Annotated in this window: 82 protein-coding genes and 3 pseudogenes (1 of these 85 running past the window's edge); 16 read left to right on the forward strand and 69 right to left on the reverse strand. The window is 49.5% G+C overall.

All coding sequences use genetic code 11. The features are described 5' to 3' along the window. From ACL02P_RS11155 to ACL02P_RS11190, 8 genes are all read right to left on the reverse strand, one after another. Positions 1-126: the 5' portion of a carbohydrate ABC transporter permease gene (locus ACL02P_RS11155; protein ID WP_009226052.1), read on the reverse strand. The gene continues 699 nt to the left of window position 1, outside the view; the window shows 126 of its 825 coding nt (coding positions 1-126); its start codon is at positions 124-126; its stop codon lies off the left edge, out of view. 17 nt (positions 127-143) lie between these two features. Next, positions 144-1034 carry a carbohydrate ABC transporter permease gene (locus ACL02P_RS11160; protein WP_016313056.1) on the reverse strand — a complete coding sequence of 297 codons (891 nt, stop codon included), beginning with the start codon at positions 1032-1034 and terminating at the stop codon, positions 144-146. 127 nt (positions 1035-1161) lie between these two features. Further along, positions 1162-2514 (reverse strand): extracellular solute-binding protein, encoded by a 1353-nt coding sequence (locus ACL02P_RS11165; RefSeq protein WP_260069843.1) that lies wholly within the window; start codon positions 2512-2514, stop codon positions 1162-1164. A gap of 230 nt (positions 2515-2744) precedes the next feature. Further along, a complete protein-coding gene (locus ACL02P_RS11170; protein ID WP_157273485.1) occupies positions 2745-3650 on the reverse strand; it encodes an MsnO8 family LLM class oxidoreductase in 906 nt (301 codons plus the stop codon). Further along, the gene (locus ACL02P_RS11175) at positions 3647-4333 is read right to left on the reverse strand and encodes a histidine phosphatase family protein (RefSeq protein WP_009226048.1); all 687 of its coding nucleotides are present in this window, start codon (positions 4331-4333) and stop codon (positions 3647-3649) included. Before ACL02P_RS11175 ends, ACL02P_RS11170 begins: the two co-directional genes overlap by 4 nt. A gap of 36 nt (positions 4334-4369) precedes the next feature. Beyond that, a complete protein-coding gene (gene cbiB, locus ACL02P_RS11180) occupies positions 4370-5338 on the reverse strand; it encodes an adenosylcobinamide-phosphate synthase CbiB (RefSeq protein ID WP_323079038.1) in 969 nt (322 codons plus the stop codon). Then, the gene (locus ACL02P_RS11185) at positions 5338-6081 is read right to left on the reverse strand and encodes an adenosylcobinamide amidohydrolase (protein WP_339301750.1); all 744 of its coding nucleotides are present in this window, start codon (positions 6079-6081) and stop codon (positions 5338-5340) included. The genes cbiB and ACL02P_RS11185 overlap by 1 nt, the downstream gene beginning before the upstream one ends. 90 nt (positions 6082-6171) lie before the next feature. After that, the gene (locus ACL02P_RS11190; protein WP_412837252.1) at positions 6172-7260 is read right to left on the reverse strand and encodes a pyridoxal phosphate-dependent aminotransferase; all 1089 of its coding nucleotides are present in this window, start codon (positions 7258-7260) and stop codon (positions 6172-6174) included. A 225-nt stretch (positions 7261-7485) separates the two neighbouring features. Between ACL02P_RS11190 and ACL02P_RS11195 the strand changes: the two genes are divergently transcribed. From ACL02P_RS11195 to ACL02P_RS11205, 3 genes are read left to right on the forward strand one after another with little or no spacing between them, the layout of a single operon-like run. Next, a complete protein-coding gene (locus ACL02P_RS11195) occupies positions 7486-8490 on the forward strand; it encodes a lipoate--protein ligase (protein ID WP_412837253.1) in 1005 nt (334 codons plus the stop codon). Further along, complete coding sequence (locus tag ACL02P_RS11200) at positions 8480-9451, forward strand: DMT family transporter (RefSeq protein ID WP_412837254.1); 972 nt, start codon at positions 8480-8482, stop codon at positions 9449-9451. The genes ACL02P_RS11195 and ACL02P_RS11200 overlap by 11 nt, the downstream gene beginning before the upstream one ends. A gap of 27 nt (positions 9452-9478) precedes the next feature. After that, complete coding sequence (locus ACL02P_RS11205) at positions 9479-10282, forward strand: Cof-type HAD-IIB family hydrolase (RefSeq protein ID WP_412837255.1); 804 nt, start codon at positions 9479-9481, stop codon at positions 10280-10282. Positions 10283-10732: 450 nt separating this feature from the next. Here the strand turns inward: ACL02P_RS11205 and ACL02P_RS11210 are convergent, their stop codons facing one another. From ACL02P_RS11210 to ACL02P_RS11220, 3 genes are all read right to left on the reverse strand, one after another. After that, the gene (locus tag ACL02P_RS11210; RefSeq protein ID WP_260069847.1) at positions 10733-11515 is read right to left on the reverse strand and encodes an MBL fold metallo-hydrolase; all 783 of its coding nucleotides are present in this window, start codon (positions 11513-11515) and stop codon (positions 10733-10735) included. Positions 11516-11645: 130 nt separating this feature from the next. Further along, positions 11646-12641 carry an anti-sigma factor gene (locus tag ACL02P_RS11215; protein ID WP_412837256.1) on the reverse strand — a complete coding sequence of 332 codons (996 nt, stop codon included), beginning with the start codon at positions 12639-12641 and terminating at the stop codon, positions 11646-11648. Further along, entirely contained in the window at positions 12619-13227 is a 609-nt protein-coding gene (locus ACL02P_RS11220) for an RNA polymerase sigma factor (protein WP_036645957.1), read from the reverse strand. The genes ACL02P_RS11215 and ACL02P_RS11220 overlap by 23 nt, the downstream gene beginning before the upstream one ends. 162 nt (positions 13228-13389) lie before the next feature. On the opposite strand from ACL02P_RS11220, the gene ACL02P_RS11225 reads away from it, so the two are divergent. Genes ACL02P_RS11225 through ACL02P_RS11235 form a run of 3 tightly spaced genes read left to right on the forward strand, consistent with a single transcriptional unit; the run spans position 13390 to position 16658 of the window. Then, complete coding sequence (locus ACL02P_RS11225) at positions 13390-14547, forward strand: NEW3 domain-containing protein (protein WP_412837257.1); 1158 nt, start codon at positions 13390-13392, stop codon at positions 14545-14547. A gap of 3 nt (positions 14548-14550) precedes the next feature. Further along, entirely contained in the window at positions 14551-15564 is a 1014-nt protein-coding gene (locus ACL02P_RS11230; protein ID WP_009226037.1) for an ABC transporter ATP-binding protein, read from the forward strand. Then, on the forward strand, positions 15561-16658 hold the full coding sequence (locus tag ACL02P_RS11235) for an ABC transporter permease (RefSeq protein WP_009226036.1): 1098 nt from the start codon (positions 15561-15563) through the stop codon (positions 16656-16658). Before ACL02P_RS11230 ends, ACL02P_RS11235 begins: the two co-directional genes overlap by 4 nt. Positions 16659-16935: 277 nt before the next feature. Here the strand turns inward: ACL02P_RS11235 and ACL02P_RS11240 are convergent, their stop codons facing one another. The 3 genes from ACL02P_RS11240 to bglX form a co-directional block, all read right to left on the reverse strand. Beyond that, positions 16936-17901 carry a LacI family DNA-binding transcriptional regulator gene (locus ACL02P_RS11240; protein ID WP_009226035.1) on the reverse strand — a complete coding sequence of 322 codons (966 nt, stop codon included), beginning with the start codon at positions 17899-17901 and terminating at the stop codon, positions 16936-16938. A 504-nt stretch (positions 17902-18405) separates the two neighbouring features. Further along, entirely contained in the window at positions 18406-21759 is a 3354-nt protein-coding gene (locus tag ACL02P_RS11245) for a GH36-type glycosyl hydrolase domain-containing protein (protein WP_412837258.1), read from the reverse strand. A gap of 29 nt (positions 21760-21788) precedes the next feature. Further along, a complete protein-coding gene (bglX, locus tag ACL02P_RS11250) occupies positions 21789-23954 on the reverse strand; it encodes a beta-glucosidase BglX (protein ID WP_412837259.1) in 2166 nt (721 codons plus the stop codon). Between the two features lie 474 nt (positions 23955-24428). Between bglX and ACL02P_RS11255 the strand changes: the two genes are divergently transcribed. The 3 genes from ACL02P_RS11255 (at position 24429) to ACL02P_RS11265 (ending at position 27556) form a co-directional block, all read left to right on the forward strand. Continuing rightward, positions 24429-25706 (forward strand): sugar ABC transporter substrate-binding protein, encoded by a 1278-nt coding sequence (locus ACL02P_RS11255; protein WP_412837260.1) that lies wholly within the window; start codon positions 24429-24431, stop codon positions 25704-25706. A 107-nt stretch (positions 25707-25813) separates the two neighbouring features. After that, positions 25814-26701 (forward strand): carbohydrate ABC transporter permease, encoded by an 888-nt coding sequence (locus tag ACL02P_RS11260; protein ID WP_412837261.1) that lies wholly within the window; start codon positions 25814-25816, stop codon positions 26699-26701. A gap of 24 nt (positions 26702-26725) precedes the next feature. Then, entirely contained in the window at positions 26726-27556 is an 831-nt protein-coding gene (locus tag ACL02P_RS11265; RefSeq protein ID WP_009226030.1) for a carbohydrate ABC transporter permease, read from the forward strand. A gap of 60 nt (positions 27557-27616) precedes the next feature. Here the strand turns inward: ACL02P_RS11265 and ACL02P_RS11270 are convergent, their stop codons facing one another. The 4 genes from ACL02P_RS11270 to ACL02P_RS11285 all read right to left on the reverse strand — a co-directional run bounded on the left by ACL02P_RS11270 (position 27617) and on the right by ACL02P_RS11285 (position 31707). Further along, complete coding sequence (locus tag ACL02P_RS11270) at positions 27617-28681, reverse strand: sulfate/molybdate ABC transporter ATP-binding protein (RefSeq protein WP_009226029.1); 1065 nt, start codon at positions 28679-28681, stop codon at positions 27617-27619. Positions 28682-29017: 336 nt separating this feature from the next. Further along, the gene (locus ACL02P_RS11275; RefSeq protein ID WP_009226028.1) at positions 29018-29614 is read right to left on the reverse strand and encodes a TetR/AcrR family transcriptional regulator; all 597 of its coding nucleotides are present in this window, start codon (positions 29612-29614) and stop codon (positions 29018-29020) included. 5 nt (positions 29615-29619) lie between these two features. After that, positions 29620-30252: a YigZ family protein gene (locus ACL02P_RS11280; protein WP_009226027.1), complete on the reverse strand. Its 633-nt coding sequence runs from the start codon at positions 30250-30252 to the stop codon at positions 29620-29622. 99 nt (positions 30253-30351) lie between these two features. Then, positions 30352-31707 (reverse strand): glucose-6-phosphate isomerase, encoded by a 1356-nt coding sequence (locus ACL02P_RS11285; RefSeq protein WP_412837262.1) that lies wholly within the window; start codon positions 31705-31707, stop codon positions 30352-30354. Between the two features lie 238 nt (positions 31708-31945). Here ACL02P_RS11285 and ACL02P_RS11290 point away from each other — a divergent pair, with 238 nt between their 5' ends. Then, positions 31946-32833 (forward strand): NAD(P)-dependent oxidoreductase, encoded by an 888-nt coding sequence (locus ACL02P_RS11290; RefSeq protein ID WP_260069854.1) that lies wholly within the window; start codon positions 31946-31948, stop codon positions 32831-32833. A 99-nt stretch (positions 32834-32932) separates the two neighbouring features. Here the strand turns inward: ACL02P_RS11290 and ACL02P_RS11295 are convergent, their stop codons facing one another. The 4 genes from ACL02P_RS11295 to ACL02P_RS11310 form a co-directional block, all read right to left on the reverse strand. After that, positions 32933-33250, reverse strand: coding sequence for a pyrimidine/purine nucleoside phosphorylase (locus ACL02P_RS11295; protein ID WP_412837337.1), 318 nt, complete (start codon positions 33248-33250; stop codon positions 32933-32935). Positions 33251-33343: 93 nt separating this feature from the next. Next, positions 33344-35368, reverse strand: coding sequence for a transketolase (gene tkt / locus ACL02P_RS11300; RefSeq protein WP_009226023.1), 2025 nt, complete (start codon positions 35366-35368; stop codon positions 33344-33346). Between the two features lie 310 nt (positions 35369-35678). Beyond that, the gene (gene purU, locus ACL02P_RS11305) at positions 35679-36578 is read right to left on the reverse strand and encodes a formyltetrahydrofolate deformylase (protein ID WP_009226022.1); all 900 of its coding nucleotides are present in this window, start codon (positions 36576-36578) and stop codon (positions 35679-35681) included. Positions 36579-36617: 39 nt separating this feature from the next. Then, positions 36618-37730, reverse strand: a complete 1113-nt coding sequence (locus tag ACL02P_RS11310) for a deoxyribonuclease IV (RefSeq protein WP_009226021.1) — start codon at positions 37728-37730, stop codon at positions 36618-36620. Positions 37731-37906: 176 nt separating this feature from the next. Here ACL02P_RS11310 and ACL02P_RS11315 point away from each other — a divergent pair, with 176 nt between their 5' ends. Together ACL02P_RS11315 and ACL02P_RS11320 are read left to right on the forward strand one after the other, a co-directional pair. Next, positions 37907-38380: a DUF2621 domain-containing protein gene (locus ACL02P_RS11315; RefSeq protein WP_260069908.1), complete on the forward strand. Its 474-nt coding sequence runs from the start codon at positions 37907-37909 to the stop codon at positions 38378-38380. 83 nt (positions 38381-38463) lie between these two features. Then, a complete protein-coding gene (locus tag ACL02P_RS11320; protein WP_260069856.1) occupies positions 38464-39387 on the forward strand; it encodes a TIGR01777 family oxidoreductase in 924 nt (307 codons plus the stop codon). Between the two features lie 75 nt (positions 39388-39462). On the opposite strand, the gene ACL02P_RS11325 is transcribed toward ACL02P_RS11320, so the two are convergent. The 11 genes and pseudogenes from ACL02P_RS11325 to ACL02P_RS11375 all read right to left on the reverse strand — a co-directional run. Then, positions 39463-40497: a FecCD family ABC transporter permease gene (locus ACL02P_RS11325; protein WP_009226018.1), complete on the reverse strand. Its 1035-nt coding sequence runs from the start codon at positions 40495-40497 to the stop codon at positions 39463-39465. Next, positions 40494-41531, reverse strand: a complete 1038-nt coding sequence (locus tag ACL02P_RS11330; RefSeq protein ID WP_260069857.1) for a FecCD family ABC transporter permease — start codon at positions 41529-41531, stop codon at positions 40494-40496. Before ACL02P_RS11330 ends, ACL02P_RS11325 begins: the two co-directional genes overlap by 4 nt. Before the next feature lie 122 nt (positions 41532-41653). Then, positions 41654-43300, reverse strand: coding sequence for a DUF6382 domain-containing protein (locus tag ACL02P_RS11335; protein ID WP_412837263.1), 1647 nt, complete (start codon positions 43298-43300; stop codon positions 41654-41656). 20 nt (positions 43301-43320) lie between these two features. Continuing rightward, a complete protein-coding gene (locus tag ACL02P_RS11340; protein ID WP_009226015.1) occupies positions 43321-43824 on the reverse strand; it encodes a prepilin peptidase in 504 nt (167 codons plus the stop codon). Between the two features lie 19 nt (positions 43825-43843). Continuing rightward, a complete protein-coding gene (locus ACL02P_RS11345; RefSeq protein WP_339301730.1) occupies positions 43844-44920 on the reverse strand; it encodes a pilus assembly protein in 1077 nt (358 codons plus the stop codon). After that, on the reverse strand, positions 44889-47102 hold the full coding sequence (locus tag ACL02P_RS11350; RefSeq protein WP_412837264.1) for a hypothetical protein: 2214 nt from the start codon (positions 47100-47102) through the stop codon (positions 44889-44891). The genes ACL02P_RS11345 and ACL02P_RS11350 overlap by 32 nt, the downstream gene beginning before the upstream one ends. 22 nt (positions 47103-47124) lie before the next feature. Then, positions 47125-47787, reverse strand: coding sequence for a TadE/TadG family type IV pilus assembly protein (locus tag ACL02P_RS11355; protein WP_009226012.1), 663 nt, complete (start codon positions 47785-47787; stop codon positions 47125-47127). A gap of 2 nt (positions 47788-47789) precedes the next feature. Further along, positions 47790-47984, reverse strand: coding sequence for a Flp1 family type IVb pilin (locus ACL02P_RS11360; protein ID WP_009226011.1), 195 nt, complete (start codon positions 47982-47984; stop codon positions 47790-47792). A 22-nt stretch (positions 47985-48006) separates the two neighbouring features. Beyond that, a complete protein-coding gene (locus ACL02P_RS11365) occupies positions 48007-48882 on the reverse strand; it encodes a type II secretion system F family protein (RefSeq protein WP_009225756.1) in 876 nt (291 codons plus the stop codon). A gap of 15 nt (positions 48883-48897) precedes the next feature. Next, entirely contained in the window at positions 48898-49710 is an 813-nt protein-coding gene (locus ACL02P_RS11370; RefSeq protein WP_009225755.1) for a type II secretion system F family protein, read from the reverse strand. Positions 49711-49734: 24 nt separating this feature from the next. Continuing rightward, positions 49735-50085: pseudogene (locus ACL02P_RS11375) on the reverse strand (CpaF family protein); the annotation flags it as partial. 448 nt (positions 50086-50533) lie between these two features. On the opposite strand from ACL02P_RS11375, the gene ACL02P_RS11380 reads away from it, so the two are divergent. After that, the gene (locus tag ACL02P_RS11380) at positions 50534-50749 is read left to right on the forward strand and encodes a hypothetical protein (RefSeq protein ID WP_412837265.1); all 216 of its coding nucleotides are present in this window, start codon (positions 50534-50536) and stop codon (positions 50747-50749) included. Between the two features lie 58 nt (positions 50750-50807). Then, positions 50808-51509, forward strand: a pseudogene (locus ACL02P_RS11385) (IS256 family transposase); the annotation flags it as partial. 509 nt (positions 51510-52018) lie between these two features. On the opposite strand, the gene ACL02P_RS11390 reads toward ACL02P_RS11385, so the two are convergent. From ACL02P_RS11390 to ACL02P_RS11430, 9 genes are all read right to left on the reverse strand, one after another. Then, positions 52019-52432, reverse strand: a complete 414-nt coding sequence (locus ACL02P_RS11390) for a hypothetical protein (protein WP_412837266.1) — start codon at positions 52430-52432, stop codon at positions 52019-52021. A 109-nt stretch (positions 52433-52541) separates the two neighbouring features. Then, positions 52542-53219 carry a C39 family peptidase gene (locus tag ACL02P_RS11395; protein ID WP_412837267.1) on the reverse strand — a complete coding sequence of 226 codons (678 nt, stop codon included), beginning with the start codon at positions 53217-53219 and terminating at the stop codon, positions 52542-52544. 121 nt (positions 53220-53340) lie between these two features. After that, positions 53341-53817: a hypothetical protein gene (locus ACL02P_RS11400; RefSeq protein WP_089550008.1), complete on the reverse strand. Its 477-nt coding sequence runs from the start codon at positions 53815-53817 to the stop codon at positions 53341-53343. A gap of 121 nt (positions 53818-53938) precedes the next feature. Beyond that, the gene (locus ACL02P_RS11405; RefSeq protein ID WP_089550007.1) at positions 53939-54790 is read right to left on the reverse strand and encodes a hypothetical protein; all 852 of its coding nucleotides are present in this window, start codon (positions 54788-54790) and stop codon (positions 53939-53941) included. 197 nt (positions 54791-54987) lie between these two features. Continuing rightward, the gene (locus tag ACL02P_RS11410; protein WP_412837268.1) at positions 54988-55593 is read right to left on the reverse strand and encodes a hypothetical protein; all 606 of its coding nucleotides are present in this window, start codon (positions 55591-55593) and stop codon (positions 54988-54990) included. A 281-nt stretch (positions 55594-55874) separates the two neighbouring features. Next, positions 55875-57101 (reverse strand): restriction endonuclease subunit S, encoded by a 1227-nt coding sequence (locus tag ACL02P_RS11415; protein ID WP_412837269.1) that lies wholly within the window; start codon positions 57099-57101, stop codon positions 55875-55877. Next, positions 57102-58658 carry a type I restriction-modification system subunit M gene (locus ACL02P_RS11420; protein WP_412837270.1) on the reverse strand — a complete coding sequence of 519 codons (1557 nt, stop codon included), beginning with the start codon at positions 58656-58658 and terminating at the stop codon, positions 57102-57104. It abuts the gene before it with no gap. Next, positions 58655-59248 (reverse strand): restriction endonuclease subunit S, encoded by a 594-nt coding sequence (locus ACL02P_RS11425; RefSeq protein WP_412837271.1) that lies wholly within the window; start codon positions 59246-59248, stop codon positions 58655-58657. Before ACL02P_RS11425 ends, ACL02P_RS11420 begins: the two co-directional genes overlap by 4 nt. Positions 59249-59358: 110 nt before the next feature. Then, on the reverse strand, positions 59359-62112 hold the full coding sequence (locus ACL02P_RS11430; protein ID WP_412837272.1) for a type I restriction endonuclease subunit R: 2754 nt from the start codon (positions 62110-62112) through the stop codon (positions 59359-59361). A 273-nt stretch (positions 62113-62385) separates the two neighbouring features. Here ACL02P_RS11430 and ACL02P_RS11435 point away from each other — a divergent pair, with 273 nt between their 5' ends. Continuing rightward, positions 62386-64554, forward strand: a complete 2169-nt coding sequence (locus ACL02P_RS11435; protein ID WP_412837273.1) for a hypothetical protein — start codon at positions 62386-62388, stop codon at positions 64552-64554. Positions 64555-64878: 324 nt separating this feature from the next. On the opposite strand, the gene ACL02P_RS11440 is transcribed toward ACL02P_RS11435, so the two are convergent. The 26 genes and pseudogenes from ACL02P_RS11440 to ACL02P_RS11565 form a co-directional block, all read right to left on the reverse strand. Beyond that, complete coding sequence (locus tag ACL02P_RS11440; RefSeq protein ID WP_412837274.1) at positions 64879-66246, reverse strand: VWA domain-containing protein; 1368 nt, start codon at positions 66244-66246, stop codon at positions 64879-64881. A gap of 3 nt (positions 66247-66249) precedes the next feature. Further along, positions 66250-67344, reverse strand: a complete 1095-nt coding sequence (locus ACL02P_RS11445; protein ID WP_412837275.1) for an AAA family ATPase — start codon at positions 67342-67344, stop codon at positions 66250-66252. Between the two features lie 203 nt (positions 67345-67547). Next, a complete protein-coding gene (locus ACL02P_RS11450; protein ID WP_412837276.1) occupies positions 67548-67907 on the reverse strand; it encodes a hypothetical protein in 360 nt (119 codons plus the stop codon). 145 nt (positions 67908-68052) lie between these two features. Further along, positions 68053-68394 (reverse strand): DUF4258 domain-containing protein, encoded by a 342-nt coding sequence (locus tag ACL02P_RS11455; protein WP_009225706.1) that lies wholly within the window; start codon positions 68392-68394, stop codon positions 68053-68055. Between the two features lie 25 nt (positions 68395-68419). Further along, entirely contained in the window at positions 68420-69316 is an 897-nt protein-coding gene (locus ACL02P_RS11460) for a DUF6744 family protein (protein ID WP_412837277.1), read from the reverse strand. A gap of 89 nt (positions 69317-69405) precedes the next feature. Continuing rightward, positions 69406-69846 (reverse strand): hypothetical protein, encoded by a 441-nt coding sequence (locus ACL02P_RS11465; RefSeq protein ID WP_412837278.1) that lies wholly within the window; start codon positions 69844-69846, stop codon positions 69406-69408. A 920-nt stretch (positions 69847-70766) separates the two neighbouring features. Further along, positions 70767-71768: an ATP-binding domain-containing protein gene (locus ACL02P_RS11470; RefSeq protein WP_412837279.1), complete on the reverse strand. Its 1002-nt coding sequence runs from the start codon at positions 71766-71768 to the stop codon at positions 70767-70769. A 25-nt stretch (positions 71769-71793) separates the two neighbouring features. After that, positions 71794-73410: a hypothetical protein gene (locus tag ACL02P_RS11475; protein WP_412837280.1), complete on the reverse strand. Its 1617-nt coding sequence runs from the start codon at positions 73408-73410 to the stop codon at positions 71794-71796. A gap of 423 nt (positions 73411-73833) precedes the next feature. Then, positions 73834-74046, reverse strand: coding sequence for a hypothetical protein (locus ACL02P_RS11480; protein WP_412837281.1), 213 nt, complete (start codon positions 74044-74046; stop codon positions 73834-73836). Positions 74047-74114: 68 nt separating this feature from the next. Further along, positions 74115-74375, reverse strand: a complete 261-nt coding sequence (locus tag ACL02P_RS11485) for a stage V sporulation protein S (protein WP_412837282.1) — start codon at positions 74373-74375, stop codon at positions 74115-74117. Positions 74376-74404: 29 nt separating this feature from the next. Next, a complete protein-coding gene (locus tag ACL02P_RS11490; RefSeq protein ID WP_157273513.1) occupies positions 74405-74569 on the reverse strand; it encodes a hypothetical protein in 165 nt (54 codons plus the stop codon). Then, positions 74566-75054 (reverse strand): JAB domain-containing protein, encoded by a 489-nt coding sequence (locus ACL02P_RS11495; protein WP_009226417.1) that lies wholly within the window; start codon positions 75052-75054, stop codon positions 74566-74568. The genes ACL02P_RS11490 and ACL02P_RS11495 overlap by 4 nt, the downstream gene beginning before the upstream one ends. A gap of 136 nt (positions 75055-75190) precedes the next feature. Beyond that, a complete protein-coding gene (locus tag ACL02P_RS11500) occupies positions 75191-75550 on the reverse strand; it encodes a hypothetical protein (protein ID WP_412837283.1) in 360 nt (119 codons plus the stop codon). 102 nt (positions 75551-75652) lie between these two features. Then, complete coding sequence (locus ACL02P_RS11505; RefSeq protein WP_412837284.1) at positions 75653-76042, reverse strand: type II toxin-antitoxin system PemK/MazF family toxin; 390 nt, start codon at positions 76040-76042, stop codon at positions 75653-75655. Then, positions 75984-76136, reverse strand: coding sequence for a hypothetical protein (locus ACL02P_RS11510; RefSeq protein ID WP_009225497.1), 153 nt, complete (start codon positions 76134-76136; stop codon positions 75984-75986). The genes ACL02P_RS11505 and ACL02P_RS11510 overlap by 59 nt, the downstream gene beginning before the upstream one ends. 74 nt (positions 76137-76210) lie before the next feature. Beyond that, positions 76211-77092 carry a hypothetical protein gene (locus ACL02P_RS11515; RefSeq protein WP_144870475.1) on the reverse strand — a complete coding sequence of 294 codons (882 nt, stop codon included), beginning with the start codon at positions 77090-77092 and terminating at the stop codon, positions 76211-76213. A gap of 18 nt (positions 77093-77110) precedes the next feature. Beyond that, complete coding sequence (locus ACL02P_RS11520) at positions 77111-77791, reverse strand: PD-(D/E)XK nuclease family protein (RefSeq protein WP_412837285.1); 681 nt, start codon at positions 77789-77791, stop codon at positions 77111-77113. Then, a complete protein-coding gene (gene ssb, locus ACL02P_RS11525) occupies positions 77791-78219 on the reverse strand; it encodes a single-stranded DNA-binding protein (protein ID WP_089550014.1) in 429 nt (142 codons plus the stop codon). The genes ACL02P_RS11520 and ssb overlap by 1 nt, the downstream gene beginning before the upstream one ends. Continuing rightward, positions 78216-78698: a hypothetical protein gene (locus tag ACL02P_RS11530; protein WP_229520986.1), complete on the reverse strand. Its 483-nt coding sequence runs from the start codon at positions 78696-78698 to the stop codon at positions 78216-78218. Before ACL02P_RS11530 ends, ssb begins: the two co-directional genes overlap by 4 nt. Positions 78699-79207: 509 nt before the next feature. After that, complete coding sequence (locus tag ACL02P_RS11535; protein ID WP_412837286.1) at positions 79208-79735, reverse strand: hypothetical protein; 528 nt, start codon at positions 79733-79735, stop codon at positions 79208-79210. Beyond that, the gene (locus ACL02P_RS11540; protein WP_412837287.1) at positions 79722-80120 is read right to left on the reverse strand and encodes a hypothetical protein; all 399 of its coding nucleotides are present in this window, start codon (positions 80118-80120) and stop codon (positions 79722-79724) included. The genes ACL02P_RS11535 and ACL02P_RS11540 overlap by 14 nt, the downstream gene beginning before the upstream one ends. A 112-nt stretch (positions 80121-80232) precedes the next feature. Then, a complete protein-coding gene (locus ACL02P_RS11545; RefSeq protein WP_036715201.1) occupies positions 80233-80547 on the reverse strand; it encodes a hypothetical protein in 315 nt (104 codons plus the stop codon). Positions 80548-80904: 357 nt separating this feature from the next. Further along, a pseudogene (gene recA / locus ACL02P_RS11550) lies at positions 80905-81946 on the reverse strand (recombinase RecA). A 107-nt stretch (positions 81947-82053) separates the two neighbouring features. Further along, positions 82054-82725, reverse strand: coding sequence for a hypothetical protein (locus ACL02P_RS11555; protein ID WP_412837288.1), 672 nt, complete (start codon positions 82723-82725; stop codon positions 82054-82056). Positions 82726-82776: 51 nt separating this feature from the next. Beyond that, positions 82777-83595, reverse strand: a complete 819-nt coding sequence (locus tag ACL02P_RS11560; protein ID WP_232730013.1) for a S1 RNA-binding domain-containing protein — start codon at positions 83593-83595, stop codon at positions 82777-82779. A 77-nt stretch (positions 83596-83672) separates the two neighbouring features. Continuing rightward, positions 83673-85172 (reverse strand): type IV secretory system conjugative DNA transfer family protein, encoded by a 1500-nt coding sequence (locus ACL02P_RS11565; protein ID WP_412837289.1) that lies wholly within the window; start codon positions 85170-85172, stop codon positions 83673-83675. Between the two features lie 75 nt (positions 85173-85247). Here ACL02P_RS11565 and ACL02P_RS11570 point away from each other — a divergent pair, with 75 nt between their 5' ends. Continuing rightward, positions 85248-85715, forward strand: a complete 468-nt coding sequence (locus tag ACL02P_RS11570) for a hypothetical protein (RefSeq protein WP_412837290.1) — start codon at positions 85248-85250, stop codon at positions 85713-85715. A 392-nt stretch (positions 85716-86107) separates the two neighbouring features. Here the strand turns inward: ACL02P_RS11570 and ACL02P_RS11575 are convergent. Then, positions 86108-86411 (reverse strand): transposase (locus tag ACL02P_RS11575; protein ID WP_412837291.1); only part of this gene is annotated, 304 nt, incomplete at its 5' end.

An 86411-nucleotide genomic window follows, 5' to 3' on the forward strand; every position in this document is an offset into this window, starting at 1 on the left:
GCTTCCGCCCATGATCTCCTCATTCGTCTTCAAAGAATACAGCAGCAGCCACAACAGCGGGTACAGCTGGGTAACCACCGGAATCGCAAACAGCAGGTATACGATTCCTTTTTTGATTTTTCGCATGAACCTCGCCTCCTTTGCTAGCTGTATTTGCGCTCAAGCTTGTTGAAGATGGAGTTGATGATCGCCGTGCATGTGAGGCACAACAGAACCAGGAACGTGGCAATCGCGCTGCCGTACCCGTATTTCAAGGACAGGAACGAGCTGTTGTACATATGCGTGGAGATGACGTCGGTGGCATGCGCCGGTCCGCCTGCGGTCATCACCATGACGAGGTCGAACGCTTGCAACGAGCCGATAAACGCCAGGACGATCGATATTTTAAAGATCGGGACGATCAGCGGCATTGTGATGTAGCGGTCTGCTTTGAACCCTTCTGCCCCGTCGATTTTTGCAGCTTCATAAATCTCGTCCGGAATGTTCTGCACCCCGGTATATTGAATCAACAAATGATAGCCGAAATACTGCCACAGCGACACGAAATACAGACTGTACATCGCGATTTTCGGCTCGGTCAGCCAGTTATGCGTCCAGCTGTCCAGACCCAGGGCGATAAGCACGCCGTTCAGCATGCCGCCCATCGAGGTCGGGTTATAGATCGTTTTCCAGAGTTGTCCGATGATCACAACCGATAAAATGACCGGCGTAAAATAGATCGACGCCAGCGTGTTCCCCTTTTTCAAATAACGGCTAAGCAAAATCGCAAAAAACAAGCAAAGCGGAATCTCCAGCATGGAGGCTACCGCATAAAGCAGCGTTCTCCGGACCGACGGCCAGAAGACCGGATCGTTCCAGAACATATCTCGGAAATTGGACAGTCCCGTGAACTTCGGGGTGGTGATCCCGTCCCAGTTGAGCAGGCTGGTCCCAAACGATACGAGTATCGGAACAAACACCAAGCACACATACAACAACAGACAAGGCAATACGAAGACGGCTATTGTGCGTGCGGGCACCTTCAGTACTTTCATCTCTCCGCCCCCCAATAGAAATGCGATGCGAAGAAGCGCTCTAGCACGAATGCTTACAAGGGCTACTTCGCATCGATGGAAAGGTAACTTTTTTTAGAAGATCAGGTATGGTTATTGGCTAATGGAATTACTGCTTGTTGGCTTCATAGGCGGTTTGATGCTCTTTGGCCACTTGAGCGGAATCCACTTTCTGCACGAACAGGTTCTGGATGCTGCTGAGGTGGACTTGCGCCGTTGCCGGGTTCATCGTATTGTCGAACGCCAGGTCGCCGCCCTTCACTTTGTTGAACAATTCGGCGACTTCGATGGCCAAGTCGGAGTAACCGGCCGCTTTCAGGTCGCCGTCAACTTTTTGGCCAAGGCCGACAGCGTTTTTGTTCTCAAATTGCTTCTTCGGGAAGTTCAGCGTAAAGAAGTTCAGGAAGTCCTTCGTTTCTTGCAAGTGCTCGCTATTCGCCGATACCGCAAACGCGCTGCCCGGCGCCAGCATGAACTCGTTGGGATCCCCTTTGCCGCCCACCGTCGGGAACGGGAACGCACCAACTTTGCCTGCAACGGACGAAGCGTCGATGGCCCCGGTTTCCCAGGAACCGATCACCCACATGGCGGCTTGGCCGGATTTGAAGATGTTGCCGCCTGCCGTAGCGTCAATGGAGGTTGCGCCGTCCGGGAATGCACCGGCTTGCACCAGCTCTTGGAACTTGTCAACGGCTTCGATGAAGGCCGGATCTTCGAACGTTTTCTTGCCATCCATGACGTCTTGCAGGAAGCCTGGGCCGCCGTTGGTGCGAAGCAGGATGTTCATGAACAGGAACGAACCGGTCCAAGAATCTTTCTCCCCGATCGCCAGCGGCGTGATGCCTTTTTCTTTGAAAATTTTCACGTCAGCCAGGAATTCGTCGAACGTTTCCGGTACTTTCGTGATGCCGGCTTGCTCGAACAGTTCCTTGTTATAGTAAACGACCTCGATGTTGTTCCCGTCTGGCAGCGCATAAACGTTGCCGTCGAAGCTGTAATAATCAAGCAGACCCTCTTGGTACGTGTCTTTCAGCCCGTTTTGGTCCAGCATGTCGTTCAGCGGTGCCAGCAGGCCGGCGTCCACGAACGGTTTCATTTGCGCGGCCGGGTTCACGATCGTGATGTCCGGAACCTCTTTGGATGCCGCTTGCGTTTTGAGCTTGATCTTTTGCTGGTCGGTATTCAGCGTGTCGAGCTCGATGTGGATATTGGGATGTGCTGCTTCATACTCTTCCACCAGTGCATGGATCGTTTTATAGGACGGAGTAGCCGGGTCCGGATAGATGTTCTGGAACGTGATGGTGATCTTCTCTCCACTCCCGCTCTTCCCCCCGTTTCCGGCAGGCTCATTCGCCGCCGCATTATTCTTCGCACCGCCGCCTCCACATGCCGACAGGCTCAGCGCCAATACGGCGGTTAAAGCGATTGCGGAAGTTCTCTTCCATAGCTTCTGATTGACCATTGGATCATACCCCCTGTGTTTAGGATAAACCCATTATTATGCCTTTAAGCGCTTTCAACAAGGCGTGGACTTTGGATATCCGGTAGGTTTTTTTTAGGTGTGTAGATGTTCCCCTGTTTCCTTCCCCAGGAAAAAAAAAGCCCCCTAGCCTATATCTTGGTTGCCAAGGGGAACTTGTATATCGTTATGTTGGATCGGCTTGGAGTGGGTTGAGCGACCGCTTCTCGGGATTATATACCTAACTCAGCCAGTAGCCGATAGGAATGAAGCCGCTCCTCGTAATCGGGGATGGGGGATACGATCAGGAACTCGTCGTTCCTGCACTGGTTTTGCAGGTCCTGCAAATACTCGCGGGCTTGCAAGGCTGTCCCGGCAAACCATTGAAAAGGCGCCCCGCCGCGATCGCGGAACCCTTCCGTCGTCTTCGCCGCCAGTGTCTTTGCATGCGCTTCGGTCTCCGCGCAGATGAGACCCACCGCCAGGATCGTCGACGGCTTGGCCAGGTGAACGGAGGGGCGGAAGGCTTCACGGTACGACCGCAGGATCTCTGCTCCGTTACTGTCGCTCATAAACTGGCCAAAAACGTACCCCGTTCCGAGCTCGGCTGCGTACCCTGCGCTCTTGACATTGGTGCCCAGCATCCACAACTCCAGCGGAAGCCGCGGAATCGGCCGGGCGATCACCGGATGATCGTCGTAGCGGTAATTATCCGCTAGCAAGTCAGCCAGATCCTTGGCCAGCTGCGGATAGCGGCCGACCCGTTCCAGAAAATTGCCGCTTAAAGCCATCGTCACGTGCGCCTCACCGCCGGGAGCTCTCCCGATGCCGAGGTCGACACGCCCCGGATACAGGGCCGACAGCAGCCGGAAGCTTTCCGCAACCTTCAGCGGACTGTAATGCGGTAGCAATACAGCGCCAGACCCAAGACGAATCCGGCGGGTCGCCGCTCCAATGGCGGACAGCAGTACCTCAGGGGCCGCGCTGGCCAGTCCTTCCATCCCGTGATGCTCCGACGTCCAGTAGCGGTGATAGCCCAGCGCTTCCGCCTCCCGGGCCAAACGGATCGCCTGTTCGAGCGCCTCCTCCGCCGAATAGCCCGGAAGCCTTGGAACGAAATCCAGCAGACTTAGCTTCAACTTCCTTTCCCCCCTTCTGATTCTTCTTGCCCTTGAAAATACAAACGTTGAATCCCGCCCGGCCCAACATGGGTATCCCAGAACCCCAGGCCGGGCTGCAGCAGCGAACAAAGCAACGACATAACGCCGCCGTGGGTGACGATCAGCAGGCGCAAAGGTTCTTGCGCTGATGCTGAGGGTTGCGGCGCCAGCCCTAGCGAAAGAGGCTCCGCGGGTTGGTCGCTGGCCCGGCTTAGGGGGCCCGAGACCGTCCCCTTCACAGCTCCAGAACGCTCCAGCAGATCCCGGCATACCTCCGATACGCGCGATTGAAAAGCCTGCCACGATTCGCCGCCGGGCGGCGTTATCGCCTGCGGGTCATCGATCCAGGCTCGGTACCTCTCGTCATCCTTGAGCATCTCATAGGTTTGGCCTTCCCACTGGCCAAAGTTCATTTCCCGCAGCCGGGGGTCGATGTGCACCTTGTCCAGTAGATCGGGACGGGCCCAAGCCAACGTTTCCAAACAGCGCCGCAAATCGCTGGCATACACCGCTGCAAAGTTTACCCCTTCCAGTTCCCGGCGCAGTTCGGTTAAACCCGACGCTTCTCCCGGCAGCAACGGGGGATCGCTGTGGCCTTGATATCGGCGTTCCGTGTTCCATGCTGTAAGGCCGTGGCGAACCAGCCACCATTCCACATTCATCCTCTTTCCACCTCCCCTGCGTGCCCACGATTCCGACTATATCCAACCCCAATTCCCGGTGACCGCAATCCAGATCCCCGTTCCCAGGATCACCGTGGCATTGGCGGCCCAGAACATCAAGCGGGCCGTGCTGGCTACGTCCTCGGGCACCAGCTCGCGGGTTTTCTCCCCCATATAAGCGCGGAACGATACGACGCCGTGGTAGGAATTTTCTCCGCCGAGCCGCACGCCCAGCGCCCCGGCCACCGCGGCCTCCGGGTAGCCGCTGTTCGGGCTCGGATGCTTGGGGGCATCGCGGCGTACCGCTCGCCGCGCGCCGCGGGCATCCAGCCGCAAAGCCCAGGCCGCGGCGAACAGCAATAGCGCCGTCAGCCGGGCGGGGATGAAATTGGCGATGTCGTCCAGCCGGGCGGAGGCCCAGCCGAGATCGATGTATTTGTCGTTCTTGTAGCCGACCATCGAATCGAGGGTGTTGACCGCCCGGTACGCCATCGCCAGCGGGGCACCGCCCAGCAGCGCAAAAACGAGCGGCGACACCACCGCGTCGACGATGTTCTCGGCGACGGTCTCGACGGCGCCGCGCGTGATCTCCGGCGCATCCAGGTGCGCCGTGTCGCGTCCGACGATCATGCCAAGCGCACGGCGGGCGGCGGGCAGGTCACCGCGCAGCAGGTGGCCGGCCACGTCCATGCCCGCTTCCCGCAAGCCTTTGGCGGCGATCGTCGTCCAGATGAGGGCGGCCTCCACCGCGGCCGCCAGCCACGGGCTGACCTGGGCGAGCAGGCGCAGCAGCGCCCAGGTCAGGGCAAAGCTGCCGCCGGCTACGACCAGCGGCAGCAGCACCCCCGCCGCGCGGTAGCGGCGGGGCGGGACGAGGCGGCGGATGGCCGCCTCAAGCGCGGCGATCGCCTTGCCCATCCCCACCACCGGATGGGGGAGCCAGCGCGGATCGCCGAGCAGCCGGTCGAGCGCATACGCGACCGGCACCACCCACCACGCCGCCATCATCGGCGCGCCCCCGCGCCTGCGGCCGCAGCGCGCAGCGACTCGCCTACGGCGGCGTACACCAGGCGGCCCACCGTGCCGCCCAGGTCCGTCGCGGTGCCCGCGTAAGCGTGCAGCAGCGGCCAGTCGGCCCGCTGACTCACGCCAAGCGCGACCGCGTCGGTCGTGGTGCCGGTGGCCGCAAGCCCGTTCTCGGCGTCTTGCACGCCGAGATCGCCCAGCGCGGCCGTCTTGGCCTCCGTCGCCGTCATTACGGCGTTGACCATCGCCGCCGGCGTCAGCCGCCCATCCACGGCCAGCAGCACATTAATCGTTCCCGGCGTCCATGAGGCCGGGAACGTCGTCCGCCGAACGCCCGCCCGCGCGGCGTTCGACGCCCCCGCCGTCGCGCAGCAGAAGACGGCGAAATCCTCGCCGCGTTCCTCCGCCACCGCGGCGTAGCGCATCGGGACCGCCGTCAGCAGCCCCGCTGTCCCCTCGGCCGGGTATCCCCATTGCTCCAGCAACTCCGCAATGTCCCGCGCCGGATCGTCGCAGCGGTATTGGCGGTCTACGTAGATGTTGACCATCCGGCGCAGCCGGCCAGATCCACCGCCATAGACTGCGCTGCTCAGTCCGTCCATCTCCTCCGGCGCCTCCAGCAGCAAATGCCGCTCCCCATATTCCAGCTTTAAGCCGGGCCATACCTTGGATTCATACACTTCGCCCGGACGGGCCGCCATAAAAGGCATTCCCATCGTCATCCTTCCCTTCCTCCCAACATGAAAGTCTACCAACAACAACTTTTAATACACTTAAGTTCAATAGCACAACATCGAACGCTTACCCGTCCTTTAGCCGCGCATGATTGCTTCCAACTCCCGCAGCAGCTTGCTGCAGGCCGGCTCATCCTTCACCGCCAGCCGGATATCCCGCTTCGTCAGCCCCGGATACATCGCGCAGCTGCGCACCAGCACCCCGCGCCGCCCAAGCGCCGTTTGCATCGTTTCGGCCGTCCACGGCTCCGGCAGCCGCACGAGCAGGAAGTTCGCTTCGCCCGGCCAGGTTTGACACCCGAGACGCGTCAGCTCACCCATCAGAAGGTCACGCTGTCGCTTCACCAACTCGATTGTCGCCTGCTCATACGAAGCATCCGCCCTCAAGCAATACTCCCCCGCCAGCAGTGCCAACGAGTTGACGCTCCAGGTCACCTGCTTGTCCCGCATGCGCTGGGCCGTCTCCGGATGCGCGATCGCGTAACCGAGCCTGAGGCCCGGAATCGCATAAAACTTCGTCATCGACCGGATCAAGATGAGATGCGGATAATCCCGAAGCTCCGGCAGCAACGTGCGGCGTTTCGGTTCCGGAATAAAGTCGATAAACGCTTCGTCGACAACCACATACGTGCCGTACCGCTCTCCGGCCGCCGCAAACCGCCGCAGTTCGTCCAAGCTGTATTGCACTCCATTGGGATTGTTGGGCTGACCGATAAACGCCAAATCCGTCTCTCGAATCAGGTCCTCCACCACCTCCGGCGCGGCCTTAAACGCCCGCGCTTCCGTTCCAAATACCAACTGCACCTGGGCACCAAACTGCTCCGAAAGCGTACGGTATTCGGAAAAGCAAGGCTCCACCACCCCAACCTTCTCCGGAGTAAGTCCCAGCAGCGCCAGTGCCATATTTTCCGCCGCCCCGTTGCCAATGACCAGCATTTCCTCCTCGACTTGAAGGTGCTCAGCCAACTGCTTGACCAGCCCGCGGTGCCCGGGATCCGGATACCGCACGATGCCGGGCAACGCCTCGCGCAGCGCATCCAGCAGTCCAGGAGGTGGCCCCAGCGGATTGATGTTCGCGCTAAAATCCGTCCATTCCCCTGCCGCCACGCCGTACCGGACCGAAGCCGTCACCAGATCGCCGCCGTGGCCAAAAATCTCTAACTCCATCGAGCGATTCCTCTTTTCTTTCCAAAAAGTTCAGGTGTCCCCATTATCGGTGTCCCGTCTTTTTCCGTCAACAAGGAAGAACTTTGCGTTCTTTTCCGGCAAAAAACGCTGCTCCCCCTTTGGTTTCGACACCAATTGGTTTACAATAAAATCGTATGCGTGTATGACTACATCCCGGGGCCTGAGAATCAGGCGGCCGGCCGCAAAATAGGAGGATGGAGAACCATGCTGTTTATCGATAACGAAGGCATTACCGATGCGTCCGTCAATTTGGCCATCGAAGAATATGCCTTAAGACATTTGCCGCTGGAGGACGACAGCTATTTGCTGTTTTATATCAACGCACCTTCCATCATTATCGGCAAGCATCAGAACACCATCGAGGAGATCAATCAGGAATACGTTAAGGAGAACGGCGTACAAGTCGTCCGTCGGCTTTCCGGCGGCGGTGCGGTGTACCACGACCTGGGGAACCTGAATTTCAGCTTCATCACCAAGGATGACGGCGAGTCGTTCCATAACTTCCGCAAGTTTACCGAGCCGGTGGTCGCTGCGCTCAAATCCCTTGGCGTGAATGCGGAGATGACCGGACGCAACGATCTTCAGGTTGGGGAGAAGAAGATTTCGGGCAACGCCCAATTTGCTACGCGGGGCCGCATGTTTAGCCACGGTACGCTGATGTTTAATCTGAACCTCAACAACGTACAGGCCGCGCTGAACGCCAATCCGGAAAAATTCAAATCGAAGAGCACCAAATCCGTGCGCAGCCGGGTGGCCAACATCATCGACTTCCTGGATCGCAAAATGACGATCGAGGAGTTCCGCGCTGAGCTGCTGCGGCATATTTTTGGCATGGAACCGCACGAAGTGCCTCAATATAAGCTGACGGAAGCGGATTGGGCAAAAATCCATGAAATTTCCGAGCAACGCTACAAGAACTGGGATTGGAACTATGGTTTGTCGCCGGAGAGCAATGTGAAGCACGCGAAAAAATTCCCCGTCGGCATTATCGATCTGCGCATGAACATCAAGGACGGACATATTCAGAACATTAAGATTTACGGCGATTTCTTTGGTGTCGGCGACGTAGCCGATATCGAGGACAAGCTGAGAGGCGTAAAATATGAGGATTCGGCTGTACGGGATGCGCTCGCCGGCGTTGACGTGAAGCACTATTTCGGCAACGTTGAACTGGACGAATTCATCGGGTTGATTTTCCTTGAAGATTGACGAGCATCCGGCTTCTACTTTTATGCATAAGCCTGCCGCGAACCGCACCCGCCTGGCGGATTTGGCACTGTTGTTCGTGGCGTTCATGTGGGGCTGCACCTTTCTGATCGTTCAGCATGCGGTCCGGGTGCTCCCGCCCCTGGCTTTTAACGGCATCCGTTTTATCGGGGCAGCGCTGCTGCTCGCTTTGATCATTAGCGTGTTCTACCGGCAAGAATGGAAGCAATTGTCCTGGCGCATGATGGGGCATGCTGCGCTGCTAGGGTTATTCCTGTTTTTAGGCTATACGTTTCAAACGGTTGGCTTGCTGTATACCTCAACCTCAAACGCCGGTTTTATTACCGGATTGTCTGTTGTTATCGTGCCTTTTTTGTCCTTTTGGCTGTTAAAACATCAAATTTCGCGTTTCACCTGGATTAGCGCAATTCTGGCTGCCGCCGGGCTTTACCTGCTGGCGTTCGCCGGCAGTTCCGGCCTCGTCTTGAACCTGGGGGATGCGCTCGTGTTTTTGTGCGCGGTTGGTTTCGGTCTGCACGTCGCCTATACCGGCGTATTTGCCCCCCGTTATCCGGCCTTGCCCTTAGCTTCGCTGCAGATGGCGGTCGTGGGTGTCCTCAGTGCGGCGGGTTCGCTGATGTTCGAGCGCACCGCTTCCTGGAGCGAAACAGCCGGTCAACTGATGCAGCCGGAAGTATGGCTTGCGCTGCTCGTTTCCATCGGGCCCACCAGTGCATTTGCGTTTTGGATCCAGACAGTATGCCAGAAATTCACCAGTCCTTCCCGGGTCGCGGTCATCTTCGCCATGGAACCGGTTTTTGCTGCAGCGACCGGCGTGCTTTTTGGCGGCGAGCAATTAGGCTGGGCCACTGGGCTTGGCTGTCTATGTATTCTGGGAGGCATGCTGCTCGCGGAATTGAAATCGGGTGGAGTTGAATCTGAATCCCCCGAATCGGTTGGATAGAGAGATCTTCCTTAAAGGAGAGAAACCATGTATAAACTGATTGCCATCGATATTGATGATACTTTAATTAATGATGACAAAGAGGTCACCCCTGCAACACAGCAGGCGTTGGAGCAAGCGGTGGCCAAGGGCGTCGTCGTCTCACTGGCTACCGGCCGCGCTTACGCATCTGCTCAAGCGATCGCCCGTCAAACGGGACTTAACGTACCGATTATTACGTACCAAGGCGCACTGGTCAAAAACCTGATGGACGAAAAGGTGCTCTACGAGCGTTACGTCCCCATGGAAGCAGCGCGCAAGCTGTTCGAATACTGCATCGAGCGCAACCTGCACCTGCAAACGTACATTGACGATAAGCTGTACGCCCGCGAGGAGAACCAGAAGCTGATCGACTACACCAAGCTGAACCGGACGCAATATTATGTGGAGCCGGATTTTGCCAAGCTGGTCGCCCAGCCAACGCCAAAAATGCTGATCATCGACGAACCCGATTACCTGGACCAAATCGCGCCGGAGCTGCGCGAGCTGCTCGGGGACGGCGTTCATATCACCAAGTCGAAGCCGAACTTCCTGGAAATCATGCATGAGGAAGGCACCAAGGGCCATGCTCTGCGCTTCCTGGCCGCCCATTTTGGTTGCGACTTATCAGAAACGATCGCTATCGGCGACTCCTGGAACGACCATGAGATGCTCGAAGCCGCCGGCCTAGGCGTGGCGATGGGTAATGCCATCCCAGCGCTGAAGGAAATCGCCGACTATGTCACGTTAAGCAACAATGAAGACGGCGTGAAGCATGTCATCGAGAAGTTTGTGCTGAATGCAAAAAACTAACTGGATCCTTCCAGTTAGTTTTTTTTTTTAATATAGCTGAAATTTCGAATATAATTTGCTGTTAAACGCCCAAAACTCGAAATCTATTCGGTTTTTCATATAGATTCAGGGCATTTGCGTCAAAATGGGGTGAATAAGCATGAAATTTCATATACATTTGGTCAAAATGACCCCACGTGGGTGAAATGTATTCGAATTTTCGCATACATTATCATGCCCGCTGGAAACGGAGCTCAGACATCTGCTTGGACAACGGTTGGCAACGAAGTTCAGACATCTGCTTGGACAACGGTTGGCAACGAAGTTCAGACATCCGCTAGGACATTCGCTGGGAAACGAAGCCGTACATCCGCCGGTGCATCCGTTGGAACACAGCTGTACATCTGCTCGTAAATCCCTCGGACATCTCCTTGAAAATCCTTTGGAAATCCCCTCGGAGCCCCTTAGCCTTTACTTCCCCTTCTGCAGCGACATTTGCATTCCCGTCACTGCAAACTCCACTCCCTCTGGCAGTCCATAATCGCGTCGCAGATCGATGTCATGCGACAGATGCGTGAATACCGTCCGCGTCGGCCGAATCTCGTTCAACAGCTCCAGTGCCTCCTTCACGTCATACACCGACCGGGTCGTAAATTCGGCGGTTTCGTGATAAAAGCTTGTGCCCAGCACCAGCAGATCAAGGCCAAACAACGGCTGCTTTTGATCCTCTGGCAAGGCGATGGAATCCGAGCAGTAAGCCCAGGTGAAGCCATCTTTCTCTAATCGATAGGCGTACGAAAAGCCGTTTTTGCCGTGGAAGACCTTCCACGCGGAAATCTGCCACCGGGCTAGGCGAGTGCCCTCCGCGCCAACGGCATGCAGATCTAAATGGCTGCCCAGCCAAGGGAACTGGCGAAGGATCGTGTCCAACACCTCCTGCGGCGCATACAATTGTCCCCGTCTACCCAGCCAGCGGCAGGCATCGGCCCATTCGGGCAGTCCGCCAATATGGTCGAAATGGGCGTGCGTGATCAGAATTTGCTCCGCAAAACGCTGCCCTCGCCGCTCCAACCCGGACCGCCAATCCGGTCCGCAATCGATTAGGAAGCCGCCCTCTTCACCTTCCACCGCCACCAGAGCGCGATACCTCCGGTTCACACCGGAGCTACGCGCTTCCCCGCACACCTCGCAATCACAATACACTCTAGGAACGCCCATCGCATCCCCGGTGCCGATAAACTCAAGCCGATCCATATCGAAATGTCTCCCTCCTGCCGAGCCGCTCGCCTTAGTTTTACGAGTCGTGCCCCGCTCGCCATATCCTGCAACTCTCGCGTAAAAAAGCGAAATTTAGGAAACCTCCCAAATCTCGCTTTGCTTGGCACTATCGCCCCAACAAATCCAACGAGATCGAATTAGAAAACCCGTTCATCTCCGGCGCGCCATAAGCGGGTTCAATCGTCAGCTCTAGGCTGTCTCCATAACTCAGCGTCTTGTCCTTGACGTAGAGATGCGCCCGGTTGTTGTGGTATTGCAGCAACCCTAAGCTGTCGCGCGCCCCTTCCTTCACGATCCATACGCGGACCATCTGCCCTTTATCCGGAACGAGCCCGCCGACCAGCATCAGCACCTCTCGGGTACCTGCATTGTACCACACCATGCCGTTCTCCGGCTCCATGCGGCCCATGGCGATTGGATAAGAGATCGTGTCCGGCTTCGACAGGACCGGCAGCGCTTCAGGCTCGTAGGTTTGCACATAGCGGTCCCAGCTGGCTTCGGGTTGGTTCAGGTGATCGATGACAACCCTCATGCCGACCAGTACGATCAGCGCGGCCGCCAGCGACACCGTCCACTTCCAACGAACGGTGAACAGCCGTAACGCTCGGCGTCGCCAGCTGATCCATCTTACCCGACTCCGCAGGCTGCGCCGTATCCGCTCGGAAGGGGTAGCGCCCGCCCACGGGTCCAAGCGCTGCGCGGAAGGAGAAACGGCCTGCTGATGCAGTTGAGGCTGCGACGGTCCTGGGGCAGCCGCCAGGTTTGGAGTAAGCTCCCGGTTGCCAACAGCCGGTCTCCCCGGCAGTTCCGGCAGCTCCATTTGCTCTGGCTGCACCTTCGTCCCCGGTTGCTCCGTTTTCTTCAGCTGCCCCGGCAATGAACCGTCCTCGCCGTCGATCCCCAGGACGCTCTCCCAATACGTTTTCTGCTCCAGGCAGACCGTGCAGCTATCCAGGTGAAACGCCATTTCAGAGTGCCGCGGTTCCTCCAGCGTTCCCAGCAACCAATCAATCCACTCCTGCTCGGTGTACATCCGAATGCAGACGTTCTCGTTGCCTGGCCCACCGATGTTGCGAACCTTATCGCTGTCTTGCCCGTTCATGCTCATTCCCTCCTTCCAGCGGTTCTCCCCAACCTTGCTTCTCCAGCTGCTTGCGCAAATTGTTCAGCCCGTAACGTACCCAAGACTTTACGGTGCCAATCGGAACGCTCCAGGCTTCCGCCATTTCGCGTTGAGTTTGCAAGGCGAAATAAGAGCCCATAATCGCCTTCTTCTGCGTCTCCGGCAGCGCGTAGATCGCTGTGCGGAGCGCTTCCCGTTCCAGCCGGGACAAGACTTGATTCTCGCCGGAGCTGTCTTCGTCCACCGCATCCCGGCGCAGCGCCTCATCGCCCGGATACTTCAGCCGCGCTTTGCGCCGCAATCGGTCCAGACTGCGGCTGCGGGTCATCACCGCCAGCCAGGCTTTGATTGACCCGCGCGACGGGTCATAGTCTTGCCCCCGCCGCAGCACCTCCAAAAACACCTCATGGCAAATATCCTCGGCCTCCATCCGCTCCCCAACCAGACGGCCGGCCACCTGCATGACAAAAGGAGAATAACAGGCATAAAACGCATCAAATGCGCGGACGGAACCGTTGCACATCTCACGCAACTGCCTGGTCATCTCTTCATTTTGCAGGTCCATACTTGTCCCTCCCGCAAAATTTCTCCTCTTCTTACCTCCCGTTTTATCAAAAATGAATTCGCTTGAAAACCCCAAAAAAATTTCTAGAATCGAATAAATCCAAAGCGTCGTTTCGTGCGTACCTTTGATGAACATCATTATTTTTCTTAGGGGGTACAAGAGATGCTTCAAACCTATCGAAAAGCGGCGTTCTTGCTGCTCATTCTGGTCACGACCCTAAGCGTTGCCTTATCCGGGGTCGGCAAAGCCTCGGCGGCGGGCTCGCTGGAGCTCTTCACGCCATATTTGGAATGGTCCGCTGCACCGGGCGAATCTGTGTCTTATTCGATCGATCTTGTCAACCATGGCAGCAGTACGGCTTCGGCCAATCTCTCGCTGGAGACGCAAAGCAAGGATTGGAAATACGAACTCACCGCAGACGGGCGCGAAATTTCGCGGCTGGCGGTAAAGGCCGGTGAAACGCAATCCTTCACCCTCGATCTTGAGGTCCCGCTGCAAATTAACAAAGGCCGGTACGTGTTCAATCTTAAAGCGGATGATGCAACGCTGCCGCTGGTCGTTAACGTCTCCGAGCAAGGGACCTTCAAAACCGAGCTGACCTTGGATCAAGCCAACATGGAAGGCCATTCGGACTCCACGTTTACGTATAGCGCGGTGCTGCGTAACCGAACGACGCAAAAGCAGACCTACGCCTTCAACGCACAAGCCGAGCAAGGCTGGGACGTTCGTTTCAAAGCTGACGGCAACAGCGTCACTTCGGTTGAAGTGGAACCCAACACCGAGAAGTCGATTACGATTGAAGTGAAGCCGCCGGAGCAAATCAAAGCCGGCACCTATGAAATCCCGATTTCGGCAACGAGCGGCGATACCACAGCCAACGCCAAAATCGAAGCGGTCATAACGGGAACGTACGACATGAAGTTTTCCACGGTGGATGACCGGCTGAGCACAGACGTGGGCGCAGGTTCCGAACGCAAACTGACCTTCGTGGTCCAAAATACCGGCTCCGCTGAGCTGCAAGATCTCTCCTTCTCCTCGGCCGCTCCGACGGATTGGGAGGTGTCCTTCGAGCCTTCCTCGATCACATCGATCGCGCCGGGTGAAAGCAAGCAGGTTCAAGCCACCATTAAATCCAGCAAAAAATCGCTCCCAGGGGACTACATCGTCAGTCTGACTGCCTCCTCCGCGAACAAAAGCGCGAACGCTGATCTGCGGGTTACCGTAAAATCGTCCGTATTATGGGGATGGGTGGGGGTTCTCATCATACTGGCCGTTTGCGGAGGCATCTATTACCTGTTCCGGAAATATGGGAGAAGATAATCCATGGTTACGGAAACCGGCAAGACACCTACCCCATCGGCTACTGGCGAACGTCCGGTCATTGAACTCGTGCAGCTGACGAAGAAATACGGAGAAGCCACCGCCGTTGATCATCTGAACTTAAGCATCGCCCGCGGGGAAATCTTTGGTTTGCTTGGCCCCAACGGTGCAGGAAAAACCACAACGATCCTGATGATGCTCGGGTTGGCCGAGCCAACCTCGGGACAGGCGCGGATTTGCGGCTTTGACCCGACGCGCGAGGCGCTGAAGGTGAAGCGGAAGGTGGGTTATCTGCCCGATGATGTCGGGTTCTATGAGGATCGGACGGCGCTGGATAATCTTGTGTATACAGCAAGACTGAACGGCGTATCGGAGCAAGAAGCTTTGCAACGCGCTAAAGCCCTGCTGGAGAAAACCGGACTTGCAGACAACGCCGGCAAGAAGGTCGGAGCGTTCTCCCGCGGGATGCGGCAGCGGTTAGGTCTGGCGGACGTGCTCATCAAAAATCCGGAGGTCATTATCCTCGACGAGCCAACGCTCGGGATCGACCCCGAAGGGGTGCGCGAGCTGCTTGCCCTCATCTCTTCGCTCAGTCGCGACGAGAAGCTGACGGTGCTGCTGTCCTCGCACCATCTGCATCAAGTGCAGCAAATATGCGACCGGGTTGGTCTATTCGTCCAAGGCCGGTTGATTGCCTGCGGCGACATCCGCACCCTGTCCAAACAGCTGGATGCGGACGGCAACGTCTATGTAGAGGTTGGCGCCAAAGGCTGGACGGAGGAGCTAGCCCGTAACATTTCCAGCATCCAGGGCGTCCGTGACATCCGTTACCCGCAGCAAGGGGACGACGAGATCGAGCGGGGCGTTACCGCAACGGTGGTTTGTGAACGGGACCTTACCGCACAAATCGCCGAAGCCGTGATTCAGAAGGATGCGGAGCTTGTGTACATCCGCCGCAAGGAATACGGACTTGACGATATCTACCATCGCTATTTTGAAAAAAGGGGTGAGTCATGATGCAGCCAAACAAAACCGTGGGCAGCCGTTCTTTCAAAGAGCAGCTGCGCCTGGATGAGTGGCGGGAACGGGCACGCAAGCTATGGGCAGAGCTCCGTCCCGGCGGAGAAGCGAATCCGCCGCGGGAGCGCTCGTCTTCCTCTTTTTGGGTGATGGTCCAGAAGGAGATTGGTGACCACTTGAGCAGCTGGCGCTTTGGGATCCTAATGGGCATCATCGTACTGGCCTGCATCGGCTCGATCTATTCCGCTGTCTCGGCGATTCGTTCGGGCAGCAGTTCAGCTAGCGGCGGGGCGGGCGATACGTTCCTGTTCCTGAAAATGTATACCTTAACCAGTTCTGCACTGGCGGTTCCCTCTTTTTCTACCTTCCTCTCCTGGTTAGGACCGCTGATTGGAATCACGTTAGGGTTCGACGCCGTCAATTCCGAACGGAATAAAGGAACGTTGGGCCGCCTGCTGTCGCAACCGATCTACCGCGATGACTTCATCAAGGCTAAATTCGTTTCTGCTTTGGTGATCATTGCGGTCGTGGTCTTTTCGCTGGGGCTGCTGGTGATGGGGCTGGGGTTGTTTACCATCGGATATCCGCCAACTCCAGAGGAGTTCGCCCGCATCCTCATCTTCCTGCTGATCGCGGTGGTCTACATCGGCTTCTGGCTCTGCTTGTCGATTCTGTTCTCCATCCGCTTCCGGCAGGCAGCAACGTCGGCACTGTCGTCCATCGCCATCTGGCTGTTCTTTACGATCTTCTATGGCATGATCATCAACATGATCGACAGCGCGACGGCCGTCTCGCAAATGGCGGCGCCGGAGGCGCAGCTGCGGCAGATGAACCTCGTGCTGACGCTGAACCGCCTGTCCCCGACAGAGCTGTTCTCGGAGACGATCTCGACGATGCTCTCCCCCGGCGTCCGCGCCTTGGGACCGCTAACGATGGACCAGCTCGTCGGGGCGATCGCAAGCCCATTGTCACTGGGCCAAAGCCTATTGCTCATCTGGCCGCAATTGACCGGTTTGCTGGCCGCCACCATGATCTGCTTTGGCCTGTCCTACGTCCTGTTCATGCGTCAGGAAGTACGGTCAAGAGCATAAAATATGAAGAAGCCGCTGATTGGTTGGATCAGCGGCTTCTTTGTGTTTTTGTCGCGCCAAAATAGCGGTAATTTTTGGCCTTATTTCAGCCTTAACCCCTTGTTTCTGGAAAATAAGGCCATTTTAGGGTCTTATTTTCGCCAAATGGTGCTCAGAAGGGGGATTTCAAGCTCGTTTTCGCAGAATAAGGCCATTTTTTACCGTTATTCGTCCCGGTTATTCGCTCAACGTGAAAATAAGGGTAATTTGTACCCTTATTCTTCTCTTTTTGTCCGAATTAAACTTGGCCCACGGAATTGCCCTTCACCAGCGTCACGTACACCCGCTCATGCTCGACCGGTTCCCCGGCCAGGATCTTCAGCAGCTGCTCGGATGCCAGCGCTCCCCACTTCCGCTTAGAATAGTCGATCGTCGCCAGACGCGGCACCGTATATTCGGCTAACTCGATGTTATCGAAACCGATAATATGGATGTCTTTGCCGATCACATAATCGGTCCGTTTCACCGCATTGTAGAGGCCAATCGCCATCTCGTCGTTCAGGCAGAATACGCCCACCGGTGTGGTCACGTCCCGAAGGATCTGCTCAGCCGCCCGTTCTCCGGCATCCTTATTGAAGTTTCCTTCGATTTCGGTCAGCTCCACTCCATCGAAACGGGCGACCGTCTGCTTCACCGCTTTCAGCCGCTGCTTCGAGTCATAGGAGCCCTTGGGCCCCGTGACGACATAAAGCTTGCGGTGCCCCTGCTCGATCAAGTGCTCGACCGCCAAGGTCGCTCCCGCCTTGTTGTCCAACAGAACCTGATTGATGTTCGGGTGGTTGAGCTCGCGGTCGAGCACCACGATTTTATGCCCAATGTCGGCGTACTTGAGCAGCTCCTGACTAGAGAACGTAGCGTCCAAAATAATCGCCCCGTCTACCATCCGCTCAGGCAGCAGTCGATGGGACTGCTTGCCGCTGCATACGACCATGTCGTACCCCTTCTGGTTCAGCACTTCTTTTACGCCCTGCAACAGGTCGCCGTAGAAAGCGCCGCTGAAGTCGGTCAAATACACGCCGATGATCTTCGACTCACGGGTTTTTAAGGAACGTGCGGCAGCATTGGGCACATAATTCAGTTGTTCCGCGATCGCCAAAATTCTTGCGCTCGTCTCGTCGGTAATTTTCGGACTTCCATTCAGTGCGTAGGATACCGTGGAGATGGAGACTCCGGCTTTTTTGGCAATGTCCTTAATGCTTACCACAACATTACTCCCCTTATCGGTAGTTCAAAAAGTGTTCTTTCCATCACGATGTGTTTCCTAGATGCAATTTCGACGTCGAATCTTGGACTCAGCCGGGAAAGCGTATGCTTCCGATGCATGTTTCCTTCGGAAACATTTCAGTTGCTCACGTAGGTTTTGCCTACGCTCCGCTACTCAATCCCTAAGCTTCATCCAACCTTCTCGGTGCTGGAAACCCCACTTTTTGAACCTCTATCTTATTCGGTAGTTCAAAAAATGGTCTTCCGATCACGAGGTGTTCCCCAGATGCAATTTCGACGTCGAATCTTGGACTCAGCCGGGACTTCCGTTGCTCACGTAGGTTTTGCCTACGCTCCGCTACTCAGTCCCTAAGCTTCATCCAACCTTCTCGGTGCTGGAAACCCCACTTTTTGAACCTCTATCTTATTCGGTAGTTCAAAAAATGGTCTTCCGATCACGAGGTGTTCCCCAGATGCAATTTCGACGTCGAATCTTGAATTCAACTTACATCCAGATTTCAACGACGTTATGATCATTCGACCCGAACGCCGCAAAATCCTGCCGGCTGATCCGAACGCCGCCGCTACGGTAAAATCCCGGATTCTCCCGAATCGGAATCTCTTGGCCGTTGATCCGCACTGCGCGGCCTTGGCCGTTCATGTGGTAGATGAACGTGGTCGGGAGGCCCATCCACGCAAAATCAAACCGCAGCCCATCCAAATGCGGCGGCAACACAGGGTCAATGATCAGGTCCTCCCCTCGCACTCGGATGCCTAGGCAGTTGGAGATCAGCTGGTTCATATAGATTCCAGGGCCGCTGGAATAAATACGCCAGCCGCCTTTCACCGGCACGTTCCCGCTCCGCAACTCATCAAACCGTTCCTCCGCATCGTAACGGGTGGCGAACTTGCCGTCCGAGCTGCTGAAGTAGACGTTGCTTTGCCGCAGCTCCGCATTCGGCACAACGTCCCTAAGCCCCACCGGGTTAATCTTGTGCAGCCCGCTCCAAGCTTCCTCGGCTTTGCCGAGCTTGGCCATCGCTTCGATGAAGCGGATATGGGCATGAACGTACTGCAGCCCGATCTCACGCCCGAAGTTGGACGCCTGCTCCGCCCGCTTGAAGTGTGTGCTAACGCCGCCCCGGTATTTGGCCGGCCGATCCATCAAGCGCACGCCATCCGGATGGTATAGCTTCTCTTTAATGACGCCGTAATGCGCTTCCGCCTGCTCAGCGGTGAGCAGCTCGGCGATCATGCTGCGTGTCATCGGCAGCAGCCGGTAATGGATCCCCGTTTTTGTATCCGTCGGATGCAGCATCAATTCGGCTTGCCCCGGTTGTTCCATATAGACGAAACCGGGGATAACTTCCGTGCCCAGCATATACTTGTTAAAATCACGCTTGATGCCCTCGGCCAGCTCCGCAAGTTCATTTGCCCAATGCTGCTCCTCTTCCGGCAACGCCTCCGCCAGCTGACGGAACGTCTGATACGTTAACGCCACCGTCCAGCTGCTGCTCATAAAGCGCTTGAGTTGGGCATTCGCCGGTTGCAGCGTATCGTCCCAATCCCCGTCGCCGTAGGAAGACAAATAAGTATCATGCAAGAAATGGCTGCGGATATAGCCGATTTCCTTCTTCGCATGCTCGCGGATCGTCGCCGGCGTGGCAGACAGTTCAAAGCTTCCTTTGACCGTATACGGAACCTCTTCATCCAGCAGCCCATAGTCCCCGGTCGCCGTCAAGTAATCACTTAGCACCTTCAGCGGCCAGACGATGATGTCGCCATGGCTCTCCTCCTGCTGAATCCGGAAGTAACGATCAAACATAAACCATTGCGGCCAGTTTCCGTCGTCCTCATATTGGTGAGCATACACCGTCTTCAGGATGTCTTTGACCACCCCGTATTTTTGCGTCGCCAAAAAATATTCCACCGGTCCCTGGCAAACATCGCGGGTGCCCCAAGCGGCCCCGCCATATTGCTCCAGCCCGTGGGGCACCGAGAAATGGACAAGCATATTGTGCGTATACCACCAAGCCAGCGTATTGAGCTTTTGCAGTTCCTGAGCTGCAGGCGCTGACGCTTCCTCCAGCGATAACCGGAAGCCGTTCATCACCCGGCCCAAAAACTCACGGTACCGAACGGCTTCTTCCTGTACTTCCCGAATCGCAGGCTTCGATTCCCCGTCATGCAGCAAACCTTGCACCGTGAGTGTCCAATTGCTGCAAGGCTCCGTTTCCAGCACCACCAGCGACGAGCTGCCCGGCGCTGCACCCGGAGCCAGCCGGCGTTCATCATATACGTTAAAGCCTGTTCCCGACACGTGCATCCGGTAAGCTAGGTCCGGATATACGGAAGCAGACAGCGCTTCGCGGTCGGCCCGGAACGTCAGCACCGATTCTTTTTGCTCCATGAGAAAAGAACGTTGGAACTCCAAATCATTCATAACGATTTGATTTGTCACCAAATAGCGGTACGCTCTGCCGTTCGCAGATACGATGTTCAACGCAAGTTCCGGGGAATCCGTTGCGGTATAGTTGGTGACAACGATCGTATCGTCCGCCATTTTATAGGTCCAGCGGGCGTAGTTAAAGCCCATCTCAAACATCGACGGCATCGTCAACAGCCGGTACACCCCGTCCAATTCCACGTAGATCCGTTGTCCGGACGCTTTGGAGACGTTCAGCGCATTGCGTACGTTGGAAACCCACTTGTGGAATGAGGTGTTGCCCACGACCACCTGGGAATTAAATACGCCGTACATGTACGAAGTAGTCGTAAGCACTTCGCTGCCTACCCGGTCGTTCCCGCCGGACATCAGGATGATGCCGTGCGGCCGCTCGACCTGAAGCTCTTTTTCCTTCAAAACGACATGCTCGTGCGTATCCGTGAAGAAAGATAGCAGCTGCCCGCCATCCCGCTCCTCATGCTGACGATGCGGGAATAGCGCCTCGATTTCGGCGTCGTCCATCGGTAAACCCGACAGCGGCTCGCCCAATTCCGTCGCTAAGGTTACTGGAGCTGCAGCCTCAACCGCATTTACAGGGGCGGCCTCCCATTTACGCCACGCGTCTTCAATCAACTCCTCGAATTCCAGCGTCTCGATCGCCTCCGGATAATCCTCCCGTACCAGTCCGTAGAAGACAAACCGCGCTTGCCCATTCAGCAGTTGACTGCCCGTTTGAAGCGCCGCGTAAGCAAACTCGTATTGATAAATTTCATTTGCCAGCTCCTTGCGCGCCAACGCTTCGGGGCGATCCGTTTCTTTGTAGGACAACCCAAAAAACTGAAAGCCATCGGTCGAATATCCCGCAGCTCCGGTGAGCGCCCCTTGCTGCATATAAGGGAATTTTCCGCGCTGCGGCTGGTTTTGCCGCGAGCAAATGACCGTGCCCCGCCGCTCATGCCGGAATACGGTATGGTCGATGTATTGAGACATATACGCTTCATTGCTGCGTACCGCTCCCGGTTCGGCAAGCCCGATATCCTGACCATAGACAACGTCGACCTCAACCGAGGTTTGTCCCTCCAGCCGAACGTCCCAGAACCAAATGCCCCGGGAATCCAGTCTCAACACGACCTCGTACTGAATCCCTTCGGCTTCCCCCTTCCAAACCGCAGTATCCGCCCCGAAGCTCAGCCGGCTGTTCGAGCGAATGCCAAGCAAGGGAATGGCCCGAATCCCCTCGGGGAAGTGCAGACGTAAATACAGATTGTTCAGCGAACCCTCCACCGGGCCGGATAACAGCTGATTCATCAGGATGTCCCGGTATTTCATTTCGTACAGATCGCCGCTGTTCCATAACGTAAAGGTCAAGTCCCCCGCATGAAGAACTTTCCACGCCTCCGTTGCTGTCGTCATCCTTTCCACTCCTTTGATCCTTATGATTTCTATTTTTGCAAAATAAATCGCACGCCCGCGGCATCCCGGCTGTTGGGACCCACAAAGGCCACAAACTCGCCCGCATCGCTGCTGTATGTCAAATCGCTATGGTGATATCGCAGCTGCGCCTCGGTAATTTCAAAAGTGACTTCCTGAGCTTCCCCCGGCTGCAACAGGATTTTGCGGAATCCCTTCAGCTCCTTGACCGGCCGAACCACGTCCCCCGCGATATCGCGGATATAGAGCTGCACGGTCTCCTCAGCGGCTGCCGATCCGGTATTCGTCACGTTCACCTTGATTGTCAGCGGCTGTTCTGGTGTCATAACCGTTGCCGACAGTTCCGGTTCGCTATACATAAACGTGGTGTAGCTGAGCCCGAACCCAAACGGGAAAAGCGGCTCGTTTGGCATGTCCAGATATTGCGAAACGTATCTAATCTGAGCGTCCGGCGCTCCCTTCGGGCGCCCGGTGTTGAAGTGGTTGTAGTACACCGGAATCTGCCCTGCTGCATATGGAAAAGACATCGACAGCCGTCCCGACGGCTGTACGTCCCCATACAACAGGTCGGCGATCGCATGGCCGCCTTCGCTGCCTGGGAACCAGGCTTCAAGCACGGCACCAACACGATCTGCTACGCCGTGCAGGTCCAGCGGCCGGCCGTTAAACAACACGGCCGCCATCGGCTTGCCGAGCTCAGCGAGACGTTCGATCAACGCCAGCTGCGCCCGCGGCAGCCGGATATCTCCCCGGCTGCCCGCCTCACCGCTCATTTCCGAGCTTTCGCCTAACGCCAGCACGATCACGTCGGCGCCAGCCGCTGCGGCCACAGCTTCCTGAAGCCGGCGGTCATCGGCTTCCTCGATGCCGCAGCCCTCCGCAACAACGATCCGGCTCGCGCCTGCCTTTGCGACTAGGCCGTCATAAAGCCGAACCGCCGCTTCCGTCGACCCCTGCCATGACCACGGGCCAAGAATGTCACCGCTTTGCGCAAACGGGCCAATCAACGCGATCGATTGATCCCGCCGCAGCGGCAGTACGCCTTCGTTTTTGAGCAGAACGCAGGATTTAGTTGCCAGCTCGCGGGAGGCGGCCCGGTGTTCCTCGCAGAAGACGATCTCCGCTTCCCGCTCTGGATCTGCGCCGCGATAAGGATTGTCAAAGAGTCCGAGCTTCTCTTTGAGTTGCAGGATCCGCAGCACCGCTTCGTCAATCCGTTTTTCCTCGACCACCCCGGTCTTCACCAGCTCCGCCAAATGCTTCATATAGCAGGTAGTCATCATCTCGATGTCGATGCCCGCTTCGATCGAGCGGCGGGCCGCTTCCTTCTCGTCGGCCGCAGCTCCGTGCGGAATCAGTTCCTTCACTGCGCCCCAATCTGAGATGATCACGCCGTTAAAGCCCCATTCTTCGCGAAGCAGCTGACGTAATAATCGCCGATTGCCGGTTGCCGGAATGCCATCCACCGTGTTAAACGAGGCCATAACCATTTCGCAGCCTTCTTCCAACGCGGCTTTGTAAGCCGGCAAATAGGTTTCACGCAACCGCCATTCCGACATGTCGACGGTGTTATAATCCCGTCCGCCCTCGGCAGCGCCATAAGCGGCGAAATGCTTTACACAGGCAGCCACCCGGCTTGTATCGTTCCGCAAATCGCGGCCCTGGAAGCCGCGGACAAACGCCCGAGCGAATTCGCTGTTCAGATATGGATCTTCGCCGGTCGACTCCATCACCCGCCCCCACCGGGGATCACGCACCAGATCGACCATCGGGGCAAACGTGACATGAACCCCTGACACTGCGGCTTCTCTGGCAGCAATTTCTGCGCTTCGCTCAGCCAGAGACAAATCCCAAGAGCAGCCGATGGCCAGCGGTACGGGGAAGATCGTTTTAAAGCCGTGAATGATATCGGCCATCATCAACAGCGGAATGCCTAAGCGGTTCTTCTTTAAATGAGCCTGCTGCACGTTGATCGCTTCCTGCGCTCCGGATAATCCGAGAACCGAACCTGTGTTACGCACTGTTTCCTCAGATACGCCCAGCTCCTGCATCGGACCAGTGATTTCTCCCTCGGTCCGGGCTCCTTCAAAGAACGGGACGGCGAGCTGCAGCAACTGGTCGATTTTTTCCTCCAGGGTCATCTGCTTCAGATAATTCTCTATGGGTTGTTGTGTCATGGGTTCCCCACCTTTTTCGATGTAAGATGATTGTTATAGCATGATGGTGAAACGTTTCGATTATTTGAATAGTTGGATTATATATCGAATCAAAAAATCCGTCAATTTTCATGGAATGCGATTTCAAAATTTGTAGAAACGTTTCAATAAAGTCGCTTTAACAAAATTAGCTCCGGGTTATGATCCGAAAAAAAGATATTGAATACGATTACAATCTGTTTTATAATGAATCGAAACGTTTCACTTGGTTCTGATTTTCCGGGAACTAGGTTCATATTTTTCTTAATCGAAACGTTTCACCTCTCTATTGTCGCTGTTCTGCGGCATCATCTTTGGTACAAACAAGGGGACCCATTTCTATGCTTGAGAAGGAGGTGTTGCCTGTCCTCAAGGCCGGCTCATCTGTTTTGCATAAAATCGCTAAATAATGTCTCATATTACTTACAGCTATTATTTTCAGAAAGGACGATCCTTATGTGGAAAAAAACAGCAACTACCCTGATTGCCAGCTCACTGGTGCTCGCTAGCCTTCTTGCTGGCTGCGGTTCGAAAGATAACGCGGCGGATGGCGGCAGCGGGAATGGGACCGCAAACGGCGGTGACAAACAAGTGCAAATCAGCGTATGGGCGATGGGCGATGAAGCCAAATCGCTACCGCAAATCGCCGACGACTTCATGAAGGAGAACCCAAACATCAAGGTGGATGTCCAAGCCCTGCCTTGGTCCAATGCACATGACAAGCTGCTGACCGCAGTCGCTTCGAAGAAAGGTCCGGACGTCATCCAAATGGGGACAACCTGGATTCCGGAGTTTGCGAATGCCGGCGCGCTGATGGATCTGACTTCGGTGGTGGACAAGTATCCGGAGTTTAAAGAGGATCAATTTTATTCGGGCGCCGTAAACACGACCAAATATGACGGTAAAATCGTGGGGATTCCGTGGTATACCGAAACCCGCGTCCTCTTCTACCGGACTGACCTGTTGAAGGAAGTGGGCTATGACCAACCGCCAAAAACATGGGATGAACTTCGCGATGCAGCGAAGAAGCTGGCTGACCGCGGCAAAGGGAAATACGGGATCAGCATCGATATGAACGAGCAATCGCTGGCGTTTATGTTCGCCCGCCAGAACGGCTCCAAGCTGCTCGACGAACAGAACAAGCCGCTGTTTAACCAGCCGGAGTTCGTTGAAGCTGTGGAATATCTGAACGGATTCTTTAAGGACGGATCCGCGCCGATTGACCTCGGATTGGACCCGGTACAAGGGCTTAGCGGCGAGGGCGTTGTTCCGATGTTCATCAGCGGCCCTTGGATGATTAACTCCATCAAGACGCAAGCACCGGATTTGGAAGGCAAATGGGCGGTGGCTCCGCTGCCGGCGAAGAAGAACAATATTTCCGCGCTGGGCGGCTCCGATCTGTCGGTATTCCAATTTACGAAACATCAGGACGAAGCTTTGAAGTTCATTCAATACATGAGCAAGCCGGAAACGCAAATCAAGTGGATGCAGCTGACCAAATCGCTGCCGACCAACTTGAAAGCTTGGGAAGATCCGTCCCTCAAAGACGATCCGAACTATCAGGCGCTGCAAGAGCAGCTGGAGCATTCCGAACCGATGCCGCTGCTCACCACTTGGGAGCAAATTGCTCAAACCTACTTGAAGAGCTTTGAACGTATCGTTCGCGGCGGCGCGGATGTCCAAAAAGAAATGGACGCCTTCAACGCCGAAGCTGAGAAAATCCTCAGTAAGTAAGCGAAAGCTTTACCATACCGCCTCCAGCCCGCCGGCAGCTCCGGCTCCCCGGCGGGCAGAGGTGGTGACGTTAGCTTAGACGCGCTGAATAAAGGAAGTGATCCGAGATGAAAGGCTTATCGCAAAAAAATGCACCCTACCTGTTCATTGCGCCGACCTTGATTTTGCTGGCGCTCTTTTCGCTGCTTCCGATCGCCATTGCCCTGGTGATCAGCTTCACCGACATGGATTTAGCCGGGTTGGCCGACCTCTCCAACATCAGCTTTGTAGGTTTCGATAACTATAAGGAAGTGCTGTTGGACCCATCGTTTCAAAAATCCATTTTTAACACGTTATTTTACGTTATTATCGGCGTACCGCTCGTTATCATCATTTCCCTGTTGATCGCCTTGCTGATCAACTTCGGTAAAGCCCGTATTTTCAAAGCATTTCGGGTCATTTTCTATATGCCGTCGGTTACCAACGTCGTGGCGGTAGCCGTCGTATGGAGCTACCTGTACAACCCGTCGCTGGGACTGCTCAACTATATTTTGAACTCGCTGGAGTTCGGGTCTGTCCCTTGGCTGCAAGATCCGGTCATGGCGAAAATCTCGCTGATTATCCTGGCCGTATGGCGGGCGATTGGCTTAAACATGATTATTTTCATCGCTGCGATCAAAGGCATCTCGAAAACGTATTATGAAGCGGCGCAAATCGACGGAGCCAGCAACTGGCGGCAAACCTGGTCGATTACGATTCCGCTGCTGCGCTTCGCCATCTTCTTTGTCTCCATCACCACGATGATCGGCTGGCTGCAGTTCTTCGAGGAACCTTTTGTCATGACCAAAGGCGGTCCGCTGGATGGCACGATCTCCGTAGCTTTGTTTATTTATAACAACGGCTTTCAATTCAGCAAATTCGGATATGCTGCGGCAGGCTCCTTTATTCTGTTCTTCGCCATTATCCTGATCACGTTGATCCAATTCAGATTTCAAAACAAGGAAGCGGATGTCTGATGTCATCCCGGGAGGTGTACACACATGCAAACCAGAACCTCGGGCGATAAAGCGCTGCAATGGCTGGTCGGAATTCTGCTCGGCGTGATGGGCCTGCTGATGCTGCTGCCATTCGTCTGGATGATCCTGTCGTCGTTTAAACCGGAAAGCGAAGTGGCGCAGATCCCGCCGACCCTGTGGCCCCACCAGTTCACCCTGGAGAACTTCCAAGAACTGTTTGAGAATATGCGGTTTGGCGTTTATTTGCGAAATACGTTGATCATCGTTGTCTTTTCCTTCCTGGGTCTGTTCCTGAACGCCCTGGCCGGCTTTGCTTTCGCGAAGTACAAGTTTAAGGGACGGGATGGTCTGTTCTATCTCGTTTTGGCCACCATGATGATTCCCGGGCAGGTCACGATGATTCCGGTCTATCTGATCCTGAACATGATGGGCCTAACCAACACGATGATTGGGATTGTACTTCCAGGCTTAGTAGGGGCCTTCGGCATTTTCTTGTTCCGCCAATTCATGTCGACGATTCCCGACGAGTTGTTGGAAGCCACCCGTCTGGACGGGGCCGGCGAATTCCGTATCTTCGTACAGATCGCCTTGCCGATCTCCAAGTCGATCCTCGCGGTACAAGGCATCCTGACCTTTATCGCGGGCTGGAACAGCTTCCTGTGGCCGCTGATCATTGCAAACGACGAGAGTCTATATACCCTGTCGGTTGGCCTGCAGCTGCTTAAAGGCCAGTACGGCGGAGACTACGCCTTGCAGATGGCAGGCTCGGCATTTATGGTTGTTCCGATCATCATCATCTTCATCATCTTCCAAAAACATATTATCGAAAACTATTCGATTTCCGGTATGAAATAACAACTAAAGGGCTGTATCGTGGAAAGCCGTTTACGCTTTCCTTGATACAGCCCTTTAGATTTAAATGATCACGCTGAGCGGTTCACGCTTCAGCGGATTCTCAAGAATCCAGCTTCGTTCGTCGTCAAAGAGATAAGCGCGGTGCACCAGCACGCGCACTTCCTGTCCTGCCTTCAACGTTTCCTTCTCCAGGGAGCGGAAGGTTGTCAGCGTATGTCCGCCGACCTCGACCTCCACCAGCCATTCGCTGCCGCGGAAGTGGAGATGCTTCACCACACCTGGAGCGGTTGCGGATAACAGCGTAAACTCGTGCTCAGTGCCCACTTCAATATACTCCGGACGGATCAAGGCTTTCGTCGCCAGCCCTCCGCATTCTTCCTCGAAGCCCTTCAGATCGGCGGCGCGCTCCACCAGCGTCGATTGGCCGATAAACGAGGCGACAAACGGGGTCTGCGGCTCCTTATAAATATCCCATGGCGTCCCTTTCTGCTCCAGCCGGCCTTGATTAATGATCATAATCTCATCGGCAACTTCAATTGCTTCATCCTGGTCATGGGTGACGAAGATGGAGGTGATGCCCACCTGCTCGATCAACTCGCGCAGCCACGACCGCAGCTCCTGGCGGATCTTTGCGTCGATCGCCGCAAACGGCTCATCCAGCAGCAAGAGCTGCGGCTGCGGAGCCAAGGCCCGGGCAAAAGCGACCCGCTGTCGCTGCCCGCCGGACAGCTGATGCGGGTAGCGGTGCTCGAATCCGCTCAGCCCGGTCAGCTCAACCAGCTCCATCACCCGCTTCCGTATTTCTGCCTTCGGTACTTTCTTCACTTGCAACCCAAAAGCAATATTATCGAATACGGTCATATGCTTGAAGAGGGCATAACTCTGGAATACGAAGCCGATTCCGCGATCCTGCGGCTTTAATTCATTGACCCGCTGTCCATGGAACAGAATCTCCCCTTCATCCGGCTGCTCCAAACCTGCGAGCATACGAAGAATCGACGTTTTACCGCCGCCGCTCGGCCCCAGCAAGCCGATTAATTGCCCCTTTTCGATGCCAAAACTAACATCTCGAACGGCATGGAAGCTGCCAAAATGCTTATTTAAGTTCCGCACTTCTACATGCATGCCAAACCCCACATCCTTTCCAGTTTCGAAAGCCCAAGTCAAGTTGCTGCCGTTCCTCTCAATGCTGCCCGAATCCGTTCAATCATTCGTTGAATTCTGATAAATTTACTTGGATTAATGTTAAGAATAGATTACCAAACCCTAGGCATTCCGTCAATCTGAAAAAAAGTAGCAACCAAGCGGGGAGTACGGCTTTTTTTCGCCAAAACCCAAACGAAAACCGGCACTTCCCGATGAACTTCAGCTCGGAATGGCCGGTTTTGTCAATTAGTGTTATAAAGTATTGATGCTATACTGGTGTAATTGGATAAAGTGCGAAGTGAAAACAAAAACGCCTTATGACGTTATACGGTAAACGCTGTGGCTTAACAACTTTACGTGGGCGACAGCAGCCGGCTTAATCTCTTCAAAGGTCAGCCGATCTTGGATGTAGTAAGAGATAAATCCATGCATACCCAAAAACATACTGAGCGGAAGAGACGGATGCTTCTCCAGCGGATGCTTCTCTTCCTGCAGAAAACTGCGAATGAGCGACTCGAACATATTAAAACATTTAGCTTGTTCGTTGCGACAGTATGCTAGGATCTCCTCATCCCTGAGCATAAACATGATTTCGTATTGGTGCGGATGCTCCAAGCCGAATTTGATAAACTCCAGCATCAGCTGTTCCGCTTTGGTGAGCCCGTCGGCTGGCGGTCGTTTTGTCACTTGCTCGCACAGGTGGGTAAGCGACTCGAAATCTTTTACCACGATGGCGTAAAACAATTCGGCCTTTTCCTTGAAGTGATAATATAGCGAGCCGTGGCTGTATCCCAAATGCTGACCGATGCTCCTCATGGATATTCCGCGGTACCCTTTGGTAATGAACAAATGACGGGCCGCTTCCATAATTCTTTCTCTCGACAACTCCTGATCAACTGCTCTTCTTGCCATAGGCCTTATTCCCCTTCAATAAAATAAACCTTGTCACCTTCCGTCATCACGGCCTGACCCCCCGTCAAATCGGTCATCCAATCCATGAAGGCGCTTGCCTCCGGATGAAGCGGCAGACAGCATAATGTCACCTTATCCGCAAACACCGTCTCTCCCTTACGGATGCCGCGGTTCCGCAGTTCATTCTCCACTTTGCCCAGCCAGGTGTAATCCAGTTCAACAAACACTTCTTGATGCAATACGCGGGTGATCACTTCTCCTGCTTCGAGCGCTGCGACAGCTCCGTCGGTGTACGCACGGATGAGGCCGCCCGCCCCCAGCATAATCCCGCCAAAATACCGGGTTACGACGATTGCCACGTTCTTGAGGCCCTGATTTTTGATCACCTCCAAAATCGGCTTCCCGGCCGTACCGCTTGGCTCTCCGTCGTCTGATTGCTTCTGGATTTCGTCCCGTTCCCCGATCATATAAGCGGAACAGTTGTGCGTAGCGTTCCAGTGCTTCTTCTTGATTTCCTCGATAAACTGGAGCGCCTCAGCTTCGGTTTCCACCGGCTTCACGTGCCCGATAAACCTTGATTTCTTGATGACGATTTCCTTTTCTCCGGATTGCCTGACCGTCTTGTACTTTTCTAGCATATGAGACCATCCTTATGAATGTGCCAAGAAGCAGCTCCTCCGGAACTTGCCGGTGAACTGCTTCTGGCGCTGATAAACATTTAATAGAAATTACCTATATTACTTGGAAAGACGCGCTTCGAGTTCGGCCTTTTCCTTCTCGTACCCCGGTTTGCCAAGGAGCGCAAACATGTTCTTCTTGTACGCTTCTACACCCGGTTGGTCGAACGGATTTACGCCCAGCAGATATCCGCTGATACCGCAGGCTTTTTCAAAGAAATACACCAGGTAACCAAAGGAGTACGGTGTCAAATCCGGCACATTGACAACCAAGTTAGGTACTTGACCATCCGTATGCGCCAACAGCGTACCTTGGAACGCCTTCTTGTTCACGAAGTCCAGCGTTTTGCCGGCCAGGAAGTTCAAGCCGTCCAAGTCCGCCGGATCGGATTCGATCGTGATGTGGCTAGGCACCTCAGTTACTTGAATGACTGTTTCAAAAATGTTCCGGTTGCCCTCTTGGATAAATTGGCCCATGGAGTGCAAATCGGTGGAGAAATCAACCGATGCCGGATAGATACCTTTGTAATCCTTACCTTCACTTTCACCGTACAGCTGCTTCCACCATTCCGATACGTAGTGGAGGGAAGGCTCGTAGTTCACGAGAATTTCCGTGACTTTCCCTTTCCGGTACAAAGCGTTCCGGACAGCCGCATATTGGTAGCTTGCGTTCTCTGCCAAGTTCGGGTTGCTGAATTCCTTCGCCGCGTCGGCAGCGCCTTGCATCATTTCTTCAATATTAATACCTGCAGTCGCAATCGGCAACAGGCCAACCGCAGTTAATACGGAATAACGTCCACCAACGTCGTCCGGAATCACAAATGTTTCGTAGCCTTCTTCGGTAGCCAGCTTCTTCAAGGCACCTCTCGCTTTGTCGGTCGTCGCGTAAATGCGTTTGCGCGCTTCTTCCTTGCCGTACTTCTTCTCTAATGCCGCACGGAAAATACGGAAAGCGATCGCCGGCTCCGTGGTCGTCCCCGATTTGGAGATGACGTTCACGGAGAAGTCTTTGCCTTCGATCAGTTCAAGCAAGTGATTCACGTAAGTGGAGCTGATGTTGTTCCCGGCAAAATAAATTTCCGGCGTCTTACGCTTGTCCTTCGGCAAGAGGTTATAGAACGAATGGGACAGCGATTCGATTGCGGCGCGCGCACCCAGGTAGGAGCCGCCAATCCCGATGACGATCAGGACGTCGGAATCGCTTTGGATTTTGGCCGCAGCCTTCTTAATGCGGGCGAACTCTTCTTTATCATAATCGGTCGGCAGGTTGATCCAACCCAGGAAGTCGGAACCTGCCCCGGTGCCATTATGTAATTGCTCATGAGCAACGCGAACAGGCTCGGCAAAATAATCGATTTCATGTTGTCCAACGAATTGCAGGGCGTTACTGTAGTCAAAAGTCACTTTTTTGGACATAGCTGATACTCTCCTCCGTCTAATATTTATCTTAACTGGCCCTATCCAAGAGGAAACGTTCAATATCTGCTGGTAGCTGCAATCTGGTAAATATATCCGGATGAACGCCGCCTCAAATAACTTAAACCTAGGATACTGTAATTTCCCAGCGATGACAAGGGCACAATATACAGGTTTCCACAACCCGTGCTAAAATAATTAAATGATGTTCAATTCTTATGGGAAGTTGGTGACGAACTTGAAAACAATCGGATTTATCGGCCTCGGGACGATGGGTGCACCGATGGCTTCGAACCTGCTTCGCGCAGGTTATCCTGTAACAGTATTTAACCGGACCGCCTCTAAAGCAGCGCCGTTAGCCGAATTGGGTGCCGCCGTTGCCCCTTCACCAAAGGAAGCCGCCGCCGGAGCGGACGTTGTCATCACCATGGTCAGCAACGATGATTCCATCGCTGAAGTATACGAAGGGGAAAACGGCGTCTTAGCCGGAATCCGGCCCGGAACGACCGTCATCGACTGCTCCACCATCTCACCGGCGCTCGTGCAACGTCTGGCTAAACAGGTAGCCGCACTTGGCGGCGCGTTCCTTGACGCCCCGGTCACCGGGAGCTCGCCGGCAGCGATCGACGGCACGCTCGTCTTTATGGTCGGCGGCTCGGCGGAGACGCTGGCGCAAGTAACGGATCTGTTTGACACGATGGGCAAAAAAGTGCTGCACATGGGTGACAACGGCAGCGGCGCCGTCGCCAAGCTGGCCCACAACACCATCGTTGGCATCAACAACCTGGCGCTGGCCGAAGGCTTTGCGATCGCCGCCAAGTCGGGTCTGCCGGCCGACCGCTTCCTGGAGCTCGTGCAGCTGGGCTCCGCCGGCAGTAAAGCCGCAGAGCTCAAAGGCCGCAAAATCATAGAGCATGATTTTACGAATCAATTCTCGCTGGCGTTGATGCTCAAAGACTTGAAGCTCGCGTCTGCGCTAACCGACGGCTCCGGCATCCCGGCCCCGATGCTGAACCTGGCCAAGAGCCTGTTCCAAGCGGGGCAAACCCAAGGCTTCGGCGATGAGGACCTCTCCTCCATCGTCAAAGTGTATGAAGCCTGGATTGGCAAGCAAATCGGCGAATAATCAGAAAGACGCTCCAACAGGAGAGGAACATAAAGGCAGGTTCAGCGTTGTCGTTCATTCGCTGATACCTGCCTTTTTGGTTATCCCGCCAGGAGGCTGCTACGCCTCGGCTCCTGCCCCGTAGGAGCAGCAGTAATCGGTGACGCTGCGCACCTCCAGCTTGAAGGAAGACTTGGCGGGAACGGTGAACGTTCCACGCCCGCTAATTTCGCGCCACAGCGTTTCGCCCGGAAGCAGCACCTTCAGGTCCCCGGACAAGATGTCCATCACTTCCAGCGAATCCGTGCCGAATTCGTACTCCCCGGGGAGCATGATCCCCAGCGTCAGTTTGCTTCCGTCTGGAAGCCATACGGTCCGGCTCGTGACTTTGCCGTCGAAATAGATGTTGGCTTGCTTATCTACAGTCACATTTTGCAGTTACTGGGTCACGTTCCCCTCTCCCTTCCATCCCCTAACAAGAGGTTGTTCAACAAGTCGGCCTTGACCCGACTTGTTGAACTTACACTAAAATTATTTCAATTGAGCTTTCACGTGGCTAACGACGTTCTCAACCGTAAAGCCATACTCTTCGATCACTCTGTCGCCAGGCGCGGATGCCCCGAACTTGTCGATGCCGATGACCGAGCCTTTCTCGCCGACAAAACGTTCCCAACCAAATGGATGCGCCATTTCCACGGCTACGCGGGCTTTGACATCCGGCAGGATGACGGAGTCCTTGTAAGCTTGATCTTGCTTGTCAAACAGATCCCAGCTTGGCAAGCTGATGACGCGTACATGGATGCCCTCTTCAGCCAATGCGGCTTGGGCTTTGATCGCCAGCTGAACTTCAGAGCCTGTAGCAATGATCTGAGCCACCGGCTTGCCGTCCTTCGCATCGGATACAACGTAACCGCCGCGCTTCACGCCTTCGCGTGCTTTTTCAGCCGTGTTTTCCAGGATCGGCAGGTTTTGACGCGTCAGCACCAGGGCCACCGGATTCGCTTTATTTTCTACTGCATAAGCCCATGCTGCGGATGTTTCGTTGGCGTCTGCCGGACGGATTACCGTCAAGCCTGGGATGATGCGCAGGGAAGCTAGTTGTTCAACCGGTTCATGCGTTGGGCCGTCTTCGCCAACCGCGATACTGTCATGTGTCAGCACGTAAGTCACCGGCAGCTTCATCAGAGCGGACAAGCGTACAGCTGGACGCAGGTAGTCGGTGAACACGAAGAACGTACCGCCGAATACTTTCAAGCCGCCGTGCAGCATAATGCCGTTCATCGCCGCAGCCATGCCGAACTCGCGCACGCCGAAGTACAGGTTGCGGCCATCGCGGGTTTCCGGCGTATACATGGCCAGGTCGTTCAGATGCGTCATCGTCGAGCTTTCCAGGTCAGCGGAGCCGCCCAGCAGCTGAGGCACGTTCGGAGCCAGTCCGTTCAGCGCGTTACCGGAAGCGACGCGAGTCGAAACGGCTTTGTCCGAAGGGCTGTATTTCGGAAGCTTCGCATCCCAACCGGAAGGCAGGTCACCAGCGATCGCACGCTCGAATTGAGCAGCCAGCTCCGGATATTGTGCTTTATATTGCTTGAACGTTTCTTGCCAAGCTTGATATGCCGCAATACCGCGTTCTTTGACTTTGGCAAAATGCTCGCGCACTTCTTGGGGAACATAGAAATCTTCTTCGTAAACCCATTTATAGTTCTCTTTCGTCAGCTTCGCTTCTTCAGGTCCCAGCGGGGAGCCGTGCGTACCGCCGTGCCCGCCTTTACCTTGCTTGTTCGGGCTGCCGTAGCCGATAATCGTCTTCACTTCGATCAGCGTTGGGCGTTCGGTGTCGCGTTTCGCTTCTTCGATCGCCGCTTCGATCGCAGCCAGATCGTTGCCGTCTTCGACGCGCAGCGTTTGCCAGCCGTAAGCTTCGAAGCGTTGACGCACGTTTTCCGAGAAGCTAAGGTTCAGCTTACCGTCCAGCGAGATGTCGTTGGAGTCATACAGGAAGATCAATTTGCCCAGCTTCAGGTGGCCGGCAAGCGACGCGGCTTCGCTGGCTACGCCTTCCATCAGGTCGCCGTCGCCGCAGATGCCGTACGTATAGTGGTCGATTACTTTCAGATCGCCTTTATTATAGGTCGCAGCCAGTTGCGTTTCGGCAAGCGCCATCCCTACAGCCATCGCCAACCCTTGGCCCAGCGGACCGGTTGTTGCATCAACGCCTGCAGTGTGACCATACTCTGGATGGCCTGGCGTTTTACTGCCCCATTGACGGAATTGCTTGATTTCTTCCATTGGAAGGTCATAACCGCACAGGTGCAGCAAGCTGTACAGCAGCATGGAACCGTGGCCGGCGGACAAAACAAAACGGTCGCGGTTGATCCAGGTTGGTTCGTCTGGATTGTGGACCATCGTTTTGGCGAACAATTGATAACCCATCGGAGCAGAGCCCATCGGCATGCCCGGATGACCGGATTTCGCTTTTTCGATCGCGTCGATCGCCAGCGTACGAATTGTGGTGATCGAGAGGTTGTCGATCGAATTGTTGTCTGTAAGTGGCATTCGTATTTCCTCCTTAATGATGAAAAAATCTTGAAACTCATGAAACCTAACGCTGCGGTTACAAAACAATCATTTTGAATAAATCATTTTGACTTTATCTATTGTAGCACTTCCTTCTCCCCTTTTCCATACCATTATTCCCAAACCTTCTCTCGCGAATGAAATATTTTGAGTTGATTTAGTTACTCATCCGCCGTTTATGCCGGTGACTATGTATTACGGGGAGCGTAATCATAGCAAAAAACCGGCACCCATGACAAGCCGTCTGGGATGCCGGTTTTTCTTTGCTCGAATGGAACTGCACGGCCGGTTAGTTAAACACAACCGTCTTGTTTTGATGCACCAAAATCCGATCTTCGATATGCCATTTCACTGCCCGGGCTAACACGACCCGTTCGATGGTGCGGCCGATGCGCTTCAGCTCGCTCACATCGTCACGGTGGCTGACACGCTGCACGTCTTGCTCAATGATTGGTCCGCCATCCAGCTCCTCCGTCACGTAATGCGCGGTGGCACCGATGATCTTTACCCCGCGGTTATACGCTTGGGCGTACGGTTTTCCCCCGACAAAAGCAGGCAGGAACGAATGGTGGATGTTGATCAAACGATTGCGGTACGGCTCGATCAAGGCCGGAGAGAGAATTTGCATGTATCTCGCCAGCACGATCAGGTCAACCTTGCCGCTAACGATCTCGAGTTGCTTTTGCTCCGCTTCGTGTTTGGTCTCCGGCGTCACAGGGATATGGTAATACGGAATCCCAAACGACTCGACGTACTCCTTCATATCCGGATGGTTGCTCACCACCATAGAGATTTCAGCGTCCAGGTCGCCGGCCTGCCACTGCCAGAGCAGCTCGACGAGGCAATGATCCTCCTTCGACACGAAGATGGCCAGCTTCTTTTTGCGGCTGAGCTGATAGATGTTCCACTGCATCCGGAACTGCGAAGCAATCGCTTCGAAATCGCTTTTGAGCGCGTCGATCCGCCCGTCCAATCCGTCCAAATCAAATTCGATCCGCATAAAAAACATCCCGCCCTCGGGGTCCATCGTATATTGGTCCGATTGCACGATATTCGCTCCATGCTCATACAGGAAGCGGGATACGGCCGCAACGATCCCCGGTCCGTCCGGACAGGAAATCAGCATGCGCGCACGATTGCTTTCATAAGGCTTTACGGGTTGTCCGCCCGTTTTGACATGTGTATCCATTGTTCTTCCGATCCCCTTGCTTCTTGTGTTATCTATATCTTATTTACCGCTGGCGAACCAGGCCACCAGGCGATGGTTGATCTGCTCTTCCGTCAGATCCGGGAATAAGCTTGCTTCCACGGTAAGGTCGTATAAGCGTTCCATCGGTTCACGCGGGTCCGCTTTTTTCGCTTTGGCGTCGTTTTTGAGCAGATTCCACGTGTCTAACACAAAGGAACGCGAATGGATGTCCTGCTTGGCGAAAAAGTCAGCCAAACGCTCCACATCGCTCAGGAAGGCATCGCCAAACCGTTCGGCAACGTTCCCCCGCAGCAGCGCGATTTCCACTTCGTACATCGGACGTTGCGTCTTCGCATCCTTCCCGACCCAAGGCGTCTCCAGAATGAACGGCCGGCCTTGCAGCGCATCGTGGTGCACAACGCGATTGATCGCTTCGAATCCGATCCAGCCGGAGCCAATCGGTGCATGGCGGTCTTTGGCCGCGCCTACCGGATTTTTGCTGTCATTGATATGAACGACTTCAATCCGCTTTAATCCGATCGTGTCATCGAACTTCTTCAGTACCCCGTCCAAATCGTTGACAATATCGTACCCCGCATCATGGATATGGCAGGTATCGAGGCAGATCGTTAACCGCTCGTTGTGTTGGACTTTGTCGATAATCTGCGCGATCTCCTCGAAGCTCCGCCCTACCTCTGTGCCTTTGCCGGCCATCGTTTCCAGGGCGATGCACACATCCGTTTCGTTGGTTCCGTTCAGGACTTCGTTTAGTCCCTCTGCAATGCGGTTCACCCCATATTCGGCATCCTTGTCCGTAAAAGCGCCGGGATGAAGCACGATGTTACGTACACCAAGCGCATGCGTGCGGCGGATTTCCTCCTGCAGGAAGTCAACTGCGAGCTGATAGGTGTTGGATTTATAAGAACCCAAATTGATAATATAAGGCGCATGGACCACGATTTCGCCGATCCCGGCTTGCTCCATCGCCGCTTTGCCTTCTTCAATATTCATCGATTCAATCGGTTTACGCCGCGTGTTTTGCGGTGCCCCGGTGTATATCATGAACGAGCTGGAGCCGTAGCTCACCGCCTCGGCCGTAGCGCTGGGCAGGCCCTTGTCCGAGAACGAAACATGGGAACCAATTTTCAGCAAAGTGTTTTCCCCCTTTTGGACATTAAATCGCTAAACAAACCTATTTTAGCTTGAATGCTGAAATAAATAAAGAAATAAGGTATAATTTTAGCTGATTATCTCTGATTTGAAAGATTTAATTTCTACTTTTCATAATAGCTGAATTTTTCGCGAAAAGCGAAATCCGTTCCGAGGTGATGAATGTGCTGCAAACGACCGTTTACATATTGACCGCCCAAGGCCCAAACCGCTGGTTTATGAACAGTATTGCGTTTTGGGGCTTCGTGCTGCTAGGCATGATGGCGATCGGCGGTTACTTTATGTTCCGCAAATTCCTGAAAGTGCTCCCGAAGGCGGACGGCATGTCGAAGCTGGATTGGCAGAACTATTGGGTTGAGAAGAGCCGCCATCTCTGGACCGACGAGGCCAAGGCATTCCTCGACCGGTTGGTTGAGCCGGTTCCGGGGCCGTTCCGGGATATCGCCAAGCATTCGATTGCCGCCGAGATCGGCAAAATCGCGGTGCAGGAGAACGCCTCCGAGGTTACGCAGGAGCACTGCATCCGAGGCTATATCATAGCCACGCCGAAACGCGACAACAAGTTCCTCGTCAAGTTTTTGGAGAAAAATCAGATCGATTATCGCCCTTACCAACATCTAATGAACAAATAAACATCTACCCGCGCAAAATCACATCCGGCACCTTGTCTTGCACTAGGTTGCTGGATGTTTTTGCATGAAGGAGGTTTTGCCGCATGAAAGCGGTCATTTTCGGGGGATCGGGGTTTATCGGCCGGGCTTTAGCCGAGTATTGGCTGGACCTTGGACATGAGGTTATGGTCGTTACGCGGAGGACGGCCAAGGGAAATCGCTGGCTGCGTGAGGCGACCTATAGGAATGAGAGGCTTACCTCGGTGACATGGGCGGAGGTTGAGCAGACCCCCTCGTTGCTGGATGGCGCCTCAACGATCGTCAACCTGGCCGGAGCTACGCTGAACCAGCGGTGGTCACAGCAGGCGAAACGGCGGATATTGGAATCCCGCCTGGAGTCCACCCGGGCGGCAGCACGCGCCGTGGAGCGAATGAAGCGAAAGCCCGAGGTTGTCGTGCAAGGCTCCGCTGTGGGGATCTACGGCCTCTCGTTCACCGAAGCGTTTGACGAGAGCACCGCGATCCCATCGCCGCCTCCCGATTTTCTCGCCGAGGTGACTGCGGCCTGGGAAGAGACGGCGGACCGGGAGTTCCGTGGAGTCCGCCTTGTTAAGCTGCGCACCGGAGTCGTGCTGGGGCGGGATGGCGGCGCTTACCCCTTGATGCGTCTGCCCTATTTGCTGGGCTTTGGAGGTAGCCTCGGCAGCGGCAAGCAATGGGTCCCATGGATTCACCTGCGAGACATGGTAAGGCTGATGGATTATTGTGCAACGCATCCGTCCATTCACGGGCCGGTGAACGCGGTAAGTCCACAGCCGGTGACGAACCGGGAATTCGGACGCACGGTCTGCCGCGTGCATCACCGTCCCTTCTGGCTGCCGCTCCCGGCACCAGTGCTCCGAACGGGTTTAGGCGAGATGTCCTTGCTGCTGCTCGAGGGGCAGAAGGTCATCCCCCAAGCTATGCTGGACGCAGGATTCACCTTCGCTTTCCCCGATCTGGAATCCGCCGTCGCCGATCTGAAGTAATCCAAATGAAAAAAAACGGCCCGGAGGACTGGAACATCCAGTTCTCCGGGCCTTTATCTTGCTTCTCTCTATCTATTACACTCGAGACTTCGTTAACAAGTACAAGAAATACGGTGCACCGATGATCGCCACCACAATCCCCGTTGGGATCTCGGCCGGCTGCAGGACCCATCGGCCCAGCGTGTCGCCCAGGATCACTAGCAAGCCGCCGGCCAGCGCGGAGGCCGGGAGCAAATACTCATGCTTGGGCCCGACCAATCGGCGGGCCAAGTGCGGCGCAATCAGCCCAACGAAGGAGATACCGCCGCCCACCGCAACGCAGGAGCCGGTCAAGCCAACCGCAGCCGCCAGGAGGCCCAATCGGGAGCGTTCCAGCGAAGTGCCGAGGCCTGTGGCAGTTTGATCCCCCAGGTTAAGCACATTCAGCGCGCGGGACTTCAAGAACACGTAGGGCAGCAACACGATCAGCCAAGGCAGCAGCGCCAGCACGTACTTCCAAGACGTCCCCCAGATGCTGCCAACCAACCAGATCTGCAGCATCTGGAAGTTCTCGGGACGCAGCCGCAGCTGCAGCACGATCATCGCCGCGTTGATGCCAGCGGCTACCGCGATCCCGACCAGCACCATCCGAATCGGGAGCAACCCGTAATTTTTTTTGAAAGAGAGCACGTAAATTAATGTTGCTGCCCCGGCCGATCCGAGGAAAGCCAAGACCGGCATCAAATAGACGGGCGCACTGGCCGTCGTCGGATAAAAAGAAATAAACAGCGTTACCGCCAGGCCGGCTCCGGCATTAATCCCCAGCACGCCGGGATCGGCCAGCGGGTTCCGGGAAATCCCTTGGAAGATACAGCCCGCAACCGCCATGCCCATCCCGATGAGCACGGAAATGACGATCCGCGGCAACCGGAATTCGTAGAGAATCAGCTCTTGTTTGTCCGTCCCCATTCCAAACAAAGTCTTAAATACATCCATTGGCGACAGCCGGATATACCCGGTGTTCATGCTAAAAATGAACACCGCAATGATCAGTATCGCAAATACGGTCATTACGATATAAGCTTTGCGGGCTTTTTGCCGCAAATGCAAAGGAGCTTCGATCCGGTTCATTCCAATCCCCCCTTCTGCTTCATCGCAAGGTAGAGGAAGAACGGTACCCCAATGACAGCGATGAGCGCGCCAATCGGCGTTTCATGCGGCGGATGAACCAGTCGTGCCAAAATATCCGCAAACACCATCAGCAAGCTGCCAAGCAGCGCTGAGGAAGGGATAACCCAGCGGTAATCCACGCCAACGAGAAAACGGGCGACGTGCGGAACCATCAGGCCCACAAAGCCGATCGCGCCAACGATTGAAACAGCGCTGCCGGCAAGGATCAAGACGATGATCATGCCAAGCACCTTGATTAAGCCGGTTCTTTGACCCAAACCGGTTGCCACCTCTTCGCCAAGGCTCAGCAGGGTAATGGATCTTGACAGCAGCAAGGCGCAAAGCAAACCTGCGAATACCCAGGGCGAAACCATCTTGATTTGCAACCAGTTGGCACCAGCAATCGCACCGGCGTACCAGAAGGCAAGATCCTGTCCAATCTTAAAATAGATGGCGATGCCTTCGCTGATCGCGGTCAGCAGCATGCTGACAGCCGCGCCTGCCAAGGTCAGCCGGACCGGGGACAGGCCTCCTTTGGTCAAAGAGCCGATGCCAAATACGAGCCCAGCGCCCAGACCAGCCCCGATAAACGAGTACAGCATGGTCAGCAGGAACGGAGTTCCCGGCATCAATGCGAAGCAAATAGCCAGCGCCAGGCCGGCCCCGGAGTTAAGCCCCAGCAAGCCCGAATCGGCCATCGGGTTGCGGGTCATCCCCTGCATAATCGCACCGGCTACCGCAAGCGCCGCACCGATCAAAGCAGCGGCTAATGCGCGCGGGAGACGCAGCTCCATAATAATTTGATGCTGGGTTTGTTCCGCTTGAAAGTGGAACAACGCATCCCAGACGGTCGCGAGTTTAATATCCGCCGCCCCGACGGAAATCGAGAGGCTGATCGCAAATAGCAGCAACGCCGCGCCGCCGATCAGAATCAACGTTGCCGCCAAGGGACGGGAGCGCAAGCGAGGCTTAGAAGATTGGGTTAATGCAGACATGTCGAGAACCATCCTTTAATCAATTTTCCAGTAAGCCGTGTATATAAGTTGTAATTGAGAATAATTCTCGTTCATTATACCTGCTTTTCCGGTGAGAATCTACGGTCATTTCAAATTTGAGTTCAGGCCGCTTCCACTCCAAACTTAAACCTCGTTTCCGCCAACACGAACACGTCATCAGCTTGCAAAGGATATTCTTTATAGGGTGCCACATTTTCCCCGTTGAGGTAGGTTCCATTGGTTGAACCGAGATCCTTTAAGGTACAGCCGTGCGAAGTCACCAAGATCTCCACATGGGCACGGGAGACACCAGAAGTATTCTCTACGTATTGCGCAATGTCTTCGGAGCGGCCAATCACAAAGCTGCCCGGCGTCAGTGGAATTCGCTCCGCCGCACCGCCGAAAGACTCGTACCGCTCCAAGTAATAGCGCGGAACGCGTTCACGGGCCGGGCTGTCCTGTCCTGCCAGGCCGGTCCGGCTCAGCAGAACCGTAGGCGGCGATAACCTCGCTTCGGATTCCGGCTCAGGCATGGCGGAACCGGAGGGCTCCATCATCATGTCCGGAAGGCCTAGCCGGGGCACAAACGACTCCATCGAGGCCTCCGCCGCAGAACCCGAACGTTCCGACATTGCGGCATTTCTGCCGAAGAATGATGAGCCAAAATGCCGTTCGTCCGTGAAGTCCAACGAATGCGAAGTTCCGAGCGGCCCGGAGGCCACCTCGTGATCAACTTCCGCCTCTTCTTCCTCCAAGCTGGCGGAACTGCTGCAAAATTTACGCCATAACACTACCCCCGCCGCCCCTAACAATACAGTAAGCATAGCGCCAAGCGCTAACCCCAATGTTCCGGGACGATCGAGATAGAGAAACTTCCAACCTAAAGCATCGACCAGAATGAGACCTAGTACAAGGTAGGTTGGTTTAATTCGCGTCTCTCCCGTTGCCTCCGCGTCATCGAGACCTGGCCAAGCTTCCCTTATTGAACTTACATCAGGTGCATCATGGGCATTCGATGCAGCGGCCCCGGCCCATTTTCCCGATTCGGCCTGATCCCCAATAGGAACATATTCCTTAACGACGGCAGAACGGGGGGACGAAAGTGGTGATGACATTGCCAATCTTGGAGACGGATCGTTGAGAATAGATTTCCTCTCCCCAACCCGCTCACCGCCCATGGACTTGGCGTCCGGCTCCTCCGACAATAAATTGAGCAGCATTTTTTTTAGTTCTCCCAATGAAAAAAGCTCATCTCCGCATAATCGGACCAACTGCGGGATTCCATCCCCCTCGACCCGGGAGACACAGGTCAGCATCCGGGTTATCAGCGATAGCAGCGACTGAGACAGCGGGGGTTCGGGCGGCGCTTCCTTCCAAGGGATATATGTAAAATACATGGCCCCGCTGGACAACGGCTCCTCCACAAAAATATACGTCTCATCCAATAAAAAACCGGATGGAGACAGCATATACCTCTTGCTGTCCTCCAGTACAGCAACCACCTGGAGCAGTAAACCGTAAAACTCCGGCATACTGATCTTGTCGCTGCGAAGGCACTGGGAGAGCATTCTTTTTCCGGTGATATCATAATGCAGGCTGATTTGATAATCGATTTCACGGATATCAAGCCGCAGCAGATTTGGTACGGTTACCGCGGCCAGCATGGAGCGTTGAACGCGGTTCAAATCTTCCGGCCTCAGCCCCTCCTGCGTCTGCAGGATCATGTAGGTACCGCCGTCCCGGACAAAATCAGTAATCAGCTCCGGCATGTTCCATCCCTCCCCATACGTTACATATAGTAAATCGCCAGTAGTGCTCCCGGCACCACAGCCAGCATAAACGGAAACTGAAGTTGGTGTTTGGCGACTGCCTGGATGGGGGCCGGGCTGCGCAGCATCGCCGCTCCAAGGAGGCTGCCGGCAATCCGGCGCAGACGATGCCCGGTTTCCCGGCGCCAAATCAAGAGGATCAGACCGATGCACCCGGCGGCCAATATCGAATACATCATCGTCGATAAAGTTAAAGCGATGCCCGTCCAGGCCCCAATTCCTGCAAACAGCTTGACATCGCCGCCTCCGACCGCACGAAGCAAATACAGCGCAAACATCAGCCCAAACCCGGTGGCCGCCCCGGCCGCTGAAAACCAGGCACCTTTCCACCCGTCCGTTAACAGGTGATAAGACAGTCCGGTGAAAATGCCCGTAACCGTAATCACGTTAGGAATTTTCATCGTTCTTAAATCCGTTACGAAGGCTGCAAGCAACATCAGCAAACAACCCCAAATCTCAATCATCCGTTCCTCACTCCTTTTCCTATTGCGAACGCGGGCTTACCACCTCGAACGTGGCCGTCGTACGTATGCCTTCCTCCGTTTCAATCACGAAACTCCACGTCCCCGGCGTGGTGTTTCCTCCGACCAGCCAAGTCCAGCTGATTTGGCCTTGGTCATCCGCCGTCGCCTCACCCAAATATTTCGCTTGGCTGACCCCGCTTTTGTAATACACGGTCAGCTTGGCGGTTGACCCCGGAGCAACCTGAGCCAGAACCGTCGCTCGGTGTCCGGCGTACGCCGGGTCGGGCTTAGCGATCACGACCGCCGCTTGACCCGTTTGATCTTCACCGCTTCCAGCTCCGGGATCCAGCTCCCCGGTGTCGCCGATCCACAACCGCTCCTCCGCCCTTGTCTGCAGCACCAGTTGCCGGCCGATAAGCGGTACCTTTAAAGGCAGCTCATAGCTTAACTCGAGGCCAAAGTAAGGTTGCTTCCCCGTCTTCAAATCCGGAACCGTAACGCGGGTGACATGCAGACGTTCTTCTTCCAGCAGGGTGCCGCGAAGAAAAGGGCGCAGCATCGGCTTGACCAACGGGTCCAATACGGCCTCGGACACTTTCGTTTTAAGCTCCTGCAGCGGTTCGTCACCTTTAAGTGCAGCATCCATTACCCATGTCGACAGCGGCTCCGGCAAGTTGGACGCATATTGCTTCGCCCATTCCTCCAGGGACAGGGACGGGATCTTCCAGGAAAACGGACCGCTTTCCGTTGTACTCTCTGGGACATCGGATCCCCCAGCCGAAGAAACTCCTGAGTTCTCATCACCCGGCTTTGCGGCTGGAGCTTGCACCTCTTGTCCCTCACTATGCTGAGCCTGGACTGCGAGCGCTACCGGATAAATATGAGCAGAGATCTGTTTCACAGCATTTGCTGCGGTCAGATGCAGTTGTCCGTAAAGCAGCGTCATATGGACGAGAAAAACAAACCAGAATACAACCAGCACAAACACCGGAGCGACTAGGGCGGCTTCCAGAGTGATGCTTCCTTCCGAAAATCTCTTCCGGAAGCGGCGCGACATCGTTCCCTTAATATGAAAAATCCGCTTGCTTGGCCACATAATACTGGCTTCCTTCCACATGACCTTTCAATATGCCGACTTTCCCCAGCGCTTTGCTTACTCCCGGCAAAAACCATAACGGCATCGCCACGGTTACCTTCCCTTGGACATATGTGGACCGTTCCGCCGGATCCACCCCGGTATTAAGCGCGATCACGGCCAGCATCCGCGACAATCGTTGTTCGCTCCGGCCATGGAGCAGCAGAAATAATCTGAGATAATCCCGGTAGGTCAGATCGACCTTCAGATAGTCGCTTAATTGAATCTTTCCGTCCCGGGTTAAAGAAATCATGTCCTGCAGCGCATGTTGCGCTCCGTACAGCAAGGCCGCAGCAAAAACCAGCAACGGATTGCCTTTTGCCGCATTTTTCACTAAGCCCTCCATCGTCCGAATGGCCAGCCGCATGGCAAAAATCTCCCCGAACGCAGCCGCGATATTCCCCGCCGGATTATGCGCGCCGTACAGAATATACTCAACCTCTTGGCTCTCCGGTGCCAGCTGGCCGCGAATCGCTTCCAGCGCATCAGCTTGGTTCTTGCCCTCGAACAAACCATTTAAGACACTGACATCCAGGAAATGAAAATAACTCGCAACGTATTCCGTTTGATAAACGTTGTCCGACATGCCGCCCATCAGGCCCGCCAGCCCGCCATAAATGTTGTCCATAACCCCCATAGAGGCGCGCCCTGCCTCGCTTGGATCATCGTTTACGCTCGTAGACCCAGCCTCCTCGCCAGCCACGGAACGGTTCAACGAACGGTTCGCTTCCATCTTCGCCTTCAGCTGATCGAATTTCGCTTGATGTTCACTTAATCCGTTTTTGAGCTGTTCGATCTTGCGGATCCAACTGGCTGCATCCTTCAGTGTTGCACTTGCCGCCTGCTCTGTGGCCTTCCGCTCCTTGTCAGAGGACCGATGGGCATCCAATCTCCATGCACTCGCTTCTAAAACATTGCTTGAGCCGGAAGTAACGAATTGACGCAGATAGGCATCACTTACTCTGACAGCACTATTCACGCTCGAAGAGAAAGAGCTGGGCGGAGTTGTGGCGGATAATACGGAACCGCTTTGGGCCTGCAGCGTGTTCCCCGTGCTCCGGAGTTCAGCGAAGGCCGTTGTCTGCCGATCAATATCCGAGGCCAGGCTGGCGAATAACTCCTCGGACAGCAGCAAAGCATCGGCTTGGCCTCGAATCTCGGTGATCGCCGCGCTTTCACCAACCGGATCTAAGTTGCCGCTGCGGGTGCTTAGCCCGGCAGACACCTCATTATAAGCCGCTTGTTCTGGACGATGTTTCGCCTCCGCGATCGTTTGCCGCATCTGCTCATTGATCCGCCGCGCTTCATCGAGCAGCGACTTCGCCTGCGGCAGGTACGATGCATGCCTCTGCTCTGCAGTACGCAAAGCGCGATCCAATGCAGCAAACAACCCGCTGGTTGCAGAACGGTAGCGGCTGATTTCCGCTGTATACATCCGATCCTCCGGCTCCAGGCCCTCATCCGCCTCAACTTGGCTCACAAATTCAGGATATTCGGCTGTGGCATCGGCCAACGTGGAGAGACTGCCGCTCCCGCCGCCTCCCGACAGCACCTTCGCATAAGACTCCACCGTCTTGGCGGCTTGGCGCTGCAGCTCCAAGAGCTCATCAAGCTTGGCCTCCCGCTGGTCGTAAAGCTTCTGCAACTTCCCCAGCAAATCTACCGTATTAGAGGCTTCCTTCATCACTCCGGCCATCGGTTTAAAGCGATTAAGCAGCTCGATGGTAACGTCGATGGGCGCCCGATACTTCATTTGCTCGCGAATTTGCTGCTCGAACACCGGGTAAGTCCCGATTGGATGCATGAAGCTGGCGGTGGAGGAATCCAGCCTTGCGTTTAGCAAAGGGAACCCGTCCTTTTGCCGGACCAGCTCAAATTGGTCTTGAAGCACCTTCGACATGATGTAATTCCCGTCCGTTTGCCCGTATGCAAATATGCCGTACCGTTCAGCCAACTCGCGATCATATGCGGACAGGACGGATCTCGAAGCCGCATGCGCCAAGGTCTCCACCTGTGCTTGCAAAGCGAACATGCGGGCGAAATCGATAAACAGGGCGACAAACGCAAACACCGCGGCAAAAATTACGATAAAAAATACCGTAACCGCCCCTTGCTCCGAGCGATTCCGTGAAAACACCGACATCTCCGCCTCCTTCTCCTTCCGGTTATTTTCCAAACCGTATCAACGCTTCCTGCGCTTCCTGCTTGTCCATTCCTTCTTCACCTTTGCCGCTTCGGAACTTCTCGCCATAATATCGCGCAAGCTCAACGGTCCGAATCCATTCCGTCGGCTCGACCACATAAGACTCCGCGCGGCTGCGCTGATGGATATCGTCAATCCAAGCCTCCAACGGAGCCAGCGGGACGAACCGATCCAGCGCAACACTTACCTTGCGCAGCAGCAGCCGGTTGTCATAGCGCATCTCCCCGTCGATGCCTTCAGGCAGCCTGGCCCCTGTCCGATTCAGCTTCTTCAGCGGAAGCGACTGAGCCTCTCCATCACCTGCATCCGCAGGCAAGGCCAGCTTCACTGCCCTGTCGCCGCCGTCCCCGCCAAAAATCGCCTGCAGCAACCCGTCATCCCCCAGGCGCCAGTAGAGGGAGTCGTACTTCCCATCGGCATAGGCTCCGGTTAAGCCGTCCCGGTAGCTGTTATCCCAGGTATAAGCGGTTCGCTCCGCCGCAACGATGGCAGCCTGCCCCAACAACGCCTGTTGGTAAAGGTAAAGACAGAAGAACAGAAGGATCAGCACCGTGTAAAAAATCAACGGAAGCACCAAAGAAGCTTCAACCGTAAAGACCCCGCGTTGATCCTGCCACAGCTTCATTCTTAAGTCTCGTCCATGAAGTTTTCCGTTTTCGTCTTGGCTTTATCGAGCAAGCTCTCAATAATCGCCTTCAACTGTTTGCGGAAGATCGCAGCGATAATAACGATCACCGCGATAATCAAGATCATTTCCAGCATTCCAAGCCCCTCTTCATTACGCCAAAAACTTCTCATCTCTTTGCGAATTGCCGTTAACATGTTTTCTCCTCCTCTGTGTGCATTACAAATTCATAATCATAAAGGCCGGTGCCCCAACCAAAATCAGTACTGCCATAAACAGCAGCACCATCGGAAACACCAGCTTGGACGAGGCTTGCTCGCCCAGCGTTCTGCCGACGGCTTTGCGTTTCTCCCACAATGAATGGGACAAGTCTCGCAGGGCCAGGGCAAAATCCTCCCCGCCGCGGCGGTAATTTAACAGAACTGCCGTCGTAAAAGCCGACACCTCCTGAATGCCGCAGCGTTTGCTGAATCCTTCCATCGCCTGCTGAAATGAATCCCCCCCTTCCCATTCCTTCTGCATCTGCAGCAGCTCCCGGTATAAGGGATGTCCGATTTGCTCCCGCTTGCGCTCAAGGCATAACTTCATCGCCTGCTGGACGGTTGACCCAGCACCTACCAGCAGCACGATTTTGTTCAGCAGCTCCGGCAGCTCCAGCAGGACAGCCTGTTCCCGCCGCTGAACCTTGCGATGAAGGTCATTGAGCAGCGCCATCGGCACCAACACAGCGAACAGGACGCCGATCCCTAAGCCGGCAGGGCCGTCGCTCAGCAACGTCATCAGACACCCGAACAGGAGACAAATGTAACTGTACGTGAGCGCCTCCGATAGCCAGAGCAGCGTCATTTCGCGGCTGCGCCGGCTGCCGCCGATTTTCTGCACGGCACGCTGAACTTTAAAGAAGAAGCCGGGAAATCGCTGAGATACCTTGATCCGCTCCAAAAGCAGCAACATTGGCGGCGAGAGGCGAACAAGCTTTAATCCTTCCAGATGCAAATCCAGATCTCCCCGGTAGAGGAAGCGAGATTTCTGGTAAGCATATAGCCAGCCTCCGCTTAATACGAACAGCAGCAATCCCGAAACCACAAGGTACAATCAGCCAACGCCCCTTTATACTCGAATATCGATGATCTTTAACATCAGCCAGGCGCAGATTGCATATAACAGCAACGCCACACCTGAGATCAGCAACCCAGCGCCATGATGCAGCGGACGCATATAATCCGGGGAAGTGAATTGCATAAAGAGTAAGAACAAGACCGGTGCCGCCAGCATCGCTTTCGCTTCAAAACGTTTCTGGGCGATCATTACGCTGATTTCCTGTGTGATCTCCAGCTTCTCACCGATCAAGTTCGATGTCCGCCGGATCACTTCCACCAGATCTCCACCGGAACGCTTGCAGGTCGTAAACACATCGGCAAAGTTGTCGATATCCTCCATTGCCGCACGTCGGCTGAAATCCAGCAGCGCCTCCTCGATCGGCTGACCGTAATCCATCCGGGCGCAAATGATCGCAAGCTCTCGCATGACATCATTATCCCCGTCTGGATACAGCAGCCTTAGATCGTCGATCGCCTCGCGAAAACCGTTCTCCACCGAGCGGCCAGCGGCCAATGAGGAGGACAGCGAATACAACGCTTGCTTAAAATGCAGGCTCAGGTTCTCCCTTCTCCGGCGCAGCAGGTAACCGCTCCAATACTTCGGCGTGTATAAGCCGCCTAACGAAAGCAGCAATGCCAACGGGAGAGCATGGAAGAAAATATAGCCTAATGCAACGAAAGCTGCTCCTCCAACCAGCGTGCAGATGACCTTCTGTCGCGGAGACAAAGGATACACCCGATAGTCCGCAAGACTTGCTGGGTCTGCCGTCGGTTTCAGCCCGGACTTCCGACGCTGCAAACCGGATCCTGCTTTCAGCAACAAACCGCATCCTCTCCTTCCTGTGCATTAATCAACTGGTAATCCCGACATACGCAGCTTGTCCGTATGGATTAACTTTGCGCCGCTGCTTTGCAAGTGACCCACGATTCGGCCGTTCTGCTCCCCTTCTTCCTGGAACGTAAACAGCGGCTGAAGCACCACCTCCCCGTCCCTCAGACCAACAACCTCGGAGATTTCCGTCACTCGGCGTGAACGGTCGCGCAACCGCGACAAATGAACAAAAACATCGATCGACGAAGCGATCTGTTGACGAACAACCGGAAGCGGCAATTCGGCTCCGCTCAGCACCATCGTCTCCAGCCTGCTGATCATATCCGCTGTGCTGTTGGCATGCCCAGTCGAAAGAGACCTATCATGGGGGTTGTGGTATTAAAATAGTCTCAGCTATATGGGACTGACCTCATAGTGTGAGACAAATATAAGACGAGGAATCAACTCTATAATGCTCATAAGATCGATCAAAATTATTCATATCAACAAAAGATCTTACATATATTCCGGTGCCAATAAGCTTAGAATTTTAGGAGTAACCTGTGTATATTAAACATAAAAGACACTAGGGCGTTGAATTAGGTGGCTAAAATTTACGATTTTCTTTCTTACAGATCTCAAATCGAACTTGTCCAGCATGATTTCAAACATAATGACGAGGTTGTTGAAAACATGGTAAATATATCGGTGTATTGACCAAACAGAGAACTGATTCTCTAAGGAGAACTATAGATATGATGGAGTTTAGAAAGAAGAAAATAGAAAAGCTTATGTCGGAATATCAGAATTACGGTGTGGGTACGAAGAAATGGTGATGGAAGCGGTCAACTTTCTTTGGGTGAAAGATAATGGCGTCGATTACAATCCTGAGGTCTGGGACTTCTATGTTGATATGAAGGGGCATTGTTGGGTAGTAAATAAACGAAAAAAAATTAAAGGGGTTGTCGAAAGTCCATCTTTTGGGGAAATGAAGCGAAATGAAAAGCCCATGAATGTTGATATCATGGCATTCTTAGAGTCTGTAAAATAGTTTGTGTAAACTCCTAAACCCAGTAAAATGGAAGACATAGAAAGGTTGGGGAGAATACATGGGACTTTGGTCAAAGGAACAACTGCGGGCGTTCATCAAGGAGAACAAACTGGTTACGGCACAGGATGCGCAGAACGCTCTGAAAGAACTGTTTGCGGAAACGCTCCAGGAGATGCTGGAAGCCGAGATGGACACACACCTGGGCTACGAGAAACATGAGGTCAAGGCCAAGCTGACGCCAAACAGCCGTAATGGCAAAAGCAAAAAGACAGTCGTCAGCGAATATGGAGAGCAGGAGATCCATGTTCCCCGGGACCGGATGAGCGAGTTCGAGCCAGTTGTTGTGCAGAAGCACCAGAAAAACGTGACGGGCATCGAAGACCAGATTATTGCTCTTTACGCCAAAGGCGTCAGTACGCGTGAAATTCAGGATCATTTACAGAACCTGTACAGTATTGAGGTTTCGCCTACGCTCATTTCCAATGTCACGAATAAGATCGTGCCGCTCATTAAAGAATGGCAGAACCGGCCTTTGCAGGGCGTGTACGCGGTTGTCTACATGGATGCCATCCACTTCAAAGTGAAGCAGGACGGGGCCATAGTTAACAAAGCGGCCTACATGGTGATTGGCATCGACTTGGACGGAAACAAGGATGTACTCGGTATGTGGATCGGGGAGAATGAATCCAGTAAGTTCTGGCTCAGCGTGCTAAATGACCTGCGAAATCGTGGTGTCCAAGACATTCTCATCATCTGTATGAAAGAAAAGTATACCCCGGTTCAGACTAAACTTGTGCAACCTCCGGACGTCCGTCAGTCAGTGTGAAAACTTGCTCCGATATGAGTGTCGAGTCATCATATAGGACCTTTTCACTTTGGGAAACAGGAGTTCTGTAATTTACCACTTTGAGACCCCCTCCTTTGTTTTTAATTTTATAACGATACGCATAAAGGATACCTGACGCTTTTAACAAAAGATTGATTGCCAGTTCCGTTCCTTTCCCCAAATTCGTCGCGGTCGCTCCGGACGCTCCTGGCTCACACTGCTCCTGCAGCTCGGCCGGCTCCGGTGCAACGATCGATGCGTCCATTCCCAAGCGCGCTACAGCTCGCTCACCGCCAGACCGCTGCTAACGAGTTTATCCGATGCAGCAGTTCTCCGAATGCGCGGGGCACACCGCAACGTTTATAAAAAAACGAGGTAGAGCAGACCTTATTCTGCTCGACCCTGTGTTTAAAGTTTCCGTTTATAAAATCACAGCAGGGATTCTAAGTATTGCTCCCATCCCACAATTGAGTTATTTGGTCAGCCAACTCATCGTTCGGCATGATCTTAGTACGATTTATTGAAGTGGGTGTCAGTCGAAACTTCTCTTGCTCACTCTCAAATAATGTTACAGTAAATAAACTTCCACTGTGATCTTCACGATTGGGGTCTACAGTCACATTCAATTCCCCAATTCGGTCCAGCCACTGCTCAATAAGTTTTTTATTCTCGATTTTCTTACGTTCTCCTGCCGAACTAAATATCTCAATCCGATTTACATTATGAATATCTTCTGGATAGAACGACTTGATCTGCTTCACTGTATGCCCACCGACACTTGCGTTATTCTGATTGCAACCTGCCGGGACTGTGGCGATCAATATCAGAATGAACAACATGGGTAAATGAAATTTCATTTGCCGCTCCCCCTTTCTCTAATCCAGACGGATTTAATTCCCTAATGTTGCAAATCGACAGGAAAAGACGCCGGGGAAGTCCCCCGAGCGTCCTTTGGTCAAGAGCTGATTAGTCGCGAACTTTCCAAATATCAGTCATCGAACCGAACTGCCCCATGAGAAGATAAACTGTTTTACCGGTCGTTTCCCAATTGTCTTGGACAAGCGCATACTGAGGAGTCGACCAGTCTTCTGTATCCGTGTATGTCTCATATCCGACCAGTGTAATCATGTGCCCACCGTCCGCACCTGTAGGATCATTATAGTCATACCCTACCACACGGAGAAATGCAGGACTGTCCGAGCTAACTTCATTCTTGATGTCGCTAAAACTAACGCTGGTATCTCGGGTAACAGTAAAATCACCGGAATATCCCTTCTCTGAAATATAGTCATTGAACCCAGGTTTAACGTTACTGCTATACACACCATAGCTATCGTCATGGTCCATCAGGACACCCAATCGGTTTGCCACTTGCTTCCAGTCACTCGACGACGACAAATTGGGGTATCCATGTGCATCGTAATACATAATGATCGCTGCGCCTGTTGTCGGTACACAGTCGTTTTCCATGCTATCGTTATCATTTTGCTGGTAGTCCGGAACACCACTAATAAGATCGTATTCATAGTTGATAATGGTACTAACCCCAACCTCACCATTGGTTCGGTTCGAGGGGACCGGTACCTTAATCGGTGCACTTTGTTGCGCCGCTTCTTCACGTTCTTTTATTAATTGATTCAACATTTTTTTATCGAAGGTAATTGCAAGGAGCTTTATGATTGATGGATAGGGGAGGGGAATAGGTAGGGGAATAGAAAAAGCCGTTCGATACCCCTGAGGGGGAGGGAACGGCTATAAATTGAGATTAGCGGTCTACCAAAGATGCTTGCTCGTTGATGTAATTAATAAGCGCGGCGGGCGGTTGCTTCATCATCCCAAGAAGCTCTTTCAATTTAGATAGGGAAGTCGGATTAGCCCACTTCAATTGCTCGCCAACAACATCATTTAGAATAGTGACTTTAAACAGCCCACTTTCATCTTCATCATCGTAATCGATGTAGACATCAAGGTCATCTTTTTGAAATCGAATGCTCTTGTAGAAGCCAGGATTCTTCGTGTAGCTGCCGTATTGACCATTGTGATACCCTTTAAAAACAAGAATAATATGGTTCTCCCTTGCCACTTGTTTACCAACAAAATCATATCTTCTGTTGAAAGCTGAAGCATTAGATCGCCTCCTGATTTTTGATATACCTATATAAATCTGATGGCGATCCGGCTCCAAAAAGTAAAAAGGTCGACCCCTGAATACGAAGTCGACCCCATATGGGGGATAAGACATGATGAACCTTGGTTACTCCTCGATTAAAACCAATACAACAGAATCAAGATGTATGGATGTCTCCATAGATTTTCAAACAAAAAGCAGGGGTTCATTCCCCTGCCCGAACCCCATAGAAAAATCAAACTTCCTCAAAAGACTCCATAAACTCTTCCTCTCGCTCTTCCGCCATTGATACTCCATAACGGCGATATTCATCATAAATAATGGTTCCCTCTAGGTCAATAATGCCAAGATTCGTTTGCCCATTCACTTGACTTTCGAGAGCCGTTAGACTTGGATGGAAAATAACCCCTTGTTCCACCCAGTAATTCAATATTGCTGTGACCTCTTTATCGAAATTATAAGAGGACTTTACCCCAAGGACTCGAACATCAAGGTTCTCCCTATACGTGTAGGGAATCACGTAAAGATACACGTAGTTACCATTTTGCAAGGCTAACTTACAACCCTTGAAATAGACCCTACGCTTGTTCGGAGTCAAAATCAAAGCACACATGTTTAGACGGTAAACATGTTTTCTCGGGAGAATATAGATGTACTTACGTCCGAAACCGGTATCAATGTAATCCACGTACTTAAACCCCTCAGATGGCTTATGCTCCCTACCATCCACAAACCTTCTCAAACCAATCGAAATCTTACTCACCACCGCTACACAATCATGACTAACCGGGATTTGATCGTAAACATAATTACCCGAACTATCCCGACGAAATGACCCATCCGAAAGAACTTGACGCTTCTTCAGAGTCGTCCGACCGACTAACTGAACTTCTTGCTCATTCAAACGGTCAAAAAACATCTCCGTTACCCCTTTAATGAAAGCCATACGACCCTTAGGAATGCCGTTAATCATGGTATCCAATCGAGGTAATGGTAAATCCGTAATCTTAAAGGAATGTGCCATGCTTCTACGACCATTCATCATATCCCTAAACTCTTTCGCAAAGACTGCATCGTTTGTCTGCATAAAACTCCCACCTCCTTATAGTAGAAGGACTTTAATCACTAAAGAAGGACTTAATGAAGTATAATAATTTCTGAAGAAAAATAAACTCCGATCAAAGCTTTTTGGATATACCCCAAGGAAAAGCAAATTTGAGGAAGCGTTGTGATTACCAACTCAATTACCTTCGAAAAGAGTTACCTCATTAGGGCATTTACGTGCTATTTGATAAATACGATATAAACCTTATCCAACTTCAAAGGCTGACCTTCCTCGTAAATCGTTACCCTATCCTTCATTTCAGCCGATAAATTCTTGATTAAGTGCTGCGCGGCGGATAAAGTATGGTCGCCAAAGTCATAGATCACCAAAAATTTATAAGCTTCGGTCGGATCAAGCGACTTCATTTTGGTTTTGCCTGTAAGCAACCCCTTAATATCATCAATGATACCCCTTTTCTGGTTGGAACCAAATACGTAGCCGTTATTGATCGGTTTATTACATTTGATCTCGGCTACGATCTTTATATCTCCGATGACCATTAGATCATAACCATTATTGCTTGGCTTGGTGTTAAGCACCTGATCCAAGTAAACCTGATAATTCTCCTTAACATAAGGGAATCGGTCGCTCAGCCATTCGATGAAACGGATCGTTGTCTTATATGTAAGGATGTTATGTATGTCCTTCAGAGCGGTCTTGATGTCCTCGAAATCCTCAACTGATAGCCTGGAATAGTAATCGTCGTTACTGCCGGTTATTTTGTCCGCGATGAATCGGTTGAAGCGTTCTTTCAGTTCGGCTTCTCGATTATAATGTTGGCTCATGAATAACAACCCCCGCTGTTTCAATTAAGACCATTATACAAGAGATGCAAAATTCCTGTAAGTAATTGGGGATTGTGATTGAACTGTTGTGGGTCAGTGATAGTGACAACCCTAATATCGTTCTCATTGTCCCAAATGTCGAAACCACTTCAAAACTTTCCCAGTTGTCATGCGGATCACGACTTACTTTTCCTGCCGTTTAGTGTTTGAAACGAAAATAACAGAACAACTGAAATAGCCCCCCCCCCGCCGGAAGGAGCTATTCCACGTTCATCTTGACATCAAACAATCATCTGTTGCATTAAACCTTTTTTCAAAGTTTCTAATTGATCAAGTTTTTCAATCTCTTTTGCTAACTTAATATCAAGTTTCACAAAAAAATCTCTAATCAACTTTTGCTCTTCATTCACCGGAATAGATAGTTCCATTTTCATCAGGTTCGATTTCGATAAATTGTAACGAGTCGACCCTTGAGCCAACATAGTGATGTGTTTCCTATAACCTCCAGATCGCAATAAATATGCTAGAAATATGGGATCTATAGGCTTTGACAACCTAAACCCAAAACAAAAGCTATTCAGATAGACGTTAGGAATTTCATGACTCCACACTGAAGCCATACCAACCTCTTCGGGTGTTTCAGAAGAAGTCGTAAATAGAATGTCCCCTGCTAGAACTTTATGTTGATTTTCATTAGCACCAATTGATACTTTCTCAAGACCATCAATTTTGGCAACGGTATTCGTGAAAACATTCATATAGGTTATAAACGAACATTCTCCATCACCAAAATCATCTTTTGTCTTACCACTTAACCCTCCGTATGTTTCACCGAGATCGCCAAGCTTCACTGTCCCCCACTCAGGAAACTCTTGCCCATTCTCATCTTTGAATCGAATCTCCTGCGAAAAAATCTTCTGGAGCATGCCTTTCTTGAACAACTCCAACTGTTTGATCTTCTCCTCTTGCTTCACGATCTTTTGATCGAGGAGGGAGAAAAACGAAGAAATCTTCCTTTGCTCATCAATTGTGGGAATATAAAATTCAAAACCTGAGTATTCACTGGCATTTATCCCTGGCTGCCCCGACCTCATTGACATCAATTTTACCCAACGATTGTAGTGAGATCTCCAAGTTTGATAGTAAACAAATCGATGATCTACTGTCTCCTTAATCCGAAGACGTATAAGGAAACCTGCAAAATACATCTTCCCATCTTCACTTCTGTACATATAACTTTTTCCTGTACTTGCCCCAGTCCTGGCTAACAAAATGTCTCCTTCTTTGAGCAAATATTCATCGGTCATAGATCCTTCAGGAGAAACTTTATTTTGTTCAATATAAAGATGACTTTCTTCATCTATATCAGTAATCCTGATGTACTTATTTTCACCGTCAAAATCAGTTGCAGCAACGTTTAAGCCGTAATCAATAGATTTCGATACAGCTCCAATAGTGGTAGGCATCCATTGCTCGGAAAACCCTTTAAATCTAAGACTTGGGTACACTTAGTTAACCCCCAATTCCTTCAGATACTTCTCAAGCTCCGAATCAATCTTGTCAAGTTCATCATCAATTTCCTTAAGTCGAGTTTGAACCACTTGAATATCTATCGCTTCTTCTTCCTCAAAAGTATCGACATACCTAGGAATATTCAAGTTATAGTCATTGGATCTGACTTCGTCTAGACTAGCGGCATACGAATACTTCTCGATGGTTTGACGTGTCTTATAGGTTTCTACAATCTTCTCAACATCTTCGTCACGCAAGCGGTTCTGGTTCTTGCCTTTCTCGAAATCATTGGAAGCATCAATAAACAGAATATTATCATTCGCTTCTCGGCATTTTTTGAACACCAAAATGCATGTTGGAATTGAAGTGCCAAAGAAGATGTTGGCAGGCAAACCGATCACGGCATCCAAGTAGTTCTTCTCTTCAATCAAGTATTTGCGAATAACCCCTTCAGCCGCGCCGCGGAACAATACCCCATGAGGAAGGACAACTGCCATTGTTCCATTATCGTCAAGGTGGTGAATCATATGTTGAACAAAGGCGAAATCAGCTTTGGACTTGGGAGCCAGCTTACCATAAGCACTGAAACGCTCGTCTTGCAGGAACTTCTCATCCGCACTCCATTTAGCAGAGTAGGGGGGATTCGCTACTACAGCTTCGAAGCGCATACCAAGATGTCGCGGCTCCTCTAAACTATCAGCATTCTGAATATCGAAGTTATGATAGGACACATCATGTAAAAGCATGTTCATACGAGCTAAGTTATACGTAGTCGAGGTTTTCTCTTGTCCATAAAACTTCCGTACTTTCGCTTCCTTGGCAACCCGCAAAAGCAACGATCCCGAACCACAGGTAGGGTCATAAACATTTCGTATATTCTGCTTACCTAGTGTTACTATCTTGGCAATGATTTTTGAAACTTGCGGTGGAGTGTAGAATTCACCAGCTTTTTTACCCGCATGGGCTGCAAACTGACCGATTAAATACTCGTAAGCGTCTCCCAAGACGTCAATATCCGCATCATCATGTGAGAAAGGTATGCTGTTGATATTAACCATTACTTTAGCAATAACTTTGGAACGAGACTTCACATCACGCCCTAATTTTGACGAAGATAAGTCCATATCTTCAAAAAGGTTATGAAATTCTTCTTGGCTTTCTGCCCCCAACGTTGAATCAGTTACTTTATTAACTGCATTTTGAAGCATCTCAATATCGAATTTTCCTTGCTCGCCCTTACCTATTTCCTCAATCATGCTTGAAAACAGATAGTCAGGTTCGATAACATAACCAATCTCCTGAATAAGTTGATCCTTTAATCCTTCACGATAAGCCTGATCTTTCCAAGCATCCTTATATGAAATGTTATCTTCTTCGAGCAATTTGTTTGCCCGATCCTCCGTTTTTTCAGACAAGAAACGATAAAAGATCAAGCCGAGAATATAGTCCTTGAACTCGTAAGCTTCAAGTTGACCCCGAAGGTCATTTGCCATGTCCCAAAGCTTCTTATGTAATTCACCTTGTTGATAACGCTGCAACTCAGTCGTTGTCATTTGTTTACCTCCTCCTTTAGATACCCCATTAGTATTTGTTTGATATATTGCTGTTCCCATGCGATTCTCTCCTGAAGTAGACGATTTTTTCGATGTAATAATCTGTGGACACTACCAATTCTCACTTGATCGTCCATAGGTGGCAAAATAACTTCCAAAGTCCTAAGCATTTGAATCGATAAAGCTGCGATGCTGGAACCTTGTGTTGCGATCTTCAATTGTTTGCGACAATCTGGATGTTCATTTATAAACCACTCCAGATAGTCAGGATGTAATTCGTTTGTAGGCTCAATAATGGCAAAGTTAGAGGGAATCAACTTACCGACATGCTCTTTCTGCAATGCCATTGCTCGTTGTCCGGTTAAGCTGATTAAGACTAATCCCTCTTTGGCAAGCGGTAAAGTACTTAAACGAGCTTGCTCTACATGAACATCTTGTTGATTTTCTACCGATGTAGGATCAAGACTTAACCACTCATTCATTTCTTTCATCGTGTAAACCGAAAGCTTTACTGCTTTCGGTGATGGTGATATTTGGATACGAGAAAGAAATGCTCCTTGCACCACCGATGCACATTGTTCTAAATTCAAACCAACCCTCCCCCTTGCTATTTTTTCAAATAGCATCAATATCAACAAGATCATCATAATAAAAAACAGCAGAAAAGGCAATCCCTTTTCTGCTATTTTTATAAATAGCACTACGAGTATCGTTTGGTATGCTCGGTGATGAACTCAATTATTCGTTGGATCATCGCTCTTTTTTGTAAGAACGGTAACTTTACTGCATCACTAATCTCTTGTTGATTAACAAGTCCACCATACTCATACTCCTGAACAAAACCTTGGACCTCTTCAGGTGACAACCCCACTTCACCTGCGAATGCCTCAATTTCCTTCATACGTTCTTCTTGTTCGAACGCATTGTAGCTATCGTCCACCGAATCGGCATTCGTTAATGTCGGTACGACTTTACGTAAGAACTCCTTCAACAAATTCGCCTTGAGACGGAGTTGCTCATTGTCAGCCCGATCAATCTCATCTTCAATGTTCTTTATCGACTTGTCTCGATCTTCCTGATTATCGAAATCGATGCTCCTGATTAAATTCATGATGTAACTAACATTGATCCGATCTGTGTGCATCAGCTCGATCAGGAAGTCAACATTAGCCAAAATCGATTCCTTCCCCCCTCCGCGCTTAACTTCATCATAAATACGGAGGTACTTACTCCTGTAGTCCTGGTACTCCTGCTCATGAATACCTAACCTAACTGGATCGAATTCAAACTCGGTGAAAGTTTGGAGGCGAGTCAAGTACTTAGTAAGATCACGGAAGCTGACTACAAACTCCTGCTTTTCCTCTTCCTGCTTCAGCGCATCCACTGCCGCTGGCGTTAAGGCAAGGGCTTTTACTTTTGACAGTGCTGCCCTAAACATTTGAAGGTACTCTTCGTAGCTCTTCATCAGGACATCGTCAATATTGTCAGTCTTCGAGAACAACTTGATCGCTTCATCGGTATCTTCCTTCAAGTTGCGGAAGCAGACAATATTTCCATAGGGTTTAGTCGCTTTTTCCGTTCGATTGGTGCGTGAGAAGGCTTGAATCAAATTATGATACTTCAAAAAACGATCCATGTAGAGGATGTTCAGGGTCTTGCTGTCGAAACCTGTTAAGAAAATGTTGACCACCAACAGAATATCGATTTGGGCAGTCTTGACTCTTCTGGAGACATCAGCAAAATACCCCTGATACTTATCAGTAGAGAAATTGGTGCCGAACATGACATTGTAGTCTTTAATGATACGTTCAAGACTGTCCCGCGAATGCTCGTCTTGTCCGTCACCCTCACTATCTTCATTCTGCCCATAGGTGAAGATACCGGCAATCTTCAAGTTATGAGACATTGATTTAAAGGTATCGTAATACTTAACCAGCATCGGAATGCTGTCCACAGTAAATAAACCGGTATACCCCTTACTGCGGGACTTCCGATCATGGTGGGTGATGATATGTTCGGCAATCATACGGATACGATCATCGTGCATCCAAACTTCATCGGTTAAAATTCCTTTTACACGGGTTTGATCCTTTTCATCAATCGAGACATCAACCGTTTGGATATACTCCACCGAAAACCCCAAGACATTACCATCATGAATAGCATCTTTAATCAAATACGTATGTAAGCACTTCTCGAAAATATCGGCAGTTACCCGACCATCTTGACTTTTATTCTCCTCGAACAGAGGTGTCCCCGTGAAACCAAAGTACTGAGCTTCTTTGAAATGCTTATTGATCAAAGTATGCATCTTACCGAATTGACTACGGTGACATTCATCAATGATAAAGACAACCCGTTCATGCTGATACGGTTTCATGATGTGCTCATAACGTGGATTTTTAATAGCGTTTGCCATCTTTTGAATCGTAGTAACGATCAGCGGCTTAGTTAAGTCCGAAATTTGTGCCACCAGTTTGTCCGTATCATCCGTCATATCCACTGAACCGGGTTCAAACTTGTTAAATTCAGCAAGGGTTTGGCTGTCCAAGTCCTTGCGGTCAACGAGGAAGAAAACCTTCTTGATGTGTGGTTCATTAGCAAGAATCTGACTCGCCTTAAATGAAGTTAACGTCTTACCGCTACCAGTGGTGTGCCAGATATAACCGTTGTTCTTGGTTTCTAAAGCCCGCTTAATAAGTGCTTCAACAGCATAAACCTGGTAGGGGCGCATAACCATTAACAGCTTCTCGGTCTCATTCAATACCATGTATCGAGCGATCATCTTCGCGATGTGACATCTTTCCAAAAAGCTGGCTGCGAAATCACTTAGATTAGTGATGCGATTGTTTTCTGCATCCGACCAAAAGAAGGTATGCGAAAACAAGATGTCACCATCTGAGTTAGCAAAATACTTCGTGTCGACCCCATTACTGACTACAAACATCTGCAGGTAACGATATAACCCTCGGAACGAGTGCTTTCGATACCTCTGGATCTGATTGAACGCCTCTTTAAAATCTAAGCCGCGGCGCTTTAGCTCGATCTGAACCACGGGTAGTCCGTTAATGAGGATTGTTACATCATACCGGTTTTTATAAGTTCCTTCGACAGTTGTCTGATTGGTGACTTGAAAGAAGTTTTTACACCACTCTCGAGTATTCATCAACTCAAGGTAAATCTCGGTTCCATCATCGCGTTGGAACACTTGCTTATCCCTGAGAATTTTTGCAGAATCAAAAATACTCTTACTGTCAACCTGAGTCAAAAAGCGGCTGAACTCAGCATCGGTCAGTGGCTGACCGTTCAACTTCTTCGCGTTGAACCTATTCAGTTGCTGTTTAAAGTTTTCGAGAAGTGAATCGTAATCATTTATGGTTACTCGTTCGTAGCCTTGACGAACAAGTTGCTCGATTAAATTTTTCTCCAGTTGGGCTTCCGATTGATAGGACAAGTACGAGGCCTCCTTTTTGCTATTCATACATACCCCTTATACACAGGGCTCTTACATAATTCTGCTAACGCTTGTCGATATCCTTCTAAAGAACCAAATACTAGAGATGACCGTAGAAAATGTGCCCCTGTCATATACCAATCAGGATCTTTTTTCAACAATAAAATAAAATATAAATTGGGCTTATCCACCCTAATCCAACACCACTCTCTGCACATAAAGAAATATGCTACAATAGTCTTAATATTTCGAGTTTGTTTTAGGGGGGTCTCTATGTCAGAAAAACATGCTGACAAATTACTTCATGTGCAAAACGGAGTAATTCGTCATCTGCTATATTCAAAGGTAGATGAAAAAGATTTAATCAATCGTTATCGCACAGTTGTCAAGCGTGAAGTCAAGCATGATTTGAAAGCTGCTTTTGAGCGATTAGACAAACAAAAGCTTGTGGAAATCATCGCTATCTCTCCAGAAATAACTGAATCAGACATTGAAACCTGTTTTGAAGAAAACAGATATAGCCGTAGACCAAATTTCCGGCTATTTATGTTACGTCCACATGACCCCCAAGTGAACTCGGCATCGTTTATATCCGGTCATAAGAATGATGCTGGCGTAACCAAAATGAATGAGTTGCTCAAACCCGTCATATATCCCAAGGATAATGTTTTTGGTCTAATCGCAATCGACCAAACTGTTGTCAACCATGAAACCTTAGAAATCGCATTACAATATCAAGAGAGATATAACTATATAAGTCCTGAAACCGAACAGTCTGAATTTATTTACGAACTGAAATTCGGGTTCTTATGGATCAACTTCGACCAACGCTTTGTAAGTATCAGTATTCCCACTGAGTCCCTAGTTGGAATAATATCCAGAACAATTCAAGTAGCCTTTAACTGCTTTGTGTCACCAGTGAACATCACAAAAAATATTGTTGACAGTGTGTTTAGCAAAGAATTCATGAAACGAACCACTTTGAACAACCCTGATCCTGCTTCGGGTAAGCCAAGCAAAATTACTTTAGTTGATAGCGATCTGGGCAATAAAGTAGGGCAACTGACTGAATTTGACGGGTACGATTCGCCAAGTTCAGTTTACCAAGAAGCCATCGATGAGGATGGCGACTTCTTCTCAACACTTGGGGTCAATAATGACAAAGGGAAGATCTACCTTACTCGTCAGCTTAAAGCCTCTGAGATGAGACGTTGGGGAATCTGGCGAATTGAACAAATCATGAATTACATTAACTCCGTACATGACAATGGTGAGATCGATGAAAAATTCGAGTCGTTTGGTCTCGATGTAGATCCCGATCTTGTTACTTTCACTACTACAAATGACGAGAGAAAAGTAATCTTAGAGGTCATAAAGGCAGTTGTTACCTGTAAGGTCAAGAAAATTGAAAGTTTCAAATTGCATGACTTAAATGTCCATAAAATTGTAACTTCATTGAAGAAGCACACTATTGCCCGGTTTTATCCTTATTGCGAAAGTTGCGACCACTATACGGATATCAACTGCAATCACTGCGGAAACACCGATTTGTTAACGATTTCTGTGAAGAAGGGACAAGCTCCGAAGGTCGTATGCTCATTCTGTTACACTGAGCTCCAGCAAGATAATGTTCGTTGCCTTATGGATCATAAGGTTAGAATTGATTCCTGGTACGATGGGGCTATGATCAATCCCAAATCAGCATTAGTCGAACTTACCGAGAAGATCATTAGTAAGTATTTTCCAGATGTCGCCTTCTCGCATGAAGAAGAGTCTTTCTATCTTCAAAACAATGTTGTTCACTATTCTTCCAGAATCGCATCCAAAGTTATGTTCAAAGTAAGAGAACTCGAACAGTTTAAATCGGTCTGGGATCGAAGAATAACCCCGAAACCCCGTGAAGAACTGCATGAAGTACTAAGTCTGATTACTGAAAAATGTTCGTATCATAGTGTGGATGCTTGTCAAGCCTGTCAGCATGAAAAAAGTGTCCGCTGCATCATGAAACCATTTGTAACTTTTACTGATCATAAATTACATCCGCATCATGGCCAAGAATTTGGCGATATCAGCTTTACTATAAAAATGCTTGATATGGACGATGCCGTATTTGTAGGTATAGCCAAGAGTTATGAGAAGAAGCCGATAAAACCCACAGACAAAAAAGCATATGAAATGCTTCAACAATTCGTGTATAAATGTAAGGATACTACTGTCAATGTTCTAGGGATTGTCGTAGCAGGTGAACTAGAACAGGGTTTTGTCGCCGTACTCCAAGATCTTGCTGGAAGGTACAGAAAGAAAGTCGTTATGTGGACATACGAGGAATTGATTCTTGCGGTCGATTATGCAATCAGGAGCTATAATCTGTCAGTTTCAGACGTTATTGAAGAACTGAAAGCAGATATTACTAGAAGGAAAAAACAAAAGCCTGCAAGTTAATAGCAAAGGAGAAGCTATCTCAATAATTGGCTTCTCCTTCCCCTTGGGATCACGATATTAAAATTAACTTACTAAACATTATCATTACCCACCGTCAACGTCCATAATCAAAGGCTGATCTTCCTCGTAAATGGTCACCTTGTCCTATGTCGAATAGATAATTCTCAATTAGGTATCACGCGGCGGTTTCAATGTCGACTCAAAAATAATAATTCGAGTTAATCAAAAGGCTTGATGGTCAAAAATAAAACCCGACTATTGTCGGGTCAGCCTGTTGAAAAACTTTCAACAGGCTGAGGACAGATATAATATGCCCTGCTCATCTCATATTTCAAATACCTGATGCACTGATTCATCTTCAAACGAAGAAGCTGTAACAATCCGATCCGAGAAGTCTTCTACCCCTTGGATAGATTCCCTGCCTAGCAAAAGAGATAAGACTGAAAAACCCTTTTTATCCTTCAGTTCATTCCATGTCTGTAGGAAATGCTCACTCACATGAGACTCTCCGTCTGTCACAAACACAATATCCGCTTTATTAAAGCGGCTCTGTTTAATGATTTGACTTGCTGCCCTAAGTGGAGGTTCAAAGCTTGTTCCCCCACCCAAAAAAATAGTGGCCAACTGAATCATATCCTGAACTGTTATTTTCCCACGCTCATAGATCAACGGAGTATCTGCATGTGAAGAAAACGGAATCCATGCAAAGTCTCTTCGCTGCTTACGGGCAATACTCATCAAGGCAAGAGCAAATCCTTTGGAGATGGTGTCTTGTCCACTCATGCTTCCGGATTGATCTAGGCACAGGATGATTGGCCCCTTGCCTAGCTGTTCAGGCCCCTTTGTATCATACTGAAGCGTTTGACCCTCAACATAACGGCGTAGGAAATCTATTTTCGTCATAGGGCTGGCGTAGCTCCCAAGTTCCATCGGAAGTAGTTGTTCCATATCATTTCCCTGCTTAATCCCATTACGGTTAATAGCATCCTTATGCTTCGAACGCTGCTTCCGATTAGCAATCACTTTCATACGACCAGCCCACCTTGCAATGTCCTTCATCTTTCTATCGTGGCTCAACCTTTCAGCTAGGATGAGTTGATCTTTCAACGGAACCTTTTTCAGTTCACTATCGCCACTTCCTGCCTGCATACCCCCCAAAAGAGATTTTACATTCTCCTTGGCTTCTGTTGCTTCTTGTGCAGCCTTTGCCAGCATCTTAGATAGTTCGTTGCCGTTCTGATTCAAGGCTGAAGATAATGCCTCTGACGCTTCCTGTGAGGCGCCTGGCTTTCCCTTCATAAAGTTTTGCAACGCATTCGCCAAGTCCTGATCCTTTTGCGCTTGTTCTTTAACCCATCCAAGAACCGTCTCACTATATTTCGTTGTTCCAAGAGCAGCAGCTAGGTCATCCAGTCGAGTAAACTCACGAAACTCCTGATAGCTTTCGTCTGACATCACCCGTTCCATAAGCTGATGATTCATCTCTAGCCCTTCAGGAACCTCTTCCAGCAATTCAGGCTTCATTTTAAAAAGGCCTGCCCACATGTCACCCATTAAAGGTTGGAAAGAGGGAAATAATTTACTTCCCTCTTTACTAACCTCTCTGAGCTTCTTGGACATCTCTAAAATCTGCCCGAAGCGTCTCCGATCATATGAATCTGTGTTTAAAACAGAACCTTTTTGCTCCTTCATCTCCTACACCCCCAACACTTGAGATGCGATATCCGTCAATGACTTTTGAACAAGAGCAATAGCTTGCTCGACTTCTGGTCGGTTCGGATTATCCTTTTGAAGCTTTTTAAGTTCGATGACTAAGCTTTTAAGCTTCTTCGTGCTTTCTACAGCCACATCCGTTGAGTTGTTAGACTGTTCAAGACTCTTCAAGATATCAGCAGCTTCAGTTTTAATCTCTTCCACACGTGTCTTCACCGCATCCTGAGCATGATTGCGAACGATCTTTGCGACCTTATCACGCTGCTCCGGCTTTTCCCACAGACTATGCTTGAGAATCATGAGGTCTTCAAGTTCTGCGTGATCTCTTCCGGCTAACACAGCCTTAGCACGAATTACTGAAAGAACTTGCTTGAATCGGCGATCAGAAGGACGAATGCCTTCATCCATCAGTTCCCTTCTGATCTTGCTTAGTGCATCAAATACCTCATCAGGAATAGTGACTGTATCACTAAAGAACTGGAGTTCAAATAATTCATCTATGCTCATATCGGCTGGAGATGGTGCAGAACCTTTCAACATGGAAACAAAGGACTGATCTTCGCCGATGTAGTCCACTTCATATCTCAGCAAGAAGCGGTCAAACAAGGCTTCTAGTCCCTCACCTTCTTCTGGATATTCATTTGAACTACCGATCAAGGACATTAAGGGAACCTGTGCCGGACTGCCATCGTTGTAGAACACTCGTTCATTGATGAGAGTCAGCAAGGCATTCAAAATTGCACTGTTAGCCTTGAATATTTCATCAAGAAATGAGGTGTGTGCTTCCGGCAGCTTTCCCGTCGTATTCCGCTTGTACACGCCTTGTTCCAGTTCTTTCAACGAGACAGGTCCGAATAACTCCTCTGGTGTACTAAAACGTGTCAGCAGCCATTGGAAGTAATTCGCGCCTGTAATCCGCTTAGTTAGATCACTTACAAGGGCGCTCTTTCCTGTTCCGGGCGGCCCGATCAACAAAGCATGCTGACGGGCGATCATAGCCACCATCAGCCCCTCAATCACTTCTTCTCGTTCAGAATATTGACTATTTAATGCATTCTGGATATCCTTGATTTTCATTTTTTAGCTACCTCCACATTTTTAGATAAAATAAAAAGAGCCAACGCTTCTTATGAAGAAGTCATCAGCTCTTTATTTTTATAATGTGGGGTCAATCGCAGGAAGTCCAAGATGCCCACGTCAACTCCACATTCAACCTCCGAAAAAATAAAAGCCACGAATCCCGCAAGGGAAACTCATGGCTTTTAATAGTGTTTTTGTTTTTACACCGTGACTGGCAACCCGATCCATTCAAGCAGATCGATGGCTTCAGGCACCGGACGACGATTCTGGATGCATTCCAAAACCATTTCATTCACTTCTTCTTCGATGCTCGCGCGGAGCATCAAATCTGACACCGTTTCGCCATCGTCAAACATGTATTCCGGTATGTTCGTAACCGTCACTGTGTAGATTTCATTCCCGACCTCCACAGTGTAAACTTCCGATCCATACCGGAGATGACCAGTTCGTCCGGCCAGTTCAATCGTTTCCGGGATTTTCTCGCGGTACGCTTCCATGGCCATGCGCGAAAACTTCGCCAAGCTGCCGTTCGCAAATATTCCCGCTTTAAGCTTAAACATACGGTTTTCCTCCCTGTTCACCCGAACGGCTGGAAAGGTAAAGTTGCGCGGATGATCAGCCTTGGGTCGTCCGACTTTGGACATGACGATCACACCCCTTTACCCTTTATTATATCCGTTCAGATAAATTTTTGCATTACAAAAATTATTTTCTTCTTTGGAAGTTGTCTCTCCACTCCCCGCTTCGGGGGTCGTATGTCGTTTTCACCGTCCACGATTCTGGATGGACAACATTAAAAACGCATACGACATGGAGCGGACGGTATTGCCCTTTTCCGATTTTAAGAAAATACATCAGAACGATGGTAACATCCGCACCGTCCTGACGCCTCTCAATCGGCCATCCGTTCAAGACGGCGTTTCGTATGTCTATTTCGGAGATGCCGCGCTCAATTTGTCTGTGAAGCGCATGTTTGGAAATCACAAGCTTTCCATCTCCCTCTTCAAGCAGTTCAACAAACTTTCTATGCTCAGTTTCGGCATTCATTTCTTTTCTTCTCCTTTCTGGAGAATTACACGGCCATATTCACTAGCGCTTCACCCACTTTCATGCGAAGCGCCGACACCAGACGTTCCATTTCCTCCAGATCGCCGGTGGCAATTTCGCGATACTGCGCAAAATCGTTTGCCACCGACCGAGCGTTTTCTATCAACTCTTTCATCTGGCCTTTGGTCAGCTGTCTTTCCGTGCTTTCTTCGCATGCAGCGAGAGTGTCACGGAGATGATCTAACAGCTTGCGTGTCACCATGTTTTTCATATCCATGGTGTTCATTACAGGAACCTTCTCCGCTTCTCCTTTTTCAAGAGATGATACGAATTTGACCAATGCATCCAAGTTGCTCTCAAACTGTGCCGGTATGAAGTAAACACCACCTGATGGTCTAACCGGTGTAGGTGACATACTTTTTAAGACGTTGGTAATCAACGTACGTAGTGTAGTAGAACCATAATTGTTTCGATAAATTTCAAACTGCAACGCAGCATTATTAACTAGTTGCTGCGCCATTGATGAAATATAGCTGGTCTCTACTGTCTCCGTTTTTCGATCTAATACCAGCGCTCCTACGTCTGGAACATATTTTAATCTTCTACCTTTTGTATCCTTGGTTTCGCAAACTAGGTTTCGTTGTACGAAAGCGCTGGTAGAAGCCACCTCGCGGAACATATAGTTTTCATAAACTCCTGGTGACACTTCTCTTTTGAATTTTTCACTTGTGGCTCTTCTAAAGGCATCCGGGAGCCGGATATCCTTCGGCATCCAACCAGCCCCTAATCCGGAATCAACAAGCTTTTGTTTTAGGTCGTCCGGGGTAATCAGCATGTTGGATAGAGAATTCCAGGTTAAAAATCCAATCGCGTTGTCTTTACTGGATGGTACAGCAACTACATCCTTTAAAATGGCATTCATAAGAAAAACCTCCTCATTTTTAATAAAAAAAGACCAATTCCTAAAAGTAAGGAACCAGCCTTTGCTTAACATTTAAACTGGTTAACAGCCTACACCCGAAATACTTTCACATTTAAGTCAGAGATAATGAGGCTATTTTTCATCTGTTGAGTCAGACTAGCCATTTCGGTTACGAGTCGATTTCTTCCCGTATCTCGCTCCTTAATGTCTTCGATCATGTCTTTGGCGTAATTCATGATTTCCTGCACGCTTCTCCAGTATGATTGTCCTTTTAACCTCTCAACTTCTTGTATTGTGTCGTTTATCTCTTCCATGAGGTAAAATCGTTTTTCCTCTAACTGAAAAACAATATTGTCGCCAACAGTCAGTTCTTTATCTCGCAGCCCCCACACTTCTTCTGCAACATATGAGATAGCTTCTGAGAGCATCAGAATAAACTCATCCGCCTTTTTACGCCGATATTTTTCTTGTTGTATAAAAGAAGTGATCTCGGCTTGAATAGAATTCTCTTTTCTAAATAACTTGAACATGTTCATTCATCCTCTCTTTTTTTTTAATAAAAATAAAAAAGCCGATATTTGCATGAAAATCCATACAAAAATCGGCTTTTAGTAACAGTATCAAAATTTCTAAAGACGCACGCGAATGCGCAAAAGTAAAACTTTTATCAGAGCCTTTCGGTAGTCTTTCAATCCTTGTCTTCTGCAAACGGAAGTGACGGATCAAGTGAAATTGTCCTGCATTTTTCCTCTCTTCATATCTGGAATTTCCAAATAGAAGCTTACAGGGGAGGTAATAAAACTACTTGTCCTTTCGGGACGACAAGCTCTTGTCTCCAGCAAAATAGGGAGTACAGAGGTACATATAATTACAAAATTATTATAACATTCGCCCTTCATAAATACAATCATATGTTCGCTAAAAAGTCCGCTGAACTCAATAACAGTTATTACTTTTATAATGTATCACGCCTGATGATTAACCACTAAATGGTAGAAAAAGAGCCCGTAACTCGATAAAATGATTGTACCCCTACAAACGCAACCTAAAGGTGACAACGCCATGAAAAAGTCTATCACGATCCAGTTTACCCTTCAATCGATTTTGACAGCAGAAGAAGTCTCAGTCGTAGCTGAAACGGTGGATTACTATGAAAAGTCGCGAAAATTCACATTTACTCCTTACTTTCTGGCAACCACGACTGTCCTAATATTAGACAATACCTCATGTGCAGCTTTATCCCCTCTGCTCAGACATTTTTCGCATTGAACTCCTCTTCATGTACTAGGTCTACATTGTCGTGATGGAGGGCTCCATATTAATTAGGAGGCTGTGGAGGTAAAGGCTTGTAAGAAAGTAAAGAGGCAAAAAAACGCACCATCACATCCTTACTTTCTTGGAATAATGTAATCATATCTGACAACTCTTTATGCTAGAGTCCACTATATACTTACAATTTGGATGTTAGTAAAGCCACGTCTTTTACACTTGTTTTTTTCTCCAAACTAGTTAATATCTTGTTCTCTGTCTCAGGCGTCCAATATATTTTTAACCTATTTTTCGCACGGGTTATCGCGGTATAAAAGATATTATGTGAGATCATTTCTTCAATCTCATTTGTAATAACGACTTTGACTGAGTCATACTCTAACCCCTGTGCTTTATGAATTGAAACAGCATAAGCAACCTGAAATGGAATCACAGCCTCAGAGGATAAATCATCATCTTCGTCAGTATTTCTATACTTGTTGACATAAAATCGGATTACAGAATATCCATTTTCAGAGTTCTCCATCAATTCAAAATTAAATCCTTCTGCCTCTAACTGATTAATTGCTCTATCGAGTTCAATATCGAATTGTATTTTGTCATCAAAAACCACTATCCCTACTATTCTGCCCTTCAGATTATTATAAATTATAGGCGCAAACCTCTCTGACTCATTAAATAGAATTGGGTCATTAATTTTATAAGTTTGAATTCCCCATTGAATAGGAGGATTTGGGTTGCTTTGCTGCAAGAATCTATTAATATTGTTTATTCCATAAAGTCCGTCATAGTTAAGACATAATATTATTTCATCGTCTTCGAAATGTTCAAAGATTGATGCATCTAAAGAAACCGAATAATTATTTTTGGTAATATGCTCCAAAATATCTTCGTCTAAATTTCTTACTTTAGTCCATAAATCGAGCAGGTTGGAATTCTTACTTCGATAGGGTTCCTTTAATTCAAATACTGAGGAAGTTGGAAGAAATGATCGTGCAATGCTAAACCAATTTCCAAAAATTATTGACTCGATCTGAAAAACATCCCCAACCAAGACTAACAACGTAAACTTAGCCTTATTTAAAACCTTTAACATATCATCGTTACTAACCGTACTAGACTCATCAATAATCAACACATCATAATCAACTTCGATATTTTTATGAGATAGAAACTTAGCCACAGTTTTAAAGCTACTATTTGCAGCATTAACCTTTCGTCTTCAAATTATCTACTGCTGGATTAGTGTTAGCTAAATATAACTTGTTCATATGACCAAAAAAACTAGACAAATGACTTATTAAAGTAGATTTACCTGTTCCCGCAGAACCATAGATTAATGCTACCCTTGAGTTTTCAAACATTTGTTGTAATGCGGCCCTTTTTTCATCACAGTCAATCTGATAAGCAGATGAATTTAGCCAAGAGATAACTGAGTTCGAGTAGTTTTTAATGCCAGTTGAAGATAGTTTCTTGAGCCTATCAATGATTTGAAGCGTATCTTCTTCATACCCTTTTATATATATATTATTTTTATAGTTCTCTAATTTTCGATTTGCATGTTTATAATATAGTTTTTGGTTGTATAAATTCATTAACTCAGGAACCTTTTCAGAATTGGGAATTTCTTTCACAGAGGTGTATAATTGCCCTTTTATTTCTGTATTATTTTTTATATACCTTGCAAACAACTCATGTTCTCTGCCAGATGCGTCTATACAATCAAAAAGATCGTAAATTTTGGGATTGTGATTTACCAATGATGTGTTGAAGGGGATCTCATCAAAAGGGATACATTTATAATTAAGATTCAAGTTTGATAAATACTGACAAGTGGAAGAACTATACTGTTGCTTTAAAACTTTGTTGTTCATTCTATACAGTAGATATCTTATTACATTACTTCCTGGCCTATTCTCCTTTATTAGATTACGGCAATCGTCCAATACCCGAAAAATTAGTGGCTCAACTGTTAATTTTGCTCTTTCAATTATTTGATTTTTAATTAATTCATATGAATCATCATCGAGTTCTACAAAATCTACTAAATTTGACTTGCTAACGGTTAAAGACCTCATTAACTCTCGATATCCGCTAGAGTTTTCGCTAAATTTATAAGGGAATCCCATTATCCTCCCTAAATTAGTGAACTCACATGGTCGAATAGATACTTCCCAAGCATCAATAATAAAGATAGGCATCTCCTTGCCCAAAATATTAATTGTATCATTTCTAACAGAAAGCCTCACAGAATAATTGGGGAGTAAGTCAGCATTTGTGAAGGCGATAATTCTCTCATGCTTGCTACTTTTATCATTAGCTATTGTAAATGTTACTTCATAGTACACTCTGTGCTCAACGAAGATGGGCTTAACTTTCTGAATATAATATCGATCATTGTAAGAGTTTCTAGTGCTACTTGAACTTGGCTGAATTATCCTTTCGGTAATTTTCTCATAATATTCTTTAAGATTAGGATCGATACGAATAGGGAATTGATCTATATTCTCAAGCACCTCAATATCGAACGTTGTCTTGATAAATTCCTTCATTTTCAATAAAAACTCATAATACTTCAACATTAGTCTCTCTGAATTTTCTTCATCCAAAGTATAGTGAGAGGCTGTTATTTGAAGCAACTTATGGAACTTAGTTAAAAACTTTAAGTTGCCTTTTGTACTGACATAAGTATTTGCCTTTTTGATATTATCATATGTAATTTCAATATCTTTCCCGTTACTATATGCTAATAATGAAGTATATTCAACGAAATTCCGAAGTTGGGAAAAGTATGTTCTGTGATAAAAAACCTCTATTTCTACCATCAAACATGTTAATGTTTTTGCAAATAACTTTACTAACTGTCAAAATTTCAATTCGAATTCTATCCATTACCTTCTCCTCCATATAGAAATCAATATGACTATGATACATATATTCGCTAAAACCATTGGATCACCTCCAAATTTTTCTCAAACAAATATTATTCTATATCTTGACACGATTTTCTAAGCTCTACCTACTGATCTCTGATCTTGGTCGGCTGAACAAGCCGATTAACTGCACAGGGAGGATAATAATTCCTTGTGCAGTAGGGCTTTGATTAAAAAAAGAGTGTTTTAAGCCACCTATTTGACCAGCGACAATTCTCCACGATTTACTGAAGTATATCAATCCACGTACCCGCAAAGGGTACGACCTATAATGGAAAGAATTCTTTGAATAGATAGGAATTTCAATCCACGCACCTATGTAAGGTGCGACAGGTGGATGTGAATTGAGCGGATAGCTTTAGATTTAGCCACATCCGCTCCTGTACCCCCACCGGCGAAAACTTCAACAAAGCGCTTTGTCTGATAATAATCCAACAAATCGGCGATTAAATGTCCTGAGCAGTTTCCTCGAGATTCGCTGCTTCCATACGGACCACGGTTAGGGTAAGAAACAATACTGCTGTTCATTCTCCATTCCCCTCTCATGTGAAAAAAGCAGCTCTCCAATTCCAGGGAAAACTGCTTTCATCTTTGAATTATCTATTCTCTACGACTATTTTCATTCCAGCGACTTTCTCACCCTTCGAATCTGAAACCATAAAAGATGGAGTACAAACCATGTCCACATTATGCACAATTGATTTCTGAGCAATAGCTACAGCTTTCACAGCCTTACTGATGGCGTTATCTCCTACGGCTTGCAGTTCGATCACGCCACACTTGAGAATTACATTAGCGATTCGCTGGGCTGCGTCAACTGGATTGGCATGAGCAGAAATTTTGCAAATACTAATCATTATGCCAAACACCTTCTCCCTGAATTTCATTAGCTATTAGAAGCATTCATAACCGCCTTTCCTTCCTTGCGCAAAGTTTTCACCGTAACTGTACTCAAAACTTCAGGAGGGGCAGCAAGCAACAACGCAGCTACCCACCGTTCCTTACCATCCCTCTTCAAAAGCTCAGTTAAAAAGCGATCCTTGGCTGTCATATCATGCCCTGCTCCTTTAAAGAAACATATCCTTCCGTTCCGATAACAACATGATCCAGGACATCGATGCCAATTATTTCACCAGCTTGTATTAGTCTTTCGGTCAATTTCTTATCTTCAGAACTAGGAGCAGGATCACCTGAAGGGTGATTATGCACACAAATAATGGATGCAGCTCCTTTAATGATTGCAGGTTTAAAGACTTCACGAGGATGCACGATTGCAGAATTTAACGTACCGATAGAGATAACCTCTTTAGACAAAATTCGGTTCTTTGTATTTAAAATAAGGATCATAAAATGTTCCTTATCTAATCCAACTAAATCGGTAGCCACAGCCTGAAAAACATCGGCTGGTGTATGGATATAGTGATCTTTCTCCCCCTCCATTACTTTTCGAATCAGTTCAAGCAACTTCTCAGCCTGTTTGCGTCTTCTAGGTGGCAAAGCATTTAACTGAGATTCCATCACCATAAAATCTTTCATTTTTACTCCTTCCCGTTTACCCCGAGCCGCCTTACGGCGGTGTCGGAAATAAACACCGCCGTTTAACGCCGGGCGAGAGGCGAAATTATTTATAACTATCTCGAACCATAATTTACTCTGAGAACTAAAGATGCAATTAGACTTTTCTCGAATCGAAACGCTTCGTTTCTTTCAGCGTGCCATATTGAGACAACGCAGCTTCTTCCCAACCGAGCTTCTTAATGGAAGTAGCCGGAAGACTCAGGAACTCCCAAGCATTCTTTCCCTCTGCTGTAATCGCTACGGCCAGTTCCTTCAAACTATCGGCTCCAAACTGCCAAGAAGTCGAAATGCTGTATCCCCAAACTTTGTCTCCTGCATGAAGCGGCCCATTATCATCAACATAAGCCTTTAAATTTTCTTTCATTTTCTTCAGCGCTGCTTCAGTACGTTCTATTTCCAGTGCTAACTCGATTGCTTTTTCCTCTGTCAACTTCTCAATTACTCCTGTAGTCATTTAATACACTCTCCTCATTTTTGGCCTGCTTAATAAAATAAAAAGAAAAAAAGACGAACAAATTCCCCGAAGGAAATCGTTCGTCTTTTTTAAATTATACAGTCAAACAAACATTGAACTTGCTACATGCAATACACTTTCTAAATCAGTGGATTGCAATGTACCTATCTTCACTTTTAAAAATGTCTTATGAAAAGAAGTTAGCTTAGAAACACGAATACACGAAGCGCGATCCAAGCCAGCGTCTTCCCAATAATCTATAACAACATCATAATCATTTCGAGGACGCGCACTGGTGATCGGCGCTAAAATAATAACATCGTCCGATTCATTTAGCATATCGTTTGAAATGATAACTACAGGTCTCATTTTATATTGAGTTGGATCTTCATAGTACGAAAACTTAGCCACCCAAATATCTCCACGACAATACCTAGTCCCGATACTTCTCGTCATAAACATCGTCCTCAGTATTTTCAAACCACCACTCATAGCCTGGTCCTAATACAGTGACATCTTTCGGAATAGGTGCACTTTTCTTAGCAACGTTGCCCGTGTTCTCCACTGACTTTTCCTCCTTGTTCATGACGATCCTCCTTCCGCTCGGTATTGTTAAGCTCATTGTAACCAAACGGAAGGAGAACATCAATGTATCAGTAATTAAATGTGGCAATCCACTACGACCAGATAGTGGTTAGGATTAGAGGATTTAATAAACGTTTCATAGTATGACTTGTTGAAATTGCGCGCTTCTTCTGGCGTTTCAGAACCCATACCAAACCATCCCATATCCCCTTTGGCATGCCACTCTCCATCCGGTGTAATCACCGCGTAGGTTGAAAAACTCAACATTTCACGAATATAAGATTGCTTATCTCCGTATCTTTCAAAGATATATTCCGGACGGTAAAGGCTTTTTCCAGCCAGCATTTCTTCCCAAGCTTTAGTTGCCTCAGCCACCATAATTTCGAATTTTGGTGCAAGAGATGCTGGTACTTGATACCCCTCAACCTCTACGGTGAGGCCCTCATGATCGGTTTGCTCAATAAAGAAGATATCCTTAATTTGAGCAGCATCCGCTCGTTCTCCCGACTTCAGCAAAAGTGAACCTGACCATCTGCCACCAATGGAATACCAGTCCCATTTAGCATTAGGATTCTCCCAGTAACCGTACTTTCCTGTTTCTTCATCACGTGATGTGTATCCTCCGTATTCGACCATGAAATCATCAAAAGAAGGATACACTTCCGTATGCCGAATTTGAACTCGTTTTAAGTGATCAGGTACTTCATATCCGATTACACTGCCACTTGGAGTTACTTTTCTGAATACCTTATCATATGGCGATACAATACGCCCGTCTTCTAATTGAATTCGTACTGAAGACTCATTTTCATAAATCTTGCGGTACTCTTCTTCAACATCATAAAATTCTAGGTACTCTTTCGGACAATCTCCCATGTTGTTTTCTTGATAAGGAGCCAACAAATCCTCAACTTTGTCCAATGACTCTGTAATCACCGCAACTGTAAAATGACTCATTTATGTCATCCTTTCAACTTAATTTTTCGATTTTTGATAACACTCCATCACAAACGGACAATGCTTACAATGGCCGCCTGGTGTAGGTGGAAACAAAGAAGAAGCCATATCCGGGAATGATTCCAGACAAGACTTCTTCATTTCAATCTCTTCCGCCAAACCATGCGCCCATTTTCTAGCTTCATTCGCGTCAGACTCGTTATATACAAACGATTCTGCTTTCCTGAAGCGTAGAAAGTACAATGTCCCCTTGACTTGCCGAAGTCCTCTTCTTTTCATAATTGCCCAAGCATACAATGCAAGCTGCCTTGTATCATTTGCTCGGTACAGTCGCCAATTCGATTTCCAATCCCAAAATCGTTCTTCTTCCAGAAGATCAATGTAGCCTTGAAATTGAATGCTATCTCCAAGTGGAAGTACAAAATGAACTTCCGTTTGTCCCCTGACTTCCGGAGCACGCTGCACCAATGAAGCAATCTCTTCATAAGTCACTTCGGGATGAAAATCTGATTCAATAATTGCCTCTATAATGGCTTCATGCTCAGATACTCCATTGATCTTTAGCTCAATCGCTTTATGAACTGCTTTTCCAAGAGCTAGTGGTTTGGTAACTGGCTCTTTTTTACCTAAAATGTACTTTTGGTAAAATCGATAAGGGCAAGTTTCATAAAGCGAGAGCCGGGAATAAGAGTACAGCATTAGAATGGCAAATCTTCATCAGAGATGTTCCATCCATCTCCGGCTGAATTGGTCCCTTGATTATTTGTCGAATTTTGACGATCGCCGGTTTGAGAAGTCCCGTTAGATGTGTTAGTAAGGAATTGAACATACTGTCCAACTACCTCCGTTACATATACACGGCGCCCTTCATTGTTCTCATAGTTGCGAACCTGAATTCGTCCTGTAACTGCAACCTGGTGGCCTTTCTTCACATAGTTAGCTACATTTTCAGCGACTGCCTTCCAGACCACAATAGGAATGAAGTCCGCTTCTCGTTCTCCATTTTGATTCGTAAAGGGACGATCTACAGCCAATGTGAATTGTGCCACTGCTACACCAGAAGGTGTATAACGTAACTCAGGGTCCTTTGTCAGTCTTCCGATTAATACTGCTTGGTTCAAGCTCATTTTTTATCCTCCGTCTTCATGCCTGCCCTTTCAGGCTCAGGACTTACAGATTTAAAATTGCAAACAAATCTTTCCGCGTCTTCCGTCCACCTAGGACGTACTGAACATGAATAAATTTGGAGCACATCGTCCAATAAGGGAGCTTCAATTTCTTTCTCGCGTTGTCGGATACGCTCAATGTACTTTTGATATTTAAAGTTCTTTATCCCGATGATCAGCCAGAGATAAGCACCTTGCCGTTCTGTTTCCAGAAACTCATTCCACTGCTCCCAAAGAAGATCCATAGAACGCATGTAATAGGCAAAATCTCTTTCTCTCATCAGCTTCCAATTAGGCTCTTTGCCTCCTGTGTGTTGCCTCAATAACTTTCGTTGATTTCGGCTGAGTCGTTCAGCTGGATGCACAATTTTCCGCTTACGATATCTCTGCCGCACCTGTTCTTCCGGAACTCCCTCCAAAAGAGAAATAAAGCGAAGCACTCCCCCACTCTCCCCACAAAACCAGCATTTGAATACCTGGTCTTTGGTGTTAAGAGAAAGGTAGTATCTTCGCTTTTTTCCCGGTTTAGAATCCTCATGGCAAAATGGACATTTACAGAGAACTTCCTCCCTCGATTGTGAGGAAGGCTTAATAATGAGTCCGTTCTGGTCTGCAACGTCCAGAATGTCAGGAAGCATGGTCGATCACTGCCCTTAATTGTTCTTCTTGGCTGGGAGGAAGTTGTATCTGCTCCCACTCCGACGAAAGAACAATTTTGCGCGTAACCGTGTGAATCTGCTTTTTAGGTTCCCACCACTGCCAACGCTCGTAAACTTCCGCAGCCATTTGAACATGCTTGCATTGCTTGTGTCCGAAATGACATGCAGGGCAGTCATGCGTAATAATCAAATCGTTGTAATGAGGCTCCACTTTCACGAGATACACGCCATTTTGCTTACTGGATGGAACGCACAGATTAGTGCCTTCCCATCCGTAAAGGTTGTCAGACTCATGCAGCTTCACCCACTAACTGAATCGATTTCACAATTTTGAATCCATTGCTCATTTCAAAATCAAGTTTAAATTGCATGTTATTTGAAATCGCATTGACCTGATCAAGCGTTTCAGCTGTATTGGCAAGCACAATGGATTCTTCACCCGTCCCTACATTGACTACTTTCAACTTGGCGAATGTTACTCCGCCCGGAGAGGTTCCTGTTGCCATATCCAGCATCTTGTATACTTCTCCCGAGTTCTTTGGATTCGAGTTTGAAGGCTTTCCACCCGAATTGTTTTTCTTACCTTTACTTTCAGTAGTCTTAGGATCAGAACTGGATGCAGTGCTATCAGAAGACAGCTTTTTCGGAACTTGATTATTCGTTTGAGCAAGCTCACCCACTTCAATCCGTTCTGCACCTTCAATGGTTTCAATCTCACTTTCGTCCATCATTCCAAGGCCGGATAGTGACAGCGTTACCCGACGCTTCGCTTTTGTTTCGGCTTTCATAATGGCATTGGCAAGTTCATCTGCTGTCAACGGGAGAATCTTTCCTGTAGGGACTTTGCATCGTACGCATCTCGTCCCAGATCTTCTCCTCTTTCATTAAGGAAACAGCACCTATGGATTCATCAGCACGACCGTCTTGAGTCGTTCCACGAGCTGTCACACAGTAAACATCACCAATGCGTTCACGGCTGGTTATTGTGATACTGATTTTGTGAATTTTACGAAGCTGATCCGTAGCATCGCGCTTAGCATAAAGCACTAGCTTTCCATCCAGTTTCAGATAATCAAACGGCTTGGTGAGGGGATTAAGTCCAACGCTCTCACAAACTTTCGTGTAGTAGATCAAACGTTCCTCGGGTTTCAATGAAGAAAGATCACCTTGAACTACTACCTTTTCCATAATCGACAAGTCCATTTTTTAACCTCCACCCGTCATTTGACGTCTGTGCTATTTATACCCGCACAGAAAGGTAAAATAAAAAAACGTCCTTTCTCTTTGAGAGAAATAACGTTCATTCACATTTTTATTATTCAAGCGTATAGGTCTTCACAAGCTCATCCAGATCAGTCCAGATTTGTCGAAGCCTCACCTTGAGCATTCCTTCTGATTCAATGCAGGCATCATCCAATAGCGAAAGAGCCTCCTCAAGCATCCCCCTTACTCGTTCAAAAGCTTCTGCTTCTTCCTGAATAAGACTTTGCTCTAAAGGGCTATGCTTATTTCTGGATTTCTCCCACATTAGCTTGAGCTTAGTCCACTCACTCTCATTGGGAAGAACCGGGTTATAATGTGAAACTGATGAATCTTGACGTTTGTCCTTTTTGAACCAGTGTTTAAACATGCTTCGATCACCCTTTCATTTTTTTGAAAATAAAAAAGCCGATTTCTGCACGGACGAATCCATGCAAAAATCGGCTTTAATTCATTATCAATACTTTAAATTACACATGCGGGTGCGGTTTAACCTTTATCAGAGCCTTTCGGTACTCTTCTTCCCTTGTTCTCAGCACAGGAGATTTCGGGGGGTAATGACTTTATCCTACTTTAATCCTCAGCTATAAAGCTTTGTAGGGGAGGTACAGCACTTATCGCCTATACAGGCAACTCTTGTCTCCGGCAAACGGGAGTGTAGAGGTAAAGATAATTACAGGAATATTATAGCATTGTGATTATAAAAGTGCAATCATACGTTCTCATTTTATCCGGCTGCAAATTCCCGATCTTCCGCTTCTTCCAGTACCGGTTTCAGCTCTACCTCAGATCCGCGGATCTCACTGTCGATTTTGAAAGCTACCTCCGGATGTTCCTTTAAGAACTGCTTAGCATTCTCCCTGCCTTGCCCTAAACGATCACCGGCATAAGAAAACCACGAACCTGATTTTTCAACTACATTCAGTTCAACTCCGAGATCAAGAAGGGTTGCTTCTTTCGAAATGCCTTCACCATACATCATATCAACCTCAACCTGCTTAAACGGTGGTGCAACCTTATTCTTAACGACCTTAATACGTGTCCGGCTTCCCACCATCTCATTACCTAATTTGATCGTCTCCATACGACGTACATCAAGACGAACCGATGAATAGAATTTCAATGCACGGCCCCCAGGAGTTACTTCCGGACTTCCAAACGATACACCGACTTTCTCCCGGAGTTGATTAATAAAGATAGCTATCGTCTTGGATTTGCTAAGCGAACCGGATAATTTTCGCATCGCTTGAGACATGAGTCGGGCTTGAAGTCCTACATGAGAATCCCCCATCTCTCCCTCGATCTCTGCTTTAGGAACAAGGGCCGCTACGGAATCAACAACCAAAATTTCTACCGCTCCGGTTCGTACCAAGGCATCTGCTATTTCAAGCGCCTGTTCACCGGTATCGGGCTGGGACAACAGTAATTCATCAATGTTAACGCCTATATTCTTCGCGTAAAGTGGATCAAGTGCATGTTCGGCGTCAACTGAAAGCAGCTTGTCCTCCTAACTTCTGTACTTCAGCAATCGCGTGTAGTGCCACTGTTGTTTTACCGGAGGATTCTGGACCATAAACCTCAATAATTCGCCCTCTTGGAAAACCTCCTACACCTAAAGCTATATCAAGAGCAAGATTGCCGCTCGAAACGGTTTCAACTTGGACATGAGCTGCCTCCCCTAATTTCATGACAGCCCCTCTCCCATAAGACTTCTCAATTTCCTTCAAAGCCTTTTCTAGTGCCGCCTGTCTGTTTTCTTGATTGTCCATAGTCTAAAACTCCTTCCTATAATACGAATGTATGTTCTGTTTTATAGGAACAATTTACCACACATATGTTCGTATTTCAATAGGAAAGGAGATTTTTCCCAAGACATTTACTTAATTACCCATTCTCCCTTGATCTGCCTGTAGAAACGATAATCTTGTTTCAGGTCAGTGTCCAGTAGTAACTTCGCTTCCTTCAAAAGTTCATTCAACGGCATAACCGCTTCAAGAGATTCTGAGATTACAATAATGGGATACGATGAGTGCCGTAATGAAGCAGGCAAGTAACTGGTATCTCCACGGATCACCAATACATTTCTGGATTCCGCTCCAATCTCAACCCTGCCCGTAAAGGGATAAGGAGCGGCATGAATTTGAAACGCTTTTTGTTTATCCCGCATGGCGCAGCAAAACTGAAAAAACACTAAATGGGACAAAATCTGTTCCATTGTCCATGTTCTCCAGAATTCATGTGACCATTCCAGGTTGAGTAATTGCGCTGTTCGTGGGCCAATCGTATAGATTGGGATCGTGTTCTTGTTCTTGAGAAGCAGGTGCTGAATCAGCTTCTTCTCAGCTAACATGCGCCGGACTTGATGTCGTTTCCACTGGAATAGACGCCCCATTTGAACACTTCCCATGCAGCCAATCAAACCAAGCGATCTGAGACCGTCTGCTTCGGTAGCAGCTCGTAATGGAGCATATCCCGGTACAAGCTCCTCCGGAAATGAAGCAGGTTTAAACGTCCATTCATGTGTAATCGAGAAGGGTGATGTTTTCATACAAAGCTCCTTTCTAAAACTAAGTGAGGAAAGAGGCGAGAATCGCCCCTTTCACTTTTTGGGAATAATCCGCCCATAAATCCGCTCTTGCTTTGGATCAACCCCGCGGACCCGAATATAGACTGTGTCGCCCCGCTTCACTTTTCCAAACCGGATATGCGGAACCAGAGCATCGACTCCGCGCTCAAGATTAACGAAAATGCCGTACTCCATTACACCGGATACCTTACCTTTGTAGGTTCCTTTGGATACATATCGTTTTACGCAATCCGGCCATGGACTTTTCTCTGTTGCCTTCTTGCTAACCTTCACGATTTTATTTTCTTTATCCAGTTCTACCACCTTTACTTTGAGGTGATCCCCGGCGGTAACTTCTTCACGAAGATCATCTACCCATCCATAACCATATTCCTGAACCGGCAGCTCCGTTGTAATACCGCCAATATCCAGCATCAATACCTTGGGAGTAACATTACGTACTACCGCTGTAATTACCGCATCTTGCTCCAGCCATTTCCACGTCAAACCTTCCATATGTTCCAGGGCTGCTTGACGGGATGCGATGAAGGTATCTCCATCACGATCATAGCTCAGGATTTTAAAGGCAACTGGTTCTCCAAGTAAACGCCGAAATTCATGGGCATCCTTCGTACCAGAGAAATCCTGTGGGATATATCCTCTGACTCCACCGACTAATACCACGCCACACAGCTTGTTAAGCTTTGGCTCAAGACCAATTAGTTCAGCTTGCAATACAAGATCATTCTGCCGGGCACTATAAATCTGTGCCCAGCCTTCATCATAGCTGCTCTGCTCCAACTTTTCCTCGTTATAACCTTCAATCAACACTTTCTTTAACTCTTCACTCATGTTCATTACCTCCATAAATTTGTTTTTGGATGTTTTTGGATATTTGAAAAACCTCAACACAATTAGCGCTGAGGTTCTTACTCAAATGGATCTTCTTCTGTGTTTGTCGTTGTGTGATCGAAATCATCTTCGTCTACATACGGTTCATCTTGGATAGGGTCAGATATAAATTTCAAACGAGAAGTAAAAGTTTCTTGATTAGGCTGCGCATCGAATGCCACATTTCCATGTTCAAGTTTAGCGCCCCTGCTCTTGATTACGGCACCAAATCCTCTCCACCATCGCCGCTTTACTTCCCATTCCCGCCGCTCTTTCCAGTCCCTCGGAACAAATGAACCTTTGCCTATTTTCGGCGGTAAAGGTGTGCCATCGTCCAGCAGCTTCGCCACGTAATGGAATTTGGGTAGTCCATCCATCATCTGCGTGTAAAAAATACGGTCTTCTTCCTTTTCCGTGTCCCGGTAGTTCTCCGGCAAAAAGTTAGGGAGTAATAATTGCTGTTTAAATGTGCTTTGACGCATTATGATTTGTTTTTTCCCAAATTCCCGACTAAATTCAACAGCATCTTGATAAGATAGCCCGCCAAAAGCGATTTTGTTTCGGCAACTCGTCATAATGGATTGCTTCATGGCCTTAGCGTTGATCTTGCCAGATTCGACTTCTAGCTGCCCCAAAGACTGGATAGCAAATATTCCGGCTGTTCGATACTCCGCTGCAATGGATAAGAACAACTCCACATCGGGATTAATATATCGGGAATACTCATCCACGATCATAAAATGCGGTACGCGCGTGCGCTCTGTGCCCGGCCTGCGGAATGTTCCGCTCTGCAAATGCATAACGACGAACTGACCAAAGGCATCCCCGGCTTTCCGCAATTTACCCATGGCCGTATTTACGGCTAATACACCGCCAGAAGCAAAATGCTTGTCCATGTCGAAATCGGATTGTCCAGTCAAGATTGGCTCCAGATGCCGGTTAGACGTTAAGTTCTCAAGCTGGGCGCGAAGCCCGATAACAAACTGCTGATATTTTTCCTTCTGTGCCCCAAGCAGTTCCGATTGGAAAAACTGAACCAGATCGGATTCACCCTCTTTAAAACGAAGTTCCTGTACCTTATCCTCCAGCATTCGTTGATCTCGCATCGTTCGGAGTACATCGCCCAGGTTAACATCATCCAAGTAAAGACGTTTTAAAAGCTTGGTAATATTCCGTCCGGCAAGCTCCTGCACTGTAGCAAAAAATGCTTCCTGTTTCCCGAACATAGATTTAAGGACAGTAACCGTAGCTTCTGCTACGTCGTCCTCGTCGCCTTTCATCACCGGAAACCGCGCGCTATGAGTTATTGTGGGATCAACATGGACACAGGGCATATCCATTGCATCACACATTTCTGCTACCATTGCCGCAACATCACCTTTAGGCTCCACAACAGAAAGTCCGAGTGGAACCCCCTTCTTCTTCAGAAGCAGCAACTGATAAATCATGGGCTTGAGTAAAGTGGCTGTCTTTCCACAGCGGGTAGGGCCAACAACAAGCATATGCGTGAACATATCACTGCCTCCCCATTGAATCATGCTCTCACCTTCCTTTCTATTGATTAATTTATTCAATAATTGTGGTATAATAGATTGCAAAGGGGGGTGATTTCCTTGCTTTGCACGATGAAGATCAAACTGTTGACGGATAGTGAACAACATCGAAAGTTATTGGACACCATGAAACGATTCAATGAAGCGTGTAACTACATCAGCAAAGTTTCTTTTGAATCCAAAACGTTCGGTAAAATTGGTATCCAAAAGCTTTGTTATTACGACGTCCGCGAGCGCTTCGGTCTGTCGGCGCAGTTGGTTGTCCGCTCTATCGGAAAGGTTGCAGAAAGTTACAAAACTGAACGCAAGTCCGTCCATGCCTTCCGCGAATTTGGGGCCGTCGTGTATGACCAGCGTATTCTGTCCTTCAAAGGGCTGGAGTACGCATCTATACTTACACTTGAAGGACGCATTGACGTCCCTATGATTATTAGCGCCTACCACAAAGGCGTATTGCAGGGCCGCAGGGTTCGCGGGCAAGCCGACTTGATTTTACAAGACGGATCATTTTATCTCCTCCCACTATAAATTAATGTTTTCTTTCATTTGCTTACGATTTCTTAGATTTTCAACTTCGACGTTTTCGAGAGATGGAGATATTATGTTTATATGACATATTTTTCTGGTGGAGCCGATGGCAGGAATAGAGTTTGGAACCCATTTTCCAATCTATGGATAACATCGGTATGTTCGCACCTTGGATATCCACACCATTCCCTTGACGGCTTACCCTCCCATGTCACACTGGGTCATAGCCCTCACATTCCTTCGTCCTGCCTCTCAAGGGGTGGACGCCGCTTCTTGCTCCTTTACTGGGTCGTTGCCCTTATGGAATAATTCCTTGCGGCTGCTCCGTGCTTCTGTTGTCGTTGTTTATAACCTATTCGTCGTATGCAAACGCTGAAAGTTTGAATCTCGTTTTACGCTGCCATCCGAAGCTGAGACTGGCGTACCGGCCCCAGAACATCCATAGGGTTGTAGCACATTTGTTTTGTCCCCAATGTGAATAAGACTCGAATGAGTTTTCCACACAGGGCTACAATGGACTGTTTCTTCTTTAACGGATTGTTTGTGCGTGTCGTGTAATATTGATGTAATGCCTTAAACTCCGCGTTTTTTGCCACCATCGGCATGACAGCCCGGAACAGCAACGCCCGTAGCCGGGATCGTCCACGTTTGGTGATCGTGGACTTGCCCTTCTTCTTGCCGGAGCTGTTTTCCTTC

The organism is Paenibacillus sp. MB22_1, from assembly GCF_047200555.1.
In the GTDB taxonomy this organism is placed as follows: domain Bacteria; phylum Bacillota; class Bacilli; order Paenibacillales; family Paenibacillaceae; genus Fontibacillus; species Fontibacillus phoenicis.

Coding starts and splice junctions, on each gene's coding strand:
- ACL02P_RS11160 (WP_016313056.1), bottom strand. CDS start 1,034: ATGAAAGTACTGAAGGTGCCCGCACGCACAATAGCCGTCTTCGTATTG.
- ACL02P_RS11165 (WP_260069843.1), bottom strand. CDS start 2,514: ATGGTCAATCAGAAGCTATGGAAGAGAACTTCCGCAATCGCTTTAACC.
- ACL02P_RS11175 (WP_009226048.1), bottom strand. CDS start 4,333: ATGAATGTGGAATGGTGGCTGGTTCGCCACGGCCTTACAGCATGGAAC.
- cbiB (WP_323079038.1), bottom strand. CDS start 5,338: ATGGCGGCGTGGTGGGTGGTGCCGGTCGCGTATGCGCTCGACCGGCTG.
- ACL02P_RS11185 (WP_339301750.1), bottom strand. CDS start 6,081: ATGACGATGGGAATGCCTTTTATGGCGGCCCGTCCGGGCGAAGTGTAT.
- ACL02P_RS11190 (WP_412837252.1), bottom strand. CDS start 7,260: ATGGAGTTAGAGATTTTTGGCCACGGCGGCGATCTGGTGACGGCTTCG.
- ACL02P_RS11195 (WP_412837253.1), top strand. CDS start 7,486: ATGCTGTTTATCGATAACGAAGGCATTACCGATGCGTCCGTCAATTTG.
- ACL02P_RS11205 (WP_412837255.1), top strand. CDS start 9,479: ATGTATAAACTGATTGCCATCGATATTGATGATACTTTAATTAATGAT.
- ACL02P_RS11210 (WP_260069847.1), bottom strand. CDS start 11,515: ATGGATCGGCTTGAGTTTATCGGCACCGGGGATGCGATGGGCGTTCCT.
- ACL02P_RS11215 (WP_412837256.1), bottom strand. CDS start 12,641: ATGAACGGGCAAGACAGCGATAAGGTTCGCAACATCGGTGGGCCAGGC.
- ACL02P_RS11220 (WP_036645957.1), bottom strand. CDS start 13,227: ATGGACCTGCAAAATGAAGAGATGACCAGGCAGTTGCGTGAGATGTGC.
- ACL02P_RS11225 (WP_412837257.1), top strand. CDS start 13,390: ATGCTTCAAACCTATCGAAAAGCGGCGTTCTTGCTGCTCATTCTGGTC.
- ACL02P_RS11230 (WP_009226037.1), top strand. CDS start 14,551: ATGGTTACGGAAACCGGCAAGACACCTACCCCATCGGCTACTGGCGAA.
- ACL02P_RS11235 (WP_009226036.1), top strand. CDS start 15,561: ATGATGCAGCCAAACAAAACCGTGGGCAGCCGTTCTTTCAAAGAGCAG.
- ACL02P_RS11245 (WP_412837258.1), bottom strand. CDS start 21,759: ATGACGACAGCAACGGAGGCGTGGAAAGTTCTTCATGCGGGGGACTTG.
- bglX (WP_412837259.1), bottom strand. CDS start 23,954: ATGACACAACAACCCATAGAGAATTATCTGAAGCAGATGACCCTGGAG.
- ACL02P_RS11255 (WP_412837260.1), top strand. CDS start 24,429: ATGTGGAAAAAAACAGCAACTACCCTGATTGCCAGCTCACTGGTGCTC.
- ACL02P_RS11260 (WP_412837261.1), top strand. CDS start 25,814: ATGAAAGGCTTATCGCAAAAAAATGCACCCTACCTGTTCATTGCGCCG.
- ACL02P_RS11265 (WP_009226030.1), top strand. CDS start 26,726: ATGCAAACCAGAACCTCGGGCGATAAAGCGCTGCAATGGCTGGTCGGA.
- ACL02P_RS11270 (WP_009226029.1), bottom strand. CDS start 28,681: ATGCATGTAGAAGTGCGGAACTTAAATAAGCATTTTGGCAGCTTCCAT.
- ACL02P_RS11275 (WP_009226028.1), bottom strand. CDS start 29,614: ATGGCAAGAAGAGCAGTTGATCAGGAGTTGTCGAGAGAAAGAATTATG.
- ACL02P_RS11280 (WP_009226027.1), bottom strand. CDS start 30,252: ATGCTAGAAAAGTACAAGACGGTCAGGCAATCCGGAGAAAAGGAAATC.
- ACL02P_RS11285 (WP_412837262.1), bottom strand. CDS start 31,707: ATGTCCAAAAAAGTGACTTTTGACTACAGTAACGCCCTGCAATTCGTT.
- tkt (WP_009226023.1), bottom strand. CDS start 35,368: ATGCCACTTACAGACAACAATTCGATCGACAACCTCTCGATCACCACA.
- purU (WP_009226022.1), bottom strand. CDS start 36,578: ATGGATACACATGTCAAAACGGGCGGACAACCCGTAAAGCCTTATGAA.
- ACL02P_RS11315 (WP_260069908.1), top strand. CDS start 37,907: ATGAATGTGCTGCAAACGACCGTTTACATATTGACCGCCCAAGGCCCA.
- ACL02P_RS11320 (WP_260069856.1), top strand. CDS start 38,464: ATGAAAGCGGTCATTTTCGGGGGATCGGGGTTTATCGGCCGGGCTTTA.
- ACL02P_RS11325 (WP_009226018.1), bottom strand. CDS start 40,497: ATGAACCGGATCGAAGCTCCTTTGCATTTGCGGCAAAAAGCCCGCAAA.
- ACL02P_RS11330 (WP_260069857.1), bottom strand. CDS start 41,531: ATGTCTGCATTAACCCAATCTTCTAAGCCTCGCTTGCGCTCCCGTCCC.
- ACL02P_RS11335 (WP_412837263.1), bottom strand. CDS start 43,300: ATGCCGGAGCTGATTACTGATTTTGTCCGGGACGGCGGTACCTACATG.
- ACL02P_RS11340 (WP_009226015.1), bottom strand. CDS start 43,824: ATGATTGAGATTTGGGGTTGTTTGCTGATGTTGCTTGCAGCCTTCGTA.
- ACL02P_RS11345 (WP_339301730.1), bottom strand. CDS start 44,920: ATGTGGCCAAGCAAGCGGATTTTTCATATTAAGGGAACGATGTCGCGC.
- ACL02P_RS11350 (WP_412837264.1), bottom strand. CDS start 47,102: ATGTCGGTGTTTTCACGGAATCGCTCGGAGCAAGGGGCGGTTACGGTA.
- ACL02P_RS11355 (WP_009226012.1), bottom strand. CDS start 47,787: ATGAAGCTGTGGCAGGATCAACGCGGGGTCTTTACGGTTGAAGCTTCT.
- ACL02P_RS11360 (WP_009226011.1), bottom strand. CDS start 47,984: ATGTTAACGGCAATTCGCAAAGAGATGAGAAGTTTTTGGCGTAATGAA.
- ACL02P_RS11380 (WP_412837265.1), top strand. CDS start 50,534: ATGGAAGCGGTCAACTTTCTTTGGGTGAAAGATAATGGCGTCGATTAC.
- ACL02P_RS11390 (WP_412837266.1), bottom strand. CDS start 52,432: ATGAAATTTCATTTACCCATGTTGTTCATTCTGATATTGATCGCCACA.
- ACL02P_RS11395 (WP_412837267.1), bottom strand. CDS start 53,219: ATGTTGAATCAATTAATAAAAGAACGTGAAGAAGCGGCGCAACAAAGT.
- ACL02P_RS11400 (WP_089550008.1), bottom strand. CDS start 53,817: ATGTCTTATCCCCCATATGGGGTCGACTTCGTATTCAGGGGTCGACCT.
- ACL02P_RS11405 (WP_089550007.1), bottom strand. CDS start 54,790: ATGCAGACAAACGATGCAGTCTTTGCGAAAGAGTTTAGGGATATGATG.
- ACL02P_RS11410 (WP_412837268.1), bottom strand. CDS start 55,593: ATGAGCCAACATTATAATCGAGAAGCCGAACTGAAAGAACGCTTCAAC.
- ACL02P_RS11420 (WP_412837270.1), bottom strand. CDS start 58,658: ATGACAACGACTGAGTTGCAGCGTTATCAACAAGGTGAATTACATAAG.
- ACL02P_RS11435 (WP_412837273.1), top strand. CDS start 62,386: ATGTCAGAAAAACATGCTGACAAATTACTTCATGTGCAAAACGGAGTA.
- ACL02P_RS11440 (WP_412837274.1), bottom strand. CDS start 66,246: ATGAAGGAGCAAAAAGGTTCTGTTTTAAACACAGATTCATATGATCGG.
- ACL02P_RS11445 (WP_412837275.1), bottom strand. CDS start 67,344: ATGAAAATCAAGGATATCCAGAATGCATTAAATAGTCAATATTCTGAA.
- ACL02P_RS11450 (WP_412837276.1), bottom strand. CDS start 67,907: ATGTTTAAGCTTAAAGCGGGAATATTTGCGAACGGCAGCTTGGCGAAG.
- ACL02P_RS11455 (WP_009225706.1), bottom strand. CDS start 68,394: ATGAATGCCGAAACTGAGCATAGAAAGTTTGTTGAACTGCTTGAAGAG.
- ACL02P_RS11460 (WP_412837277.1), bottom strand. CDS start 69,316: ATGAATGCCATTTTAAAGGATGTAGTTGCTGTACCATCCAGTAAAGAC.
- ACL02P_RS11465 (WP_412837278.1), bottom strand. CDS start 69,846: ATGTTCAAGTTATTTAGAAAAGAGAATTCTATTCAAGCCGAGATCACT.
- ACL02P_RS11475 (WP_412837280.1), bottom strand. CDS start 73,410: ATGGTAGAAATAGAGGTTTTTTATCACAGAACATACTTTTCCCAACTT.
- ACL02P_RS11480 (WP_412837281.1), bottom strand. CDS start 74,046: ATGAACAGCAGTATTGTTTCTTACCCTAACCGTGGTCCGTATGGAAGC.
- ACL02P_RS11485 (WP_412837282.1), bottom strand. CDS start 74,375: ATGATTAGTATTTGCAAAATTTCTGCTCATGCCAATCCAGTTGACGCA.
- ACL02P_RS11490 (WP_157273513.1), bottom strand. CDS start 74,569: ATGACAGCCAAGGATCGCTTTTTAACTGAGCTTTTGAAGAGGGATGGT.
- ACL02P_RS11495 (WP_009226417.1), bottom strand. CDS start 75,054: ATGAAAGATTTTATGGTGATGGAATCTCAGTTAAATGCTTTGCCACCT.
- ACL02P_RS11500 (WP_412837283.1), bottom strand. CDS start 75,550: ATGACTACAGGAGTAATTGAGAAGTTGACAGAGGAAAAAGCAATCGAG.
- ACL02P_RS11505 (WP_412837284.1), bottom strand. CDS start 76,042: ATGAGTGGTGGTTTGAAAATACTGAGGACGATGTTTATGACGAGAAGT.
- ACL02P_RS11510 (WP_009225497.1), bottom strand. CDS start 76,136: ATGAACAAGGAGGAAAAGTCAGTGGAGAACACGGGCAACGTTGCTAAG.
- ACL02P_RS11515 (WP_144870475.1), bottom strand. CDS start 77,092: ATGAGTCATTTTACAGTTGCGGTGATTACAGAGTCATTGGACAAAGTT.
- ACL02P_RS11520 (WP_412837285.1), bottom strand. CDS start 77,791: ATGCTGTACTCTTATTCCCGGCTCTCGCTTTATGAAACTTGCCCTTAT.
- ssb (WP_089550014.1), bottom strand. CDS start 78,219: ATGAGCTTGAACCAAGCAGTATTAATCGGAAGACTGACAAAGGACCCT.
- ACL02P_RS11540 (WP_412837287.1), bottom strand. CDS start 80,120: ATGGACTTGTCGATTATGGAAAAGGTAGTAGTTCAAGGTGATCTTTCT.
- ACL02P_RS11545 (WP_036715201.1), bottom strand. CDS start 80,547: ATGTTTAAACACTGGTTCAAAAAGGACAAACGTCAAGATTCATCAGTT.
- ACL02P_RS11555 (WP_412837288.1), bottom strand. CDS start 82,725: ATGAAAACATCACCCTTCTCGATTACACATGAATGGACGTTTAAACCT.
- ACL02P_RS11560 (WP_232730013.1), bottom strand. CDS start 83,595: ATGAGTGAAGAGTTAAAGAAAGTGTTGATTGAAGGTTATAACGAGGAA.
- ACL02P_RS11565 (WP_412837289.1), bottom strand. CDS start 85,172: ATGATTCAATGGGGAGGCAGTGATATGTTCACGCATATGCTTGTTGTT.